Raw genomic sequence first — 105,280 nt, 5'->3', positions numbered from 1 at the left:
CCGTGGCGCTGAGCCTGGCGGCGGTCGGCTATGGGCGGCTGTTCTCGTTCGTGGTGGCGGTCCTGACCGGATTGATCGAGCCGGTCGGTGGGTTCCTCGGCATCTCGGCAATCTCGCTGTCCAGTGAGCTGTTGCCGTGGGGGCTGGGCTTTGCCGGCGGCGCCATGATCTGGGTGGTGTCGAGCGAGATCATTCCCGAAACCCACCGCGACCATCAGGAAGGCACCGCGACCTTTGCGCTGATGGTGGGACTTGCGGTGATGATGAGCCTCGACTGGATCTTCGGTTAACGGAGCAGTCGGACCTACTGAGCTATTCGGTCCCCGATGCAGCGTTCCACCCTTAGCCGCCGTGACCGCGCCGGTGCCATCGTGCTGGTGGTGCTGGTTCACGCCGGGGTTTTTGCCGGGCTGCTGACGCTGGGGCCGTCGACCGCGGTGCGCGAAGTGCTGCAGGACCCGCTTGAGATCTTCGACGTGACGCTGCCAAAGCCGCCGCCACCGCCTCCGCCGCCGCCGGTGATGGTCGAAAGCCGGGCCGCGCCGAAGGAGGAGGGCGCCGCTGCGCCGCCCGCCCGTAAGGCGGAGGCGACGCCGGTGAAGCGGGTCGAGCCTGTCGTAAAGCTTCGGCCGCAACCGCCCATGGTTTCTGCGCAGACGCCCGGCGCAGGGAGCGCGCCGAACACGGGAGCGGCGCCAGTCGATGGACCGGGGAGCGGGGCTGGAGGTCAAGGAAGCGGCACCGGATCGGGCGGCAGCGGCTCGGGTCCGGGCGGCGGCGGCGACGGCGGCGAGGGACAAGGGCCCTCGGTCATCCCGAGCACCACGCTTAACGGGCGTAGCTATCCACGCCAGGTTCTTCGTGTCTGGCCGCGCGGCGGGCGGGTGTATGTAGCAGTCCGGGTCCAGCTTGACGGACGAGCCACTGATTGCATGGTCAATCGTTCCAGCGGCAATCCGATCGTCGATCAATGGACCTGCCGGCTGGTCGAGGAACGCGTGCGGTTCCGGCCGGCGGTGGACGGTGAAGGACGACCTTATGTGCGCTGGTATGGCTACATGCAGGCGCCGGTGAACTTCTAGTCGCGCACTTCCACCGGATCGACCCAGCGGTCTTCACCGGGGCGATGGTTCCAGGTGAACTCACCATAAGTCCAGCCCTCCACCGGCCGCCCGGCCCGGTCGCGTGCCGGATCGTAGCGAAGGCGGCGGCGGGCTGAGGCGCAGGTCGCCTGGTCGAGGACGGCGATACCGCTCGACCGCTGGATGCGGCAATCCATGACGGTGCCGCTGCGGCCGATCAGCAGGCGGAAGCGGACAAACCGGGTGCGGCCAAGGTCAAGGCCGCGGGGAACGTCGGCCTGGAGGATGTCGCCATAGGCATATTCGGGCTCTCGAGCGACGCCGCCTGCACCGCCGCCGCCGGTGCCATTGCCGAAGCGCCCGGCGCCAAGCCCTTCACCCTCGCCGCCGCGCCCGGTGCCGGGGCCGTCAACGGGCGCTGCGCCGGGGTTGGGCGCGGTGCCGGTGCCCGCGATCGGCGCGGCGGGAAGCGGCGGCGGAACCGGAAGCTGCACCACCGGGGGCGGAGCGACCACCGGAGTTGGCGTGTTCTTGAGCGCCGGCGGAGCGGCTGCGCCCTCCGGGTCAGCGGCGCGCTCGGTGGGCTTGGGCGCCGGTTCGGGAAGCATCGGGGTAGCCGGCGGCTCGGCCGGGGGATCGTCGGGGATGTCGAGCAGGACCAACGGTTCCGCAAGCTCGGCCGGGGTCGGCGTGACGCCAAGGCCGGTAAGCAGCGCATAGCCAAGACCGACGTGGATCAAGGCGGCAAGGACGATCGAACGGGCCCGGTCGGCCGGTGTGGCGAGCTCGCGGCGCATGACGGCAAGCCTCCTAGGCCGGTAAGGCTGAACCCTGACTTGCTTGCCCGCGATGCCCGGGCGCCCCTTCGCCGAACAATTCGATGATCCGGTCGCCGGCGCGCAGCGTGCACGCGCCGGGGTCCTCGAAGCTGACCGCTTCATCCCCGCGCAGGATACGCAGGCCAAGGCCGGTGGTGATCGCGGCGAGCGGCTGGCCGATCTCTTCGGATGTGACCCGCCGCTCGCGCAATTGCACCCGCCCGTGGGCGGAAGCGAGATCGGCGAGATAGTCGGACACACCCGACCCCTGCGCCGAGCCTGCCATCAGCAGCCCGGCGAAGCTGACCGGATTGATCACGGTCGTCGCCCCTGCGGCACGGGCCGGAAGCTCGTTATCGCTGGCCCGAACCGACACGGTGATCGCGAGGTCGGGCGCCAGGTGCCGGGCGGTGAGGCAGACGAGGATGGAGGTATCGTCGCGGCCGGCGGTGACGAGGAGGGCGCGGGCGCGTTCGACATGCACGGCCTGAAGCGTCGCGTCGCGGGTGGCATCGCCTTGCAGGACCATGCAGCCGTAGGCATGCGCCTGGGCGAGCGCTTCTTCGTCGCAGTCGATCACCACCAGGCTGGACGGCTCGGACCCGCGGGCGACAAGCTCGGCCACCGCTTCCGACCCGCTGCTGCCGAAGCCGGCGACGATGATGTGATCGCTGAGGCCCTTCTGGAGTTGGCGCATCAGATATCTGTCCCACAAGCGTTTGATGAAGAAGGAATAAGCGGTTCCGGCGAGGATCAGCAGGAAGAAGATGCGGATCGGCGTCACGATCAGCGCATCGAACAGCCGCGCCCGCTCGGTGATCGGAACGATGTCGCCGTAGCCGGTCGTGGTCGCGCTGATCATGGTGAAATAAAGAATGTCGGCGAAGCTGATCGAGTTGTCGTAATTGTCCTTGAGACTGTCGCGTTCGATCCAGTGAAAGCCGATGATGAGCGCCAGCAACGCCGCCATGATGGCGATGCGAAAGCCGAGCTGCGCCAGAACCGAATAACGCGAGCGGCGGCGGAGCTGGAGATGGCTTGCCGCCCACGGCACCTGGCGATTGGTCAGCACCCGCGGCGAGGGCGTGAGCAGACGGCCGGGGACAGGCTTCGGACGAGTCATTCAAGAGCGCAACGAGGGAAGGTCGTTACGGCTCCCTAAGATCGCTCATAGCGCTCACGCGTCCAGCTCTTCGCCACTGACCGCCGCCGCCCGGCTCTGGATGAAGGCGAAGCGGTGTTCGGGGTTCTTGCCCATCAGGCGGTCGACAAGGTCTTTGACGGGCTGGCGATCCTCATACTGGCTGGGCAGCGTGACCTTGAGGAGCGAGCGGGTGGCGGGATCCATCGTCGTCTCCTTGAGCTGATTGGGGTTCATTTCCCCCAAGCCCTTGAAGCGGCTGACCTCGACCTTCTTGCCCTTGAACTCGGCACGCTCGAGCTCGGCGCGGTGGGCGTCATCGCGGGCGTAGAGGGTCTTGGTGCCGGCGGTCAGGCGGTAGAGCGGCGGCTGCGCCAGGAAGAGGTGCCCGCGGCGGACCAGCTCGGGCATTTCCTGGAAGAAGAAGGTCATCAACAGGGTCGCGATGTGGGCGCCGTCGACGTCCGCGTCGGTCATGATGATGACCTTTTCGTAACGCAGCGCGGCTTCGTCGAACCGGTCCCGCGTGCCGCAGCCGAGCGCCAGCTGGAGGTCGGCGACTTCCTGGTTGGCGCGAATCTTGTCCGCTGTGGCCGAGGCGACGTTGAGGATTTTGCCGCGAATGGGGAGGACCGCCTGCGTTTTGCGGTTGCGGGCTTGTTTGGCCGAACCGCCGGCGCTGTCGCCTTCGACGATGAAGAGTTCGGTGCCGGCGGGCTCATCGGACGAGCAGTCGGTGAGCTTGCCGGGCAGGCGCAGCTTGCGGGCGGAGGTGGCGGTCTTGCGCTTCACCTCGCGCTCGGCGCGGCGCTTGAGGCGCTCTTCCATCCGCTCGACGATCGAGCCCAGCAGCGCGCGGCCGCGGTCCATGTTGTCGGTCAGGAAATGGTCGACATGATCGCGCATGGCGGCTTCGACGAAGCGGGCGGCCTCGAGCGAGGTCAGGCGGTCCTTGGTTTGGCTCTGGAAGTGCGGGTTGCGGATGAAGACCGAGAGGTAGCATTCGCAGGCCATCATCACGTCGTCGGCGGTGATGTCCTTGGCCCGCTTGTTTCCGACCAGGTCGCCGAATGCGCGGATGCCCTTGGTCAGCGCGGCGCGCAGACCCGCTTCGTGGGTGCCGCCGTCGGGGGTGGGGATGGTGTTGCAATAATAAGAGGTGAAGCCGTCGCTCCACAGCGGCCAGGCGACCGCCCATTCGCACCGGCCTTGCCCATCGGGGAAGTCGGCGGCGCCTGCGAAAGGCTGAGCCGTGACACACTCGCGGCCCTCGAGCTGTGCGGCGAGCGCATCGCCGAGGCCGTTGGCGAATTGCAGCACAGCGCTTTCGGGCACCTTGTCGCTGGCGAGCGAAGGGTCGCATTTCCAGCGGATCTCGACCCCGGCGAAGAGATAGGCCTTGGAGCGAGCGAGGCGGAACAGCCGCTCGGGGTCGAACGCCAACTCGCCGAAGATCTCGGGATCGGGGTGGAAGGCGACGGTGGTGCCGCGGCGGTTGGGGGCGGCGCCGACTTCTTCGAGCGGGCCAAGGGCGTTCCCCTTGGCGAAAGTCTGGCGGTAAAGCTTCTTCTCGCGCGCGACCTCGATCACGGTTTCGGTCGACAGCGCATTGACGACGCTGATGCCGACGCCGTGGAGTCCGCCGCTCGTGCTGTAGGCCTTGCCTTCGAACTTGCCGCCCGAGTGGAGCGTGGTGAGGATCACTTCGAGCGCGGACTTGCCGGGATATTTGGGGTGCGGGTCGACCGGAATACCGCGGCCATTGTCGCTGACGGTCAGGCGATTGCCGGGTTCGAGCGTGATTTCGATGCGGCTGGCGTGGCCGGCGACCGCTTCGTCCATGCAATTGTCGATGACTTCGGCGGCGAGGTGGTGAAGCGCGCGCTCGTCGGTGCCGCCGATGTACATGCCGGGGCGGCGGCGAACGGGCTCAAGCCCCTCGAGCACCTCGATCGCAGAGGCGTCATAGTCGGATGACGGTGGTAACGGCGCCCCCCCGGGCCCAAACAGGTCGGTCATGGTGAGGCGAGTGTAGGGGAGTGGCGGCGCGAAGGGAACAGGGGGCGAACGGGCGGCCGGACGCCACGGACTGCAATCTTCCCGGGTTTGTCTTCAGCGATCAGTAAGCGTCTTCCCCTAGCCTGCGACGATGTCACGCCGCACCAATTGCACTGTTCGCTATCGAGGGCCTTGGCGCGAACCGCGCTGGTGGAACGGGTTCGAGCGTCGTTTTGCGATCGTGACCTTTGGCGGCATCGGCCTCACCGCGACCGCCGTCGCGGGTCGCGCGCTGCACACCGGCGCAATTCCGGCGTTGCGGCGGCCGCCGACGGACGAGATCGTCGCTGCCAGCGATTCACCGGTAAGCTTCGGCCTGTGGCTCTTCGCCTGGTGCCTGGTGGCAATCTTCTGCTTCGGGGCTGCCTGGCTCATGTGGTGGGCGCGCAAGGATGAGCCGCGGTACCATCGCCTGCCGCAGAAATATGTGCCCGAACCGCACCGGGTTGCGCCGCAACAAAAAGGGCCCGGCATTGCTGCCGAGCCCTCTTGTTCAGTGATCAATCCAGATGGCGATCAGGCTGCCTGCGGCAGGAAGCCCTGAGCCGACCGGCGGCGGCGGAGCGAGTAGCCGACGGCGCCAAAGCCGAGCAGCATCAGCGCCCAGGTGCCGGGCTCCGGAACCGGAGCGGCAAGCGCGCTGGCCGAGAAGCTGGTGATCTGGTTGCCCTGCGCGGTGAAGGTGAACACGCCCGGGGTCGCATCGTACCCGCTGAAGCGGATGGTGCCGAGACCCGCGAACGACAGCGAACCGCCGGTCAGCGCATTCGGCATCGCGTTGATGTCGAACAGCGAGTTGAGATCAAAGGCAACGGTCTGTCCCGGCACGACCAGGGTCAGGAAGTTGGCAGTCGGCGCGAAGGTGCCGAAGTTCAGGATGTCGGCGATGGTGCCGCAGCCGCCGGCATTGTTCGAGCAGGACAGGCCGGCGAAGCTGCCGGTGCCAGCACCGTAGGCCGTCAGGCTGCCCGCAACACCCGGATTGGCAGCCCCGCCCTGACCGATCACGGCGTCATAGCCGCTTGCCGTGCCGAACGAGCCCGATCCCGACGGAGCGGCATAGCCGCCGATGCTGATCTGGCCCGTCACTTGGGCGGCCTGCGCAGGCGCCGTGGCAGCGAGCGCGGTACAGGCAATCAGAAGCTTGGTTACGGCCTTCATCGGTTTTCCCCTCTTAGCGATTCGGGCTATTAATAACTTGTTAACGGTTGTGAGTCGAACCGGTTATGAAATGACTGTGCCATTCTGAGCCAGTCGAGGGTCCGGGCACATAGAAAAGGGCTCCGGAAGCGGGTGCCTCCGGAGCCCTGTTGTCCAGGCAAAACAGATGCTTAGCGGACCCGCGGCCCGCCATAGGGAAGCGGCGGCGGCGGACGGCGGTCACGGCGCGGAAGCTGCGCCTGATAGGCGACGCCGCAATGCTGGACGCAGTAGGGATACCCCGGATTGGCCTGCTGCCCGCAGAAGTGGAAGTCGGGCTCACCCGGATGGCCGAGCGGCCATTTGCAGATGCGGTCGTTGAGATCGAGCAGGCCGGTCTTGTCGGCCATTTCGGGGGATGGCTTGGCCGGGACCAGGCGCCGCGGCGGGGCGGGCGGGATCGGCGGCTGCTGGTCGCCGGGACCCTGCCGCACGAAACCACCGGGGCCGATCGAGCGATAAACCATGACCGGTTCGCCAGCCTTGCCGGGTGCCGGGGCCGGGGCCGGGGCGGCGGCAGCAGCGGGCGCGGCAGCCGGGGCCGGAGCGAGCTTGAGCTCGTCTTCCGGCATCGGCGCGGCGGCTTCGAGGATGGCGGCGATCGGCGGCTTTTCACGGACCCGCGACGGCGTGGCGCGCTCTGTCGCCGGGGCAGAGGCAGCAGCGGGTGTCGTGGCAGGGGCGGCGGCCGCGGTTTTTTCCTCGCCCGCCTTCACTGGCGAGGGGCGCGAATCGAGACCGAGGCGGTGCGCCTTGCCAATCACCGCATTGCGGCTCACGCCGCCAAGTTCGTCGGCAATGGCACTGGCGGTCTTGCCTTCGGCCCACATGGCCTTCAGCCGATCGATCCGTTCGTCAGTCCAGCTCATTCGTTGGTATCGCTTTGCTTGCTCGGGTTAACCGTTGCCGTTCCAGCCCGCAGCCGATAGGCGCTGAAGGCGTGAACGACCAGCCCTCATCCATTCGCATGAATCCGGGCGAGACACGCCTGACAGGAGTCAATTGGGGCGGGCTCAGGACCCTCTATGTCAAGGAGGTGCGCCGTTTTTTCAAGGTGCAGACCCAGACCATCTGGGCACCGGCGGTCACTACCTTGCTGTTCCTGGTCATCTTCTCCGTCGCGCTGGGCGGTGCGAAGCGGCAGGTGATGGGGGTCCCGTTCCCCACCTTCATCGCGCCCGGCCTCATCATCATGGCCATGATCCAGAACGCGTTTGCCAATTCGAGCTTCTCGCTGCTGGTGGGCAAGATCCAGGGGACGATCGTCGATTACCTGATGCCGCCCTTGTCGACGGGCGAGCTGATCGCGGGTCTTGTAGGAGCGTCGGTGACCCGGGCGGTGCTGGTCGGCTGCGCGGTGTGGCTGGCGATGGCGCTGTGGCCGGGCGTCGACGTCGGCGTGATCCATCCGCTGAGCGTTATCTGGTTCGGGCTAATGGGTTCGCTGCTGTTGAGCTTCCTTGGCCTGATCACCTCGATCTGGGCGGAGAAGTTCGATCATGCCGCGGCGGTGACCAACTTCGTCGTGGCCCCGCTCTCGCTGCTGTCCGGCACCTTCTATTCGGTTGATGCGCTGAGCCCGCTGTTTCGGGCGATCAGCCATGCCAATCCGTTCTTCTATGTCATCTCGGGCTTCCGTCACGGCTTCCTCAGCGAAGCCGATTCGCCGATCCTGTTCGGGGCGGTGCTGCTGGCGGTACTGAATCTCGCGCTATTCGGGCTTTGCTACGGGCTGCTGAAGAGCGGGTGGAAGATCAAGAACTAGTCTTTTCAGCCACTTGCTCGTTTCGGTGCGTGAACGAGAGATAACGGCGATGTTCAGCCTGCCGCTTCGAGGCCGCGCGTAGAACTTCTCTCATCAAGCCTCGATGAGGGAGTAAGCCATGAAGAAGTTCCTGTTTGCCGCTGCCGGTCTTTCGGTCCTCGGCATTGCCGCTCCGGCCGCCGCCCAGAATTATTACGGCCAGCAGCCCGGCTATTACGGTCAGTACGGCAATGGTCAGCAGTACCGCTACCAGAACCAGCGCCAACTGACCGCGGCCTACATCGCTCGTGCCGACCAGCTGCGTCAGCGGGTCGAGCGGTTCGACAACCGCGGCCGGATCAGCGAGCGTGAGGATCGTCAGCTCCGGGCTCAGGCGATCGACCTGCAGAACCGCACGCGGTCGTTTGCACGCAACGGTATCGACCCGCGTGAGCAGCGCGATCTCGACAACCGCTTCGCGCAGCTGCAGCAGCGGATCGCCTACCAGGCCCGTGACGGCAACAACCGCTACGGCAACGGCTGGGGTCAGGGCTACGGTGGCGGGCGTGACCGCGACCGGGACGGCGTTCGCGACAATCGCGACGGCTACCTCGACCTGAACCGCAACGGGGTAGACGATCGCCGCGAGAACTTCATCGACAACAACCGCAATGGTGTCGATGACCGGCGCGAGGGGTATCCCTACCGCCGCTAAGCGGAGGTGAGTGGAGGGTTCAAATCCCCTTCGCTCGGCGATAGAGAGGGCGCGGCTCCGCACATGGGGCCGCGCCCTTTTCTTTTGCAGTCACTCAGGAGCCTCTTCATGGCCATCACGCCGCTCATGCCCGTCTATCCGCGCTGCGAGGTGCGGCCGGTCCGAGGCGAAGGCGTGTGGCTGATCGGCGAAGGCGGCGAGCGGTATCTCGATTTCGCCAGCGGCATCGCGGTAAACCTGCTCGGCCACAGCCACCCGCACCTGATCGGCGCGATCCAGCGCCAGGCCGAGACGCTGATGCACGTCTCCAACCTGTACGGCAGCCCGCAGGGCGAGCAACTGGCGCAGCGGCTGGTCGACCTGACCTTTGCCGACACGGTGTTCTTCACCAATTCGGGCGCCGAGGCGGTGGAATGCGCGATCAAGACCGCGCGGCGTTATCATCATGCCGCGGGCAATCCGCACAAGAACAAGCTGATCACCTTCTCCAATGCCTTCCACGGGCGGACCATGGCGACCATCAGCGCGACCGATCAAGTCAAGCTGCGCGACGGCTTCGCGCCGCTGCTCGAAGGCTTCGAGGTGGTGGCGTTCGACGATCTCGACGCCGCGCTGGCAGCGATCGACGATACGACCGCGGGCTTCCTGGTCGAGCCCGTGCAGGGCGAAGGCGGTATCCGTCCGGCCAGCCAAGAGTTCATGAAGGGCCTGCGCCAAGCGTGCGACGAGCATGATCTGATGCTGGTACTGGACGAAGTACAGTGCGGCGTCGCGCGGACCGGCACTCTGTACGCCTACGAGCAATACGGCATCGTGCCGGACATCCTCGCCACCGCCAAGGGCATCGGCGGCGGCTTCCCGCTGGGCGCCTGCCTGGCCACCGGAAAGGCGGCGAGCGGGATGGTGATCGGGACGCATGGTTCGACCTACGGCGGCAATCCGCTGGCGATGGCAGCCGGCAATGCGGTGCTGGACGTGGTGGCGACGCCCGAATTTCTCGCCCAGGTGCGCGAGACCGGGCAGCGGCTGCGTGCGGCGCTGGAGCAGATGATCCCCAATCACGACGGGCTGTTTGAAAGCGTCCGCGGCATGGGGCTGATGCTCGGCATCAAGATGAAGACCGACAGCCGGGCGTTTGTCGGCTATCTGCGCACGCGCGGCATCCTGACGGTGGCGGCGGGCGACAATGTGGTGCGGGTGCTGCCGCCGTTGATCATCGACGATGCCGAAATTCGCGCCTTCGTCGATGGCCTGAGCGCCGCGGCCGCGGATTATGAGGTGCCGCAGGCGGCCTAAGCCAGCCGCGTTTCGTCGTCGACGACGGTCAGGCGGGCGCCTTTGCCGGTCCAGCGCCAGAGGACGATGTTGAGGTCGTCAGGGCGAGCGCCGCGAGCGAAGCTGCGGACGAGGAGGCCGGGGTGCCCGGCCGCGATCAGCGCCAGGGCGAAGTCCTGCGTCAGGGAGCGACCGCCCTTGCGCATCGTTTCGCGCCATGCGGGATCGGCTAGGGTCTTGCTCGTCATGTCGTAACGGGCGAGTGCGGCCTCCTCTCGCCCGTCGAACAGGTTGGTGATTTTTGCGCGATAGGCGACGAGCGTTGTCGGCTGGAGGTCGCCGACCTGATTGGCTTCGCGGATGGCGGTGGCGACCGTCAGCGCGGTGTAGAGCGTAGGCGTGCCCTTGGGATTGAAGCGGCCCCCGAATCGCGCGGCGCCTTCGCCGGAGAGGGGCTGGCGTGCGTAGAGCGGGTTCAGCGAGCGGTAGAGCAGCCCGTCATAGTCCACCTCAGGCGAACACCCCGGCGTCTACCGCGTCGATATAGGCGAGCACGTCGCCCGCGCGGCCCTGCTGGACGAGGGTCATCGCGGTCTGGTTGGCGAAACCGGCGAGCGGCTCGGAGCGATACCAGGCAAACGCCATGAGCGGCGATCCGAAGCGCGGTTCGACCTTGTTCAGGATCTCGATCATCTCGCGCAGGCGGCCTTGCGTCCGAGCGGACTTCAGCCGCTCGCGGCGCTGCACCGCATCGCGCGCAAGGCCGGCTGACGCTGCCACTTCCTGGCTGGTGGTGCGCAGCAGATCGGCAATCTTGGTGGGCGCGAACAAGCCGCCCTCGGCATATTGGGTAAGACCCATGTGCCACCTCCTTTGACGCAATATAGCGTCATTCCGCGTGGGAACAAGGAGGTGGCAGGGTGTCGCTTACTTCTCGAACGCCGCGGTGATCTCGAGGTTCACCTCGTCCGAGACGTTGGGCACGGCATAGCCGAGGTTGAAGTCGCTGCGCTTGAGCTTGGCGGTGGCGGAGAAGCCGACCGTCTGCTTCTTGTTCATGGGGTTGGCGCCGGTGCCATGGAGGCGGGCGGCAAGCGTCAGCGGCTTGGTGACGCCGCGCAGCGTCAGGTCACCGGCGATGGTCGCCTGATTGCCGCGTACTGCGACGCTGCGGGAGACGAAGCGGGCGGTGGGAAAGCTCGCGACGTCGAACAGGTCGGCAGTGGCGAGATGCTTGGCGAAGCCGGGCGAGGTGACGGTGAGGCCCGACAGCGGAATGTCGATCGCGACCTTGGCGGCATTCGGGCGCGCGGGATCGATGTCGAGCGTCCCGCTCATGCCGCCGACCATGCCGTAGAGGCGGCTGAAGCCGAAGTGGTCAACCGACCAGATCACCTGCGTGTGGTTGGGATCGACCTTGTAGCTGCCGGCCTGGACCTTCGCCGCGGCAGCCGCGGCGGGCGCTGCCTTGGGCTGAGCGGCAATGGCGGTGGTTCCGGCAAGAGCAATGGCGGCGACAAGTGCGAGAGATTTGCGCATGAATCGAGGCTTCCTGTTGAGGTGGTATCGTTTCGTAACCAGATAACTGCCCGTGCCCGGCCCGAACCGCAAGAAGGCACATGTCTGTGCCCCGAAACGCCGCCCACTCCGGGCGCCGTCAACGCGGTGCGTCCGGCCTCCCGGTTGTAATTGCGGGGGTGGAGGCGCATATGCAACTGGCTATCAGTCGCAAGTTTTGACGGTCTACGGCGCTTTGCGGCTCCTTACTCCTTCTTTCCTAGCTGCTCCTAGCGTGCTGCCCGGCATTCGGGTGGTGCTACGAGAAGGACTACCAACATGATCACCGGAACCGTCAAATTCTTCAACGCCGACAAGGGCTATGGTTTCATTTCGCCCGAAGACGGAAGCGGCGACGCTTTTGTTCACATCTCGGCGGTGGAAGCGGCCGGCATGCGCACGCTCGATCGTGACCAGAAGGTCCAGTACGAGCTGCAGAGCGGCCGTGACGGCCGCGCCAGCGCGGTGAACCTGCAGAGCGCCTAACGCCCTAGCTTTCGGGGAGCGGCCCGCCAGCGTGATGGCGCCGGGTTCGCTCCCCGATCGTTTCCCTCCCTCCAGCCGAAGGAAGACAGCTCCCCGATGTCCACCCTCCAATTCTACGCCGAACGCGCCGCCGAGTGCCGCCGCGATGCCGATGCCGCCAGCCTCGAGAACGTAAAAAAGCGTAACCTCGAAGCAGCCATTGCCTGGGAAGCCATGGCCGACCGTTTGGAGCGCACCAACGCGCACCGCGACGCCAACGAAGCCGCCCGCGAGGCGCGCGCCGTCTAAGCGGTTGAGGTCAGGGAGGGGCGTTCCTATCTCCCCTTCATGACCCCTGACATCACGAATCTCGATGCCGCGCTTGGCGTGACCGTTCCGGCGCGTCACGCCCGCGGCCGTGCGGCCCGCATCGGGCCTTCGCTCGATGCGATCCTGTCTGCCCACAACTACCCCGCGCCGATTGAGCGCATGTTGGCCGAAGCGCTGGTGCTCACCGCGCTTCTGGGTTCGCTGCTCAAGGATCCGGGCGGACAGCTGACGCTTCAGGCGCAGACGCAGGGCGGCGTCGTCGACCTCCTGGTGTGCGACTACAAGGGCGGCGAACTGCGCGGCTATGTCCGGCACGATCCGGTGAAGCTTGCCGACGCGGCCCATGCGCCGAGCCTCAAGACCTTGTTCGGCGAGGGTTATCTGGCGATCACCTTTGATCAGCCGGCAACCGACGAGCGCTATCAGGGCATTGTGCCGCTGGAAGGCGAAAGCCTTGCCACCGCGGCGCAGAACTATCTTGCCCAGTCCGAGCAGATCCCCTCCATCGTCCGCCTTGCGGCCGAGAAGAAGGAGAATGGCTGGGTCGCGGGCGGAATCCTGTTCCAGCATCTTCCCGAAGGCGAGGAAGGGCGGGAGCGACTCCATACCAGGCTCGACCATCCCGATTGGGATCATGTCGCCGTGCTGGCCGGGTCGGTGCGTGCCGACGAGCTGACCGACGAAAGCCTCGCGCTTGACGCGCTGGTGTGGCGCCTTTTCCACGAGGAAGCCGAAGTGCGGGTACTGGCCGGCGCGCCGCTCAGCCGCGGGTGCCGCTGCGATCCGGACTATGTCCGCTCGGTCATCGCCCGCTTCCCGGAAGAGGAACGCGAGGAGATGAAGGACGAGAGCGGGGTGATCCGGGTCAATTGCGAGTTCTGCTCGACCAGCTTCCCCCTGTCATTCGATTGAAGAGCAAGCGTGGTGGGATCGCCGCGATGAGGAGAATTGCGCCTTTTGCGCTGATGGTGTCGATTGCCGCCGTGGCGCAGCCTGCGCGGGCGCCGACTGTGTTGGCCGGCGTCGAACCGGGGCTGTGGGAAGTCAGCCGTGACGCCACGGGCAAGGGTGCGCGGCGCGGGTGCCTTCGGGACATGACGCTGCTCACCACTTATGCTCATGCCGGGGATCGTTGTCAGCGGACAGTGCTGGTGAATACGCCGCGGCGGCTGCTGGTTTCGCTGGAATGCGGACCGGGCGAATTTGGCCGGTCGGAGATCACCGTCACCACTCCGCGCGCGCTGAAACTCGACACCCAGGGCTTTCGCCGCGGAGAGCCGTACGATTTCACGGTCTACGCTCGCCGCGTCGGGGAATGTCCGCTTTCTGGAATACGTTAAGGCCTCGTTTAACCATAAGCTGCTATAGCTTCTCTTGTGCCTGACCGATGGGTTGGGCACGCTTTCCTCCCTACGGGCCGCATGTGCCCGAACCTGGGCCGCCCCACGGGGCGGCCCTTCTTTTTTGCGCGTCCGCCCCTCGGGGCGGCCCTTCTTTTTTGCCTTTCACGAAGCCTCGTCCTATGGGCGCGCCCGCCATGTCCGACCCCCGTCCCATCGCCGTTGTCCTGCTTTCCGGCGGGCTCGATTCCATGGTCTGCGCCGCGCTGGCGCGGGAGCGTGGGTTCGCAGTGACGGCGCTGACCGTTGATTATGGCCAGCGACACCGGGTGGAGCTCGACGCGGCCAAGCGCATCGCCGCCGACCTTGCCGACCGCCATGTCATCCTGCCGCTCGATCTCCGCGCCTTTGGCGGCTCGGCGCTGACGGCAGATGTGGCGGTGCCGAAGGACGGCATTGGAGACGGGATCCCGGTTACCTACGTGCCGGCGCGCAACACCATCTTCCTCAGCCTGGCGCTCGGGCTTGCCGAAGCGAGCGGGGCGCGGGACCTGTTTGTCGGCGTCAATGCGCTTGATTATTCGGGCTATCCTGATTGCCGGCCCGACTTTGTTGCGGCGTTCGAGCGGCTGGCCAATCTCGCGACCAAGGCGGGGGTTGAGGGCGATCCGTTCACCATCCACGCGCCGCTGCAGGACATGACCAAGGCCGACATCGCGCGCGAAGCGGCGCGGCTCGGGCTCGACGCGGGGCAGAGCCACAGCTGCTACGATCCGGGCGCGGACGGCGGCGCGTGTGGCACCTGCGACGCGTGCCGGCTGCGGGCCATGGGGTTCGAGCAGGCTGGGCTGCCCGACCCGACGCGATACGCCGCTGCGCCATGACCTATGCGGTCAAGGAATGCTTCCTGACGCTTCAGGGTGAGGGGGTGCAGGCGGGAAGCCGCGCGGTGTTCCTGCGCTTTGCCGGATGTAACCTGTGGAGCGGGCGGGAGCAGGACCGTGCCACCGCGCAATGCCGCTTTTGCGACACGGATTTCGTCGGCACCGACGGAGTGAACGGCGGCAAGTTCAGGACCGCCGAAGCGCTGGCCGAGCAGGTTGAGCGGCTGTGGGGCGGGGGCGCCGAGAAACGGTTGGTGGTGGTGACCGGCGGCGAGCCGATGCTGCAGCTGGATACCGCGCTGATCGACGCGCTGCACGAGCGCGCTTTCCGGGTGGCGGTGGAGAGTAATGGCACCTTGCCAGCCGTTGCAGGCATCGACTGGCTGTGCGTCAGCCCCAAGGCAGGCACCGAGGTCGTGCAGCGGTCAGGTGACGAGCTGAAGCTGGTCTGGCCGCAGGAGGGAGTCGACCCGGCGCTTCTGGAAAGCTGGAACTTCGGGCATTTTCTGGTGCAGCCGATGGACGGCCCTGAAGGATCGATCCAAGCGGCGATCGCGCTGGCGATGGCCCGACCTCGCTGGCGCCTCAGCCTTCAGGCCCACAAGGTGGTGGGCCTCGCCTGACGTTCGTCAGGCTTCGTTATCGCTCGCGTTGTCGCTGCTGCTGTTGTTGCCTTCGTCATCGAGGGCGGGCGGGGCCATGTCGTTCGCCATGGCTGCGTCGTCGGCGGTGGCAGCGTCGATCGCGGTGACGTCGCCGGCGACCACATTCTCGCGCTCGAGGCCGCTGTCGCTGACGCTCTCGTTGACGGTGGCGGGCTGCTGGTCACCGCAGGCTGCGAGGAGCAGCAGGGGGGCGAGCGCGAAAACAAGACGGGTCATGGCGCCGGGCTAGCGGCTTTGGCGCCAACAGAAAAGGGGCCGTCGGCGTGTTGCCGGCGGCCCCTTTCCGTGAAGAACATCCGGGTTCCCAAGGGATCCCGGAAGCGACTTACATCGCGTTGTTCATCATCATGTTGCTGTCGTTCGACATCATGTTGGTGTCGTTCATCATCATGTTGCTGTCGGCAGCCATGTTGCTGTCCATGGTCATGTTGGCGTCCATGGTCATGTTGGCGTCCATCGCGTTCATGTCGGCGACGGCGTTGGTGTCGACGGCCATGTTCTCTTCCATGGCGGTGTTGTTGGCGGCTTCGTTGCTGCTGCAAGCCGAAAGAGCAAGAGCCGCACCGGCGACGAGGATCAGAGCACGCATTCGAATCACTCCCTAGAAAATGTGATCTGGCGTGGCTGTCCCACGTCGCAAATCACCGGGCTGTGTAGTGAAAGGTCAGGCATCCGCCAAGGGGGGTGCCAAAGGACCTAATTTCGCGAGAAATCCGGGAAGCCGTTGCTCGAGCGCGCGGTCGACGTCGGCAAGGCTTGTTTCGACCCCAAGAGCGGCAAGGCTGGTGACGCCGTGCGATGCAATGCCGCAGGGCACGATACCGCCGAAGTGCGACAGGTCGGGCGCGACGTTGATCGAGAAGCCGTGCAGCGTGACCCAGCGCTTTACCCGGACACCGATCGCCCCGATCTTGGCTTCGGCGGCGCCTTCGCCGGCCCAGATGCCGATCCGCCCGGCCGAACGATGCGCGGCGACGCCAAGGTCGGCCAGCGTGTCGATCACCCAGCCTTCGAGCGCATGGACGAAACAGCGGATGTCGCGCCCGCGGCGGCCGAGGTCGAGGGTCAGATAGCCGACCCGCTGTCCGGGACCATGATAGGTATAGCGCCCGCCGCGTCCGGCATCGAAGACCGGAAAGCCCTGCGGGTTGAACAGCTCGGCCGGGTCGGCGCTGGTGCCGGCGGTGAACAAGGGTGCGTGCTGGAGCAGCCACACCCTCTCATTTGCCTCGCCCGCGTGGACCGCGGCAGCGCGCGCCTCCATGTCGGCGAGCGCCTCCTCATAGGGGACGAAGTTCTCGCTGACCCGCCACTCGATGCCTTCCACGGTGCGCATGAGCATCCCAAGCCATGAAAAGTGGCCAAGGGGCAAGAGGGCGGCTAAGCCAGCAGCACTGCAAGCAAACAGGGTGAGCACAAGCATGAAGCTGTCGATCGGTCAGGCGTGGGATGACACCAAGGCCGTGTTCCGGGCTGACGGAGGCGCGATCTTCGCCATTGCGCTGGCGCTAACCGTCCTGCCGGGTGCGATCCTCGAGACCGCGGCGCCGAGCGGAATGCGCAACACCGACACGCACTGGTCGATCGCGCTGCTCGGGTTCGTTGCGGCCTTGCTGAGCCTGACCAGCCAGATTGCGGTCAGCCGCATCGCCCTTGGTCACCCCACAACCGTGGGCGGCGCGCTGGCGCTCGCGTTCCGGCGTGTGCTTGCGCTGCTTGGCGCGCTGGTGCTGGCCATCGTGCCCTTGGCGCTGGTGCTCGCCGCCTTGAGCCTATCGCTCGGCGCCACCCCGACGACCACGCCGGCCAACCTTCCGCCGTCGGTGTTGGCCGGCCTGCTGCTTGCCCTGTTGGTGCTGTTGTTTGTGCTGATCCGGCTGATGTTCCTGACCCCGCTTGCGGCGGATACCGATCTCGGGCCTGTCGCCCTGCTGAAGCGGACCTGGCAGATGACGCGCGGCCACTTCCTGAAGCTGTTCGGCCTTGTCGTGATCCTGATGCTGGTCGGGCTGCTGTTGCTGGGGGCGCTCGGCGGAGCGCTGTCAGCGGTGATCATACTCGCGTTTGGCACTATCGAGCCGGGCAATCTCAGCGCGCTTCTGGTGGCGCTCGTTCAGCAACTGCTGGCTGTCCTCGTGTCAGTGCTGTTCATCGTGGTGACCTGCCGCCTCTACCTCCAGGCGTCCCGCGGTGGCGAAGCGAACGTGTCGGTGCCGCACGCGGGTCACAGCGACGACGATTGAACGCGGCCGCCTCAGCTCCACTTGGCGAGCGGGGGCAGGCTCATCAGGATGGCGTCGACATTGCCGCCCGTCTTGAGCCCGAAGATCGTGCCGCGGTCGTAGAGCAGGTTGAATTCGGCATAGCGTCCGCGGAATTCGAGCAGGCGGTTCATGTCGGCCTCGTCGAAGGGCGTGTTCATGCGCTTGCGGACGATCGGCGGATAAGCGGCAAGGAACGCTTCGCCGACATCGCGGGTGAAGGCGAAGTTTTCCTCGAAGCCGCCTTCCAACCGGTCGTAGAAAATGCCGCCGACCCCGCGCGCAACCTTGCGGTGGGGCAGCCAGAAATAATCCTCGCACCATTTGGAATAGCGTTCGTAATAGTCCGCGCCGTGCCGGTCGCAGGCCTGCCGAAGCGCCGCATGGAAGCTCTCGGTGTCCGAGGTGTAGGGAGTTGCCGGGTTGAGGTCGGCCCCGCCGCCGAACCAGCGCCGGGCGGTGCAAAGGAAGCGCGTGTTCATGTGCACGGCCGGCACATGCGGGTTCGCCATATGCGCAACGAGGCTGATTCCGGTGGCGAAGAAGCGGTTGCCATTCTCCGCACTGCCGGGAATCGACTTGGCGAACTCCTCGGTGAAGGTGCCGCCAACGGTGGAGACGTTGACCCCAACCTTTTCGAACACCTTGCCCTTCATCACGCCGCGAACGCCGCCACCGCCGGGCTCGCCTGAGGGGTCCTCACGGTCCCAGGCCAGATATTCAAACGTGGCGTCCGAGCCCGCTTCGCGCTCGATCGCCTCGAACTCGGCGCAGATTCGGGTGCGCAGGTCTTCGAACCAGACGCGGGCGGCAGATTGTTGCTCGTCGAGTGCTTGCATGAGCGGCTCGCTAGCGAAGCTGACCGTCTCAGCCAATGATCGAGATCAGGCGCGCGGTCGTTTCGCTGCCGAACGGCCATAATGCACCCTTGAGGACAGATGAACGCCCCGCTATCAGGCGCGGCGATATTCCGTTCCGCATCGCCGGGGCGGCTTCACGTCATGCTCCCGTCAGGGCGCCAACAAGCGAGCTCAAGGACCCGTTGATGGCCACCGTTGATTCCACCCAGCCGCGGATGCCCGGCGAGCCGACCCAGGCTGAAGCCGGTGATCCTGGTGTGCGCCGCCGCGACTTCATCAACATCGCCGCGGTGAGCTTCGCCGGGGTTGGCGCGGCAACGGCCGTGGCGCCGCTGCTGATGCAGGCGAGCCCGTCGGCCGACGTGCTCGCCCTGTCGTCGATCGAGGTCGATATCTCCAAGATCCAGCCGGGTCAGGGGATCAAGACCAGCTGGCGCAAGCAGCCGGTGTTCATCAAGCAATTAACCCCGGCCGAAGTGCAGGCCGCCAATGCGGTCCAGCTGAGCGAGCTGCGCGACCCGCAGAGCCTCGCCGACCGCACCAAACCCGGCAAGAGCCAGTGGCTGGTCACGCTCGGCGTCTGCACCCATCTTGGCTGCGTGCCGCTCGGCATCGGCGAGGGGGAGACCAAGGGCGACTTCGGCGGCTATTTCTGCCCGTGCCACGGCTCGCACTACGACACGGCCGCCCGCATCCGTAAGGGTCCGGCGCCGCTGAACCTGGTCGTGCCGGAATATGAATTTGCTAGCGACACCGTTGTCCGGATCGGTTGAGGACTGACACCATGAGCTTTGCCTGGGCCAAGCCCTACGAACCCACCTCGCCGTTCATGCGCTGGGTCGACCAGCGCCTGCCGGTGCCGCGCCTCGTCTATGGCGCCATCGGCGGCGGTTATCCGGTGCCGCGCAACCTCAACTACTTCTGGAACTTCGGGGTCCTCGCGGGTCTCGCGCTGATGATCCAGATCGTCACCGGCATTGTGCTGGCGATGCATTATTACAGCTATGCCGGCGGCGCTTTCGACAGCGTCGAACGTATCATGCGCGACGTGCCGGCGGGCTGGGTGCTGCGCTACGTTCACCAGAACGGGGCGAGCTTCTTCTTCGCGATCGTCTACATCCACATCTTCCGCGGCCTTTACTACGGTTCGTACAAGGCGCCGCGCGAGATGGTGTGGCTCCTGGGCCTCGTCATCTACCTCCTCATGATGGCTACCGCCTTCATGGGCTACGTCCTTCCATGGGGCCAGATGAGCTACTGGGGCGCCCAGGTCATCACCGGCTTCTTCTCGGCCATTCCGGTCGTCGGTGAGCCGCTGCGCGTGTTCATTCTGGGCGGCTATGCCCCCGACCAGGCCGCGCTTACCCGCTTCTTCTCGCTCCACTATCTGCTGCCGTTCGTGATCGCGGGCGTCACCATCCTCAAGATCTGGGCGCTGCACATCCCGGGTTCGTCGAACCCCACCGGCGTCGACGTCAAGGACGAGAAGGACACGCTGCCGTTCCACCCGTTCTACACGGCAAAGGACGGCTTCGGCATCGGCGTCGCGCTGCTGATCTTCGCGCTCGTCGTCTACTTCTTCCCGTACAGCCTCGGTCACCCGGACAATTACATCGAAGCGAACCCGCTGGTGACCCCGGCGCACATCGTTCCCGAATGGTATTTCTGGCCGTTCTACGCGATCCTGCGCGCCTTCACGGTGGACTTCATCCTGCCGGCCAAGCTGTGGGGCGTGCTGGCGATGTTCAGCTCGATCCTGCTGCTGTTCTTCCTGACCTGGCTGGACCGCTCACCGATCCGCTCGACCAGCTATCGCCCGGTCTACAAGATCTTCTTCTGGGTGCTGGTCGTCGACATCCTGATCCTCGGCTATTGCGGCGTGTCCCCGGCGGAACAGCCGTACATCGCCCTGAGCCAGATCTGCGCGGCCTACTATTTCGCGCACTTCCTGATCATCCTGCCGCTCGTTTCCAAGTTCGAGAAGCCGCGGCCGCTCCCCAACAGCATCTCCGAGAGCGTGCTTCACGGCGAAGCAGAGGAAAGCCGGCCCTATGGCCTTGCTCCCTCCGGTTCGACCACCGCGCCGCAGCCGGCCGAATAAGGAAAAGAGCAGACACATGGTCCGCATCATCGGTGCACTCGTCGGCCTCGGCTTCGTCGGCGTCCTGCTGATCAGCCTCGTCACGAACGGGCTCGACTATTTCCGGAACCCGCCGGAGCACGCCGCTTATTATTACTTCCACAAGGACCCGCGTGAAGCGGAACTTGCCTCGGACGGAATGATGGGCAAGTTCGACCGCCAGCAGCTGCAGCGCGGCTTCCAGGTCTACAAGGAGGTCTGCGCGGCCTGCCACAGCCTGAAGTATGTCAGCTTCTACCAGCTGGCCGATCTCGGCTATTCGGAGGCCGAGGTGAAGGCGATCGCCAACCAGTGGGCGATCGAAGTGCCGTCGGTGAATCCGGATACGGGTGAAGCGGCTACCCGCAAGGCGCTTGTCTCCGACCGCTTCCCGTCGCCTTACGCGAATGAGACGGCGGCGCGTGCGGCCAACAACAATGCCTATCCGCCCGACCTCAGCCTGATGACCGAAGCCCGTCATGACGGCGCGAACTATGTGTATTCGCTGCTGACCGGCTACGCCAACGCCAACACCTATCGTAACGAAGAGGGCCGTCCGGTCCCCAACGACGCGAAGCCGCCGGCCGGTCTGCACTTCAACCCGTATTTCGCCAACCTCAACATCGCCATGCCGGCGCCGCTCGTGTCGGACGGTCAGGTGACCTATGCCGATGGCACCAAGGCGACCGTCGATCAGATGGCGAAGGACGTCTCGGCGTTCCTGGTGTGGACAGCCGAGCCGACGCTGGAAGCGCGCCACCGCGCGGGCTGGGCAGTGGTGATCTTCCTGCTGATCGCCACGATCCTCGCCTACATGGCCTATCGCAACATCTGGGCGACGGCCAAGCGCCAGGTCTCGATCCGCGGCCCGCTGGAACCCGCCTTCCGCGAGCGGATGGACGAGCAGAAGGCAGATCGCGGTATCGCCGGCTAAGCCAGCCGCGGTCCGCATGGCATGAAAAAGAGGGCCCTCGTCCACGGACGGGGGCCCTTCTTGTTTGAGAAGAGAAGACGGCGATGACCCGAGACGACCTCAGGAGCCTGGTGCGAACCATCCCGGACCATCCCAAGCCCGGGATCCTGTTCCGCGACGTGACCACCTTGCTGCTTCATGCAGAAGGCTTTGCGGCGGCGATCGACACCCTTGCCGAGAGCGTGGACGAGCGGCCCGATCTGGTCGCGGGCATCGAAGCGCGCGGCTTTGTCGTTGCAACGGCACTGGCGCTGAAGCTCGGCGCGGGGCTGTTGCTGATCCGCAAGGACGGCAAGCTCCCGGGCGCGACCATCGCCGAAGATTATGCGCTGGAATACGGGACCGACCGGCTGACCATGCACGTCGATGCCTGCGCGCCGGGTGCCACCGTGCTGCTCGCCGACGACCTCATCGCGACCGGCGGCACCGCGCTGGCCGCGGCGCGGCTGGTGCGCCGGGCTGGCGGCCTGGTGACCGGCGCGCGTTTCCTGATCGACCTCCCCCACCTGGGCGGCGCGGCCAAGCTGGAAGCCGACGGGATCGAAACAGAGAGCTTGCTGACCTTCCCCGGCGACTGATCCGCTCGACCAAGTCCAGGCTCGTTGATTGACTGAACCATACAGGCATGGAGGCAGCGTCGACCCGACGTCCGCTTACGACCCATTGCGGACAATAGTGACTTCGCCCAACATACCTCCGTGATCGCGCATTCCTGCAAGTTGACCTTTATTGCTCTCGTCGCTTTGTCCCTCCATGCTTGCAGCCCGCCAGAGCAAGGTGACGCGGACACAGCGACCGTCGAGCCAAAGCGTAATCAAGTGGGCTTCTTTGAACGACCGTTAACCTTGGCCGCTGTTCGAGCATCTAACGAAATGATCCCGGCACTCGTTCTACTTGAGACGGACGCATGGGCGAACGTCATAGGTTCTGATACTCCCAGTTTCGCGCTTTACGACGATGGAACAGCTATATGGCGACGTGGTAATGGCTTTCGAACAAAACGCCTGAATGGGTCAGAGATGGCGCGACTCTTTGCCGATCTGAACCTCGATTACTTGGGTCAGCTTCACGGCCACTATGATGCAGCACCGATGACGGACCAGCCCGAAGCAACCATTCTCGACTACCGACGGGACAAGGCGACCATCGTCTCCGTGTATGGCTCGTTAAGCTCGCCTAAGGTCCGGCGGAAAACGCCGAACACAATCGTAAGCGTTTATGACAAGCTAAAAGGGTTTGATCGGCCCGGCATTGACTGGCTTCCAGACAAAGTGGAGGTCATGGTCTGGCCGTATGAGTATGCGCCGGAGGCCTCAATCGTGTGGCCCGAAGACCTGCCCGATCTGACCGATGCGAGCACCGTCCAGCGCGGAGACTCGTTCAGCATATATGTCCCGTCATCCAAATTACGCCAAGTCCGGGACTTCCTCGCTCGCCGAAAGGAAAAGGGTGCAATCGAGATAGGCGGCAGGAAGTGGGCAGCCGCAATCCGGTTCCCATTCCCTGCCGAGCACCTTTGGATGGCGCCTAATACTGAAGCCGAAGAATCGGGAAGTTAGGCCCGAACTGATGTCTGCTTTCCACCCACTGCGGCCATCAGCCACAACGCTTGCAGTGTAGGATCCTTCTTGCTTAACTAACCGATACGGTTAGCTGTCCCGCTCTTTCTCAACTCCAGCAACAACAAGCCTTGGGCAAGGTCCCACCTCTTGCGCGGACACCGCGCCACCAGTGACCTTTGTGACCTTGTTCAGGTTAGCGCGTGCGCGGGCGGCTCAGACGTTGAACTTGAAGTGCAGCACGTCGCCGTCGGCGACGACATATTCCTTGCCTTCCTGGCGCAGCTTGCCGGCGTCGCGGGCGCCCGCTTCGCCGCCAAGCGCGACATAATCGTCGAAGGCGATAGTTTCGGCGCGGATGAAGCCGCGTTCGAAGTCGGAATGGATGACGCCTGCGGCCTGCGGTCCCTTGGCGCCTTTCTCGACCGTCCAGGCGCGGGCTTCCTTGGGCCCCACGGTGAAGAAGGTGATGAGGTGGAGGAGCTCGTAACCAGCGCGGATGACCCGGGCGAGACCGGTTTCCGTGAGACCCATTTCGCCCAGGAACTCCAGCCGCTCGGCCTCGTCCATGCCGACCAGCTCGGCTTCGATCGCGGCGGAAACGACGACTGCGGTGGCGCCTTCGGCCTTGGCCTTGGCGAACACCTGTGCAGACAACTCATTGCCGTTCGCCGCATCTTCCTCGTTGACGTTGCAGACGTAGAGGATCGGCTTGGCGGTGATCAGCTGGGCCTGGGCGAAGACGCGGGCTTCTTCTTCGTCCTTGGGGACGGTCAGCCGCGCGGGCTTGCCGTCGCGCAGCAGTTCCAGCGCCTGCGTCAGGACCGAGGCCGCGATCTTGGATTCCTTGTCACCCTGCTGGCCCTTCTTGACGAGGTTGGGCACCCGCTTCTCGAGGCTTTCGAGGTCGGCGAGCAGAAGCTCGGTCTCGACCACCTCAGCGTCGGCCAGCGGATCGACCTTGTTTGCAACATGCTGAATGTCGTCATTCTCGAAACAGCGCAGGACGTGGACGATTGCATCCACCTCGCGGATGTTGCCGAGGAATTGATTGCCGAGGCCTTCGCCCTTGGATGCGCCTTTCACCAGGCCCGCGATATCGACGAAGCCTAATTGCGTGGCGATGATCTTGGCCGATTTGGCGATGCTTGCCAGCTGGTCGAGGCGCGGATCGGGCACCGCGACCTGGCCGACGTTGGGCTCGATCGTGCAGAACGGATAATTGGCCGCCTGCGCTGCCTGTGTTTCGGTCAATGCATTGAAAAGGGTCGATTTGCCGACGTTCGGCAGGCCGACGATGCCGCAGCGGAAGCCCATGGGTGATCTCAGTTGTGAAGGAAGTCGCGGCCGTCTAGCCCGGCAGGGGCGCGCGGGCAAATCCTGCGCGGTCCATCCGGAATGGCGCCAAAATAAACGTCATTTTCACTACGTCTTTGCCAGTGAAGAGCGATGGGTTCGATGATGTTGCTTTCTCGCCAGTGGATGCTGGCGGTCGCTTATGCGCTGCTGGCAGGAACGGCGGTCGCTCTGACCCGCTTCGATGGAGGCGTGGCGTTCTTGTGGGGCGCCAGTGCGCTGCTGATTGCGGCCCTGGTTCGCACCTCTACCCGCAATTGGTGGGCGCCGTTGGTCGCCTGCGGTACGGTGGGCGTTGCCGTGACCGGGTTCATCGGCCTTGGGTGGGCCGCAGCTCCGTTCCTGCTGGTTGCCAATCTTGGCGAAGCGGTGGTCGCGGCCATGTGGCTGAAGCGCGACGGCAGCGGGCGCGAGGTGATGGCGAGCCTGCGCTGGTTCTGGCGCTTCGTCTTGGCGATGATTGCCGGCCCGCTCCTGCTGGCACCGGTCGCAGCCACGACCCTGTGGGCCTCTGGCGGCGATCCCTGGGCCACCATGCTGCACTTCGTCATCGGCCATTCGCTCGGCAATCTGGCACTGACGCCGATTGCCTACATGTTGACCGGCCGTGCCGCACGGCGGGAAACGCGGCAGATCCTGACACGCCACAAGAAGAGCGCGCTGACACTGCTGCCGGTGGTCGGCGCCGTGACCTTTTTCACGTTCTGGCAGGTCGGTTGGCCGCTGCTGTTCCTGCCGGTGATGTGGGTGGTGTTCGTAACGTTTCGCCTCGGCCGTTTGGGCGCGGCGATCAGCCTTGCGCTGCTGACAGGCATCGGCGGCATCCTGACCGCCAAGGGTTTCGGCCCCATTTCGCTGAGCGGCGCGGCGCTGGCGGAGCGAATGCAATTCTTCCAATTCTATCTTGCCGCTACCGTGCTGACTGTGGTCCCGATCGCAGCCGACCTCCACAACCGCCGCAAGCTCCACGGCAGCCTGCGACGCACGGAGGCCGAATTCCGGATGCTGGCCGAGCAGTGCACCGACGTGATCATGCGCATCTCGGTGGACGGGCGCATCCTCTATGCCTCGCCCTCCGTGCGTCACATCACCGGCTATCAGCCCGAGGAGCTGACCGGCCAGCACAGCCGCATCCTGATCGATCCAGTCGACCTCGAACGAGTGCGAAGCGAGCACCGCCTGACCCTCGAGGCAGGCGGAGAGCCGCGGAGCTACAGTTATCAGGTGCGGATCAAGAGCGGCGAGACGCGCTGGTTCTCCACCCACGGCAGGGCAATGGTGGACGAAGACGGCGAAGCGGTCGAGCTGCTCGCCTACATCCGTGACGTGACCGCGGTGAAAGCAAGCGAGCGCAAGTGGGTGCAGGCGGCGCTGACCGACACGCTGACCGGCCTTCCCAATCGCCGCGCTTTCGAGCGGATCGCGGCTGGGCGCCTGGACGAGGCGGCAGCAAGCACCGATTGTGTCGCGCTGCTCGATCTCGATCGGTTCAAGAGCATCAACGACGGCTTCGGCCATGATGTCGGCGACCTCGTGCTGAAGCGCTTTGCCGAAGTGGCGCTGGCACTGACCCGGCCCGAAGATACGCTGGCGCGGATCGGCGGCGAAGAATTCGGCCTGCTGCTCGCAAACAGCTCGCCCGAGCAGGCTTATGCCGTGTGCGAACGGATCCGGCAGGAAGTCGGCCGAAGCCCGCTGGCAGAAGCACTTGGCGACCTTCGAATCACGGTGAGCGGGGGTGTGGCGAAGCTTGGCGCCGACGGGCTCGATGCCGCGCTCAAGGCCGCGGACGAGGCGCTGTACCGCGCCAAGAAGAGCGGGCGCGACCGGCTGCTGCTGGCCGCTTAGGCGAAGTTGAAGCTGACGCTCAGGCGTTCGCCGCGGGCGGTGCCGGGCAGCACCTCGTGCCGCAGCCAGCTTTCCCACATCAGGAGTTGGCCGGGGCGAGGGTGAACGGTTACGAAGGCCTGGAGCGGCTCGGGCGCGTCCGGCAGGCGCGTCGGCGCGGCCATCATCATCGGCAGGCGCGGGTCTTCGAAGCGGATCGCGCCGGCACCGTCCGGAATCTCGACATAGAGCGTGCCCGAGACGATCGAGTGCGGGTGGATGTGTGCGCTGTGATGCCCGCCGGGCTTCAGTTTATTGACCCACAGGCTGTCGAGCTTGGGCTTCACGTTCCACGCAAGCTCACGCGCGAAAGTGGCCGCGTGACGGGTCAGCGCCTTGGCTAGGTCGCCGAACACGGGATCGCGCCGGGGCAGATCGTTCAGCGAGGCGTAGCTGGTGTAGCCTTTGTAGCCATGCTCCTTGGCCCAGCGGCGGCCGGCGGAATCGTCTTCGGCAAGGCTGTGGATGGAGTGGGCGAGCTCGTTGAGATCGAGCTCTAGATCGGCTTCGTAGAGCGGCGTGGCGAAGAGTTGGCGCATCAACCGTCCTGCTGCAGCCGCATGGCGACGTCGCTCATGAAGCGCGCATCTTCGCCTTTCGCGAGCCAGTCGGCTTCGGCCGCGATGGCGGCGAGCAGGTCGGAGAGGGGCTCCATCTCGCTTTTGGCATAGTTGCCGAGCACGTGACCGGTCACGCGATCCTTGTGGCCGGGGTGGCCGATGCCGATGCGCACACGGCGGAAGTCGGGGCCGAGCGCGGCGTTGATCGAGCGCAGGCCGTTATGTCCGGCAAGCCCGCCACCGACACGCACCTTGACCTTCATCGGGGCGAGATCGAGCTCGTCATGCATGACGGTGAGCGCGTCGACCTCGAGCTTGAAGAAATGCAGCGCTTGCTGAACCGAGTCGCCGCTGTCGTTCATGAAGGTCTGGGGCTTGAGCAGCAGGACCTTCTGCCCGCCGATGCGGCCTTCGGCGATGAGGCCGCGAAACTTCTTCTGCCACGGGCTGAAGCCATGCACTTCGGCGAGGGTATCGACGGCCATGAAGCCGACGTTGTGCCGATGCAGCGCATATTGCGCGCCGGGATTGCCGAGGCCGGTCCAGATCTGCATCGATGGAGAAACTCCCCTCCCGCACGAAGGCGGGAGGGGAGAAGCCGATTACTCGGCGGTGGCTTCGCCTTCGCCACCATCGACGGTGGTGTCACCCTCGTCGCTCTTCAGCGCCGACGGGGCCACGATCGTCGCGATGGTGAAGTCGCGGTCGGTAATGGTCGGGGTCGCGCCCTTGGGCAGGGTGACCGCCGAGATGTGGATCGAATCGCCGACGTCGAGGCCCTTGAGGCTGATCTCGATGTCGTCGGGGATCTCGGCCGCATCGACGCTCAGTTCGACGTCGTGCTTGACGATGTTGAGCACCGCGCCGCGCTTGATGCCGGGGCTTTCTTCTTCGTCGACGAAGCGCACGGGCACCGCGACGGTGACCTTGCTGTGCTCACCGATGCGCAGGAAGTCGACATGGACAGGGCGGCTGGTGACCGGGTGGAACTGCACGTCCTTGGGGAGGGTGCGCGTCGTCTTGCCACCGGCGTCGATCATCACGACCGAGTTCATGAAGTGGCCGGTCGAAAGCATCTTGGCGAGGAGCTTTTCCTCGACGTGGATGCTCAGCGGCTCCTGATTGGCGCCATAGACAACGGCGGGGACCCGGCCCGAGTTACGCAGCTCACGGGAGGCTCCCTTGCCAGCCCGGTCGCGCGTTTCGGCGGTCAGCGTCAGCTGTTCGCTCATACGTGCATTCCTTTGAATTGAATTAGTGAACCGCTCCCCACGCCTCCAGGGATGACCATGCAGGAGCGAGCGGGCGCATAGCGGGGATGGGGCGGAAAGGCAATGTGGCTGCGCCCATCAGGGCTGGCGCGAATCCTTCGTCGCGGGAGACTTCAGCGTCTGGCGGAAGCGGAACAGCTCTTCACGCTGAACCTCGCCGACCTGGCCTGGGTCGAGGTCGAGCATGTCAAACGGGCCGTAGCTGACCCGGATCAGGCGGCTGACCTGCAGCCCGAGGTGTTCGAGCACGCGGCGGACTTCGCGGTTCTTGCCTTCGGTCAGGGCCAGCTCGATCCAGCAATTGGCACGGGTCCGGCGTTCGAGATTGGCGTCAATCGAGCCGTAGCGCATGCCCTCGATCTCGATCCCGTCGGCAAGCTCCTCGAGCTGGGCCTGGCTGACCTCGCCGAACGCGCGGGCGCGGTAGCGGCGGACGACGGCGGTGGCGGGGAGTTCAAGCTGGCGCTTCAACTCGCCGTCGTTGGTGAGGAGAAGGAGACCCTCGGTCATGAAGTCGAGCCGGCCAACCGGCATGACCCGCGGCAGGCCGCCGGGCATGCGATCGTAGATGGTTGGCCGGCCCTTGGGGTCGTTGGCGGCGGTGAGGCAGCCGGCGGGCTTGTAGAAGCGCCACAGCCGGGCGGCGGCCGGCGGGGCGACGGGCTTGCCGTCGACGGTCACGCCGCGCAGGTTCTCGAGCAGGGTGGCCGGGGTGGTCAGCACCTCGCCATCGAGGGCGATCCGGCGTTCTTCGATCATCCGCTCGATGTCGCGGCGCGAGGCGACTCCGGCGCGGGCAAGCAGCTTGGCGATGCGCTGCGGGCCGGTTTCGCGCGGCGGGCCGGGCGGTTTCCCGCGGGGGCCGCTGGGAAACGGCCGCGGGGGCCTTGCACCTGTAGCAGGCGAAGCACGGCGCGGAGATTTCGCGGCGCCTTGCGGCGGGCGGGGACCGCGGGGACCCGTCGGTCGTTGAGGGGGCACGATTACTTCCTCTTTGAAGGTCAGATGATGCTGTTCGGCACCCGGGAACGTCACGTCAAGCGCATCCTGATCGTCGAGGACGAGCCGTTGGTGGCGTTCGACAACGAGACCATGGTGGCGAGCGCGGGCTACACGGTCGTGGCGACGGTGGATAGCGTGCGCGAGGCGCTGGCCGTGCTGGAGCGCGAAGCCGCGCCGTCTGCCGAAGAGAGCGAGGAGGTCGCAGGCGGTATCGATCTCATCCTCACTGATATCCAGCTCACGGGAAAGCGCAGTGGCATCGACTTGGCAGCAGAAGCCCAGGCGCGCGGCATTCCGGTGCTGTTCGCCACCGCCAATCCGCCGGAGGCAAGCGACTGCAATGCCCTTGGTGTGCTGTGCAAGCCGTATAACGAGCGGCGGCTGAAGGCAGCCCTTAAGGCGGTGGAGCAGCTGCTTGGCGGCAAAGCCAAGGTCAAGGCACCGGACGGAGTGATCCTGTTCGAGCGGCGGCTCGCCGCCTGAGGTCAGTCCGCGAGCGCTTGCCCGATCATGGCGTGGAATTCGGCCACCCCATGTTCAAGCGTGCCGAGCATGATTTCCTCCACAAGGCCGCTGGCGAGACCTTGATGGCAGAGCGCGGCAGCGCGGAAGTCCTCGCCGGCGAAGGTGCCCGTGTCCAGCAGTGTCCAGCTCTTGTCCCAGTGACGTTCCTCTTCCGCGTCACGCGGTGCGGAAGGGATCAGCATGATGTCCTCGACCAGGGTGCGCCCGACGTCCTGCGGCCAGCAGGTCAGGACGTTGAGGTAATCAGGGCTCATCACCAGGATGGTGTTGGGGAAGAGGTGGTAGGTAAAAGTCATCGCCTTGCGCACTTGGCGCCAGTCGTCGCGGTCGATCCGAGCGAGATAGTCGGTGCGCCCGACCGCCGCGCGCTGATGCGGGCCGATTCGGTCGGCCACGGTAATGCCGTCGGCGAAGAACGGCGCAATGGTCTGCGCGTGCAGGCGCTGAACGTGATAACTTTCGAGGAAGGCGTCGATGATCAGCTTCCAGTTGGCGGCGACGTCGTGGGTGTGGCGGCGGTAAAGGTGGAGGTTGCCGAGGGCGAAGGCGTCTAGGTCGGGTGCGAGTGCCTGGGCCGGCGCGAAGTCGGCGGCCGGATCCTGCGCGAACCAGATCAGGCCGCCGCTTTCGATTGCCGGAAAGCGGCGCAGGCTCATCGCGCCCTTATCAAGCCGGGGAAGCAATCGGCGCGGGGCAGTCCGGCGAGCGCGCCGTCGGGCATGTAGGCCCATGCGTGATAGGGGCAGACGATCCGCTTGGCCGGGATGATGTCGGAGCCTTCGACTAGCCGCGTGCCGCGGTGACGACAGGCGTTGGCGAGAACGTGGACCTGGCCATCGCTGTCGCGGCTGACGATCAGCGGCACGCCATAGCCGTCGTGGGCAACCGCGGTGCGAGGTGAAGGCAGCATCGCCGAGGGCCCGAGCACGAGCGGCAGGCGGGCGAACAGGTGCTGCTGCTCGGCGGCGAAGCGGGCCTCGTCGGTGTAAACGGAGGCCGGCAGCCGGACGATCCCGTCGCCCAGCATTTCACCGCCGCTTGCCAGCCGTTCGGCAAGCGCGAGCTGGCCGGGTGTCGGGCGGGTGGGCGAGGGGATCGCATCCATCGCGGCAGAGTGCGCCGGGTGGCAGGCAAGCGCAAGCACTCACGGGCTGTTCAGGCGAAATGCGGCTGCTAGGGTCTGGCGCGAAGCGTTTGGTTTGAAGGATTGCGAATGAACGGTTTGCAGGTAGCGATCTTTGTCGGGTTGCTGGTGTCGCTCGGCCTGCTGGCGACCCGGGTCGAAAGCTTCCGGCCCTACCTGCGCAAGCGTCCGCTGGTCGCATTCCTGCTCGGCATCAGCAGCGGCTTTCCGCTGACCCTGCTGCTGTCGACCATGACCTTCTGGCTTTCCAAGGTCGGGATCGACAAGGCGACCATCGGTTTCGCGGTGGGCCTGACCACGCCCTATACGCTGAAGTTCCTGTGGGCCCCGCTGGTCGACAAACTGCCGCTGCCGGTTCTGACGCGTGTGTTCGGGCAGCGCCGCGGCTGGCTGTTCTTCATCCAGGCCCTGCTGTTCCTCGCCGTGTGGCAGCTCGGCGCCAGTAATCCGCAGGTCGGGTCGATGGGGCTGTTCGCCTTCTGGGCGATCGTGGTCGCGTTCCTGTCTGCGACGCAGGACATCGTCATCGACGCCTATCGTATCGAGATCCTGTCCGATGAGGAAATGGCGCACGGCACCGCGACCAACCAGTTCGGCTATCGCACCGGCAACCTCATCGCCGGCGCCGGCACCATCTTCATTGCCTCCACCGAAGGGCTCGGCATGGGCTGGGCGGCGGCTTATGCGCTGACTGGCTTGGCCATTCTGCCCGCGATCATCGGCGCCTTGTGGGCGGGACCGGGGCGCTACGTCGATCGCCATGTGGCGGCGAGCGGAATGACGGCGGGGCAGTGGCTGCGCGAAACGGTGGTGAACCCGTTCCGCGAGTTCCTTGGCCGCAATGGCGCGTTCCTGATCCTCGGCTTTGTCCTCCTCTACAAGGTCGGAGATGCGATGGGGCAGATCATGCTGAGCCCGATGATCGTGGAGCTTGGCTTTGCCGACCTCGATTACGTGTCCGCCAACAAGGCATGGGGTTTTGCCGCGCTGATCGTCGGCTCGGCGCTGGGCGCGCCCTTCATCCTGTGGCTCGGGATGGGCCGGGCGCTGCTGTTCTCGGGCCTGCTGATGATGTTCTCGAACGTCATGTTCATGCTGCTCGCGATGAGCGGCAACAACTACTGGATGCTGGTTGCGGCGGTGGTGACCGAGAACCTGACCAGCGGGATCGGGTTGACGGTGTTCACCACCTATCTCTCCGGCCTGTCGAGCCTGGCCTATACGGCGACGCAATTCGCTTTGCTATCGAGCTTTGCGGCGGTCGGACGGACATGGCTGTCGACCCCGGCGGGCATCGCGGCGGAGAACCTCGGCTGGGTCGGCTTCTGGGGTCTCACCATCGTCGCGGCGATCCCGGGCATGTTCCTGCTCTGGCTGCTGTGGAGCAAGGGTTATGTCGTGCAGTCGGTGCGCCAGCCGAGCACGGAGGATGACGGCGAGCCGCTGCGCACGATCCCCGAACAGGAAGCCCCGCCGCCGCGCCCGGCCTAGTCTGGCGCCTCGTCATTAAGCGCGAGGACCTCGCCGGCAAGGTAGAGTGAGCCGGCGATCAGCAGGACCGCTTCTGGCGGAACGATTGCGGTGGCGGCCTGGAGGCTAGGCACTGCACGGGCGGCAAGACCCTGCTCGGCGGCGATCCGCGCCAGATCCGCCGCCGACATGGCGAGCGGATGGTCGAAGCTGATGGCGTGAACCCCCGCGACCCGCCCCTGAAAAGGAGCAAGCAGTCCAGCGGCGTCCTTGGTTCTCAACGCGCCGACGATGAGGTGGATCGGGCGGCCCTCCGCAAGGTCCGAGATGCTGGCCGCAAGTACGGCGGCGGCCTGGGCGTTGTGGCCGCCGTCGAGCCAGGCGTCGCGGGTGCCGATCAGCGGGCCGGGGCGCAGCTTCTGGAGGCGGGCGGGCCAGCGAACCAAGGTCATGCCGCGGGCGAGCGAGCCGGACGGAACAACGAGTGCCTGTTGATGGCGCAGCATGGCAACCGCCAGCGCGGCGTTGTCGGCTTGGTGTGGGCCGGGGAGGGCGGGCAAAGGCAGGTCGAGGCTGCCTTCAGCGTCGCCGTAATGCAGCCGGGCGCGGTCGACATGGCTGTGCCAGTCCGCACCCTGCACGAACAGGCGCGCACCCTTGGCTTTAGCGACCTTGCGGACCTGAGCGGCGGCGTCTGATGGATGCGCAAGCGTGACCAGTGGCACGCCCCCCTTGGCAATGCCGGCCTTTTCGCCTGCGATGGCGGCCAGGCTCTCGCCAAGCCATTGCTGGTGATCGAGGCCGAGCGCAGCGATGCCGGTAACCGCTGGACGCTCGATCACGTTGGTGGCGTCGAGGCTGCCGCCCATGCCGACCTCCAGCACCAGGGCGTCGGCGGGGGTGCGGGCAAAGGCGAGGAAGGCGGCGGCCGCGGTGGCTTCGAAGAAGCTGGGCGCGATGTCGGCGGAAGCGTCCAGCACCTCGCCGAGCAGCGCACCCAGCGCCTCATCGTCGATCAGGCGGCCGGCGAGGCGGATGCGTTCGTTGAAGCGGACCAGGTGGGGTGAGGTGAAGACGTGGACGCGAGCGCCGGATGCTTCCAGCGCGGCGCGCAGGAAGGCGCAGGTCGAGCCCTTTCCGTTGGTCCCGGCGACGTGGAACACCGGCGGGAGCTGCCGTTCGGGGTGGCCGAGGCCAGCCAGAAGCTCACTGATCCTCTCGAGCCCGAGGCGGTCGCCGCCGGGGCTGAGCCGTGCCAGCCGGTCGAGCTCGGCCTGCACGCCCGGATGATCCGAGCGGGCGCCGTCGGCCATCAGGCGGCCGCTTGGCTCGACGGTGCCAGATAGCCGATCAGCTGACCGAGGCGCGAGCGCAGCTCGGCGCGGTGGACGACCATGTCGATCATTCCGTGCTCGAGCAGATATTCGGCGCGCTGGAAGCCGTCGGGCAGCTTCTCCCGGATGGTCTGCTCGATCACCCGCTGGCCGGCGAAGCCGATCAGGGCGCCCGGCTCGGCCAGCTGCACGTCGCCGAGCATCGCATAGCTGGCGGTGACGCCGCCGGTGGTGGGGTCGGTGAGCACCACGATGTAGGGAAGGCCAGCTTCGCGCAGCATCTCGATCGCGACGGTCGCGCGGGGCATCTGCATCAGGCTGAGAATGCCTTCCTGCATGCGCGCCCCGCCGGCGGCGGTGAAGATGATGAAGGGCAGCTTGGCAGCGATTGCGGCCTGCACCCCGGAGACGAACGCCGAGCCGACGGCGACACCCATCGAACCGCCCATGAACGCGAAGTCCTGCACGCCGACGATCGCCTCATGCCCTTCGATCCGGCCACGGGCATTGAGGAAGGCGTCCTTTTCCTCGGTGGCGACACGCGCGGCCTTGATCCGGTCGGTGTACTTCTTGGTGTCGCGGAACTTGAGCGGGTCTTCGCGCACGTCGGGCGTGGCGAGGAGGGTGTATTCGCCCTCGTCGAACACTTGCTCGAAGCGGGTACGGGCGCGGATTCGGTCATGATGGTCGCACCGCGGGCAGACCTGGAGATTGTCTTCCCATTCCTTGGTGAAGACCATCGCATCGCAATTCTTGCACTTGTGCCAGAGCGTGTCGGTGGTCTGGCGCTTGGGCAGGAAGGTGATGGAATTACGGACCCGGCTGAGCCAGCTCATGTGCTTGTCCTTGAGGAAATCTATGCGCCGGCGGTTAGCGCGGGGCGTGGGGTGAGGGAAGCGGCGATGGCGCGGGCCGCCTCGGCCGGATCCGCGGCAGCAGTGATGGGGCGGCCGATCACCAGGATCGAAGCGCCTCGGCCAAGGGCGTCGGCCGGGGTCAGCACGCGCTTTTGATCGCCGACCGCACTTCCGGTGGGACGAAGGCCCGGAACGACGAACGTGCCGCCAGGCCAGCGCGCGGCGGCGGCAGCGACCTCTTCGCCCGAGCAGACGATCCCGTCACAGCCCGCGGCGCGGGTAAGGTCGGAAAGGCGCTCAACCTGCTCGGCTGGAGAAGCGGTCACGCCGATGTCGGCGAGGTCGGCGCGGTCGAGGCTGGTCAGCACGGTGACCGCCACCACCTTGCAGGCGGGCGGTGCGGCGGCCTTCGCGGCTTCCAGCATCGCGCGTCCGCCCGCGGCGTGGACGGTCAGCACCGCTGGCGCGAGCGGCGCGAGCGAGGCTACCGCCTTGCCGACAGTGTTGGGGATGTCGTGAAGCTTGAGGTCGAGAAAGATCGGTAGCCCCGCTGCCCCAAGCGTCCGGACGCCGGCGGGGCCGTTCGCGGCGAAGAACTCGAGTCCCAGCTTTAGGCCCCCAACATGCGGCGCGACTGCCTGCGCCAATGCCTGTGCAGCCGCAAGGTCGGGTGTGTCGATGGCGACGAAGATGGGGTTGCTCACAGCGCGAGATCTCCGTCGGCTGCCGCGACCGAAGGCGCGATCTGCGGTGCGGGCGGATTGGCGACCGACAGCCGCCGCTCCAGCCGCCATTGCCGTGTGCGCATCCACAGAAAGGTCGGCAAGAAGCCGAGCAGCGCGGCGATCAGCACCAGGATCGGCAGCTTCACGTCGGCCTGGAGCGAGCCCCACAGGTTGATCGTGACGTCGAACCAGTTGTTGCGGGCAATGATCGCCAGGAACACGGCCAGGACGACCCAGAAAAGCGTTCGCAGGAACTGCATAGCCGTGACTTAGAGCCGAAGGCCCGGCTTGGCCAGCATTACGCCTGTTCGTCGCTAGGGAGCTTCGCTTCGCCGCAGCAGTGAGCGCCATGTAGTTGAGCCTCGTCGCCCTTCGCTCCAAGCCGGCAGGTGGGGAGGATAGGTCACTGAAGAAACGCGTCATTGCTGGCGCGGGCGCCGTCTTGTTGATGGGCGCCGCCATTGCCAGCATTCGGGTCGTCGAGCCCGTTGGTACAGCCAACAGCCAGGCGGATCAGATCCGAGCCGCGAGCATGCAGCTCGCCAAGGTGCAGCCGGCCGCGCGCCAGCGGGTTGATTATGCGCGCCTGGATGCGCGTCTGAAGCGGTTGGCGGAGAAGCCGACTGTGGTCGGGCTGGCAGTGGGCGTGGTCGAGAATGGCCGCATCACTTTCCTGTCGGGCTACGGCGAAACGGTGGAAGGCTCAGGCGAGAAGGTGAGCGCCGATACGGTGTTCCGCTGGGCGTCGGTCAGCAAGGGTGTCGCCGGCACCATGGTCGCCAAGCTCGCCGAGCAGGGCAAGATCAGGCTCGACGCGCCGGTGGTCAATTATGCGCCGGGGCTGAAGCTCCCGGCCGGTAACGAATATCGCGCCAGCGTGGCCGACGTGCTGAGCCACCGGCTCGGCCTGTATCGCAACGCGCTCGACAACAAGCTGGAGGAAGGGCAGTCGCCGCAGGTGCTGCGGGCCGAGCTCGCCAGCCTCAACGCCATCTGTCCGCCCGACACCTGCTGGTCCTACCAGAACATCGCCTTTGACGCGGCGAGCGACATGGTCGCGCGGGCGACCGGCACCACCTACCAGGACGCGGTGCGGCAGCAGTTGTTCGGACCGCTCGGTATGACAAGCGCGACGCTGACCCGCGAAGGGCTGGTCAGCGCCAAGAGCTGGGCCCGCCCACACAGCGTGGGCCGTCGTCCGCTTGAGGTGCTGGAGCCATATTACCGCGTGCCGGCAGCGGGCGGGGTCAACAGCAACATCAAGGACATGTCCTTGTGGATGATCGCCCAGATGGGCGGCATGCCGCAGGTGCTCGACCAGAAGGTGCTCGACACCATCCACGCCCCGCTGGTGAAGACACCGGGCGAGCGGCAGCGGCTGCGCAAGTTCCTCGAGCGGATCGGCGAGGCGCATTACGGGCTTGGCTGGCGCTCTTATGATTATGCCGGGCGGCGGATCATCGGCCATCGCGGCGGGGTCAACGGCTACCGTTCGCTGATCTTGTTCGATCCCGCCTTGAGGAGCGGGGTGGTGGCGCTGTGGAACAGCAATACCAGCCAGCCGGGCGGGCTCGAGTTCGAGGTCATGGATATGCTGCATGGCCTGCCGTTCCGCGATTGGATGGAGATCGACAAGGCAGGCGGGCCGACGCCCGAACCGGCTAGCGAGGAGATCGCCACGGTTGGCAGCGGAGATCGGCGCTAGCGGAACCTTCCTTCCGGCCGTCCTGTTAGGCCTCCTGAACAATCCTTTCGGAGACCGACATGGCCGACGCCGCCCCCGACGCGATTACCCTTCTCAAAAACGACCACCGCGAGGTGGAAGACCTGTTCAACAAGTATGAGAAGGAGAAAGGCGCGGCCGCCAAGCGCAAGATCGCAACTGAGATCGCTACGGCGCTGATCGTCCACACCCGGGTCGAGAACGACCATTTCTACCCCGCTTGCGAGGGCAAGGTCGACGAGGCGGATCTGAAGGAAGCCTATGTCGAGCATGACGCGGCGAACGTGCTGATCGCCGAGATCCTTGCCAGCACGAAGGGTGACGAGTTCGCCGAAGCCAAGGTCAAGGTGCTGAAGGAAGAGATCGAACATCACGTCGGCGAGGAAGAGCGGTGGCTGACCGGCATTTTCAGCCAAGCCAAGCGCCACGGCGTCGATATGGATGCGCTGGGTGTCGAATTGGCGGAAGCCAAGGCGCGCTACGAAGCGGAAATCGCCAAGGACGGGCCGAAGGTGCACCTCGACGCCCTGAAGAAGACCAAGCTCGCTACGGCTTGAGCCAGGGGAGCGCTCTGGCCTCGGCCGGAGCGCTCCCGATCAGTCAGGCGTGGGCGCTTAAAAACTTCTCGAGATCGCTGCATCCGCCGATGGTCTTGCCGTCGACCACGATCAGCGGGGTGGTCGACAGCCCATGCTCGGCCTTGAAGGCATCGGTTTCTTCGCGCGTGGTGAGCTGATGCTCTTCCACCTCGAAGCCATTGTCGTTCAGCAATTGCAGCGCGCGGCGGCCGAACGGGCATTCATGATCGGGAAGGACCATGCGGGTGATCTGGGCCTTGGGCATGGATTATGCTCTCCTGGAGTGAACAGCCGAAGCGCCCGGACGCACTTGGCGGTTCCGGCCCCGGTGGTCATTTGCAACGATCCGGACTATGGGCGGCGCCATGCTCCATCAACATCTCCCTTCGGCGCTCGCCCGGGCGCTCGAAACGCGCGGCTATGAAACGCTGACCGAAGTCCAGGACGCGGTGTCGACCCCCGAAGCCGTCGGCCGCGATCTCCTCGTTTCCGCCCGCACCGGCTCGGGCAAGACCGTCGCCTTCGGCCTTGCCATGGCACCCGATCTTCTGGGCGAGGCCGAGCGGCTGCCGTTTTCGCTGAAGCCGCTGGCGCTGGTGATCGCGCCGACCCGCGAACTCGCGCTGCAGGTGTCGACCGAATTGCAGTGGCTCTACGAAGCAGCTGGTGGCCGGGTGCTGACCTGCGTCGGCGGCATGGATCCGGTGCGCGAGCGCCGCGCACTGGAAAATGGCGCGCATATCGTGGTTGGCACGCCGGGCCGCCTGCGCGACCATCTCGAGCGTGGGGCTCTCGACCTGTCGAGCCTTAAGGTCGTGGTGCTCGATGAGGCCGACGAGATGCTCGACATGGGCTTCCGCGAAGAATTGGAAGAGATCCTCGATGGCGCTCCGGCCGAGCGGCGTACCCTGCTGTTCTCCGCCACCCTGCCCAAGCCGATCGTCGCGCTGGCCCGCCGCTATCAGCGCGATGCGCTGCGGATCAGCACGGTCGAGACCAGCGCCGGGCATGGCGATATTGCCTATCAGGCGGTCACGGTCCGCCCGACCGACGTCGAGCATGCGGTGGTGAACCTGCTTCGCTTTCACGAGGCGGAAACGGCGATCCTGTTCTGCGCGACGCGCGAAGCGGTGCGCCGCCTTCACGGCAGCCTGTCCGAGCGCGGCTTCACCGCCGTCGCCTTGTCGGGCGAGCATAGCCAGGCGGACCGTAACCGCGCGCTCCAGGCGCTGCGCGACAAGCGCGCGCGGGTACTGGTCGCAACCGACGTCGCCGCGCGCGGCATCGACTTGCCTTCGGTCAGCCTCGTGATCCACGTCGAATTGCCGCGGGATGCCGAGGCGCTGCAGCACCGCTCGGGCCGCACCGGCCGGGCGGGGCGCAAGGGAACGGCGGTGCTGATCGTGCCCAACATGCGCCGGCGCCGGGTCGAGGGAATGCTTCGCCTGGCCCGGATTCCGGTCGAGTGGACCGACGTGCCGAGCGCCGAGGCGATCCGCGACCAGGATCGTGCACGCCTGCTTGCGCAGTTCGACGAACCGCAGCCGCAGGACGAGGGCGACGCCAATCTTGCAGCGGCGCTGCTGGACCGGCTGGGACCGCAGGGCGTGGCGCAGGCGCTGGTGGCGCGGCTTCACGCCGATCTGCCCGCGCCGGAGGATTTGCTTGAAGGTCCAGGCGATGACGGGCCGCGCCACGGCGGCTTCGACGGGGCCGGGTGGTTCAAGATCAACGCCGGCCGGCGTCAGGGCGGCGATCCGAAGTGGCTGCTGCCGTTGATCTGCCGCATCGGTCACGTGCCCCGGACCGAGATCGGCGCGATCAAGGTCGCGGCGATTGAGAGCTTCTTCGAGGTGAGCCCGCGCGCGCTGCAGACGTTTATCAAGGCCCTTCGCAAGAATTCGCCGGCCATGGCGCAGGACGGGATCATCGTCGAGGCGAGCACCAGCCCCGACGAGCATCACGCCGCGGGCGGCGGTCCGCCGAAGCCGCGCCAAGGCCCGCGCGGACCCCGCCCGCCGCGGCGCTAAGCGAGCGATTTCTGCAGCTCGGCCTTGGTCATGGTCGAGCGGCCTTTGATGTCTCGCTTGCGCGCTTCGGCGAGCAGGTCGGCCTTGGTCGGCTCGCCTTGGCGCGCGGCTGAGGTCTTGCGCGCGACATCCTTGGGCTGGGCGGAGAATTGCTTGCCCTTGGCGCTGTCGGTCCGCTTCTTTGCGGTGGTGCGCTTGTATTCGCTGTCGGTGAGCGCCTCGCGCGCCTTTTTCGGAAGGTAGCGCTCGCCGGTGTCGCCGCTTTCCTTGCCCGACTTGGTGCCCCACTCCTCGCGGGTCCATTCGGCGAGATGATTGTGCGGGTCTTTCTTCCCGCGATAGCCGCCGCCGGCTTTCTTGTATTCGGCAACCGCGAGTTGCGCCTTGCGGGCCGACCATTCGCCCTTGTCGCCGCCTTTGTCGCCAGCGGTGACGCGTTTCTTGATCTTTTCCCAGAGCGCAGGATCGGTCTTTTCAGCGGTTTCTGACATGCCGGAAGAACCGGCTGGCGAGCGATGCGGTTCCGCTCAGCCGAGGCTGACGAAGCTGTCGAGCACGCGCTTGCGGCCGGCGTGTTCGAAGTCGATCTCGAGCTTGTTGCCCTCGATCGCGGCGATTTCGCCATAGCCGAACTTGCCGTGAAACACGCGCTGGCCGACCGACAGGTCGTCGCGGCCCTTGTTGCCGAGGCTGACCGCCGAGACGCGGGCCTCGACGATGCGCTGGGGCACGGGGGTAAAGGTCTGCGCCGCGCGGCCGAAGCCGGGGCCGCGGGTCGACAGGCGGTCGGGGCGCTGGGCGGCGACATGGGCGAAAGGATCGCCATGCTCGCTCCACTGCGCGCGCCACAGCGACTCGCCGCCGGTCATGGTGGTCTCTTCCTCGATATGCTCCTTGGGCAGCTCGCCGACGAAGCGGCTCGGGATGCTGCTGGTCCACTGGCCGTAGATGCGGCGGTTGGCGGCGTGGAAGATGGTCGCCTTCACGCGCGCCCGGGTGATCGCGACGTAAGCCAGGCGCCGTTCTTCCTCGAGGCTGGCGGTGCCGCCTTCGTCCAGCGCGCGCTGCGAGGGGAATACGCCTTCTTCCCAGCCGGCGAGGTAGACGATCGGGAATTCCAGCCCCTTGGCAGCGTGGATGGTCATGATGGTGACCTTGTCGCCGGTCTTGTCTGCGTCATTGTCCATGACCAGGCTGACATGCTCGAGGAAGGAGGGGAGGTTCTCATACTCCTCCATGGCCCGCGTAAGTTCGGCGAGGTTCTCGAGCCGGCCGGTGGCTTCGGCGGTGCGCTCGGCCTGGAGCGCGGCGGTGTAGCCGCTTTCGTCGAGGAGCTGGCGGGCGAGCTCGGCATGGGCCGGCGGGGCGCCGAGCGGGGCAGGGGTGTCGGCGGCGGCGAGGTGCATTTGCCGCCAGCGCGCGAAGTCGCCGACGAAGCGGCCGAGGCTGCGGCGGGCCTGCGGGGTGAGCTCATCGGAATCGAGCATCTGCGCGGCCGCCAGCAGCAAAGGCTGGCCCGAGGCGCGGGCGTAGCGGTGGATGGTCGCCACCGCCTTGTCGCCGAGCCCGCGCTTGGGGGTATTGACGATACGCTCGAACGCGAGGTCGTCGGACGGGCTTTGCACCAGCCGGAGATAGGCGAGCGCGTCGCGGATTTCTGCGCGTTCGTAGAAGCGGAAGCCGCCGACGATCTGGTAGGGCAGACCAATGGCGATGAAGCGTTCTTCGAATTCGCGGGTCTGGAACTGGGCGCGGACGAGGATGGCGATGTCGCTGAGGCTGCCGCGGCGCTGGTGTTGCTCGGCTTCCTCGCCGACCCGGCGGGCTTCTTCCGGGCCGTCCCATACGCCGACAACCTTGACCTTCTCGCCCGTGTCGACCTCGGTCCACAGATCCTTGCCGAGGCGGCCCGAGTTGTTGGCGATGAGGCCCGAGGCGGCGCCGAGAATGTGCGGGGTGGAGCGATAATTCTGCTCGAGCCGGATCACCGCCGCGCCCGGAAAGTCGCGCTCGAAGCGGAGGATGTTGGCGACCTCGGCCCCGCGCCAGGAGTAGATCGACTGGTCGTCGTCCCCGACGCAGCAGAGGTTGCGGCGCGGCTCGGCAAGCAGCTTCAGCCATTCGTACTGGACCGCGTTGGTGTCCTGATATTCGTCGACCAGCAGATATTTGAAGCGGGTGCGGTAGCGTTCCAGCACGTCGTCGTGCGTGCGGAAGATCACCAGCATGTGCAGCAGCAAATCGCCGAAGTCGCAGGCGTTCACGGCTTTAAGCCGATCCTGATACTGCTTGTAGAGGTCGGCGCCACGGCCGTTGGCAAAGGCTTCGGACTCGCCCGCATCGACCATGTCGGGGGTCAGGCCCTTGTTCTTCCAGCGATCGATGAGAACCGACAGCTGCCGAGCGGGCCAGCGCTTCTCGTCAATCTCGGCGGCGACGATCAGTTGCTTCATCAGGCGGAGCTGGTCGTCGGTGTCGAGGATGGTGAAATTCGATTGGAGCCCGGCAAGCTCGGCGTGGATGCGGAGCATCTTGGCGGCGATCGAGTGAAAGGTGCCGAGCCACGGCATCCCCTCGATCGCGCCGCCGCTGATGCGGGCGATCCGCTCGCGCATTTCGCGCGCCGCCTTGTTGGTGAAGGTGACCGCCAGGATTTCGCTCGGCCACGCTTTGCGGGTGGCGATGAGGTGGGCGAGGCGGGCGGTCAGCGCGGCGGTCTTGCCCGTGCCCGCGCCGGCCAGCACCAACACCGGGCCTTCGGTCGTCAGCACCGCTTCGCGCTGCGGCGCGTTCAGGCTCGCGAGATAGGCAGGCTCGGGCGACAGGGCAGCGGATTCGGACACCGCTAAGCAGGTAGGACGAGGAGAACGGAACGGCAACAGCGCGGCCCGTAACGATTGCTCCCGATATCCCCGTTATCCACAGCCTCCATGCTGCCGAATCCGCTTTGCGCGACTCAGGAACTCGGTCATCTTCTCCAGGTGATCGGGGGGCAACCGGCCCTCTCCTCCAAGAGACCCGCAAGGGTCAGGCGGCAGGAAAGGAAAGGAACTTCCGATCTCCGCCGGCACGGCGACGAAGTGGAATTCGGTTTTGCAACGATTGGGCTTCCCCAGGATGCCCGGACGGATCGAACCGGAGGATCTTCGAAGCGAAGCCGGCAAGAGGCGCCGGAAGAGATGATCGTCTCACCGCCGCAGGCCGGGTCCCCCGCAAGGGTGTGATCAGGGCAGCGCGAAAGACGATGGTCCCAAGAAGGGCCGCGAACGGACGGTTGGTGGCGACTTGAGCTGGAACTGGCTTGCCAGGAAAAGCGAGAGAAGCGGGTCCAGGACCGAGACCGAGGCTTGGAAGCCGAGGCGTTCTTCGGAGCGCAGCGAGTTCGAAGCGGAGGCGAGGACCAAGACCGTCGGAGCCGAACGGTGAGGGAAGCAACGGTCTTCGGACCAGCGCCGATCGATCCGGGAAGCGCCGGCAGAGCCGGGTGAAAGCGACGCAAAGGCCGAAAGGCTGGAATGGAGCGGAAGCCGCGGGGAAGAGCCCGGGAGACCGGGCAGCCGATCGAGACCGACGCGACGCCTGAGCGAGTGCGCAAGGATCGTGGAGTGCCGACGCTTTTCCTTCGGGATGGAGTGTCAGCAAGAAGCGAAGACCGGTAATCTCACGCTCGGCGCAGTGGGGCTCGGCAGCAATGCCGGGCCCCATTTCTGTTTGGGCGGGCACAACGCGTGCGCCGACCTGACCTCAAGGCCAGCAGCACCAGCCGAGGCTTGGCGCGTTCTCCTCCGCGAGGAGGAGTGAACCATGGCCGACACCATCGATGCCGACGAACGCAGCGAGATCCGCAAGGACTTCCGGGAAGCGGTCAACATGACTCCGACCGAGCTCGAGAAATGGCTCGACACCGAGGAAAGCAAGGAAGTCGGCTGGAAGGGCGAGGATGGCAAGGGTTCGGGCGAAAGCGTCGGGCACAAGTCGGGCAAGCGCATTGTCGAGTTGCTGCACAAGAAGGCAGCCGATCTTGATGACAGCGATCTGGCGCACATGAAGAAAGTGACGGGCTATGTGCATCGCCACCTGGCGCAGAAGCCCTCTCACCCCGATGGCTCGCGATGGGAAGCGAGCCTCAAGAACTGGGGGCATGATCCGGCCAAGAAGTAGCGCCGCTTTCGGGTGCTCGACAGCCAGCGGCAAACGGCTAGGCTGGAGATCACCTGTTCGGAGGCTGTGCGCGTGTCCCTGTTGGCCATCCTGGGCCTCAGCCTTTCGGCTCCGGCGGTTCCGGCCAAGTCGGTGGAGAATCTTGCCGCTTACCTGTCGCCGGACGATTACCCGCGCGAGGCCATCCGTAACGAAGAGCAGGGGTTCGTGGCCTATCGCCTCTCGATAGACGCAGATGGATCGGTAAGCGCCTGCGCGGTGGAGGCGAGTAGCGGATCGGCATCGCTCGACGTGGCGACCTGCCGTATCCTTAGCGAGCGGGCGCGCTTCACCCCGGCGAGGGATCGCCGCGGCCGGGCGGTGCCCGACAGCGTGTCCGGCCGCGTCCGCTGGGCACTGCCCGACAAAGCTGCCGGGAGCTCGGCCCTCCAGGATTCGCTGCGGGCCATCCATAATGTTTGGGAGGTGACGGCCGGCGGGCGTCAGCGCTCCTGCCGCCGCGAACTTGTCTTTGAAGCCGGCGAGCGAGTGAATGTGGGCGAGTGCAACCCGCTCGACCTTAAATTCGTGGCCGCGGCCGCCGGATATCTCCAGGCACGACCGGAGGAGGTTCTAACCATCCGTCTCGAGAACCGGTGGCTGATCGATGCTGCCCTGCCGTTTGCGCCAATCCCGGCACATCGCGGCGAGATATTGGTGCGGGGAGAGGGCGATTACCGCCTGAACGACGATCTGACCGTGCGGGACTGTGTCGAGGGACGGTTCTCGGCCCGCTTCAACTGGCGTCCGGCACCCTGCTTTCGCAAGAGCTTCGCCGAACAGGTGCCCGCCGCGACGCGCAACCTGCGGATGGAAGTGCAATGGGTGGTGAGCCGCGGTCCCGACACGGAGCGGCCGGCGCAGATGCCGACCTTCGTGAGCGCCGACGGCAAGATGGTGGTCCCGCTCGACGTTCGTCCGCGGGACGACAAGGGAGGTGGTGCGAACCCCCTCGAAGGGGGTCCGCACCAGCCCTGATCAATCGATAAAGCTCGCCGGCACGCGGCCGCCATTGGCAGCAAGCTGCTTCATGGTGGCCTTGTGCAGCCAGATGTTCATTTCGGCCGAGCCGTTCAGCTCACCCGTGTAACCTAGTTCCTGCGCGAGCTCTTTGCGGTTCTCGAGACTGGAATCGATTCCGAGCAGCTTCATCAGGTCGACGATCGACGACTTGTAGTTGAGGTCGGGATTGCCGCGCTGGCGGCTGATGTCGGCCAGCACCTGTTCGACGTCGACGTCCGTCTGCTGTGTGGTCCCGGCCTGGGTGATCGATTGACCCAGTGGCTGGCCACCTTGCGACTGCTGCTGCTGCTGTTGCTGCTGCTGGAGCGGCGGACCGCCGGCCATGCCAGCCGGGATGGTCGGGCGGTTACCCGGTCCCGGATCCTTGTGGCCGAAGATCGCGCCCTTGATCTTGTCGAAGATCCCCATGCGTCAGGCCTCCAGGCCGTGCTTCAGGCTGCTGATCTGGTCATGGCCCTGGCGCACCGACTGGTAAGCGCGTTCGATGATCGTGCGGGTTTCTGGCGCAGCATCGGTCGCGTTCAGCGCCGCTTCGAACTTCTCCTTGAGATAGTCCTCCCCGCGCTCGACCTCATTGATGATGGCCTTGTCGTCGCGCCCGGTGACCGCCGCCTTAAGGTCGAGGAAGCGCTGGTGGGTAGCGCCAAGGAAGCTGCCGTCGTCCGGCGCATTGCCGCCAAGGCGGGTGATCTCCGAACGAAGTTCCTCGACAATCCGGCTGCGCTCGTCGGCATTGCGGCGGAAGAGCTCCTGGAAGCGGGTGCCTTCGGCGTTCTGGGCAGCGTCGCGGTAGCCGTTGACGCTGTCGATGAGGGTGGTGGTGAGGGTTTCGAGCGTGCCCGTGCCCTTGTTGTCCGAACCGATCATATGCTGTCTCCTTACAAAGGATGAAGTTACCGCCCCTCAACGCGCCTGCTCCGCGGTTTGTTCGCAGGCAGCGCGAGTTTTCGGGCGAACGGAGACTCGTGCTTGTCAGGCCGAAGCCTGCTGATAAGCTCGGCCCATGCGAGCCTTTTTCATGCGTTTTGCGGTGCTCGGCCTCCTCGGCTTCCCTCATCCTGCAGCGGCAGCGCCGATGGCGCCGACGGGACGATGGATCGTCAATTTCGACGATGCTCAGTGCGTAGCGTCGCGTGCCTATGGCGAGGACCAATTGTTCCTGAAGGCGTCACCGCTCGGCGACGTGGTCCAATTCGGCATCGTGCAGCCGGGCCGCTCCGGTCCTGCGCAGCAGGTGGAGACCGAGATCAGGCCGGCAGCGGGTGAAATGTATCGGGGCAATGCGGTGATGTGGAGCACTGGCGGCGAAAAGTCGCAGCGGGTGCGCCTGATCAACATGCCAGCGGCCGAATTCGAGCGGCTGTCCGCATCGCCGACCCTGTCGCTCAAGATCGGCGAACTGCGCCGCGATTACGTCATTCCAGCCATGCCGGACCTCGCCAAGGTAATGAAAAGCTGCGTCGAGGACCTGCAGCGTGCGTGGAGCGCGGAGGGCGGCACGCCGGCAGTGGCGGTTGCAAGCCTGGCCAGTTTCTTCACCGACGACGATTATCCCGACGAAGCCGTGCGCCGCGAGTGGAGCGGCACCACGGCCTTCGCCCTGTTGGTCAACGAACAGGGCAAGGTCGCTGATTGCATGGTTGTCGAGACCAGCGGGCAGGCGAGCCTCGATACCCAGAGCTGCGCCGTCTTGAAGCGCCGGGCGCGCTTCACGCCAGCCCGCGACAGGGCGGGCAAGCCGACCAGGGACAAGGTGAAGGGCCGGATCGCCTGGCGCATTCCTTGACGCGTCGGGCTTGCACGCTCTTGGTGCGCCGCTAGGCAGGGTGCTGCGTGCTCGCGCCTGGAGTTGAACTTGGATGAATGACGCAAACGCCGCATCGCCGGCTCGCCCTGCCGGATCTGGCGGCAAGAGCGCGTTGCTGCTGATGGCCGCGCTGATCGTCGGGCTGGTGCTCGGCATCGTCGTGGCCGGCCTCGGCGACGGCATAAAGGAGCCGCTGGTGCAAACGGCGGCGCTGATCGGCGGGCTGTGGCTCGACGCGCTGCGGATGACGGTGATCCCTCTGATCGTCGCACTGCTGGTGGTGGGCGTGGTCGGCGGTGCCGATGCCGCGCGCGCGGGCGGCCTGGCGGCAAAGGCAGTCGCCTGGTTTGTCGGCTTCTACATCTTCTCGGCGGTGTTCGGTGCGGTAATGACCCCGGCGCTGCTGGCGGTGTTTCCCTTGCCGCAAGCCGCGGCGCAGGCGCTTCAGGCAGGCCTTGCCGGAGTTGACCAGAGCGCCACTGCGGCCGCGGTGCCGACCGTGGCCGACTTTTTCAAGACGATCATCCCGCCCAATCCGATCGCGGCGGCTGCCAACGATCAGATCCTTCCTCTGGTCTTCTTCACTGCGGTGTTTGCCTTTGCCCTTGCCAAGGTCGAGCGGGAGCGGCGGGCCGGCGTGCTCGGCTTTTTCGAAGGCGTGTCGGATGCCATGCTGCGGGTCATCGGCTGGGTCCTGTGGCTGGCGCCCATCGGTGTGCTGGCACTCGCCTTTGCAGTGGGTGCGGGCGCGGGCGGATCGGCCTTGGGCGCGGTGGTCCATTACGTGCTGATCCTGTCGGCGCTGGGCGTATTCCTGACGCTGGTCGGGTTCGGCATTGCCATTTTGGTTGCCGGCTATGCCCCCGGCGCCTTTTTCAAGGCGATCACCGGACCGATGGTGGTGGCGCTGTCGACGCGTTCCTCGCTCGCTTCGCTTCCGACCATGCTGCAAAGCGCAGCGGATCTGCGCATTCCGCAGCGTGACGCCGATGTCGTGCTGCCGCTCGCCGTGGCCTTGTTCCGGGCGACCGGCCCGGCGATGAACATCGGCGTTGCGCTGTATGTGGCCCACTGGCTTGGCGTGGAGATCAGCTGGACGGGTTATATCGCCGGTATCGCGGTGGCCGCGATGGCGAGCCTTGGTGCGGTCAGCCTGCCGGGGCAGATCAGCTTCGTCACCTCGATCGCGCCGATCAGCATCGCGCTTGGTGTGCCGATCGAGCCGTTGGCGCTGCTGCTGGCGCTGGAAACGATCCCCGACACCTTTCGCACGCTCGGCAACGTGGTGCTCGACGTTGCGGTGACGGGCGCGGTGTCCGAGGAGCAGACGGAGGATAGCGGGGCAGCGGTTTAGCGCCCCGCAATCTCCCGCACGCAATCGGCGTAAAGGCGGCCGACCGGCTGCTCGGTCCCGTCCGCCAGCCGCGCGATCCAGCGGCCGGAGGCATTGCGCTGGAACCCGCTGATGAAATCGCGGCGGACAATTGCCGAGCGATGCAGGCGGACGAACACCGCGGGATCGAGCCCTTCTTCGAGGGCGGCCATGCTGTGGTGGATAAGCCAGCTCCGTGGACCGACGTGGAGGCGCATGTAGTCGCGCTCGGCCGAAACACGGTCGATGTCGATCGCGCGGATGCGAACCAGCCCGCTAAGGTCCGAGGCCCAGAATTCGTCGAGGTACTCACCAGCCACAGGAGCGACGGTCGCCCCTTGCTCACGGCGCCGTTCCAGATGGTCGCGGGCCCGTTCCAACGCGCGTTCCAGCCGCTGGGGATCGACGGGTTTGACGAGGTAATCGACGGCTTCGACCTCGAAGGCGGAGACGGCGAATTGGTCAAAGGCGGTGACAAAGATCACTGCCGGCCGGGTTCCCGCTCGTCCAAGCTCCCGCGCGACGTCGATGCCGTCCATGCCCGGCATCGCGATGTCGAGGAGCAAGAGGTCGGGCCGCAGTGCGTCGGCCATACGGCAGGCGCTTTCGCCGTCGCTGGCGGTGCCGACCAGATCGATCCCGCCGATCCGGGCGAGCAACAGTTGCAGCCGCTCGGTCGCAAGCGGCTCGTCGTCTACGACCAGGGTCCTGAGAGCGGGCTCATCCATCGTCGCGGCTCGTCGGAAGGGTGAGCGCGACCTTGTAGCCGCCGCCGTTCAAAGGTCCATGTTCGACCGCCGCTGCCCTTCCAAAACGGGCGCTGAGGCGCTGGGCGACATTGACCAGCCCGACCTTGGTGCCGGCGGGCGGCGCCGGCCTTCGCGGAGACTTGAGCGCCACCCCACCGAAATTGCTGATCTCGATCCGGAGGCGGCCCGGCAGGGGCTCTTCCGCCGCGATCCGCAGCGTTACCTTGTCGCGTGTGTTGCCAAGCCCGTATTTGATCGCATTCTCGACGATCGGTTGGAGGATGAGCGCGGGCAGGCGGGCGGAGGTTAGCGCGTCGGGCACGTCGATCTCGACGTTCAGGCGGCGCGGGAAACGAACCTTTTCGATGTCGAGATATAGTCGCTGAAGCTCGATCTCTTCGGCCAGGCTGACGTCGGCGGTGGGATCGGTCGACAGGCTGGACCGGAAAAAGGTCGACAGCTTGAGGATCATCTCCTCCGCTTCAGCCGAACGACCGGTCATCACCAGGCTCGACAGGCTGTTCAGCGTATTGAACAGGAAGTGCGGATTGACCTGGTAGCGGAGCGCCCGGACCTGCGCTTGCTGGGCCGCGCTTTCGGCGGCAGCGGCGCGCTTCTGGAGGTCGAGCGCCTGCTGCTGGCTCATCGCCGCGAGATAGACTGCGGACCAAGCGGCGAAGAAGAACAGCCACACGACAGCGGTGTCGGCCGCCACCCGGAACTGTTCGCGCTGACCAAGGTCGGTGAGGCGGGGGGCGGAAAACACCACCGGGTCGGCGGCGCCGCGTTCGATCCGGACCTGATCGCCTTTCTGCACCAGCACCACGCCGTCGCGGGCCTGGATGCGGATCTCTTCGCGGCTGGTCTTGAGGTGGCCTTCGCTCATCACCAGGCTGCCGGCGAGCGCGGCCGAGGCGAGCAGCGAGCCGATGCCCGCCACCACTGCCTTGCGGCGCATGGACTGGCCGCGGCTGAGGCTCGCAATGGCGGCATAGAGGAGGATGGTGAGGATGATGCCGAAGGAAACCGTCATCACCTTGTTGGCGAGCACGGTCAGCGGGTCGCTGCCAAGGAAGGCTCTGGCGACGATGGTGATGCAGTAGATCGCCCAGAAGCCGAAGATCGTCTTCATCGCCAGCTTCCAGTCGGCGAAGCGGGGCGGCGCGAGCGCGCTGCTGCCAAGGACCAGGCGATCGCTGGGAAGGGGCATGTTCATAGGATCTGAGAGTGCCGACCGGGGGGCGCCAGCGCAACCGCCCGATTGCCGGTTGCCGAAGCGCGGGCGCCTTTGGTCGAAGCGGAACGGGCGCGCTGCCAAGAACGTTGTTGCAGCGAAAGGAAGATTGTGAATGACCGAGCAGAGGGGAGCCGAGGCGCCGCCCGCCGTACAGAGCGGCGATCCGGATCGTGAACTGGAGAAGAAGCTGCGCCGTGATCCGGGCAACGAAGATGCCAAAGTGGATGTCGGCAGCGATGAATCCATGGATGCTTCGGACCCACCGTCGGCCTCGCAGCCGGGCTGCGGTGACGAACCCGTGCCGTCCAGCGGCTTTCCCGGCTGAGGCCGCCCGCCGGTCAAGGTGAGTTGATCACGCAGTTGCAGGATTGTGACAGCTGCCCGACTTTGCGCAGCTGAACCAATAAGCACGTGCAATCGCCGTCCGAACCGGTTTCAATATGAACCGGGGTTGGGTCGATGGTTAAGCAAGTGGAAACGCTTGAATCGGCATATCTTCCAGCCCTGAGTGTAAGGAGCTGGGTGCCATGACGACGCGTTCGATGCAGCCTGCCGGTGGGGCGTTGCTGCTGAGCGAAATGAAGGAGTTTGCGGGGTTCCCGAAAGCGACCCAGCGCTACATTCGCCGCAGCCTCGACATCGCCTTTGGCCGCCGTGACGCGCTTGAGTGCTGGGCGCGCGATGAAGGCGAAGCCGCGTCGATCCGTGCACAGGGCCGGCTCTACAAGCAGCTCGACGCGCTTCGGATGCAGGTGCCGGACGACAGCGGGCTCGACACCATCGACCCGTTCATGGGCCTGCTGATCACCGTCACCGCCTTCGATCTTGGTCAGGATCGTATCCCGAACTTCGCGGCCTTCCGCTTCCTCTACGAGCGCCTGCTCGGAGCGGCGGCGCGGCCGTGGCTGCCGGCCGCCTTCTGCGCTGCTGCGGCGCTGCCGCACCTCCACCCCGATCGCCGCCGGCTGCTGCTGCAGTCGATCAGCGAAAGCGCCGCGACCGCGCCGGGCTGGTCGAACCGCGAAGCCGTGTTCTGGCCGGAATGGGTCGAGAAGGTCGATATGGCGGACGCCGCCTAACAGAGACGTCGCCCCGGCGAAGGCCGGGGCCTCGTTTGTCAAAGGCGCAACTGCTCCTGAGGTCCCGGCCTGCGCTGGGACTGACTAAGCCTTCACGCTCGGATAGATCTCCGCCAGGCGCGCGATGCTTTCGCGCGCACTGGTGTGCAGGATGTAGATCCCGCCCGCTTGCTCCCACGCTGCCATGTGACGCTCGCTGTCGTCCACCAGCACGTCCGCACCCGCCATGTGCCGGTGCTTGTCGCGGGCCATGCAGGTGATGATGGGGACGCCGGGAAAATGCTCGGCCGCCCACGCCACCTTCTGTGGCGCGGCCCATTTACCGATGGGAAGGCCGGTGAGGATGGTCGGCTTGAGGTGCCTGACCGCGTCGAACAGCTCGTCCGCGTCCGGCATCTTGGGAAGCGTGGCGTAGAAATCATCGGCGCGGGCAAGCCGCTTCCAGAACTCGCCCTTGCCGCGCCTGGCCTCGAAGGTCTTGGCGTCGGTGCCGAGCAGCTTGCGCACCCCGGCATCGAAATTCGCCAGTACGCCATCGCAATCGAGAAACAGCTTCGGCTCGGCCATCAGAAGCGAGCGGGGGTGAGGGTGATCGGCACGGGGTGGTCGAGCTCCTTCCACCCGCGCTCCTTCAGCACCTCGTTGCTTTCCTTGGCCGTGCGACCGGAGGCGAGCGACCAGGTGATGTGATAGGTCGAACCGTCCGGCCGATCGACGGTGCCATCAATGGTCACCACCATGGCTTCCACCCCACTGTCATCGTCGGTGCGGCCGACGATCGCGGCTTTCACCTCGTGCGGCGGGTCGTTCTTGCGCACATCCAGCGTGACGTGATCGGCCACCACCTCGGCATAGCGGGGCGGATGGTCGCGGAGCAGGGTTTCGCGTTCGGCGCGATCGAGTTTCCAGCCATTGGTCATGGCGCTGTCAATCAGCCGCGCTGGCCCAAGTTCCCGACCAGCTCGGCCGCAAATTCGCTCAGTGTGTCGTCGCGGGCGCCGAGGATGGCGATGGTGTCGCCGGAGCGGGCGAGGTCGAGCAAGCGCGCGGCGATGGCGGGGCGTTCGGGCAGATGCTCCGCCTGGCCGCCTTGGGCGCGGACGGCGTCGACCAGCCATTCCGAGCCGCGGGAGCGATCGACGGTGCCGCCCTGATAGACGGGATCAGAGAGGATCAGCACGTCGTCGCTGCGGAGGCCTCCCGCAAAGGTGGCGGCGAGCTCGTCGCCCATCTTCGCGAGCGGGCCGTAGCCGTGCGGCTGGAACATGACGAGCAAGCGGCCCGGCCGGGCGGTCAGGGTCGCGAGCGTCGCGGCGATCTTGTCCGGGTTGTGGGCGAAATCGTCGATGACCGTGACGCCGCCCGCCGTGCCGACGGTCTCGAGGCGGCGCTTCAGGCCTTGGAACGAGGCGAGCGCGGCTGCAGCGTCGGCCAGCGGCACGCCGAGCGCGAGGGTCGCGGCGATGGCTGCAAGTGCGTTGCCGGCATTATGACGGCCGGGGAGGGGCAAGCGGACTTCGGCTTGATCGCCGCCCGCTGTGATGGTGAAGGCGCTGCCCTTGGCCTCAAGGTTCAGCTCGGAGCCGAGCACGGTGCAGTCGCCCTCGAAGCCGAAGCCGATGGCGCCCGCTGGCGCGAGCGCGCGGCTTTCCGCATCGTCCATGTTGACCACCGCCTTGCCCGCCGCGGCGAGGAAGCCGCCGAACAGCGCGCGGAGTTCGTCCATTTCCTTGTGGTCGCGGCTGACGTTGTTCAGCACCGCGACTGATGGACGGTAGAGCGCGATCGAGCCGTCGCTTTCATCGACTTCGCTGACGAACAGGTCGGGGTCGCCGACCAGCGCGCTGGCGAACGGCGTTGCGGGCGAGACGAAGTTCTTCATCACCGCGCCGTTCATCACCGTCGGCTTACGGCCTGCATGGTGGAGGATCCAGCCGATCATGCCGGTGACGGTCGACTTGCCCGAGGTGCCGCCAACGGCGACGCTGGTGGCCGCGTCGTTGAGAAGTTCGGCGAGCAGCTGCGGCCGGGTGAGGTGGGGGAGGCCAAGCTCCTTCGCGCGGGCGACGTCGGGGATGGTCGATTCGACCGCGGCGGAGGTGACGAGGGTCATGCCGGGCGCAAGGCCACTGCCGTCCTGCGCGAACAGCTCGATGCCTTGCGCACGGAGAAACTCGAACTTGGCGCCGAGCCGGCCGGCATCGAGCGCGCGGTCGGAGCCGGCGACGCTGCCGCCGCGGGCGCGGACGATGCACGCGAGGGGAAGCATGCCGCTGCCGCCGATGCCGCAGAAGAAGGTGCTGGAAGAGGTCATGCCGCCCGCCCTATTGAGGACATGGGCCAAGGGCAACGGAGCGCGTGCGTCATGAGGATCGGAGTGGTGGCGCCAAGCTGCCCGTTGAACGTCGCGGCAGCCGAACGGGTGCAATCGCTGGCGGCGCAGGTCGGCGCAAACCTCGTCATCCACCCCCAATGCTTCCTCGAAGAGGGCCATTTTGCCGGACCCGACGATATACGGCTGGGCGCCCTGCGCGAGATGCTGGCCGATCCCGAGATCGAAGCGGTGTGGTTCGCGCGCGGCGGCTATGGCTCCAATCGCATCGCCCCAGCTCTCCTCCGCGACCTGCCGGAAGGCGCACGGTGGAAGCGAGTGGTCGGCTACAGCGATGGCGGGTTCCTGCTGGCGGCGTTGCACAAGGCGGGGCTGGCGGTGGCGCATGGCCCGATGGTCCAGGACGTGCTCCGCGAGGATGGCGACCAAGCCGTGCTGAGGACCCTGCGCTGGCTCGCTAAGAACGATTTCGATGGGCTGGAGCCGGACCTCGCCGGACCCGCATTCGCGTTCAACCTGGTGGTGCTCTCGAGCCTCATGGGGACCGAGCTCGAACCCGACTTCTCCGGCGCAGAGCTGTTGATCGAGGAAGTGGACGAGGAGCTGTACCGGATCGACCGTTTCCTGTTTCACGTCAGCAGCCAGCCGGGCTTTGCCAAGCTCCGCCAACTGCGTCTTGGTCGGTGCGCGCTCAAGGCAAATGATCGTCCTTTCGGGGCCGAGCTGGAAGCGGTTGTACGCCACTGGTGCGAGCGGTCCGGCGTCGCTTACGGCGGCCGCGCCGACATCGGGCATGATGCTCTCAATCGCGTGGTACCATTCCCTCTGCGGAACAGAGGGGCGTCTCTCTCGTAACCGCCTCTTGCAGAGGGGCGCGCTTTGCGCTCTATCTTCTTACCGAACCAACAGGAGGGCCACATGGCAAAGGAAGCGAGCGGGACTGGGCGTAAGGCAGGGGGCGGTCTCGCACGGCCCGTTCAACCGTCGCCCGATCTCGCCAAGATCGTCGGCAACGACCCGCTGCCGCGCAGCGAAGTCGTCTCGAAGGTGTGGGATCACATTCGCAAGAACAACCTGCAGAACCCTCAGAACAAGCGCGAAATCGTCGCTGACGACAAGCTGCAGAAGATCTTCGGCAAGGACCGTTGCACCATGTTCGAAATGAACAAGCACCTGTCCAAGCATCTGTCGTAAGCGCGTCTAGCGACGCTGCTCGAAGGGGGGGGGGCTCGCCGATGAGGCGAGCCCTCTTTCGTTGGGGCAAAGGGGCGACTCGGCCTCGTCTCAGCGGCAGGCGCGCCAGCCTCCGGGGCCGCGGTTCGCGGTGTCGAGGTGCAGGTGGTCGCGATGCGCCGCATTATAGTCGGGTGAGAGCACGGTGCTGAACACCCGGCACGCCGCGTCACGGGCAGCGCGCAGAAAGGCGGCATCCTCCGGCCGGCCTTGCCAGTCGCGCAGCACCGAAAGGCGCCGGCCATCCGCCAGCTCGAAACCGAGAATGTCGACGGCGTCCGCCGTGGCATGTTCGCTGAAGGGGCCGTCCGTACGATTGTAGAGGCGACGGCAGGAATAGCTGCCGGCATGGACAAAGCGGCGGACGCCGGTGCCGAGCAGGCGCTGCGACTCGGCTTCGACCTGCCGCTCCCACACGCTCAGCGCGGCCGCCACGGGGCAACTGGTGACCAGCCCACCAGGTGACGGCGCAATGTCGAGGGAGAGCAAGGTACCGTCCTCGTAGCCGCAGCTTTCGGAGGGCCGGCGCGCGGGGGCGGGGCGACTTTGGTTGCCGGCGGCGGCAAGCAGCGCCCGGCAGCGCGGCGCGTCCTCACCAAGGCCCGCGATCTTGGCGGCGGTGAAGCGGCCCGGCGGCGCAGTGAGGTCGAGCTCGGCCCATGGCATGTCCTGGCGGTGACGCTGCATCCAGGCTGCCCCCTCGATGATGACAACCGCTAGCAGGGTGAAGACAAGGAAGATCCGGATTGCGCCGCGCATTGCCTTGTTCAACGAAGGCAAGCGGCAATCAGGCCCGAAGGGCGCGATCCAGCCTTTCGGACGTAACCGGATAGCCGAGGTGGTCGGGGATCACGAGGTGGGGCTCACCGGCCCGATCCTCGATCCATGGACTGATGATCTCGACAGGGTGGGCAAGGGCATGGTCGCGCGCTTGCGTGAAGCTGCCGAACTGGGCCAGCCGCTCGAGATTGCGGATGGTCGGGAAGATGGCGGCGGCGTGTCCGGCGGCGATGTCGTCGAGCATGGCACCGGCCGATACCCACAACGCCCGCTCGCATTCGCCCGGCTGAGGGCGCAGGGGTCCGGCGTTGGCGGGGCAGGGGGCGAGGAAGAAGAAGGTGTCGAAACGGCGGTGATGCACGTTGTCCGGGCGCCAGCGTGCGAAAGGCACGAGGCTGTCGAGGCCGACCTCGAGCCCGGTCTCTTCCGCGGTTTCGCGCACAGCAGCGCGGGCGGCGGCTTGTTCGAGCGTGTCGGCCTCTTCCCAATCAATGGGATCGATCCGCCCGCCCGGAAATACCATCGCGCCCGCGGCGAACGCCATGGTTCGCGGGCGCTCCACCATCAGCAGGTCGGGCGGGCCCGTCTCGACATCGCGGAGCACGACAAGGGTCGCTGCGGGAATGGCCTCACTGTCGGTCATGACCACTGAGATGAGGCAGCATGAGCCAAAAGAAAAGGCCGGCCTCCCGCTGGGAGACCGGCCTTCACCATCAAACGCTTGCGCGCCTGATTACATCGCGTTGACGGCAGCAGCCGCGCCAGCGCCGTTGGCGGCGTTGACGTCGGCCTCGTCGATGGCCTCTTCCTTGCGATCACCTTCGGCTTCGAGGGCGTCAGCCTGGTTCTCGAGGGTCGCGGCTTCAGCCGGAGTTGCGGCGTTGTCGGCAGCGGCTTCCAGGTTGTCGGCAGCGGCTTCGTAGTTGTCGTTGACGTTGTCGCCGAGCGAATCATCGCCCTTGCCGCCGCAAGCGGCGAGAGCGAGAGCAGCAGCGCCAACCAGCGCGAATGAAAGCTTCTTCATGGTGTACACTCCCCTTATGGTTCTTGTGACCCGCGGTTCTTTACCCGCTTGACGGCGCCCAACGCCAGCAATTTCCTTTCGGTTCCATCACGACCGTCTTGGAATAGGGATGCCGAAGGCTTATAACGGTCGGGCCGGGCAACCGGCTATGCTGGTAGAGTGTAGGTAGAAATAAACATTTCGGACCCGGGGGGCAGTACCCCGGCGCCTCCACCACCGGGGCCGCAGCGCGGCTTCGCTGATGGGGGCGAAACAGGATCGACGGATGCAGTAAAGTGCTTGCTGCCAGCGGGCTTGGATCGGCCCTAAAACGGTCATTCTCACAAGTGCCAACGATAACGAGGCGCTCGCGATTGCTGCGTAACTGACGGCCTAACGGTCAGAAGTTACAAAGCTTAAGCGCGGTTGGACCGAACCGGGCAACAGAATCGGATTCCAGCGGTACGGGGAGCACCGGGCAACAGAAGCTCCCCACTTCCTCATCCCCTGCTTGCGGCGCCGCGGTGTCCCACCTACGTAAGGCACCAGCAATGCCTTCAGGGGGAGCCTTTACGCCATGACCACTCTTCGTCGCCTCGGCCTTCTCGCGCCGCTTGCCGCCTTGTCGCTGGCGGGCTGCGGTCTCAATTCGGTCCCGACCGCCGAAGAGAACGTCAACGCCAATTGGGGCGATCTGCAGAGCGAGTATCAGCGCCGCTCCGACCTCATCCCCAACCTCGTGAACACGGTGAAGGGCGCCGCTCAGCAGGAAAAGAGCGTGCTGGTCGAGGTGACCGAAGCTCGCGCCGGCGCCAATCGCATTCAGCTCAGCCCGGCCGATCTGTCGGACCCGGCAAAGGTCAGCGCGTTCAACGACGCGCAGAACCGGATCACGCTCAGCCTTCAGCGGCTCCAGGAAGCCTATCCTGAGCTCAAGACCAACCAGAACTTCCTGACCCTGCAGAGCCAGATCGAGGGAACGGAGAACAGCATCCTCGTCGCTCGTCGCGATTACAACGAGGCGGTGCAGGGCTATAACACCCGCATTCGGACCTTCCCGGACGCGGTCGGCGCGAAGATCTTCTATGGCGCCAAGCCCAAAGTCCCGTTCGAGGCCGCCGCTGCTGCGCAGAGCGCGCCGACGGTCGATTTCAACGCGCAGTAAGTGATCCGCCGGTTCCTCACTGCGCCCCTCCTCCTTAGCCTGGTCGCGTGCGGTCAGGCGCCGGCCGGAGGCGACACGATCCACGAGCGGGACCGGACGGATGCCGATCCCTCCTTCCGGATCGCCAGAACGGAGAACCGGGGCCGGGTCATCGACACCGCAGGCGTCCTCTCCGCGTTGGAGGAAAAGACGATTGCCGCCCGGCTTGCCGCCTTGCGTGAGACCCGCGGGCTGACGGTCGTGGTGGTGACGCTGGTGCCGAGTGATGGAGACAGCATGGAGCGTATTGGCTGGGCGGTGAGTGGGCAGCGGGATGCCAAGGCCGCCGCAAAGCGTGCCTCGCTACTGTTGATCGATCCCAAGCTCGCCACGGTTCGCATCGAGGGTGCGCTTCCGCCCGAGCAGCGGGCAGCCATCGTTGGCGCCATGCAGTCCGAGTTGCGCGAAGGCCGGGTTGGATCCGCGATCGGACGGGCGCTCGAGCAGATCCAGCAGTTGCCGTTATGATCGTTCGTCGATTTCTTGCAGCGCTGCTGCTGCTGTTCGTGGCCATTCCGGCGGCGGCGCAGACCTTTCCGCCGCTGACCGGGCGGGTTGTCGATGCCGCGAACCTGCTTGATCCCGCGCAGGAAGCTGCACTTACCGAGAAACTTGCCGCGCTCGAACAGCAGTCGGGGCGCCAGCTGGTCGTCGCGACCCTCCCGAGCCTCGAGGGGCGCACGATCGAGGATTATGGCTATCGGCTCGGCCGCGAATGGGGGATCGGATCGGAAGAAGAGGACGACGGTGTCCTGCTGATCGTCGCGCCGAACGAGCGGAAGGTCCGGATCGAGACCGGCTATGGCGCGCGGGTTTTCCTGACCGATGCTTTGTCGAGCATCATCATTCGCAACGCGATCACCCCGCGCTTCAAGGCGGGGGACATGCCCGGCGGGATCGACGCCGGGGTCGATGCCATCGCCGAACAGATGCGGCTGCCGCCTGCAGAAGCGGCGAAAAGACTGCAGGAAGCGGAAGCCGGCGCGGCGTCGAGCAGAAGCTCTAACAGCGGAGCGGGGCTCTTTCCGCTCGTCTTCTGGGGGCTGGTGATCGGCTTTGTCTTTCTGAGCTTCGCGCGCCGTGCGTCGGGCCGCAAATATCGTGGCAAGCGGCGGCGGGGCGGCGGCATCGATCCCATGGTGGTCCTGTGGGGCCTCGACGTGCTGAGCCATGCCGCCCGCAATAGCGGCGGCGGAGGCGGCGGCTTTGGTGGATTCGGCGGCGGTGGCGGCGGCGGCTTCTCTGGCGGCGGCGGCAGCTTTGGCGGCGGCGGAGCGTCGGGGTCATGGTGACCCTGCGTCTTCAGCCCGACGACCACCGCAAGGTCAGCGAAGCCATCGCCAAGGCCGAAGCGGCAAGCGATGGCGAGATCCTGACCATCGTGTCGGCCGACAGCGACAGCTATCACGACGTGGCGCTGCATTGGGCGGTGGCGGCGATGATCGGCGTGCTGGCGCTTGCCGCGTGGCAAGCGGCCCGTCTGGCGAGCGCGTGGGAAGCTTTGTTCGGCTGGGGCGAGCAGGCGAGCGCGGGCGAAGTGTTGTTCGCGGCGATGGTGCTGGCAGTCGTCGGCTTCCTCCTGACCCTGCTGCTGCTGAAATCGCGTGCAGTCCGGCTTGCCCTCACTCCCGGTGCAACCAAGGGCCGCCGGGTGCGCCGCCGCGCTATTGCCTTGTTCCGCGCCGCTGCCGAGCGTCGCACGGTGGGCCGCACCGCCGTTCTCATCTATCTCAGCCTCGGCGAGCACCGTGCCGAGATCGTCGCCGACGAGGCGGTCGCCAAAGTGACCACGCCCGAATGCTGGGGCGATGCGATGGCCGAGCTGATCGGCCAGATCAAAGCCGGGCAACCCGGCGATGGCCTCGCGATGGCGGTGGAAGAAGTGGGCGAGGTGCTTGCCCGTCACTTCCCCAAGACCAGTGAGGACGTCAACGAGATCCCCGACAAGCTGATCGAATTGTGAGCCGCGATCCCGATTTCGATCTGCCGCCCGAGACCATGTGGGCGGGCCGCTTCGTCACCGCCCAGCGCAAGGGCAAGTGGGAATATGCCGGCCGGGTGGGCGGCATTCGCGCAGTGGTCGTGCTGGCCGAGCATGACGGTTGCTGGATCCTCGTCGAGCAGCCGCGCGCAGCGGTCGGTGGGCTGTGCCTCGAACTTCCGGCAGGGCTTGTCGGCGATCACGGTGACGGCGCCACGGTCGAAGGCACGGCGGTAAAGGAGCTGGAGGAAGAAACCGGCTTCACCGCCGAGCGCGTCGAGCGGCTCGGCGACTTCCATGCGTCGCCCGGCATGCTCAGCGAGAGTTTCACCCTGGTCCGCGCGCACGGCGTTCGCCGGGTCGGCGCCGGGGGCGGAGTCGCGGGGGAGGAGGAGATCACCGTCCACCTCGTGCCCAAGGCGGACCTAGCCAGCTTCGTTGCTTCTCGCCGGGCCGCGGGGGTTGCGATGGACGTCAAGATGCTGCTGCCGCTGGCTAGCTTTCTCCTAGCCTGATCAAGCACTTGGCCATGTTGGGTTAAGCGCTGGTGGCGCACCGAGGAGGTCACGCGCCTCCGCTTTGTCGAACAAGTCTTGGCAAAAGGCGGGGGAGGTTGGCACACATGCCGCCGTGACAATCATGAGGTCTCTCCTTGATGCTGAAGTCTGCCCTTCTTGCCGGTTCTTCCCTGCTTCTCCTTGCCGGCTGCGCCACCGTGCCGGCCGCTGAGCCTGCCGCCACTGCTCCCGCTGTCGCGGACGCCGCGCCGGTTGCGGCTGCGCCCGCGGTGCCGGACAACGTGCTGCTGGCCGACTGGACCGGCCCCTATGGCGGCGTCGTGCCGTGGGACAAGGTCAAGGTCAGCGACTTCGCGCCAGCACTGACCTTCGCGATCGACGAGCAGCGCCGCGAGTATCGCGCGATCGCCGACAACGCCGAAGCGCCGACCTTCGCCAACACCATCGAAGCAATGCAAAAGGCCGGCAATCGGCTCGACCGCGTGACCAGCGTGTTCGGGGTCTACACCGACAATCTGTCGACGCCCGAGATCCAGGCGCTCGACAAGGAGTGGAGCCCCAAGCTGTCGGCGGCGGGTGACGAGATCACGCTCGATCCCAAGCTCTTTGCCCGCATCGAGACGCTCTACAACAATCGCGCGGGCCTTGGTCTCGACGCGGTGCAGGACCGCCTGCTGACCCGCACCTACGAGAGCTTCGTGCGCAATGGCGCCAAGCTCGACGCGGCGCAGAAGCAGCAGCTCAGTGGCTACAATCAGCAGCTCGCGTCGCTATTCAGCGACTTCAATGCCAAGCTGCTGGCCGACGAAGGTACCTTCACGCAGGCGAGCGAGGCCGAGATGGCTGGCGTCCCCGCAGACATCAAGGCGGCCGCCGCCTCGGTGGCGAAAGACAAGGGCCTGCCTGCCGGCACCTATGCCATCCGCAACACCCGCTCGGCGTTTGAGCCGGTGCAGACGTTCGGCACCAATCGCGCGCTTCGCCAGAAGGTGTGGACCGCGTTCGTCAATCGCGGTGACAACGGCAATGCCAACGACACCAATGGCTTGATCAGCCAGATCGTGAAGTTGCGCGCCGACCGCGCCAAGCTGCTCGGCTTTCCGACCCATGCCCATTGGCGGATGCAGGACACCATGGCCAAGACCCCCGAGCGGGGCATGGACCTGATGATGCGGGTGTGGCCGGCGGCGGTTGCGCGAGCCAAGGAAGAGATCGCCGACATGGCGCCCTTCGCCCGTGCGGCGAAGATCACTACGATCGAACCGTGGGACACGCGCTTCCTTAATGAAAAGGTGCGCAAGGCCAAGTACGACCTGTCGGAAGAGGAGATCAAACCCTACTTCCAGCTCGATAATCTCGTGCAGGGCATGTTCTACAGCGCGGGTCGCCTGTACGACCTGCAGTTCAAGGAAAACACGGGGACCGTTCCGGTCTTCCATCCGGACGTTCGTACCTTTGAGGTGACCCGTCTCGGCAAGCCGGTCGGGCTGTTCTACCTCGACACCTATGGCCGCGAGGGCAAGCGCTCGGGCGCTTGGATGACCAGCTATCGCCTGCCGAGTGATCTGACGGGCCGCGATCCCGCGCTGGTCAGTAACAACAACAACTTCAACAAGCCGGAAGCCGGGCAGCCGGTGCTGGTCAGCCTCGACGATGCCTCGACGCTGTTCCACGAGTTCGGGCATGCCATCAATTACCTCCTGTCGGACGTCCGCTATCCGAGCTTCAACGGCTCGCAGCGCGACTTCGTGGAATATCCAAGCCAGGTGAACGAGAATTGGCTGCTGACCCGGCCGATCCTCGACCGCTTCGCGCTGCATTATCAGACCAAGCAGCCGATGCCGAAGGCGCTGGTCGACAAGATCGAGCGGGCGGACACCTTCGGGCAGGGCTTCCAGACGGTGGAATATCTGTCGTCGGCGCTGGTCGACATGAAGCTGCATCTGCTTCCGGGCGGCGTGGTCGACCCCGACAAGTTCGAGCGCGACACGCTGACCGAGCTTGGGATGCCGAGGGAAATGCGGATGCGTCACCGCCTGCCGCAGTTCGGGCACCTGTTCAGCTCGGACGCGTATTCGGCGGGCTATTACAGCTATCTGTGGTCGGAAACGATGGACGCCGACACCTGGGCGGCGTTCGAGGAGACGGGCGATCCGTTCAACAAGCAGATCGCCGACCGCTTCCGCGCACTTCTGCTGTCGACCGGCAACCAGACCGATCGGGCCGAGGCGTACCGCCAGTTCCGCGGGCGTGATCCGGATGTGACGGCGCTGCTGAAGCGCCGCGGCTTTCCGCTGAAGTAAATAACGAGGGCCGTCCCAGCGAAAGCCGGGGCGGCCCTTTTCTTCTAGAGCCGTGCAGTCTCGGCCTGTTTCCAGGCAAGCGCGGCCAAGGGGTCGAGCGCCGCCACGGTGGCTTCGGCGTGCGCGCTGGACGCATTGCCGCGCGCCAGCCGGCCCTTGATGCCGTGAATGATGGCAGCGAGGCGGAACAGGTTGAAGACCATCAGATAATCGTAGGCAGGGATGCTTGTCCGTCCGGTGCGGCGGCAATAAGCCGCGACGTAATCCTCTTCGATTGGGATGCCGAGGGCGGGGAGGTCGAGCCCGGCGAGGCCGGTGAACAGCCCGGCCGGCATCCGGTACATCATGCAATGATAGACGAAGTCGCTTTCGGGATCGCCGAGGGTCGACAGCTCCCAGTCGAGCACCGCGCGGACTTCCGGCTTTTCGGCGTCGAAGATCATGTTGTCGCATCGATAGTCGCCGTGGATCACCCGGCTTTCGCCGCGGTCGGGGGGCAGGTGCTTGCCGAGCCAATCGACCAGTCGGTCCATGTCGGCGTTCCGGCCAGCTTCGACATCACCGACATATTGCTTGGACCAGCGCGCGACCTGGCGTTCGACGAACCCGCCCGCCTTGCCATAATCGCCGAGCCCGATCGCCGCCGGATCGCAGCTGTGAAGCTGGGCGATGGTGGCGTTCATTGCGTCGAAGTGCGCGGCGCGGCTGTCGGGGCTTAGACCGGGAAACTGCGCTTCCCACACGATCCGCCCCGGCACCATGTCCATTACGAAGAAGGCGGTGCCGATGACACCGTCATCCTCGCACAGGCCGTGCACGCGGGGGACGGGAAAGCCCTGGCTCCCGAGCGCCGCCATCACCTTATATTCACGGTCCACCGCGTGCGCGCCCGGAAGCGTCTTGCCGGGCGGTTTCCTCCGCAGGACATAGGAAGCAGCGGGCGTATCGAGCTTGTAGGTCGGGTTGGATTGCCCGCCCTTGAACTGACTGACCGTCAGCGGTCCGGCGAAGCCACGAACATTCGCCTTCAGCCAATCTCCAAGCGCGGCTTCATCGAAACGGAGGCGTTCGGACACCTCGCGGGTGCCGGTATTGGCGGTGGTGCGGTCCATTGCGGGCACCCTAAGCAGCGCGCGACACGAAACAAGCCGCGGCGTCAGGGCTTTATGTCGCCATGGCCCGTCTCGTACATCTTTCCGACCTTCACTTCGGCGCGCATGACGACACCATCGTCGCGGCGGTGCTGAACGAAGTCGATGCCGCCGCCCCCGATCTCGTGATCATCAGCGGCGATTTCACCCAGCGCGCAAAGACCGAGCAATATCAGGAAGCCTGCCGCTTCCTTGAGACACTGCGTGATGCAGGGCACGAGATGCTGGCGGTGCCGGGCAATCACGACGTGCCCCTATATGACGTCTTTCGCCGCTTCCTGTCGCCGCTGGGCCGGTACAAGAAGTATATCGATGAGACGCTCTGCCCCTGGCACCGGCTCGACGGGGTGTCGGTGCTCGGTCTCAACACCGCGCGGTCGCTGACCATCAAGGATGGACGGATCAATTCGGAACAGCGCGACTTCGTGTGCAAGCATTTCGAGGAAGCGCCGACAGGTGACCTCAAGGTGCTGGTGACACACCATCCCTTGTTCGCCCTTCCGGTCAGCGACGAAGGCATTCTCGGCCGCGCCGTCGGGCATCAGGAAAAGGCGCTGGATGTGGTCAACGAGCTCGGCATCGACCTGCTACTCGCCGGGCACAACCATCGTGCCTCGACCCACCAGGCGCGTGATCTCGTCACCCGCGCTGGCGGGGCCTTGGTGGTGCAGGCGGGCACGGCCACCTCCGTCCGCACGCGTGAGGAGGAGCAAAGCTTCAACATCCTTGAGGTCGAGCCGGGGTCGGTCACTCTCGGGCTGAAGCGCTGGACCGGTGCGGCGTTCGAAAGCGCGGAACCGACCCGCTTCGTCAAGGAAGACAACGCCTGGAAGCGGGCCGAGGTGCTTGCCGACCCCGCCGAGGCTTGAGCCTACGCTCCGCACGCTTCATGAGCGCTTTCATGATCACTGGCTTCGACCTCGACGGCTTCGTCACTCGCACTCTGGCCGAAGACTTGGGGGAGGGTGGGGACGTCACGTCTGCCGCGACCATTCCGGCAGACGCGCGCTTCACCGCGACGATGAACTGCCGCGAGGAGATCGTGGTCGCCGGCATCGAAATTGCTGCTACGTTCTTCCGCCGCCTCGACCCCGAGGTCACGCTGACTTGCGAGGTTGCTGACGGCGTCCGCGCGCCAGCGGGCGCGGTGCTGATGCGGATCGAAGGCGGCGCGGCGAAAATGCTGACCGCGGAACGCTCGGCGTTGAACACGCTGCAGCACCTATCGGGCATCGCGACGCTGACCCGTCGCTATGTCGATGCGATTCAAGGCACCGGCGCGATCCTGCTCGATACCCGCAAGACCATTCCGGGCCTCCGCGTGTTGGAGAAATATGCGGCGCGGATGGGGGGGGCGCAGAACCACCGGATGCGGCTCGACGATGGGCTGCTGATCAAGGACAATCACGTTGCGGTGAATGGCTCGGTCGAGGCTGCCGTCGCCCGTGCGCGGGCTTATGGGAGCAAGCTGCCGGTGCAGGTCGAAGTCGATCGCATCGAGCAGATCGAACCGGCGCTGGCTGCAGGTGCTGACCGCCTGCTGCTCGACAACATGCCGCCACCGGTGCTGCGTGAAGCGGTCGCCCTGGTCGCCGGCCGCGTGCCACTTGAAGCCTCGGGCGGCGTGCGGCTCGACACCATAAGGGCGATTGCCGAAACCGGGGTCACCTATGTGTCGGTCGGGCGGATTACCCAGTCCGCGCCGGCGGTCGATATCGGGCTCGATTTCTCGTTAAGCTAGCTGAACGAACGCCAACAGCGCGGTTCAGCAAGCCGACACCGCGACTCGCGCAAAACGGCTCCAACGACAAAGGAGCCTCGTCATGGCCAAGAAGTTCATCCTCGCCGCTGCTGCCGCCTCGCTGTTCGCCATTCCGGGCGCTGCCAGCGCGCAATATTATCCGGGTTATGGTGGCTACAACAACGGCTACCAGCGAGGCTACGACAACTATAATCGCAGCTACAGCGGCCAGGGCTATTACGGCCAGAACTACGGCAACCGCTGCTCGGGCACGACCGGTACGGTGATCGGCGGCGTCGCCGGCGCAGTGCTCGGCAGCAAAATCGCCGGTGGCCGCCAGCGCTACGATTATTACGGTAACCGCCGCGGCGGCAGCAATGCCACCGGTGCGATCATCGGCGGCGCGGTCGGCGCGCTCCTTGGCCGCAAGGTCGACAAGGACAGCTGCAACCGCCGCAACTACAATTACGGCTACCGCTACTAAGCGGCTAGCCGGGCAGGAGGGGTCGCCGGGCGGGAAGCCCGGCGGCCCCTTTTTCGTTTGGGTCAGGCAAGCGCCGGAGTATAGGCGCGGTTTCGTGTGAAATTCGGGAGTGCCGACGTGTTCAAGGGTTTGTCGCCGATCAACTACCGCGGGCGCGAAGTGTGGCCGCTGGTGGAGGGCGGCAAGGGCGTGTCGGCGACCAACCACATGAGCTCGGGCGCGTGGGCGGCGGCGGGCGGCATCGGCACGGTCAGCGCGGTCAACGCCGACAGCTATGATCCCGAAGGCCGGATCGTGCCCCAGGTCTACAGCGGCATGACCCGCCGCGAACGCCATGAAGAATTGATCAAATACGGCATCGAAGGCGCCGTCGCGCAGGTCGAGCGCGCTTATGAAATGTCAGACGGCAAGGGCGCGATCAACATCAATGTGCTGTGGGAAATGGGCGGCGCGCAGCCGATCCTCCACGGCGTTCTCGAGCGCACCCGCGGCAAGGTCGCGGGCGTCACCTGCGGCGCGGGCATGCCCTACAAGCTGTCCGAGATCGCGGCGTCCTACGGCGTCTCCTACCTGCCGATCGTCAGTTCGGGCCGCGCGTTCCGCGCGCTGTGGAAGCGGGCTTATTCGAAGTTCGCCGAATTCCTGTCCGGCGTCGTCTACGAGGATCCATGGCTTGCGGGTGGCCATAATGGCCTCAGCAATGCCGAGGATCCGCGCGTGCCGCAGGCTCCTTATCCCCGCGTGGCCGAACTGCGCACGATGATGCGCGAATGCGGTGTGCCCGACAGCGTGCCGATCGTCATGGCCGGCGGCGTGTGGCGGCTCGACGAATGGGAAGACTGGATCGACAATCCCGAGCTTGGCGCGATCATGTTCCAGTTCGGAACCCGCCCGCTGCTGACCCAGGAAAGCCCGATCCCGCCGGATTGGAAGGCGCGGCTGATGACACTGGAGGAGGGTGACGTCCTGCTCCACAAATTCTCGCCGACAGGTTTTTACAGCTCGGCCGTGCGCAACCCGTTCCTGCGCAATCTCGAAGCGCGCAGCGAGCGCCAGATCGCCTTCACCAAGGAGCAGGTCGGCGATCACGCGTTCGAATTGGATGTCGGCATCGGCACCAAGAAGAATTACTGGGTCACCAAGGGCGATCTCCAGCACGCCCGCGAATGGTATGGCGCTGGCTACACCCAGGCGATGAAGACGCCGGACGACACGCTCGTCTTCGTCACGCCCGAGGAAGAGAAGTGGATCCGCAAGGACCAGGCCGATTGCATGGGCTGCCTCAGCCAGTGCAGCTTCTCGAGCTGGTCGGACAATGAGAAGAATTCGACGGGCCGCCTTGCCGACCCGCGCAGCTTCTGCATCCAGAAGACGCTGCAGGACATCGCCCATGGTGGCCCGGTCGAGCAGAACCTGATGTTTGCCGGCCACGCGGCGTTCCGGTTCAGGACCGATCCCTTCTATTCGAATGGCTTCGTGCCGACCGTGAAGCAGTTGGTGGATCGGATCCGGACGGGGGCGTGATGAAGCGGCTGGGGGCTCTTGTAGTGCTTGCTGTTGCGTCGGTTGCGTCGGCGCAGGATCGTCCTACGCCTTACTGGGCGTCGATCAGCAGCGGGGAAGCGATGATGCGGTCGGGTCCCGCGCGGACCTATCCCGGCTTGTGGCTCTACAAGCGGCGCGACCTGCCGATCCGTGTGCTCAAGATCCACGAGAATTGGCGGCTGATCGAGGATAGCGAAGGTACCCGTGGCTGGATGCTGCGCACCATGCTGAGCGACACGCGCACCGCCATCGTCAAGGGCAGCGAGCCGCGGCCGGTCCATGCGAAGGCCGACGAAGGCAGCCGCGTCCGTTACCTCGCCGAGCCGGGCGTGGTCGGCCGCATCGATGAGTGCGGCGGCGGCTGGTGCCACATCAAGTTCGGCACCCGCGAAGGCCACATCAAGGTCGCCGACCTGTGGGGCGTCGCCGAGGGCGAGACGGTCGAGGATTAAGCGGCTCCCCGGCGAAGGGCCGGGGAGCGCTACGAATTCAGATCAGCTCGACCGCCACTGCAGTGGCTTCGCCGCCACCGATGCAGAGGCTGGCGATCCCGCGCTTCAGGCCCTTTTGCTTGAGCGCATTGAGCAGGGTCACAATGATGCGGGTGCCGCTGGCGCCGATCGGGTGACCGAGCGCGGTGGCGCCGCCGTGGACGTTGATCTTGTCGTGCCCGATGCCGAGATCCTTCATCGCGAACATGGCGACACAGGCGAACGCTTCGTTGACCTCGAACAGGTCGACCTCGCCGATCGACCAGCCGGCCTTGTCGAGCACCTTGTGGATCGCGCCAATCGGGGCGATCGTGAACTCGGCCGGGGCCTGGGCATGGCCGGCGGTGGCGACGATGCGGGCGACGGGCTGGAGGCCCTTGGCCGACGCATCGGACTCGCGCGCCAGCACCACCGCCGCGGCACCGTCGGAGATAGAGGAGCTGGTCGCGGCGGTGATGGTGCCTTCCTTGTCGAAGGCGGGCTTGAGCTGCGGGATCTTGTCGGGGCGGCCGCGGCCCGGCGCTTCGTCGGTGTCTACCACGGTTTCGCCGGCACGGCTCTTGACCGTCACCGGAGCGATCTCGTCCTTAAACCCGCCATTGTCGATCGCCGACTTGGCGCGACTGAGGCTCTCGATCGCGTAGGCGTCCATGCCTTCGCGGGTGAGCTGATAGTCGTTGGCGGTCGCCTGCGCGAAGCTGCCCATCGCGCGGCCTTCCTCATAGGCGTCTTCGAGCCCGTCGAGGAACATGTGGTCATAGATCTTGTCGTGGCCGATCCGCGCGCCGCTGCGATGCTTTTTCAGCAGATAGGGCGCATTGGTCATGCTCTCCATACCGCCCGCGACGATGACGTCGGCATTGCCCGTGGTGATCGCCTCGGCGCCCATGATCACGGTCTGCATGCCAGAGCCGCAGACCTTGTTGACCGTGGTCGCCTGGACGCTGGTCGGAAGGCCCGCCTTGATCGCCGCCTGGCGCGCCGGGGCCTGGCCGAGACCGGCGGGAAGCACGCAGCCCATGTAGATGCGGTCGATGTCGCCGCCGTCGATTCCGGCTCGCTCGACCGCTGCCTTGACCGCCGTGGCGCCGAGATCGGTCGCGCTGACGTCGGCCAGCGCGCCCTGCATCGCGCCCATCGGGGTGCGCGCGTAGGAGAGGATGACGACGTTATCTGATGCGGTGGCCATGACAGCAGCTCCGTGAGAAGAATGTTGCACTGCAATAAGCATTCGGGGCGCCTTGTCCAAGCCTTCGGCGCTCTGCTAGCGCGGCAGGCATGTCCGCACCCACCCTCGACTTCGATCTCGGCGAGATGGCCGACACCATCCGCGAGTCCACCCAGCGCTTCGCCACCGACCGGATTGCCCCGATCGCGGCGGAGATCGATCACAACGACCGCTTCCCGATCGAATTGTGGCCGGCGATGGGCGAACTCGGCCTTCACGGCATCACGGTCGAGGAGGAGTGGGGCGGGCTTGGCCTCGGCTACCTCGAGCATGTCGTGGCGCAGGAGGAAGTCGCCCGCACTTCGGCCTCGGTGGGCCTCAGCTACGGCGCGCATTCGAACCTGTGTGTCAACCAGATCCGGCGTTGGGCGAACGATGAGCAGAAGAAGAAGTACCTGCCCGGCCTGATCGACGGCACCAAGGTCGGCGCCTTGGCGATGAGCGAGGCGGGCGCGGGCTCCGACGTCGTGTCGATGAAGCTCAGGGCCGAGAAGAGCGGCAACGGTTATCGCCTCAACGGCACCAAGTTCTGGATCACCAACGGCGCTTATGCCGACGTGCTGGTGGTTTACGCCAAGACCACGCCGGACGCGGGCAGCCGCGGGATCACCACCTTCCTGATTGAAAAGGGGATGGAGGGTTTCTCCATCGGCCAGAAGATCGACAAGGTGGGCATGCGCGGGTCACCGACCAGCGAATTGGTGTTCGACGATTGCTTCGTTCCGGCCGAGAACATCATGGGGCCAGAGAATGGTGGCGTTGGGGTGCTGATGAGCGGCCTCGATTATGAGCGCACGGTGTTGGCTGGAATCCAGCTCGGCATCATGCAGGCCTGCCTCGACGTGGTGCTGCCGTTCGTTCGCGAGCGGGTGCAGTTCGGCAAGCCGATCGGCGCTCAGCAGCTGATGCAGGCCAAGATCGCCGACATGTATGTCGCGCTGAATTCCGCCCGCGCCTACGTCTACCAGGTCGCCAAGGCGTGCGACGCGGGCAAGACCACGCGTTTCGACGCGGCGGGCGCGATCCTGCTTGCGAGCGAAAGCGCGTTCAAGGTGGCGGGCGAAGCGGTCCAGGCGCTGGGCGGCGCCGGTTATACCAAGGACTGGCCGGTCGAACGCTTCATGCGCGATGCGAAGCTGCTCGACATCGGCGCCGGCACCAACGAGATCCGCCGCATGCTGATCGGGCGAGAGCTGATCGGGGCCTGAGCCGCGAAGCTTGATCGCGAGGAAGGGCGGACTGACGCGTCCGCCTGCCGGAGCCGCTAGCGCGCGCCCTGCTTGCCGACCACCTTGTCATAGGCATGCAGCACCTTGTCGCAGGCCGAGCGGACCACCGCTTCCACGCCGACACCTTCCGCCGAGGCGGCGATAGGTCCGAGATTCTCCGGCCGGATCTCGATCAAGCAGCGGTGCTCGGGATTGTTGGTGCGGCTTTCCTTGACGTGGGCGATGTGCACTTCGGCGCTGGTTACCTTGCCTTCGAGGCGGCCAAGGCGGCGGTTGACGATGTCCTCGACCTGATCCTGGCTGGCCTCAGCCTCGGTGACCTGATTGTCGCGGTTGAAGTCGATGAACACGCCCGTCTCCTTTGTGATGAGTCAGGGTGTGAACGCGCGCCCGAGTCCGCAGTTTCGATTCACTTGCCGGCGAACAGGAAGCCCACCGCAGCCATGATGCACGCGAACGCAGCCAGGTGCCGCCAGTGGAGCGGCTCGCCGAGCACGGTCACCATGAAGCCGCCGAACACGATCAGCGTGATCGCTTCCTGCGCGATCTTGAGCTGGGCGCCCGTCCAGCCATTGGCATAGCCGATCCGGTTGGCCGGCACGGCGAAGCAATATTCCACAAGCGCGATGCTCCAGCTGATGAAGATCACCAGCAGGATCGGTTTGCTCATCCCGCCTTTCAGGTGCCAGTACCAGGCGGCGGTCATGAAGATGTTGGAGCAGATGAGCAGCAGGATCGTCGGCATGGGCCGCCTGCTAGCTCATCCAGCCGAGCGCGGGGAGGGGCTTACCAGACCTTCACGCGGCTCTCGGGCTTGAGATACAGCTTCTGCCCGGCCTTGACGCCGAACGCGCCATACCAGGGATCGAGATTGCGGACTGTCTGGGCGCGGTACTGGCCCGGTGCGTGGCCGTCGGTGGCGATGCGGCCGCGCAGCGTTTCCTCGCGCATCTTGGTCGCCCAGGCCTGGCCATAAGCGATGAAGAAGCGCTGATCGGCGGAGAAGCCGTCGATCGTAGGCGCGGACCTTCCGCCGAGGCTGTCGTGATAAGCCTGGTAGGCGGCGGCGAGGCCGGCCACGTCGGCAATGTTCTCGCCAAGCGTCAGCTTGCCGTTGACGTGTAGGCCGGGGAGGGGCTCGTAGGCGTCGTATTGCTTGGCGAGCGCATCGCCGGCCTGGCTGAAGCGGGCGAAGTCCTGCGGCGTCCACCAGTTGCGCAGGCGGCCGGTCGAGTCGAACAGGGCGCCATTGTTGTCGAAGCTGTGGCTGATCTCGTGCCCGATCACGCTGCCGATCGCGCCATAATTGTAGGCGGGGTCGGCCTTGGGGTCGAAGAAGGGCGCGACCAGGATGGCGGCCGGGAAGTTCAGCGCGTTCTGAACCGGCAGGTTGACCGCGTTGACGAGCTGCGGCGGCATCCACCATTCGCTGCGATCCATCGGCTTGCCGATCTTGGCGATCTGGTGCCGATATTCGGCGAGGCCCGCCGCCTTCTGATTGGCATAGGCATTGTCAGCGGTGATCGTCAGCCCGTTGTAATCGCGCCAGCTGTCGGGATAGCCGACGCCGACCACGATCGATTTCACCTTGGCGAGCGCTTCGGCCTTGGTCGACGGCGCCATCCAGTCGAGCGCTTCGACCCGCTTGGCGAAGGCGGCCTTGATGTTGTCGACCATGGCTTGGACTTCGGCCTTGGCCGACGCCGGAAAGTATTTGTCGACGTAGGCCTTGCCGACCGCGTCCTGAAGCGCGTTGCTGGTGGCGTTCAGCGCCTGGATGTCGCGCGGGCGCTGCTGGGGTGTTCCCTGGAGGACGGTGCTGTTGAAGGCGAAGCTCGCGTCACGGACGGGCTTGGGGAGGACGTTGGCCTGCTTGCTGGTTCAGCGTGTGGAACGCCAGCCAGTCCTTCCATGCGTCGAGCGGCTCGGAGCCGACCAGCGCAGCGAGTCTGGGAATGGCGGTCGAGTGGTAGGCCTGGAACTTGGGCGCGCCTCCAAGCTGCGCAGCGCCGAGGAGGGCGCCCCAGTCGAGTCCGGGGGCGTTCTTTTCGAGCTCGGCGCGGGTCCACACCTTGGCGGCCTTGCTGAAGTCCTCGCTCTCCTCGCGGCTGGCATGGGCCTGCGCGATCTTGGTCTCGAGCGCGAGGACTCGGCCGGCGGCAGCGGCGGGGTCCGGATTGCCGGCGGCCTGCATGACCTGTTGGACATAAGCGCGATACTTGGTGCGGAGGTCGGCCATCTTGCCGTCGCCGGAGAGATAATAATCGCGCTCGGGCATGCCGAGGCCGCCCTGGAGGATGTAGGGCAGGGTCTCGCCCGGCGTGTTCAGCCCTTGCGTGACGAAGATGCCGAACAGATTGTCGGTCTGGAAATTGGTGGCGTTCAAGGGATCGACGTCGGCGCGAAGGGTCGAGCCGATCGCGGCGGACAGCGCGCGCTTGTCGGCGATGGCGGCGATGGCGTCGAGATCGGCCTTGGCGGGGGCCATGCCCGCTTTGTCGATCGCGTCTGTGTTCAGATACGCCTTGTAGTAGTTGGCGATCCGGCCTTCGTTGGTGCCGGCGTCGGCGTTGCTCTTGAGCAGCTCGTCGAACAGGGAGCGCGTGTTCTTTTCGCGGATCTGGTCGGCGATGTAGAAGGCCCCGATGCTGGAGCGGTCGGCTGGGATCTCGGCGGTCTTCATCCAGCCGCCGTTGGCATATTGGTAGAAGTCGTCGCCCGGCGCGACCGACTTGTCGATCGCCTGCGGGTTGATGCCGAGCGCCGTGCCGGCCGCCGCTGCCGTCTCAGCCTGGTTGCCATCCTTGGTGGTGACGTTGCACGCACCTACCGAGAGGCTGAGGGCGAGCACGGAAGCGGCGAGCAGAAGCGGCGAGCGGACCATCGATAAACCTCGTTTGTGAGCAGAAGTCGAGAACGCGCTGCGACGCTCGCTCCCGCTTTGCAAGTGTGCCGAGCGCGGCTAGGCCGGGGCCTGAGGATTGTTTTCGACAAACGGGATCACCACACGCATGAGCGCGCCGCGCCTCGATACCAAGGTCCAGCCAGACAGCGCCGAGTTCCAGGCGCGGGCCGCGCATAATCGTGCACTGGCCGAGCGGCTTCGCGCCGACGTCGCGAAGGCCGCGCTCGGCGGCAATGAGAAGAGCCGCGAGCGTCATGTGTCCCGCGGCAAATTGCTTCCGCGCGAGCGGGTCGAGCGGCTGCTCGATCCCGGCTCGCCGTTTCTCGAGATCGGGCAGCTCGCCGCCTGCGACATGTACGAGGGCGAGGTGCCGGGCGCGGGCATCATCTGCGGGATCGGGCGGGTGTCGGGCCGGCAGGTGATGATCGTCTGCAACGACGCCACGGTGAAGGGCGGCACCTATTATCCGCTGACGGTGAAGAAGCATCTGCGCGCGCAGGAGATCGCCGAGGCCAATCGCCTGCCCTGCATCTATCTGGTGGACTCTGGCGGCGCGAACTTGCCGCACCAAGCCGAGGTGTTTCCCGACCGCGATCATTTCGGACGGATCTTCTTCAACCAGGCGAACATGAGTGCGCTCGGCATTCCGCAGATCGCCTGCGTCATGGGTAGCTGCACCGCGGGCGGCGCTTATGTGCCGGCGATGAGCGATGAAAGCGTGATCGTCGCCAACCAAGGCACCATCTTCCTTGGCGGCCCGCCGCTGGTGAAGGCCGCGACCGGCGAGGAGATCAGCGCCGAGGATCTGGGTGGCGGTGACCTTCACGCGCGGCGCTCGGGCGTGGTCGATCACCTAGCGGACAATGACGAGCATGCGCTGACCATCGTCCGCGACATCGTCAGCACCTTGCCGCCGCAATATGCCGAACTGGAGGGCGTCGAGCCGCGCGAGCCCGCATACGATCCCGAAGAGCTGTACGGCATCGTCCCTGAGGATGTCCGCGCGCCTTACGACGTGCACGAAGTCATCGCCCGCATCGTCGATGGCTCCGAGTTTCACGAGTTCAAGCCGCTCTACGGGTCGACCCTGGTCACCGGCTTCGCGCATATTCATGGCGCACCGGTCGCAATCCTCGCCAACAATGGCGTCCTGTTCAGCGAAAGCGCGGTCAAGGGCGCGCATTTCATCGAGCTCGCCTGCCAGCGCCGCGTGCCGCTGCTGTTCCTCCAGAACATCTCGGGCTTCATGGTCGGCGGGAAGTTCGAAGCCGAGGGCATCGCCAAGCACGGCGCCAAGCTAGTTACCGCCGTCGCCACGGCGCAGGTGCCCAAGATCACCGTGCTGATCGGCGGCAGCTTTGGCGCGGGCAATTACGGCATGTGCGGTCGCGCCTATTCCCCACGCTTCCTGTTCAGCTGGCCCAACAGCCGGATCAGCGTGATGGGTGGCGAACAGGCGGCGAGCGTGCTGGCGACCGTCCACCGCGATGCCGACAAGTGGAGCCCTGAGGAAGCCGAGGCCTTCAAGCAGCCGATCCGCGAGGATTATGAAGCGCAGGGCAACCCGTGGCACGCCACCGCCCGGCTGTGGGACGACGGCATCATCGATCCCGCCCAGACCCGCGACGTCCTTGGCCTAGCCCTTGCCGCCTGCTTGAACGCGCCGTTTGCGGAGCGCCCGCAATTCGGCGTGTTCCGGATGTAAGAATGACTACCGATCTCGGCCTCACACATATCGCGCTCATTTGCACAGACGCAGAGAGAACAATCGCCTTTTATCGCCGGTATGCCGACATGCATGTTGTGCATGATCGTTCTGATTTCGGAAGGCGGGCATTTTGGCTTTCCGATCTGACTCGTCCCTTCGCTATCGTCTTCCTGGAGCGACAGCAGGCCGAAAGTCCCCTTGGTCCCTTCGGTCATATCGGTGTTTGCTTAGCATCTCGGGAGCTTGTTGATCAGCGGCTGGCGATGGCCAGGATGGAAGGCTTGCGTACCTCCGACCCAACTGGATCCGGACCCCCCGTCGGCTATTGGGCCTTCATCCAAGACCCGGACGGGCATACGCTCGAATTGAGCTTCGGGCAGCAGGTCCAGTTGCACATCGAAGCAGCCACGAAGTGATCACCCCGCTTGCCGTTGCAACGTGAGGCGAAACTGCCTGTCATGCCCTCCATACTCAGGAGCAGGAACATAGTGCGTACCGACTGGACCCGCGATGAGATTGCGGCGGTGTTCGACCTGCCGTTCACCGAACTCCTCTTCCGCGCCGCCGAAACCCACCGGTCGCATCACGCGGCGGGCGAAGTGCAGCTGTGCACCCTGCTGTCGATCAAGACCGGCGGTTGCCCGGAGGATTGCGGCTATTGCTCACAGTCCGCCTTCGCCGATAGCGGGCTCAAGGCGGAGAAATTGATGGATGTCGACGCCGTCCTCGCCTCGGCCGCGGAAGCCAAGGCGGCGGGCTCCCAGCGTTTCTGCATGGGCGCGGCGTGGCGCAGTCCCAAGGAACGCGACATGGCCGCAGTGTGCCGCATGGTCGAGGGCGTCAAGGCCATGGGCCTCGAAACCTGCATGACGCTCGGCATGCTGACCGGCGAGCAGGCGCGGCAGCTCAAGGCCGCGGGTCTCGACTATTACAATCACAACATCGACACTTCGCCCGAGCATTATGGCGAGATCATCTCCACGCGCACCTTTTCCGAGCGCCTCGACACACTGGAGGAGGTGCGCCAGGCGGGCATCAGCGTCTGCTGCGGCGGGATCGTCGGCATGGGCGAAAGCCGCGAGGATCGGGTCGGCTTCCTGCACGCGCTCGCGACCCTGCCGCGCCATCCTGAAAGCGTGCCGGTGAACGCGCTCGTGCCGGTCAAGGGCACGGTGCTGGGCGACATGTACCAAGGCGAGCGACTGATCGATGATATCGAGTTCGTCCGTACGGTCGCGGTGGCGCGGATCACCATGCCGCGCTCGATGGTGCGGCTGTCTGCCGGGCGGGAGAGCATGAGCGAGGCGACCCAGGCGCTGTGCTTTCTCGCCGGGGCCAACAGCATCTTCACCGGCGACAAGCTGCTGACCACGGCGAACGCCGGCGACAGCAAGGATGCAGCGTTGTTCGCCAAGCTCGGGCTGACGCCCATGCGTGCGGAGGAGCCGATGCGCGCGTTGGAGGCTGCCGAATGATCACATCGCTCCTGATCGCCAACCGCGGCGAAATTGCTTGCCGCGTCATCCGCACCGCGCAGAAGCTCGGCATCCGGACCGTCGCCGTTTACTCGGACGCGGACGCCAACGCGTTGCACGTCCGTATGGCCGACGAGGGGGTGCACATCGGCCCGTCACCCGCGCGCGAGAGCTATCTGGTGGGCGAGAAGATCATCGCTGCGGCCAAGGACACCGGCGCCGAGGCGATCCATCCGGGCTATGGCTTCCTGTCCGAGAACGCCGACTTCGCGCAGGCGGTGATCGACGCCGGGCTGATCTGGGTCGGCCCCAAGCCTGCCAGCATCCGCGCCATGGGCCTGAAGGACGCGGCCAAGAAGCTGATGGCCGAGGCCGGGGTGCCGGTGACGCCCGGCTACATGGGTGGCGACCAGACGCCGGAGCGCCTCAAGGCCGAGGCGGACGCGATTGGCTATCCCGTGCTCATCAAGGCGGTTGCCGGCGGCGGCGGCAAGGGGATGCGCAAGGTCGACCGCGCGGAGGACTTCGCCGATGCGCTCGACAGTTGCCGGCGCGAGGCGGCGTCCAGTTTCGGCAACGATGTCGTACTGCTGGAAAAATGGATCGAAAGCCCGCGCCATATCGAGGTGCAGGTTTTCGGCGATGCCCATGGCAACGTAGTCCATCTGTTCGAACGCGATTGCTCGCTCCAGCGCCGCCATCAGAAGGTGATCGAGGAAGCACCTGCGCCCGGCATGGACGAGGAGACCCGCGCCGCCGTCTGCGGCGCTGCTGTCCGCGCGGCGCAGGCGGTCGATTACGAAGGCGCGGGGACCATCGAGTTCATCGCCGACGGCAGCGAGGGCCTGCGCGCCGACCGCATCTGGTTCATGGAAATGAATACCCGGCTGCAGGTCGAGCATCCCGTCACCGAGGAGATCACCGGACAGGATCTCGTCGAATGGCAGTTGCGGGTCGCTAGCGGCGAACCGCTGCCGAAGCGTCAGGATGAGCTCACCATCTCGGGCCACGCCATCGAAGCACGGCTCTATGCCGAGGATCCCTCGCTTGGCTTCTTGCCCAGCACCGGGCGGCTCGACCATTTCGATCTTGGCGAAGAAGGCCGGATCGAGACCGGCGTCGAGGAGGGCGATGCGATTTCGTCCTTTTACGACCCGATGATCGCCAAGCTTGTCGCCCATGGCGACGACCGGGACGAGGCGATCGACAACCTTGCTGCCATGCTCGACGGGGTGGAGGTGTGGCCGGTCCGGACCAACGCCGGTTTCCTCGTCAACTGCCTGCTCGATGATGATTTCGAAGACGCCGAGCTCGACACCGGCTTTATCGGCCGCAAGCTCGACAGCCTCGTCCCGGACAATGCGCCCGACGAAGCGCTGTGGCGCGCCGCGGCGGTGGTGGCGCTGGCTGCGGAAGAACAGCCAGCGATCGCCGGTTTCCGGCTCAACGCGCCGTCGGCTCCGGCTGCGACATTGAGTTTCGGGGCGGACCGCCGCCGTATCGTCCTCGATGATGCCGATGACTACGCACCCGCCTCGGGTTTCGCGGATGAGGCACGCGTGGTCCTGTTTGAGGGCGGGCAGGCCTATGCCTTCGACCGCCGTGTGCGCGGAGGCGGCGCGGGCACCGTCGGCAATGGTAGCCTGCTGGCGCCGATGCCGGGCAAGGTCACCAGCGTCGATGTCGCCGCCGGTGAGCGAGTAGAAAAAGGTCAGCGCCTGCTGACGCTTGAAGCGATGAAGATGGAGCACGCCATGCTTGCTCCGTTCGACGGCGTGGTGGCCGAACTGGCCGTCGAGCCCGGCGCGCAGGTCCAGGTCGAAGCGCTGCTGGCGCGGGTCGAGGCAGCCGAATAACCCTGTCCTACAGGCGGGCGTTTCGATAGACCGGCCGCATCATCGTCGCGTCCGATCCGGCGAAACTGGACGAAGTGGACGCACCTAGGTTTTTCTCTCGGGAGAGCATTGCGACATGAACATCAACGGCATTGCGGCAGTGGTCACCGGCGGCGCGTCGGGTCTCGGCGAAGCGACCGCCCGGGCACTGGCCGCCAAGGGCGCCAAGGTCGCCATCTTCGACCGCAATGGGGAACAGGGCGAAAAGGTCGCTGCCGAGATCGGCGGCATCTTCTGCGAAGTGGACGTCACCAATGACGACACCGTCGCCGCCGGCTTCGAAAAGGCCCGCGCTGCCCATGGGCAGGAGCGGGTGCTGGTCAATTGCGCCGGGGTCGCCAATGCCGTGAAGACCGTCGGCCGCGACCGGGAAACCAAGGCGGTCAAGAAATACCCTCTGCACCAGTTCGAACTGGTGATCGGGATCAATCTGGTCGGCACGTTCCGCTGCATCGCCCATTCGGCCGCCGGCATGGTCGATGCCGAGCCGGGCGAGGATGGCGAAAAGGGCGTGATCATCAACACCGCCTCGGTGGCTGCCGAAGACGGCCAGATCGGTCAGGCGGCCTATTCGGCCTCCAAGGGCGGCGTGCTGGCCATGACGCTGCCGATTGCCCGCGACCTGATGAACGAGGGCGTGCGCGTCAACACCATCCTCCCGGGCGTGTTCAAGACGCCGATGGTCGCGATGATGCCGCCGCAGGTGCAGGATGCGCTCGGTGCGCAGGTTCCGTTCCCCAAGCGCCTTGGCCGCCCTGAGGAATATGCCAACCTTGCCGTCTTCATGGTCGAAAGCGGCTACATGAATGCCGAGCACGTCCGCCTCGACGGCGGCATCCGGATGGCTCCCAAGTAAGGTGAACCTGGTCGGATTGCTGGAGCCGCTCGGGCTTGCCTGCCGCGAGGCGGGGGAAGCGATCCGGGCGGTCCGCCGGCGCGAGTTTGCGGTCGAGCACAAGGGCGATGCGTCGCCCGTCACCGAAGCCGATCGTGCCGCCGAAGCGATCATCCTCGCCGCCCTGGCGCGTCACGCCTCCGGCGTGCCGGTGGTGGCCGAGGAAGAAGTGGCGGCTGGCCGCATACCCGAGCTTAGGGACGCCTTCTTCCTGGTCGACCCGCTCGACGGCACGCGCGAGTTCGTGCGCGGCGGAGACGATTATACGGTCAACATCGGCCTGGTGAGGGCCGGCTCACCCGTGCTGGGCCTGGTGCTTGCGCCCGAACAGGGACGGCTGTGGGCCGGCGTGGTGGGCGGCGAGGCGTGGGTCGAGGATGCCGAGCGCGAGCGCACGCCGCTGCGGGTGCGCCCACCTGGCGAGCTTCTGAAGGTGGTCGCCTCGAAATCGCACATGAACGAAGCGACCCGCCGCTTTCTGACGGCCGAGTTGCCGGGCGCAGAGCTCGTTTCGGTGGGCTCGAGCCTCAAGTTCTGCCTGCTGGCGGAAGGGACGGCGGATTATTATCCGCGGCTCTCGCCAACCTCGGAGTGGGACACGGCGGCCGGCCATGCGGTGCTGATGGCTGCCGGTGGGCGGGTCGATGGGCTGGACGGTAAGCCGCTTGGTTACGGCAAGCCGGCCTTCCTCAACCCCGGCTTCGCCGCCACCGCTGGCTGGCAAGGGCCCCGTCTCGACCGCTTCCTGACGAGCTAGCTGCTGCGGAAGTGCTGAAACGGAAAAGGCGGCTCGGTCCAGAAGGAATCGTTCTCCGCCCGGCGCGGATCGGTGCTGTGAAAGGCGAGCGAATCGAGTTCGGCGCGAATGGCATGCAGCCGTCCGAGCAGACCCTGCGCCTCACCCCCGACGATGGCATCTCCGATCAGCTGTTCAGCAAGGCGAGTTGATTGCCGAATGCCGTGACGCAGATTGATTAGCACCTCGCCTCGGTAAATCGTCTCGTCAGCCTGCTCGCCGTACATTTCGCCCTCGTGTCCACTTTGCCCACTTGCTTGATGCCTATGCGCTACTTGCTGGTGGGTGGCAGCATTCGCCAAATCGGAGGAAGTTTTCGCTGACATGGCGCCGATTTGCAGTGTAGTCTGCTCGGGCTCGGTTATTTTGGCTCCAACAGGATGGTGTCATGACCGTTGCTACGTCTTCATTTGTTTACGATAGTTCCGAGCCGGTTCGCGCTCCGATCATGGTGGTGGGCGACACGCCTGCTGCACGCCAGCGGGCACGTCATACGTCCGATCTGAGCGGCCTGCGCACCTTGTCCGAACTCAGTCCCGCCGAGGCCATCGAGGCGCTGGAGGAGCGGGCAACACTGTCTGCATTATGGATCGAATTGGACGAAGAGCCGACGCTGCCGGTGCGCCGCTTGCTGGAGCGAGCGGGGCGGGAGGCCGCGCGCAAGCAGTTCGGGGTAGTGGTCGCGGCGCGGATGGAGCAGCTCGATGCCGTTCTCGCCGATCTTGCTGATGCCGACGTCGAACTGTTGGTCAATGCGGACGAGATGGAGCGGCTGGCTGGGCTGTCACTCGCGATCCAGCCGCAGCATGTTGGCGGTGCACGCGATGTTGCATCCGATGCGAGCGCGGCCAGGCTGCGGCAGCTGAGCGAAGAGGTCAGCCGGATTGCTTCCACCTTGGCGCGCTTGAGCACCGCATCGGCCGGTCCTCCCTTGTCGCCTGCCACCATGGCACCGCCGCGAGAGGACGTGCCCAACGTCTCGGCCGAAGCGCTGCGCGCGATGATCAGGGCGCGCCGGCTACGGTCCACGTACCTCCCGGCCGATCTGTTCGCCGATCCGGCGTGGGACATGCTCCTCGATCTGCTTCAGGCCGAGATCGTTCAGCATCGCGTGCCCGTTTCCAGCCTGTGCATTGCGGCTGCCGTGCCCGCGACCACGGCGCTGCGCTGGATCAAGTCGATGACGGAGCGCGGTTTGCTGGTGCGGCGCGACGATCCCCATGATGGGCGGCGTGTGTTCATCGAGATGGCCCCCACCACCAGTGCGGGGCTGCGCCGCTACTTCCAGGAAGTGGGCATGGCCGCGGTTTGAGGCGGACCGGGCCTCTCCCAGCGTCGATGCGCGGCAGAAGCGGATCGGCGATGGTGGGCGCTGACGGGTTCGAACCGCCGACCTACTCGGTGTAAACGAGCCGCTCTACCAGCTGAGCTAAGCGCCCCTTTGCAAGGTTGCGGCGCTTTCCCAATGTTTTGGGCATCGGTCAACCATCGTTCTGCAGCGCTAGACCTGATGAGCGTCCTGCCATGGCGGGGAAGGTGTTGGCGGTGCTTGCTCGTGCCGGGGTGGTACGCGTAACCGTCGTTCTCACCATCAAGGAGGCAGGCTAACACCGTCGCGAAGCCGCTCCTTATCCTTTTGCACGTGCTCGGGCGCTGGTCAGCCGAGCTTGCGGACGAGACGGATGGGCAGAGCGAGAAAGGTGGGGTCGCTGACCACCACCTGCCGGGCGCCGCTGCCGAGCGGCAGCAGGTGGAGCTTGCCTTCTTCGCGCGCGAGCAGCCGGCCGAACTGAAAACGGCCGCCCGGGCGCGGTACGAGGACGTCGCGGTTGAGGGCTCGGCCGAATTGCTCGGGCTCGAGCCGGTCGCACCAGAGCTCATCACCGGTGCGATAATCGGCGATGCTGGCAGTTACGGTGATCGCCACCTGCAGCGGTTCGGGACGCGGGGGGAGCACCATCTGCGCCCTGCGTGGAGCGGCAGCGGTCTCACCATTGAGGTGCGCGATCACCTCCAGCTTTTCGGAGGCCGGGTGATCGACGAGATCCGTCGGTGCGACACCCAACGCATCGGCGATGCGGTTCAACCAGCCGATCGAAACGGTCCGCATCCCGGTTTCAAGGCGACCGATGGTCTGCGGGGTGGTTGCCGGCTTGCAGGCCCGGGCGACGTCGTCGAGCGTCATGCGCTTGGCCTTGCGGACTTCCCGGATGCGCGTGATCATGTTTGCCCCCTGCTAACCAGTACGGTGTTTTTCTGCTGTCCTACATTCGCCGTTGGCTGCCATGTGTCAAGCGAATCGAAGAATGAAGGGACACCAGACCATGAGCGGACGCTGCTTAATCGAGCGAAAGGTAGAGGACACCTCTGGGGTTAGTCGCAAGGTTCGACGGTCAGTGACGGTGAACCAGGTAGAGTCGCCGCTTGGCTGGTTGCACAAGCATGGGCACCTCGATCGCAGGCAGTTCGAGGCGGGCGAACAGCTGCGGCTCGACTGGGAGCGCGCCAACCTGTCGCCTTGCGTGACCATGCGCTGGGATCCGGCGCCAGGTTTGGCACGGGGACAGGCAAGGGCGAGCACCATGGAGCGGACCGAGCAGCAGGCGAGCGCGAAGGAGCGCTTCGACCGCGCCCTCGACACCGCGGGGCCGGGGATGTCGGACATCCTCTGGCGGGTGGTCTGCGCAGGCGAGGGGATGCGTGATGCGGAAACGGCGCTCGGCTGGCCCGCGCGCGCCGGTAAGCTGGTGCTGAAGATGGCGCTCGACCGAGTGGCGGGCTTTTACCGCATTGGGTGAGCGAGCCGGCGGCACGACAAGGGGATGGGGAGCGCACACAAGGGCGCGCTCCCCATCTGATTAGAGGCTGCTGCCCTCGATGTCGCTTTCACGACCCTGCGAGCGTTCGGCTTCGATGTCGGTGGTCCCGCGATCCTGACCGGAGCCCATCGTGTCTTCGTTCAAAGCACCCTGGCCCTGATCGGCGAAGTTCTGGTCGCCCGAGCCCTGCTCGCCGGTCTCGCCCATGCTGCCGTCGATGCCCGAGCGGCCGGTGCTGCCGCCCATGTCATTACCGGACTGGTTCGAACCACCAAGGCTGCCTTCGATGCCCGAGCGGCCAGTGCCGGCTGAGCTTGTGCCCATGTCGTTGCCCGAGCCGCTGAACAGGCCGTTGTTGGAACCCTGACCCGACTGCTGCGACTGACCGGTCTGGTTCGACTGGCCGAGATCACTGTCCTGGCCGAGGCTGCTGCTGTTCTGGCTGAGCGTGTCGGAGCCAGCTTCGCCGCTGTTCCCGTAGCTCGCCTGACCGGTCGAGGCGCTGCCGCCCTGACCTTGCTCGGTCATGTTGCCTTGCTGGCCCTGGCTGGTCTGCTGCTGCTGTTGACCCGTCGGCTGCTGTTGCTGCTGCTGCCCGGTGAACTGGTTCTGGTTCTGGCCCTGCTGCGGGCTCTGCTCGCCATAGCCCTGCTGGCCGGGTGTGCGTTCGTCGGCGTTCATGTCTTCTCTCCTCCATTGCCCCATGCTCATGGAAGGCCAAATGGCCGGCGAGGGGAGAGCGTTCCGCGGCTTTGCGCCAGACGGAAGTCCTTGCGACAAAAGGAAAGGACCGCCCGGAGTGTCCGGACGGCCCTTATCCCGTAGTCGAAGATGGCTTGGATCAGGCCGCGGGGGTCTGCTCCGCCTCTGCTTCGCCTTCCTCGGCAATCGTGCCGGGCTCGGCGTTCGGATCATAGTCCTCGGTAAAGCCGGCGTTATCACGCTCGAACATCTGGGCCATGACATCAACGCCCTGCGCCTGCAGCTCGGCCTCTTCCGGCGAGCGGGCGACGTTCACCTTGACGGTGACCGCAACCTCGGCATGGAGGACGACGCGCACTTCGTGCATGCCGATCGACTTGATCGGGCGATCAAGCACGACCTGGCTCTTGGCAACCTTGGCACCGTCAGCCTCAAGGGCTTCGACGATGTCGCGGGCGCTGACCGAACCATAAAGCTGGCCGGTGTTCGACGCCTGGCGGATCAGTTGAACGGTCTTGCCGTCCACGCCCTGAGCCGACGCCTGAGCCGCGGTGCGGCGCTCGGCATTGTCGGATTCGATCTTAGCGCGATTGGCTTCGAACAGCTTGCGGTTGGCTTCGTTGGCACGAAGCGCCTTCTTGCGGGGAAGAAGGTAGTTGCGAGCGAAACCGTTCTTGACAGTAACGACATCGCCAATGGCGCCGAGCTTCTCGACGCGCTCAAGCAGGATGACATCCATGGGTAGCGCTCCTTACTTGACCACGTAGGGGAGCAGGCCGATGTGGCGGGCGCGCTTGATCGCCTTGGCCAGCTCGCGCTGCTTCTTGGTGCTCACCGCGGTGATGCGGCTCGGGACGATCTTGCCACGCTCGGACACGAAGCCCTGGAGCAGACGAACGTCCTTGTAGTCGATCCGGGGGGCATCCTTGCCCGAGAACGGGCACGACTTGCGGCGGCGGAAAAATGCACGGGCCATCTGTTAGGCTCCCATCTCTTCGCGCGGGGCGCGGTCGGGGCGGTCACCGCGCGGACCGCGGTCGCCGCGATCACCACGATCACCGCGGTCGCTGCGGTCACGCTCCTGACGGCGCATCATGGCCGAGGGGCCATTCTCATGCTCGTCGACGCGAATGGTCATGAAGCGGATGACGTCTTCGTTGATGCCGGTCTGGCGCTCGAGCTCGGCAACGGCCGCAGCCGGAGCGTCGATGTCGAGCATCACGTAGTGCGCCTTGCGGTTCTTGGCGATCCGATAGGCGAGGCCACGCAGGCCCCAGGTCTCGGCCTTGACGACGTTTCCGCCGTTTTCGGTGATGATGTTGGTTGCCGTCTCGGCAAGGGCGTCGACCTGGGCTTGGGCCAGGTCCTGCCTTGCGAGAAAGACATGCTCGTACAGAGGCATGCTGAAACTCTCATTGTTGGCCGATCGCTGGCGCCCGCCCCATGCGAACGCCCCTCCGGCTGTCTTCTTAGTCTGATGACCACAGCGCAGACGGATCTGCGAGCGGACGCGGGCCTTTGGCACAGGAGGGGCCTGGTTGCAAGCTTACGCCAGTGCCCACAACACGCACGAACCCAATAGGCACAAAACTGTTGACATCGTCACGCTGTTATGGCACAAGTATGAACACTGGGGCGAATCGGCAGAAGGTCGGCCTCGATCACAAAAGGATCTGAGATGCGGTGGTTCGGTCGCAAGTCGGCGGACGTCCCGCCGATGTTCCTATCCTATGCCATGCCAAGTGAGCGCAGCCTGTTCCCGACCGGGTACCAGGCGCAGCTCAAGGAAGTGTTCCTCGGCAATCCGGTCGGACAGCGTGCAGTGCGCATGGTGGCGGGCGCGGTTGGGGCGCTCAAGGTCTATGCGGTGGAAGGCGATGCCGATGCGGCGGCGCTGATCGGGCGGGCCAGCCTGCTCGAGCAAACCGCGGCGTCGCTGCTGCTGCACGGCAATGCTTATTTGCAACTGGTCGAGGCACTGGGCGCGCCGGCCGAGCTGTTCCTGCTTCAACCCGACCGCGTCACCATCGACACCGATGAGCGCGGCTGGCCGCGGGCCTATCAGTACAAGGCCGGGCGCAAGTCGGTGCGGATCAGCCGGCACGACGCGTTGGAGCGGGTGCAGCTGATCCATATCAAGTCGCTCAATCCGGTGCACGATCAGCAGGGCTTGGGCTGCCTGGATGCGGCGAGTGCGGCGGCGTCGATCCATAATCGGGCGAGCCGGTGGAACAAGGCGCTGCTCGACAATGCGGCGCGGCCTTCGGGCGCGCTGACTTATGATCCGCCCGATGGTGCGCCGCTGAGCGCGTCGCAATTCGAGCGGCTGCGGGAAGAGATCGAGCGGCAGTTCACGGGTAGCCTCAATGCGGGGCGGCCGATGCTGCTCGAGGGTGGGCTGCGCTGGCAGTCGCTGGGGCTGAGCCCGACGGACATGGATTTCGTGGCGGTCAAGGAAGCGGCTGCCCGCGACATCGCGCTGGCGTTCGGGGTGCCGCCTGTGTTGCTGGGTCTGCCCGGCGACACGTCGTACAGCAATATGCGGGAGGCGGGCCGGGCATTGTATCGGCAGACGGTGTTGCCGTTGGCCGAGCGCATCCTTGGCGAGGTAGCGGAAGCCTTGCGCGACTGGATCGGACCGGTTCGGCTTGCCGTCGACACGGACGCCATCAGCGAGCTTGCGGAAGATCGCGAGCGGCTCTGGCAGATGGTGGCCAACGCAGACTTCATCTCTGCTGACGAGAAGCGGGAGATGCTTGGCTTCGAGCTCAAGGCGCGGCCGGCATGATCCGGCCCGGCGCCGATGACCTGCTCACCCAATTGATCGCGAGTTCCGAGGGGCAACCCGTCAATTACGTCATCCTCCAGGCGATGGTCGAGGAGGCCAGTAACGCAGGTGCCTGCCGCGCGCTCGGTCTGCTCGGGCTCGAGGACAAGACGGCGCGGCGGGACATGGACGAGCTGCGCGAGCTGCTCGGCACCTGGCGCGACGTCAAGAAGTCGGCCTGGCAAACGGCTGCGCGATGGATCGTCAGGATCATGCTGGCGGGGCTGGTGGTGTCGATTGCCTATCAGTCGAACCTTCGCGCTCTCCTGAGGAGCTGAGCGATGCGCATCGAGCGAGCCCTGAGCGGGCTGCGCTTCGCCGGCTATGCGTCGGTGTTCGACCGCGTCGATCGCGGCGGCGATATCGTGCGCGCTGGCGCTTTTCGGCAATCGCTGGAACGCAATGGCACGGTGCCGTTGCTGTGGCAGCATCAACAGGGACGATCCGTCGGCCGGATCGAGCATCTCGCTGAAGATGGGCGAGGGCTGCAGGTCATTGGCCGGCTGAACGATGACGAGTTCGGGCGGCTGCTGGCGCGTGAGCTGGAACAGGGCCGGCTGTCTGGCCTGAGCTTTGGATATCGCGTTCGGGCCGCTGAGCAAGGCGCATCGGCACGCGAGATCCGCGACCTCGAGCTTCTGGAAGTCAGTTTGGTGCGGCGGCCAATGCAGCCGCTCGCCTGCGTCCACAAGATTGCTTCGTAACCAGTCCGGTTACGGAGCCACGAATCCACACTGGAGAACATGCATGGAATTCAAGGCTGATCCGCTTGCAGAGTCGTTCGGGGCTCTGCAGCAGGGTGAAGGCGTGAGCGGTCTGCGCGCCGAGATCGACGATCTTAAGGCGAAGCTCCGCAGCAATCTGGTCGAAGCGGGTCGTCCGCACCTCGGCACCGAGCAGAAGAGTGCGGCGCAGGAAGGTTTTGGTGAGTTTCTTCGCAGCGGCGAAAGTGCGCTCGAAGGCAAGTCGCTCGACAATGCCAGCACTGCGGCGGGCGGCCACGCCGTCCCGCGCGAGATCGATGAGGTCATTGACCGTACACTGGTCGCGATATCGCCGATTCGCCGCATCGCCAATGTGGTGAAGATCGGCAGCTCGAATTATCGCAAGCTGATCTCGAGCGGCGGCACGCCGTCGGGCTGGGTGGGTTTCGAGGCAGCGCGACCGGAAACCGCGACTCCGACCTTTACCGAGATCGTCCCGGCATCTGGTGAGCTTTACGCCAACCCGGCCGCTTCGCAGCACATGCTCGATGACGCGATGTTCGATGTCGAAGCTTGGCTGGCGAACGAAATCGCGACCGAGTTCGCTCGCGCCGAAGGCTCGGCTTTCATCAAGGGCACAGGCACCAACCAGCCGCTCGGCTTTCTCTCGTCGCCGACTGCCACTACCGCCGATGGCGTGCGTCCGATCGGCACGCTGCAGACCATCGGCACTGGTGTTTCGGCAGCGTTCCCGGCGACCAACCCGCAGGACAAGCTGGTCGATCTCGTCCAGTCGCTCCGGCAGCCGTATCGTCAGGGCGCGGTGTTCGTAATGAATTCGGCGACCGCTGCGGCCGTTCGCAAGATGAAGACCAGCGATGGTGCCTTTATCTGGCAGAACGGCATGGTCGCTGGCCAGCCGTCGACCCTGCTCGGCTATCCGGTGATCGAGGCCGAGGACATGCCCGACATCGGCGCCGGCAGCCTGTCGATCGCGTTCGGCAACTTCAAAGCCGGCTACATCATCACCGAGCGGGCCGAGACGAGCATCCTTCGCGATCCGTATTCGAAGAAGCCGTACGTCTACTTCTACGCAAGCAAGCGTGTTGGCGGGCAGGTGGTCAATTCGGAAGCGATCAAGCTGCTCCGCTTCGCCTGAGCCCTAATTGAGCGGCTCCGGCCGAGACCTGTCAGCAGCAAAAGAGTGTCTCAAGACATGGCGCTAAGCTTTACCCCCAAGTTCGCAAACATGGTCCGGGTGACCACGTCCACACAGGGCACCGGTCCTTTTCTTTGCGGTCCCGCGGTGACGGGCTTCGCGAGCTTTGCTGAATCGGTCTCGGCCGGAGACAGCTTCTATTATTCGGTTCAAGGCGTCGACAAACCGCAGGAGCGGGAGGTCGGACGCGGCACCTATCAGGCGGATGGCACGATCACCCGGCAGCCGCTTGATGGAGAACTGACCAAATTCACGCCAGGCGCCAAGACCATCGCGCTGGTCGCAGCGGCCGAATGGTATGCCAACGTGCAGGAGTCGCTTGGTCAAGGTGGCGGCGGCGGAAAGAGCGACATGGTCAAGGATCGCGCCGCGCTTGCTGCCTTGGATACCAGCGCCGGCTCCTGCCTCCTCCAGGAAGCGGGGCGCGAAGGCTTGTTCTCGTGGGATCCTGCCGTGGCTGTAGCCGTCCACCAATCGGACCCGGGGCAGGGCTTGTTTGTCGCCCCTTCGCCGACGGCCGCCGGCGCTTGGGTGCGACGCTTTTCTGGTGGCGCAAACGTTCGATGGTTCGGTGCCAAGGGTGATGGCGCCACTAATGATGGGGTGGCGTTTACCCGGGCCGTGAGCTGCCTGCGGAGCACGGCTCAACAGGGCTTCGGCTACGGCTCGGGGGGCCATCGGCTGTATGTCCCGAAAGGCCATTACTTTCTTGGCACCACCACCCTCGAGGTAACGGCGTCGCTTGTCATCGAAGGGGACAGCAATGGCCTTCCGAGCGGCGGAGCAAGCGTTCTGCGCTGGTCGGCCAACACGACGGGAATCCGCATCCAGGGCGGTGGCACGGTCGGGGCGGAAGGGACCAAGACGCAGGACTATGTCACCGGAACTTCGCTGATCCGCGGGCTTCACCTGACCGGCGGCTATACGCATGGCACGACCGCCGAGGGCGAGTTCCACGGCATCCACATGCGCGCCATGGCGGCCGTCGAGGACTGCTTCATCAGGGGCTTCCAAGGCGACGGCATCCACATCCGCGGCGATGTCAACGTCAACAACAACACCAACCTGTCCTTCGTGTCCCGGACGTCGATCGAGACCTGCCGCAACGGTGTGTTCCTGCAAGGTGGAGACGCGAACGCTTGTTCGTTCATCCATCTCAACGTCAATTCGAACCGCCGCTGGGGCGTGCTTGACGCAAGTTTTCTTGGCAACAGCTTCTTTGGTTGCCATTCGGCGACAAATGGTGCCGAGGTCACATCGGGGCCGAGCCTTTGCCCACCCAATCGCTGCGTCCACAACGGCAACGTCTACGCCCTGAAGCATGGCGAGGACGCGTGGGCCGCGAGCAATCCGCCTTCGGGTAACTCGGCCAATAACCAAGGATGGTATTTCCTTGGCGCTGGCACTGCGCAGGCATGGAACAACATCGAGGCCTGGACGAGCGGTCGAGCATACCGGTCGGGCGGATCCTATGCGGCGACCGACGCCAACAATCGCACAGTGTTCCTAGGCTGCTATTCCGAAGGAGACATGGCTCCTAACCAGCTTTACGGCCGGTCGGCCATGTTTGGCGGGTTGCACGAGTGCGGGGTACGCGGCCAAGCGACCTGGATGAAGCCGGAATATGACGGCCTGCGCTTCGTAGGCAATCCGCCGACATTCGAGAACGGCTTCAAGTGCTTCGATTCGATGGAGACGAGCGGGAGCTATCCTCTGCTTCTTCTGAACGGCACGACGAAATCCGGCGACGTCATGTTCCGCAAGAACGGGGCTTATCGAGGCGAGATCGGGTCGGACGACACGTTCCTGACCCTTGGCCATTACAATGCGATGTTGCTCAAGACGCAGGGCGTCAATGTTGCCGAGGTTGGACCCACAGGCATCTCGCTTTCCGCCGGCAAGTCGCTGATGGTCAATTACCAGCAGGTCGTGGGCGCGCGGCTGACCGGTTGGACCGCGGCGACGGGCAGCCCCAATCGCGGAAGCTTCGCCGCCGCCGCCGCTGGTAGTGCGTCGACCGCTTATGTGCAGGCTGAAGCACAGGAGAGCCGGACCAGGATTGCGGCGTTGGAAGCCCGTCTGATCGCTCTTGAAGCGGATTGCCGGACGCACGGCCTGATTAACTGAGATCGTGGCGGAGCCGGTGAGCGGCCTCTGCTCCTCACAATCAACCTGAAAGGGCTCTTCATGAGCATCGGAGCCTTTGCGCCCGCGCAGCAACCCGTTGCGGCGATTGCAGCAACGTCGCCGTCGAAGGCGCCGCCCAAGCGGACGGTAACGCCCTTGTACGACCAGACAATCATTCCCGAACCACGCTGAGGAGGCCAGATGGCTCTTGTTCTGAAAGACCCGGGCAGTGCCCTCGATTACAGCGTCGACTGGGGACTTCGCTACCTGACCGACGACGTCCTGATCGAGTCATTGTGGAGCGTGGTTCCGGTCGAAAGTGGCGGCGTAACCATCGACGGCAGTCGCTTCGACAATGCGAGCGCCACGGTGAATGTGAGCGGAGGACGGCCGGGCAAGGTCTACCGCCTGCTCAATCAAGTCGTGACCAGCCAGGGACGGCAGGACAGCCGCTCCATCCTTGTTCGCGTGGAGGTGCGCTGATGATCCGCCAAGAGGTAGGCGCGCTCTGCGTCAGCCTGTCCGAAGTGCAGGCCTATGCCCGTGTCGAGACCGGGGAAGAGGAGGCCCTGCTTGCCGGCTTGCTGCGGACGGCAAGCGACATGTGCGAGACGTTTCTCAATCAGGCCCTTGTGGCGCGAGACTTCGAGGTTGTCGTGCGCGCGGGGCAGGGGTGGACGCTGCTCCCCTTGCAGCCGGTGCGCTCAATCGCCGCAGTTCGGCGCGCGTCGGATGGCGAGATGATCGCGGCTTCGAGCTATCGTTGCGACATCGATTATGATGGGCGCGGTCTCGTTGCCGGCCTGCCAAGTGGACAGACGTTCGTTGTTGCCGGCACCGCGGGGATGGCTTCTGACGGCAACGGGATCCCTGAGCCCATCAGGCAGGGAGTGCTGCGCCTGGCGGCCTACCTGTTTGCCAATCGCGATGGCCAGGTCGGTGAGCTTCCGAAAGCGGTCACCGCCTTGTGGAGACCGTATCGCAAAGCGGGATTGTTCCGGTGAGTGAATTTGCAGGAAGCCTGACCCAGCGCATCGAACTGTGGGAGCGATCGCAGGCGCGGCTGATGACCGGGGCCTCTAGCGAGGAGATGAACCTGGTGCTCAGTTGCCGGGCGTCGATTGTCGCGGAAGGATCGGGAGCGCCCGACGAGGCAATGAGCGTCAGCGCCATGCCACGCTATCGGATCACCGTTCGCAAGCTGGCGGACTTCACCATCGACCAGCAGGTAAGGTGGCGAGGGCGGCGCCTGATGGTTCGGCAAATCGTCGATGATCCGATGCTGCCGGACCGCCTCGTTCTACGCTGTGAGGAGCAACGATGATGAGCGCCATCATCGCGCTTCAGGAGGCGCTTGTCGCGAGGCTGGATCAGAGCTCGCTCTTCTCCGGCGTTTATCATGATGCCCCGGCGCGCGCCGGCTTTCCCTTCGCAGTACTCAATTGCAGCGATGAACGCGATTGGAGTTGCAAAGGGCGAAGAGGGCGCGAGGTCGTCTTGCAAATGGTTCTCTGGGATGAGCAGCCGTCGCGCCTGCTGAGCCTGGAGAACGAGGTTGAACAAAGCTTGACCTCGCTGAGCACTGGCAGCGAATGGTACCTCAGCACGCTGCTGCTGACAGGCAAGAGACGGTTGCGCGATCCCGGCGGGCCGTGGAGTTGCACTTTCGAATTCCGTGCCCGCCTGATCGAGCATGAAAGTGGAGGCGTGGCATGAGCCTTCCTCTGGGCGGAAACGACTGCCTGCTCCGCATTTCGGACGGGGAAGAGTCTCCGACTTTCCTGCTTGTTGAAGGCGTGAGACTAAGCGGTTGGACGATCTCGCATGACGAGGTCGAGGTCACCGATGCTGGCGACGAGGGCTGGCGCCGCTTGCTGCCGGGCGCGGGTCTTAGATCGCTCGAGCTCAAGCTGTCGGGACTGTATCTTGGGTCCGCAGGCGAACGCTTGTTGCGCGATTGCGCGTTCAGCGGAGCTGCATTCGGCTGCGTACTAACCCTTGATCACGCGGAGGCAGTGCGCGGCCGCTTCATCGCAGTTAAACTGCAAATGGACAGCGCGATCAACGAGGAAGCGACCTACGCCGCCACACTTCGGAGCGCAGGACCGGTCGTCATCAACTGAGTTCTTGTTTCTAGTAAGGAGCCGCTCATGCGCCACTGGTTGACGCGCGACGATCCGCGGCTGCAGCGGGACGTCATTAAGCGTTTCGAGCCGTCGCATTGGACCGTCGATTTTCCTCGCGGAACGATGGCCTGCGTGGTTAGTCATCCCGAAGACAATCGGTTGACGGCAACCGCTACGTTCGGGCGACGGGGTGATCTGGTCGGGCTGATCTACACGACGATCGATAGTGCCGTTCACGTGGCGCACCGGCGCGAGCCGAAGAGCGATTACTCTCGCTGTACCCTGCGGTTTCGCTGGCGGTCCTCCGGCCTGGCCGCGCTGGACTCGATCAATGGAGCCACGCTCACGATCGAAGGTCGAGACCAGCAGGGTGTCGAGCGCACCTGGTACGTGCGGCTGTGGAACTATGCGGTCGGCAGCGGCACTGATGCCCGGATCGAATTGCCCTTCGATGATCTGAAGGCAGGTTACCAGATCGACGAGAACAGCGAGCTTGTCGTCGTGCGCGACATCCGGCGCATGTTCATCAGTCTGGTCCCACCCGATTTCGAGGAGAAGAGTTCGGCACGCTTTGCCGCGACCACCGAGGCAGAGGTCGAGGTCAGCGAAATCGAGTGTGTCGGATCGGGCAGTGTGATCGCCATCAACGATGCAATTGTGCCTGAGCACAAGATGAGGATCTGCACCGCTTACGACGACGCTTATCACATGACACCCGAGCGGGTCGTCGATAGCCTGGAGCGGCTCGGCTACCGCGATCTCATCAATCATTATGTGGGGATGAGCCACTTTCCGGCGCTCGGTGCCGATGGGCTCGTCGACGAAACGAGAACGTTGTGCCTCCCGGCCAGGCGCTGGCACGAGAGCTTCGCCGCTTTAGCGAAGGCGCGTGGTTACGAGATTATCTGGTCACTTTCCATGGAGCTTCTGGAGGAGCTCTGCCCCGAGCCGTGGAAGCAACGGGCGTGGAATGGAGAACCGGCACGAACGGGCTGGGTGCCGCCTTCATCCTTGCTGTCACCCGCTGTTGCCGAGCCAGTCGCCTACCTTGGCCGTGTTGCGTCCGCGTTCATGGTCATTGCTCAGGAGGCCGGTCTCACCCCAAAACTGCAGATCGGAGAGCCGTGGTGGTGGGTGAAGGGCGATAATGCCATTTGCCTGTACGATCCCGCCGCGGCGGCGCTCTGGCCGGCCGGGCATGTTCCGATCAAGGATGTTCGGAACATCTCCGCCGAGCAGGCGCAAGTGCTGGATCATGCAGGAGCGGTGTTGAGCGCCGCCACATCGGCGATCGTAGCCGCTGCAAGGGCAATCGCGCCTGACGTTCAATCACACATTCTGACGTTCCTCCCGTCAATCATGCGGGAGGATGCTTCGGAGCTTCTTCGCGCCAACTTACCTCTCGGGTGGAAAGCGCCAGCGTTTGATGTGCTTCAGCTCGAGGATTATGATCAGGTCACTGCGGGATCGACAGTGAGCAGGGTGAGGGCGCTCGAGGCAGCTAGAGCCCGTCTCGGCTACGATCTTGACGATTGCCACTTTCTCGCAGGCTTCGTCAGTGCACCGGAACTGACACATCACTGGCACGCGATCATGGCTGCCGCAAACCAGGCGGTCGATGCAGGGTTCTGTGAAGTCTTCTTGTGGGCGTTACCGCAGGTTCTTCGCGACGGTCTTACCATTTTCGAAGGAGAGAAGGACGTGGAAGCCTTCCGCGACGTGACCTTCCCGCTCGAGGTCGGGAACAATGCAACCGTCGAGCCATGCTTCTCGACAACGATCGCGACTTCTCCGGGAGGCTTCGAATATCGCAACGTGGACTGGCAACAGGCCAGGCTGCGTTTCGACATCGGGCCGGGCCTTCGCAGCATCGAGGACCTGCAGGACCTGCTTGCCTTCTTCCGATCGATGCGCGGCAACGCCACCGCATTCCGCTTCCGTGACAGCACGGATTATAGTTCTGCCGGCATGACCGGAAGACCGGGAGTCAGCGACGTCCTTCTTGGCATCGGCAACGGCAAACAGCTGCGCTTCGAGCTGGTCAAGGCTTACGGTGACGGAGAAGTTCGGCGGATCACTCGGCCCGTGCTCGGAACCATCGTGGTTTCGCTAAACGGGTCAGCTACAAACGCTTGGGAACTTGCAGACGGCGGGGTGATCGAACTCGTTGAGCCACCTGCCGCAGGAGTGGAGGTGCGGGCAGGATTCCTGTTCGATGTGCCTGTACGTTTCGAAGAGGCAAGCCTGCGGATCAGTCGCAAGACGTACCTAGCAGGTGAGCTTGCCAGCGTTCCGCTGGTGGAAGTCCGAGAAGCATGAGCCAGACCCCTCTGGAAGTGACGACCGAGGCCTATGGCTGGGTGTTCCAACGAGCAGACGGGATCGGGTTCGCTACAACAAGTCACGACAAGCAGCAGCAGATTGGATCCATGACGCTCGAAGCGAATATGGACCTGCGGCCGAGTGAGCTCATGCTGACCGACCAGATGTATGGCAGCACTTTCGAACTCAGCGGTGGGCTAAGCAGCCCGGCGCTGACTGTCGGTGATCTGCTCGCCGGACGCTGGAACGGTGCCGCTGTGCAACTTTTGGCCAGTGACTGGGCGGAAGGCGGCGAAACGATCCCTATTTGCGCAGGCGAACTCGGGAGGGTCGCTGTCGAAGCCGGTAAGTTTTCCATGGCCGTTGAGGTTCTTCCGCCTGCGACGCGCCTGCCGCCGTGCATTCAGACCAGCCCAGAATGCCGAGCTGTTCTTGGCGACCGGCAGTGCCGCATCGATATGCGCAAACGTCGCAAGAGGATAAACGTAGTGGCCTCAGACGACGTCGAGATCACGATCGACGCGCCTGACAACGAGGAGTTTGCCTTGGGGCGCCTGCGGTGGATTAGCGGAGCCAATTGCGGAACCGAGCAGATCATCATCTCTGCCGATGGAGCAAAGCTAAGGCTTCAGGACGCCCCTCAATTCTTGGTGAAGGCGGGCGACCAGGCTGTCGTTCGTCAAGGTTGCGATGGACGCCGCGCCACTTGTTCAGAGCGCTTTAGTAACATTCTGAACTTCCGCGGGGAGCCTGATCTTCCTGGATCCGAGATCCTCCTGCGATTTCCGGGTGCTTGAGCCGCACAAGCGAGCCTTAGCCCTGCTTGGAGTGCCATTTCGTTTTCAAGGTCGTGATCCACTAGTCGGTCTGGACTGCCTCGGCTTGGTGGTCCTTGCGTTCGATCTCAGGGAATTGGATGCGCCAACTTATCGCGTCACCGATGGTGACTGGCACCAGGTTGAGCGTGGTCTTGCTCCATGGTTCGGTTCGACGCACCGAACAACGCCAACAAGCAACGATTTGGCTGTTTTCCGCAATCCTCGCTGCTTCCACTTCGGTGTAATTAGCGGTTCCCACCTTGTCCATGCCGACATTGTCGCCAGCAAGGTTGTTGTGCGGAAGATGCCAGCGCGGCTGCCGAGCAATTGCAGCCTTTACACTTACCGCGAGGACTAAGGACAATGGCGACTCTGATCTTGAGCGCTGCAGGTGCTGCCATTGGTGGGCCGCTCGGGGGAATGGCTGGCTCGCTCATCGGGCGGGAGGTTGATCGTAGCTTTCGTGGTGCAAGGTCCAGATTGTCGGACTTGCGGGCACCATCATCGCAATATGGCGATCCCATCCCCGCTGTGCTGCGGCAGATGCGCGTTGCTGGGGTGGTTCTCTGGGCTTCCGCTCCCGTGGCCACGGCGACGGTCAGCAAGTCAGGCACAGGGCAGGGCAGCAGCGTCAGCTTCGCTTATGGTCTTAGCTCCGGCCATGTCGAGAATGTGGATCGGGTTTGGGCCGATGGTAGGCTCATCCGGGACAGCGAGGGCCGGCAGGATGTGTCGTTCACCATGCGGCTTCACTCAGGAGACGAGGATCAGTCGAGCGATCCTCTGATTGCCTCCCTGATCGGCGAAGAGCGCGCACCGGCCTTCCGCGGCATAGCATATCTTGTTTTTGAAAACTTCGATCTGTCATTTTTTGGCAATCGGCTGCCGCTGATTACCGTGGAGATTTCGGGGAGTGGACAGCCGATCGTTGCGGAGGAGGTCATCCGCAACGCGCTTGACCTCCGCGAGACGGCGTCGAGCAAGACTCACGTGCTTGAGGGATGCGTTCTCTCGGGTGATGATGCGGCGGAGGCGCTCGCACCGCTATGTGAGGCATACAAGCCGGTGTTCGGCTATGATGGCAGCCGGTGGGTGCTTGGCGCCGATCCTACCCAGCACGTCATCGACGACCATCTTTGGATGTTAGGAACAGACTTCCAGACTGCTTTTGACGTCGAGAGACGCTCACAGGCGCCTACCAAGGTGTCGGTACGGTTCTTCGATCCTGCCATCGACTTCCAGGCTGGCGAAAAGAGCGCCCGAATTCCGGGCGTCGAGCGCCTTCGCCGCATCGAAATACCCGCAGCGATGCGCGGCGAGCATGCCAAGGCGGTTGCCCATGAGCAGCTCTTGCAAGCATCGAACGAGGCTAGGGCGCTCTGGCTAACGCTGCCGCTGAGTTACGCGGGCATACAGGTCGGAGACGAGGTCTGCTCTGCAACATCGCCTGAAACGCGCTTCGCGGTCGCTGAGAAAGCCCTCAAAGAGGGCGAACTCAGATTGCGTCTCCGACCTGAGCCAAGGACGATTCCCTCCTTGCCAGGCGATTCCGGCGGTTCGCTAAGCGCAAGAATGCTGAAGAGAAGCTCGCTTACGGTCGCACTGGTTGAGTTGCCAGGTTCGATGTTCGAGGCCGAACCAGAATTAGCGGTGCTCGTAAGTGGTGGGCACGAACCCTTCAGGTCCTTACCAATCTCGCTTGCGATCGGCGGATCGGAGACCGAGATGATGTCTTCTCAGGTTCCATCGCCGCTAGGCAGGCTGATCGAAGCATTGCCATGCTCATCAGTCGCGACGTTCGACTGTAAGAATGTGTTGAACGTTGCCTTCGATCGGGACCCTGGTCTGACCAGCTGCACTGATGAACTGCTGTTCGGGGGCGCAAACTTGCTCTGCGTGAATGGCGAGTTCATCCAGTTCGGAACTGCAAAGCCACTCGGCGATGCCAGGTATGAACTATCACGCCTCATTCGAGGGCGCTTCGACACCGCTTGCGACACGCCTCACGAGCCTGGAGAGCAAATTCTGCTGCTCGACGGCAAAGCGATGACAACGCTCAAGGTCCCACGCGATCGCATCGGTTCACTTGCCACGGCTCGGGCCTTTGGTCCGGAAGAATGTGTCGCAAACGCCAGTCTCGCAATTGCCGGACGGGCAGGACGCCCGTGGAGTCCGATGCTCCTCAACCTGCATGACACATCCGATGGCTTAGCGCTGTCGTGGGTCAGGCGCTGCAAGGAGGGCGAACCGTGGCTCGATGGTGTCGACTCACCCCTCGGAAGCAGTCGCGAGCTGTACTCGGTCACGCTCAGCGACGCGCTGGACGGGAGGGTCGAGGTGCAGAGCGAGAGCACATCAAGTCTGATCAGCCCCTCCTTGCTGGCGCAGCTAGGACCTCGTCCTTGGCGGCTGGAAATCCGGCAAGTTGGCGATTTCGCGGTCAGCAGGCCGCTCGTCCGCACCCTTGATTGAGGACCCTATATGACCAAGTCACAACGCCTCGGATTGCCATTTCTCTCGGCTGGGCAGGCTCAGAAGGAGCTGACCCACAACGAAGCCCTGCTCTTGCTTGATGCCCTGGTTCACGGCTGTTGTCCCGCAGCACCATCGAACGTTCCGCCACCAGCGCCGGAGGCTGGCCTCACCTACATCTGTGGCGATAATCCCGTCGACGCATGGGCCGGACATCCACACCATGTTGCATCCTATTCCGATAACGGATGGCGCTTCACCAATCCTGTCGAGGGCCTGGAGCTACTTGATCGAGCAAGTGGACGCCGCTGGCACTTCGCGTCGGGAACTTGGTCGCTCGGCATCGTGCGGGCGAGCGAGGTACGGGTCGAAGGCGTCAAGGTACTAGGCACTCAGCGACCTCCGATCGCAAATGCCACTGGCGGAACGACCATCGACAGCGAAGCACGCAGCACGCTTGCGCAAATACTTACCGCTCTGCGGGCGCATGGCATCATCGCCACTATGGGGTGAGGCTGGAAAGACACAGGCGTAGCCATTTCGGAGCGTTCGTGAAACAAAAGCGGGAACTCCCGCCATCGCTCTCTTATTAAGTGGCCAGCCATTCTGAGGGGGGACGTATGTCGTCTAAGTCAATCTTGCTCGCCGCTGCTGCCTTGGCAGTTCTACCGTCGGCTGCCGTTGCTCGTGACGGACTTCCGTACGTCGGCATCGAAGGCGGCGCGATCAAGCCTGACAAGCTGAAGCTTGATTATCAGCTTCGTGCACTGTCGGCGCCGAACGGCATCATCATCGACCACAAGACCGGCTTCGATGTCGACTTCATTGCAGGCTACGATTTCGGCCTGATCCGCGCCGAGGCAGAGCTTGGCTACAAGCGGGCAGTTCCCACCGGTATCTCCGTGGCACCAGCCATTCAGTTCAACAACACTGGCCCGCTGGCAATCGAAGGCAGAACGCGCGTGGTTTCGGCCATGGGCAACCTGCTGCTGGACTTCGGCAGCAACGATGGTCTTCAGGTCTATGCGGGCGGCGGCATCGGTGCGGCTCGTGTTACGCTCGACAACGCCATCACCGGGCCGAATGTCGCCGCTGGACGTTCCATTAATGGCAGCGACCGCTCATTTGCCCTGCAGGGCATCGCGGGCATGCGCATGCCGCTCAGCTACAATATCGATCTTGGCCTGAAGTATCGCTATTTCCGGACCAAGGTGAACCTGCAGGACGCGACCAATCCTGCGGCGATTGACAATCTCGATGGTCGCTTCCGGTCGCACTCGCTCCTCGCAAGCCTGATCTTCAATCTTGGCGCCCGTCCCGTCGACCAGGTGCCGGTCGTTGAGGCCGCTCCGCCTGCGCCTCCTCCGCCTCCGCCGCCGCCGACGCAGACTTGCCCGGACGGCAGCGTCATCCTTGCGACGGATCCGTGTCCGGTCCCGCCGCCTCCGCCTCCCCCGCCGCCCGTGGCGCCGGTCCGCGGCTAATCTCGTAGAGACCCGGCATCGACACAGATCGGCGCCGGGTCTCTCGACCTTGAGCGACGCCGCCGCTAGAGCGCGCCGATGCGTCCTCCCCTGGCTCTGCGGCACCGTTCGAGTGCGCTGGTCGCCAACTATATCAACCTACGCAATCGTGCCGGCACAACTGCCGGCGCCGCCGTCAAGGCCGACGCTTACGGGCTAGGCGCGGGAGAAGCGGTACGGCTTCTCCTTGAGGCAGGCTGCCGCGACTTCTTCGTATCAACCTGGTGGGAAGCAGCCGAGCTTGCATTCCTTCCGCCGAACAGCCTGTCTGTGCTGCACGGGATTGGACCAGAGGACGAGCCAAGACCTGGTGTGAGGCCAGTGCTGGTTACCCCTCAGCAAGTGACGAGATGGAAGACGAGCGCCTGGGCCGGCGAACCCTGCGACGTCATGGTCGACACCGGCATGAACCGCCTTGGGCTCCGCACTCAAGACCTCGGGTGTCTAGATGGCCTAGCCATCCACACTCTTCACAGCCATCTGGCGTGCGCAGATGAGGCGCATCTCCTCAACGGCAAGCAGCTCGAACGATTTCTCGGCGTTCGCCAAACAGTGCAAGCCGAGCGATATAGCCTGGCCAACAGCGCGGGCGTCTATCTTGGCCGCGACTATGCCTTTGACCTCGTCCGGCCGGGCCTCGCGCTTTACGGCGGGATCCCGCGCACTGAAGCTCGCGGCGAGATCCAGCAGGTCACCACACCGCTAGCTCGCGTCATCCAGCTTCGCCATGTCTCGGCAGGCCAGACGGTTGGCTACAACGCGACTTTCACCGCGGCGCACGATATGCCCGTGGCGGTAATCAACCTCGGCTACGCTGACGGCTACCGGCGCGCCTTTTCCTCCCTCGGCCATGCACGTTTCGAGGATCTCCCGCTCCCTGTCATTGGCCGTGTTTCGATGGACCTTGTCACCCTTGACGCGACACAGGCACCCGGCCTGCAAGAAGGCGATTGGGTCGAACTCGACTTCGATCTCGAGCAAGCGGCGCGGCTGACCGGCATTTCCCAATATGAGCTGCTCACCGGGCTGGGGCGACGCTTTCAGCGGTCCTGGATCTAGGCGGAACCAGCCGCTTGTCGCGATAGCGGCAAAGATCGACGATCGGGCAGCGCCAGCACTCCGGCGCACGAGCCTTGCAGATGTAGCGTCCGTGCAGGATCAGCCAGTGATGCGCATGGAGCAGGAACTCTCCCGGCGTCACCTTGGCGAGCTTGGTCTCAACCTCCAGCGGGGTCTTGCCCGGCGCGAGCCCGGTGCGATTAGCGACCCGGAAGACATGGGTATCGACCGCAATCGTTGGCATGCCGAAGGCGATGTTGAGCACTACGTTTGCCGTCTTGCGTCCGACACCCGCAAGCTGCTCCAGCGCATCGCGGTCGACGGGCACCTCCCCACCGTGCCGCTCCACTAACTGCTGCGCCATCAGGATCACGTTTTTGGCCTTGGTGTTGAACAGGCCGATGGTCTTGATGTGCTCGCGCACGGCGTCCTCGCCAAGTGCGAGCATCTTGGCGGGCGTGTCGGCGACCTTGAAGAGCTTGCGCGTCGCGATGTTCACGCTGACATCAGTCGCCTGTGCCGACAGGGCCACCGCTACCAATAAGGTGTACGGGCTGGTCCATTCGAGTTCGCCCTGCGGTTCCGGATTGAGCTCCGCCAAGCGCAGGAAGAGCTCGGCCGCTTGTGCCTTCTTCACAGTGCCCCAACCACATCGCGCATCGTGTAAAGGCCGGGCTGCTGTGCAGCCAGGAACCGCGCTGCTGTCAGCGCGCCCCGCGCAAAGATCATCCGGCTGTCCGCCCGGTGCGACAGGATGAACCGCTCCCCGGCGCCCGCGAAGACGACGTCGTGATCGCCGACAACGGTGCCACCACGCAGGCTGGCAAAGCCGATCGCCCCCTCGCTCCGCTCCAGATCTCGGCCGCTTCGCACATCCTCCTTGCGCATCGGCTCACCGCGTCCGCGAGCAGCGGCCGCCCCGAGGCTCAGCGCGGTGCCAGAGGGTGCATCGCGCTTCATGCGATGGTGCATCTCGAGTATTTCGACGTCCCAGCCATGCCCCAACACCTGCGCGGCTCGCTCAACCAGTTCCTCCAGCAGCGCCACTCCGAGTGACGTGTTGGAGGCACGAAGAACAGGCACCGTCTGGCTCGCCTCGGCGATGCGGCGGCTGGCGAAATCATCGAGGCCGGTCGTTCCTACGAGGATCGGGGCCGCCGCTCGCACCGCGCGATCAAGCGATGTCGCTAGCGCTTCGGGCGCCGAGAAATCCACGATCACATCGCCATGGTCGGGATCGAGCGCAAAGTTCCCATCTTCCTCGACCGCAGCGGCGATCGCCTTGCCCATCCTTCCACCAGGAGCGATCAGGGTCAGGCGTAAAGGCTGTTCGGTGGAGCGCATGGCGCCACCTTGGCGAGGAGCCTCGCCTGAGGCAACCGGATCAGGCCGGCAGGAAGCGGCTCACGACATCCTTGGCAAGGCGCGCCGGCCGCAGCGACGTGGCGTCGAGGCAGCACCAGGTGCTCTTCACCTCCGCAAGCACATCCTCGCCGCGGCGGATCACGGTCGTGAACAGAGCCTTGGCGCCTTGCACCCGCTCGGCGATCACATCGGCGACCACCACATCTTCAAGGAACGTCGGCCGCCGGAACTCGATCTCATGCTTCAGCGCCACCCAAAGGTGCCGTCCAACCGCCTCGGCCGGTGCAACGCCTTCCCAGTAGCGAACCACCGCTTCCTGAACCCACTTCAGGTAAATGCTGTTGTTCACATGACCCATGTGGTCGATGTCGGATGGATCGATGCCGATGGCGTGGCGGTACATGAGGTCGTTATCCATTGTGCAGCTGCTGCTGACAATAGTGTAAACAAAAAGGTTGCCGGATGGTTGCGGACGCACGACGAAACGGAGAAAGCCTCGTCATCCTCACCGGCGCGGGCATCTCGGCCGATAGCGGCGTGCCGACCTTCCGTGCCGCCGATGGCTTGTGGGAAGGGCATCGCGTCGAGGACGTCGCAACACCCGAAGCCTTCGCCCGCGACCCGGCGCTGGTCCACGCCTTCTACAACGCCCGACGTGCGCATCTTGCCGCGGTAGAGCCGAACGCCGCTCATCTCGCCTTAGCCGAACTCGAGCGCCGCTGGCCCGGCGACTTCCTCCTGGTTACCCAGAATGTCGACGACCTTCACGAGCGAGCGGGTTCCAAGCGCCTGATCCACATGCACGGCGAACTGAAGAAAGGCTGGTGCCTCGCCTGCGACGCCCGCTCGCCATGGACCGCACCGATGGGGCAGGGGGCTCGCTGCCAGTTCTGTGCGGCCACCGGCACCGTCCGCCCTGACATCGTCTGGTTCGGCGAGATGCCGTACGACATGGAGCGCATCGACGAGGCGGTTCGCAATTGCGACCTGTTCGTGTCCATCGGCACCTCTGGCGCCGTCTACCCCGCCGCCGGCTTCGTCCAGACCGCCCGCTACGTTGGCGCGCACTGCGTCGAGCTCAACCTCGAGCCGAGCCAAGGCAGCATCTTCTTCCACGAAACCCGCATGGGCCGTGCGTCCGACATCGTGCCCGCGTGGGTAGACGAACTGCTCGCCTAGTTCGACCAGTCCAGCCCGATATCCTCGTACAGGCCCTTGTCCTCGCTCCAGCGCGGATTGACCTTGACGTGCAGGAACAGATGCACCTTGCGCCCGAGATGCTCGCCGATCGCCTCACGCGCCGCAGCGCCGATCGCCTTGAGCTTCGACCCGCCCTTACCGAGCACGATCGCCTTTTGGCTGTCACGCTCGATCAGGATCTGCTGGTGGATCACCGCCGATCCGTCCTTGCGCTCTTCCCACTTCTCGGTCTCGACCGCGCTGGCATAAGGCAGTTCAGCGTGTAGCTGGAGGTAGAGCTGCTCGCGCGTCAGCTCGGCCGCCACCATCCGGTCGGTCGCGTCGCTCAGCTGATCCTCGGGATAATGCCACGGTCCCTCGGGCATGGCGGCCGCCAGATGCTTCTTCACATCCGCCACTCCATCGCCGCTCGTTGCCGAGATCATGAAGACCTCTTCCGGCTGCAACCGCGCGCTAAGCTCGGTGGCAAGCTTCAGGAGGTCGCCCTTCTTTGCGATGTCGACCTTGTTCAGGATCAGGATCTTGGGCTCAGGCCGCCCCTCGATCCCCTCGAGAACCGTCTCGACCCGCTGACCGATGCTCGCGGCGGCATCCACCACCAGCACCAGCCGGTCGGCACTCTCCGCGCCTTCCCACGCAGCCTTGACCATCGCCCGGTCGAGCCGCCGCTTAGGCGAGAAGATGCCCGGCGTATCGACCAGCAGGATCTGGCTCTGACCCTCGATCGCGATCCCCATCAGCCGCGCCCGCGTGGTCTGCGCCTTGGGACTGACGATCGCCACCTTCTGCCCGACCAGCGCATTCACCAGCGTCGACTTCCCCGCGTTGGGAGCGCCGATCACTGCCACCAGGCCGCACTTCTCCGTCAACAGATCTTCTCCAGCAAGGCGGCCGCTGCCGCCGTTTCCGCTTCCTGCTTGCTCGCGCCCTCGGCTTCGGTTTCGCCCGCGCCCTTCACCGTCACCTTGACCCGGAAGGTCGGCGCATGATGCCGCCCGAACTGACCCAACAGCTCATAGACAGGGGCCTTCAATCCGCGCGCCGCTGCCACTTCCTGCAACAGCGACTTGGGATGTTGCGGCGCCTTTTTCTGCTCGTCGAGATAACCCGCCCAGCTCGCCCGAACCAGCCGCTCGGCAGCCTCCAGCCCGCCGTCCAGGAACACCGCGCCAAGCAGCGCCTCGACCACGTCGCCAACCACATTGTCCGACAGCTGCGCGCCATCCTCGCGCGCCTGCTTGCCGAGCCGCACAAGCTTTGGCACCCCCCAGTCGCGCCCGACCTCGGCACAGGTTTCCCGCGCCACCAACGCATTGTAGCGCCGGCTCATCTTGCCTTCGGGTTCATCGGGAAAGCGCTCGAACAGCCAGCGCGCGATGACCAGCCCCAGCACCCGGTCGCCAAGGAATTCCAGCCGTTCATAGCTGTCGCGTCCGGCGCTGCCGTGGGTCAGCGCCCGCTCGAACAGCTTGCCGTCGCGCGGGGCATGACCAAGCCGTTCGGCGATAAAGGCGCTTACATCGGCCATCAATGCCGCATCCCGATCCGCTCCCAACGCGCCGCGCTGAACCACGTCCACGGCAGCACCCAGGACGCGCTGCCATCGGTCGACCAGAAGGTCGTCTGCGCCTTACCGACCAGCGACTCGATCGGGATGAAACCCATGCCGCCCAGCTCGGGCGCGATCCGGCTGTCGGCGCTGTCGTCGCGGTTGTCGCCCATCAGGAAGACGTGGCCCTCCGGCACCCGAACGGCAGCAAACTCGTCCACCGCCGGATTGTCGATCTGGTCGAGCACAACGTAGCTTTTGCCCTCCGGCAACGTCTCGCGATAAGCGGTGAAGAAGCACTGGCCCGAAGCAATTCGTGGCTCCACCGCCCGGCAGGGGCTGTTCTCGCTCACCGGCACGCCGACCGGCTTCACCGGCTGCCGCGCCACTGGCCGCCCATTCAGCATTACCTGCCCGCCGGTTGTTCCTACCGTGTCGCCCGGTAGCCCGATCACCCGCTTGATGACGTCATTGCCCGCAGGCCCGCGAAACACCACCACATCGCCGCGCTCCGGCAGCGTGGCGAACAAGCGGCCGCTGATGGGCGGAAAGCCGAACAGGAAGCTCGCCCTGCTG

125 protein-coding genes, 1 tRNA gene, 1 other RNA gene and 1 pseudogene (2 of these 128 only partly in view) are annotated in these 105,280 nt (G+C 65.2%); 72 read left to right on the top strand and 56 right to left on the bottom strand.

What is annotated here, in order from left to right:
* Both ACP69Z_RS13455 and ACP69Z_RS13450 read left to right on the top strand, forming a co-directional pair.
* Positions 1-290, top strand: the 3' end of a protein-coding gene (locus ACP69Z_RS13455; protein ID WP_426267972.1) for a ZIP family metal transporter. 496 nt of this gene lie to the left of the window's left edge; the window shows 290 of its 786 coding nt (coding positions 497-786); its start codon lies off the left edge, out of view; it ends in the stop codon at positions 288-290.
* A 36-nt stretch (positions 291-326) separates the two neighbouring features.
* Positions 327-1,082, top strand: a complete 756-nt coding sequence (locus tag ACP69Z_RS13450) for an energy transducer TonB (protein WP_426267971.1) — start codon at positions 327-329, stop codon at positions 1,080-1,082.
* On the opposite strand, the gene ACP69Z_RS13445 is transcribed toward ACP69Z_RS13450, so the two are convergent.
* From ACP69Z_RS13445 to parE, 3 genes are read right to left on the bottom strand one after another with little or no spacing between them, the layout of a single operon-like run.
* Positions 1,079-1,879, bottom strand: coding sequence for an energy transducer TonB (locus ACP69Z_RS13445; RefSeq protein ID WP_426267970.1), 801 nt, complete (start codon positions 1,877-1,879; stop codon positions 1,079-1,081). The genes ACP69Z_RS13450 and ACP69Z_RS13445 overlap by 4 nt on opposite strands.
* Positions 1,880-1,892: 13 nt before the next feature.
* On the bottom strand, positions 1,893-3,023 hold the full coding sequence (locus tag ACP69Z_RS13440) for a potassium channel family protein (RefSeq protein ID WP_426267969.1): 1,131 nt from the start codon (positions 3,021-3,023) through the stop codon (positions 1,893-1,895).
* 54 nt (positions 3,024-3,077) lie between these two features.
* On the bottom strand, positions 3,078-5,060 hold the full coding sequence (gene parE, locus ACP69Z_RS13435) for a DNA topoisomerase IV subunit B (protein WP_426267968.1): 1,983 nt from the start codon (positions 5,058-5,060) through the stop codon (positions 3,078-3,080).
* 130 nt (positions 5,061-5,190) lie between these two features.
* Between parE and ACP69Z_RS13430 the strand changes: the two genes are divergently transcribed.
* Positions 5,191-5,643, top strand: a complete 453-nt coding sequence (locus ACP69Z_RS13430) for a hypothetical protein (protein WP_426267967.1) — start codon at positions 5,191-5,193, stop codon at positions 5,641-5,643.
* Here ACP69Z_RS13430 and ACP69Z_RS13425 read toward each other — a convergent pair.
* On the bottom strand, positions 5,616-6,260 hold the full coding sequence (locus ACP69Z_RS13425) for a PEPxxWA-CTERM sorting domain-containing protein (RefSeq protein WP_426267966.1): 645 nt from the start codon (positions 6,258-6,260) through the stop codon (positions 5,616-5,618). The genes ACP69Z_RS13430 and ACP69Z_RS13425 overlap by 28 nt on opposite strands.
* Positions 6,261-6,430: 170 nt before the next feature.
* A complete protein-coding gene (locus ACP69Z_RS13420) occupies positions 6,431-7,168 on the bottom strand; it encodes a GcrA family cell cycle regulator (RefSeq protein ID WP_426267965.1) in 738 nt (245 codons plus the stop codon).
* A 71-nt stretch (positions 7,169-7,239) separates the two neighbouring features.
* Here ACP69Z_RS13420 and ACP69Z_RS13415 point away from each other — a divergent pair, with 71 nt between their 5' ends.
* The 3 genes from ACP69Z_RS13415 (at position 7,240) to ACP69Z_RS13405 (ending at position 10,054) form a co-directional block, all read left to right on the top strand.
* Entirely contained in the window at positions 7,240-8,064 is an 825-nt protein-coding gene (locus ACP69Z_RS13415; RefSeq protein ID WP_426267964.1) for an ABC transporter permease, read from the top strand.
* A 118-nt stretch (positions 8,065-8,182) separates the two neighbouring features.
* Positions 8,183-8,758, top strand: coding sequence for a hypothetical protein (locus tag ACP69Z_RS13410; protein WP_426267963.1), 576 nt, complete (start codon positions 8,183-8,185; stop codon positions 8,756-8,758).
* 108 nt (positions 8,759-8,866) lie between these two features.
* The gene (locus tag ACP69Z_RS13405) at positions 8,867-10,054 is read left to right on the top strand and encodes an aspartate aminotransferase family protein (RefSeq protein WP_426267962.1); all 1,188 of its coding nucleotides are present in this window, start codon (positions 8,867-8,869) and stop codon (positions 10,052-10,054) included.
* On the opposite strand, the gene ACP69Z_RS13400 is transcribed toward ACP69Z_RS13405, so the two are convergent.
* From ACP69Z_RS13400 to ACP69Z_RS13390, 3 genes are all read right to left on the bottom strand, one after another.
* On the bottom strand, positions 10,051-10,542 hold the full coding sequence (locus ACP69Z_RS13400) for an RES family NAD+ phosphorylase (protein WP_426267961.1): 492 nt from the start codon (positions 10,540-10,542) through the stop codon (positions 10,051-10,053). The two genes, ACP69Z_RS13405 and ACP69Z_RS13400, sit on opposite strands and share 4 nt — an antisense overlap.
* A 1-nt stretch (position 10,543) precedes the next feature.
* Positions 10,544-10,894, bottom strand: coding sequence for a hypothetical protein (locus tag ACP69Z_RS13395; RefSeq protein ID WP_426267960.1), 351 nt, complete (start codon positions 10,892-10,894; stop codon positions 10,544-10,546).
* 66 nt (positions 10,895-10,960) lie between these two features.
* Entirely contained in the window at positions 10,961-11,572 is a 612-nt protein-coding gene (locus tag ACP69Z_RS13390) for a YceI family protein (protein WP_426267959.1), read from the bottom strand.
* A gap of 297 nt (positions 11,573-11,869) precedes the next feature.
* Here ACP69Z_RS13390 and ACP69Z_RS13385 point away from each other — a divergent pair, with 297 nt between their 5' ends.
* The 6 genes from ACP69Z_RS13385 to queE all read left to right on the top strand — a co-directional run bounded on the left by ACP69Z_RS13385 (position 11,870) and on the right by queE (position 15,232).
* The gene (locus tag ACP69Z_RS13385; RefSeq protein WP_168067087.1) at positions 11,870-12,076 is read left to right on the top strand and encodes a cold-shock protein; all 207 of its coding nucleotides are present in this window, start codon (positions 11,870-11,872) and stop codon (positions 12,074-12,076) included.
* Positions 12,077-12,172: 96 nt separating this feature from the next.
* On the top strand, positions 12,173-12,364 hold the full coding sequence (locus tag ACP69Z_RS13380) for a hypothetical protein (protein WP_426267958.1): 192 nt from the start codon (positions 12,173-12,175) through the stop codon (positions 12,362-12,364).
* 39 nt (positions 12,365-12,403) lie between these two features.
* Complete coding sequence (locus tag ACP69Z_RS13375) at positions 12,404-13,297, top strand: Hsp33 family molecular chaperone HslO (RefSeq protein ID WP_426267957.1); 894 nt, start codon at positions 12,404-12,406, stop codon at positions 13,295-13,297.
* Positions 13,294-13,725, top strand: coding sequence for a DUF3617 family protein (locus tag ACP69Z_RS13370; protein WP_426267956.1), 432 nt, complete (start codon positions 13,294-13,296; stop codon positions 13,723-13,725). Before ACP69Z_RS13375 ends, ACP69Z_RS13370 begins: the two co-directional genes overlap by 4 nt.
* 197 nt (positions 13,726-13,922) lie before the next feature.
* Positions 13,923-14,609 (top strand): 7-cyano-7-deazaguanine synthase QueC, encoded by a 687-nt coding sequence (gene queC / locus ACP69Z_RS13365; protein WP_426267955.1) that lies wholly within the window; start codon positions 13,923-13,925, stop codon positions 14,607-14,609.
* On the top strand, positions 14,606-15,232 hold the full coding sequence (gene queE / locus ACP69Z_RS13360) for a 7-carboxy-7-deazaguanine synthase (protein WP_426267954.1): 627 nt from the start codon (positions 14,606-14,608) through the stop codon (positions 15,230-15,232). The genes queC and queE overlap by 4 nt, the downstream gene beginning before the upstream one ends.
* A 6-nt stretch (positions 15,233-15,238) precedes the next feature.
* Here queE and ACP69Z_RS13355 read toward each other — a convergent pair whose 3' ends face one another.
* From ACP69Z_RS13355 to lipB, 3 genes are all read right to left on the bottom strand, one after another.
* Positions 15,239-15,490 (bottom strand): hypothetical protein, encoded by a 252-nt coding sequence (locus ACP69Z_RS13355; RefSeq protein ID WP_426267953.1) that lies wholly within the window; start codon positions 15,488-15,490, stop codon positions 15,239-15,241.
* 109 nt (positions 15,491-15,599) lie between these two features.
* Positions 15,600-15,863 carry a hypothetical protein gene (locus ACP69Z_RS13350; protein WP_426267952.1) on the bottom strand — a complete coding sequence of 88 codons (264 nt, stop codon included), beginning with the start codon at positions 15,861-15,863 and terminating at the stop codon, positions 15,600-15,602.
* Positions 15,864-15,938: 75 nt separating this feature from the next.
* A complete protein-coding gene (lipB, locus tag ACP69Z_RS13345) occupies positions 15,939-16,610 on the bottom strand; it encodes a lipoyl(octanoyl) transferase LipB (protein WP_426267951.1) in 672 nt (223 codons plus the stop codon).
* 85 nt (positions 16,611-16,695) lie between these two features.
* On the opposite strand from lipB, the gene ACP69Z_RS13340 reads away from it, so the two are divergent.
* The gene (locus ACP69Z_RS13340; RefSeq protein ID WP_426267950.1) at positions 16,696-17,517 is read left to right on the top strand and encodes a hypothetical protein; all 822 of its coding nucleotides are present in this window, start codon (positions 16,696-16,698) and stop codon (positions 17,515-17,517) included.
* Positions 17,518-17,528: 11 nt separating this feature from the next.
* On the opposite strand, the gene hemF is transcribed toward ACP69Z_RS13340, so the two are convergent.
* Entirely contained in the window at positions 17,529-18,374 is an 846-nt protein-coding gene (gene hemF, locus ACP69Z_RS13335) for an oxygen-dependent coproporphyrinogen oxidase (RefSeq protein ID WP_426267949.1), read from the bottom strand.
* 206 nt (positions 18,375-18,580) lie between these two features.
* Between hemF and petA the strand changes: the two genes are divergently transcribed.
* The 5 genes from petA to ACP69Z_RS13310 all read left to right on the top strand — a co-directional run bounded on the left by petA (position 18,581) and on the right by ACP69Z_RS13310 (position 23,046).
* Positions 18,581-19,168, top strand: coding sequence for a ubiquinol-cytochrome c reductase iron-sulfur subunit (gene petA, locus ACP69Z_RS13330; protein ID WP_426267948.1), 588 nt, complete (start codon positions 18,581-18,583; stop codon positions 19,166-19,168).
* An 11-nt stretch (positions 19,169-19,179) separates the two neighbouring features.
* Positions 19,180-20,496: a cytochrome b gene (locus ACP69Z_RS13325; RefSeq protein ID WP_426267947.1), complete on the top strand. Its 1,317-nt coding sequence runs from the start codon at positions 19,180-19,182 to the stop codon at positions 20,494-20,496.
* A 16-nt stretch (positions 20,497-20,512) separates the two neighbouring features.
* Positions 20,513-21,448 (top strand): cytochrome c1, encoded by a 936-nt coding sequence (locus tag ACP69Z_RS13320; protein WP_426267946.1) that lies wholly within the window; start codon positions 20,513-20,515, stop codon positions 21,446-21,448.
* An 83-nt stretch (positions 21,449-21,531) separates the two neighbouring features.
* Positions 21,532-22,065, top strand: a complete 534-nt coding sequence (locus ACP69Z_RS13315; RefSeq protein WP_426267945.1) for an adenine phosphoribosyltransferase — start codon at positions 21,532-21,534, stop codon at positions 22,063-22,065.
* A 120-nt stretch (positions 22,066-22,185) separates the two neighbouring features.
* A complete protein-coding gene (locus ACP69Z_RS13310) occupies positions 22,186-23,046 on the top strand; it encodes a hypothetical protein (RefSeq protein ID WP_426267944.1) in 861 nt (286 codons plus the stop codon).
* Between the two features lie 216 nt (positions 23,047-23,262).
* On the opposite strand, the gene ychF is transcribed toward ACP69Z_RS13310, so the two are convergent.
* Positions 23,263-24,363: a redox-regulated ATPase YchF gene (gene ychF / locus ACP69Z_RS13305; RefSeq protein ID WP_426267943.1), complete on the bottom strand. Its 1,101-nt coding sequence runs from the start codon at positions 24,361-24,363 to the stop codon at positions 23,263-23,265.
* A 141-nt stretch (positions 24,364-24,504) separates the two neighbouring features.
* On the opposite strand from ychF, the gene ACP69Z_RS13300 reads away from it, so the two are divergent.
* Complete coding sequence (locus ACP69Z_RS13300; RefSeq protein WP_426267942.1) at positions 24,505-26,250, top strand: diguanylate cyclase; 1,746 nt, start codon at positions 24,505-24,507, stop codon at positions 26,248-26,250.
* On the opposite strand, the gene ACP69Z_RS13295 is transcribed toward ACP69Z_RS13300, so the two are convergent.
* The 4 genes from ACP69Z_RS13295 to ACP69Z_RS13280 form a co-directional block, all read right to left on the bottom strand.
* Entirely contained in the window at positions 26,247-26,828 is a 582-nt protein-coding gene (locus tag ACP69Z_RS13295; protein WP_426267941.1) for a TIGR02466 family protein, read from the bottom strand. The genes ACP69Z_RS13300 and ACP69Z_RS13295 overlap by 4 nt on opposite strands.
* Positions 26,828-27,403 carry an aminoacyl-tRNA hydrolase gene (gene pth, locus ACP69Z_RS13290; RefSeq protein WP_426267940.1) on the bottom strand — a complete coding sequence of 192 codons (576 nt, stop codon included), beginning with the start codon at positions 27,401-27,403 and terminating at the stop codon, positions 26,828-26,830. The genes ACP69Z_RS13295 and pth overlap by 1 nt, the downstream gene beginning before the upstream one ends.
* A gap of 48 nt (positions 27,404-27,451) precedes the next feature.
* The gene (locus ACP69Z_RS13285) at positions 27,452-28,081 is read right to left on the bottom strand and encodes a 50S ribosomal protein L25/general stress protein Ctc (RefSeq protein WP_426267939.1); all 630 of its coding nucleotides are present in this window, start codon (positions 28,079-28,081) and stop codon (positions 27,452-27,454) included.
* A gap of 117 nt (positions 28,082-28,198) precedes the next feature.
* Entirely contained in the window at positions 28,199-29,101 is a 903-nt protein-coding gene (locus ACP69Z_RS13280) for a pseudouridine synthase (protein ID WP_426267938.1), read from the bottom strand.
* Between ACP69Z_RS13280 and ACP69Z_RS13275 the strand changes: the two genes are divergently transcribed.
* Entirely contained in the window at positions 29,090-29,605 is a 516-nt protein-coding gene (locus tag ACP69Z_RS13275) for a response regulator (protein ID WP_426267937.1), read from the top strand. The two genes, ACP69Z_RS13280 and ACP69Z_RS13275, sit on opposite strands and share 12 nt — an antisense overlap.
* Positions 29,606-29,607: 2 nt before the next feature.
* Here ACP69Z_RS13275 and ACP69Z_RS13270 read toward each other — a convergent pair whose 3' ends face one another.
* Positions 29,608-30,303, bottom strand: a complete 696-nt coding sequence (locus tag ACP69Z_RS13270) for an SRPBCC family protein (RefSeq protein ID WP_426267936.1) — start codon at positions 30,301-30,303, stop codon at positions 29,608-29,610.
* Entirely contained in the window at positions 30,300-30,752 is a 453-nt protein-coding gene (locus tag ACP69Z_RS13265; RefSeq protein WP_426267935.1) for an aromatic ring-hydroxylating oxygenase subunit alpha, read from the bottom strand. Before ACP69Z_RS13265 ends, ACP69Z_RS13270 begins: the two co-directional genes overlap by 4 nt.
* A 108-nt stretch (positions 30,753-30,860) precedes the next feature.
* Here ACP69Z_RS13265 and ACP69Z_RS13260 point away from each other — a divergent pair, with 108 nt between their 5' ends.
* Positions 30,861-32,282 (top strand): AmpG family muropeptide MFS transporter, encoded by a 1,422-nt coding sequence (locus tag ACP69Z_RS13260; RefSeq protein ID WP_426267934.1) that lies wholly within the window; start codon positions 30,861-30,863, stop codon positions 32,280-32,282.
* On the opposite strand, the gene ACP69Z_RS13255 is transcribed toward ACP69Z_RS13260, so the two are convergent.
* The 4 genes from ACP69Z_RS13255 to ACP69Z_RS13240 are packed head-to-tail and all read right to left on the bottom strand — an operon-like array spanning position 32,279 to position 35,437.
* Positions 32,279-33,574 carry a bifunctional folylpolyglutamate synthase/dihydrofolate synthase gene (locus ACP69Z_RS13255; protein ID WP_426267933.1) on the bottom strand — a complete coding sequence of 432 codons (1,296 nt, stop codon included), beginning with the start codon at positions 33,572-33,574 and terminating at the stop codon, positions 32,279-32,281. The genes ACP69Z_RS13260 and ACP69Z_RS13255 overlap by 4 nt on opposite strands.
* A complete protein-coding gene (gene accD / locus ACP69Z_RS13250; RefSeq protein ID WP_426267932.1) occupies positions 33,574-34,431 on the bottom strand; it encodes an acetyl-CoA carboxylase, carboxyltransferase subunit beta in 858 nt (285 codons plus the stop codon). The genes ACP69Z_RS13255 and accD overlap by 1 nt, the downstream gene beginning before the upstream one ends.
* Before the next feature lie 20 nt (positions 34,432-34,451).
* Entirely contained in the window at positions 34,452-35,156 is a 705-nt protein-coding gene (gene pyrF / locus ACP69Z_RS13245) for an orotidine-5'-phosphate decarboxylase (protein ID WP_426267931.1), read from the bottom strand.
* Positions 35,153-35,437, bottom strand: a complete 285-nt coding sequence (locus ACP69Z_RS13240) for a hypothetical protein (RefSeq protein WP_426267930.1) — start codon at positions 35,435-35,437, stop codon at positions 35,153-35,155. The genes pyrF and ACP69Z_RS13240 overlap by 4 nt, the downstream gene beginning before the upstream one ends.
* Before the next feature lie 95 nt (positions 35,438-35,532).
* Between ACP69Z_RS13240 and ACP69Z_RS13235 the strand changes: the two genes are divergently transcribed.
* A complete protein-coding gene (locus tag ACP69Z_RS13235; RefSeq protein ID WP_426267929.1) occupies positions 35,533-36,882 on the top strand; it encodes a serine hydrolase domain-containing protein in 1,350 nt (449 codons plus the stop codon).
* Between the two features lie 59 nt (positions 36,883-36,941).
* Positions 36,942-37,457, top strand: coding sequence for a hemerythrin domain-containing protein (locus ACP69Z_RS13230; protein WP_426267928.1), 516 nt, complete (start codon positions 36,942-36,944; stop codon positions 37,455-37,457).
* 43 nt (positions 37,458-37,500) lie between these two features.
* On the opposite strand, the gene ACP69Z_RS13225 is transcribed toward ACP69Z_RS13230, so the two are convergent.
* Positions 37,501-37,743, bottom strand: a complete 243-nt coding sequence (locus ACP69Z_RS13225; RefSeq protein WP_426267927.1) for a glutaredoxin domain-containing protein — start codon at positions 37,741-37,743, stop codon at positions 37,501-37,503.
* A gap of 100 nt (positions 37,744-37,843) precedes the next feature.
* On the opposite strand from ACP69Z_RS13225, the gene ACP69Z_RS13220 reads away from it, so the two are divergent.
* Positions 37,844-39,508: a DEAD/DEAH box helicase gene (locus tag ACP69Z_RS13220; RefSeq protein WP_426267926.1), complete on the top strand. Its 1,665-nt coding sequence runs from the start codon at positions 37,844-37,846 to the stop codon at positions 39,506-39,508.
* Here the strand turns inward: ACP69Z_RS13220 and ACP69Z_RS13215 are convergent.
* Together ACP69Z_RS13215 and ACP69Z_RS13210 are read right to left on the bottom strand one after the other, a co-directional pair.
* Positions 39,505-39,999 carry a hypothetical protein gene (locus ACP69Z_RS13215; RefSeq protein WP_426267925.1) on the bottom strand — a complete coding sequence of 165 codons (495 nt, stop codon included), beginning with the start codon at positions 39,997-39,999 and terminating at the stop codon, positions 39,505-39,507. The genes ACP69Z_RS13220 and ACP69Z_RS13215 overlap by 4 nt on opposite strands.
* A 36-nt stretch (positions 40,000-40,035) precedes the next feature.
* On the bottom strand, positions 40,036-42,351 hold the full coding sequence (locus ACP69Z_RS13210) for an ATP-dependent helicase (RefSeq protein WP_426267924.1): 2,316 nt from the start codon (positions 42,349-42,351) through the stop codon (positions 40,036-40,038).
* Between the two features lie 961 nt (positions 42,352-43,312).
* Here ACP69Z_RS13210 and ACP69Z_RS13205 point away from each other — a divergent pair.
* Positions 43,313-43,669 carry a DUF3140 domain-containing protein gene (locus ACP69Z_RS13205; RefSeq protein WP_426267923.1) on the top strand — a complete coding sequence of 119 codons (357 nt, stop codon included), beginning with the start codon at positions 43,313-43,315 and terminating at the stop codon, positions 43,667-43,669.
* A 72-nt stretch (positions 43,670-43,741) separates the two neighbouring features.
* Positions 43,742-44,686: an energy transducer TonB gene (locus ACP69Z_RS13200; protein WP_426267922.1), complete on the top strand. Its 945-nt coding sequence runs from the start codon at positions 43,742-43,744 to the stop codon at positions 44,684-44,686.
* Here ACP69Z_RS13200 and ACP69Z_RS13195 read toward each other — a convergent pair whose 3' ends face one another.
* A complete protein-coding gene (locus ACP69Z_RS13195) occupies positions 44,687-45,139 on the bottom strand; it encodes a DUF3597 domain-containing protein (RefSeq protein ID WP_426267921.1) in 453 nt (150 codons plus the stop codon).
* Positions 45,140-45,142: 3 nt separating this feature from the next.
* Positions 45,143-45,598: a PA2169 family four-helix-bundle protein gene (locus ACP69Z_RS13190; RefSeq protein ID WP_426267920.1), complete on the bottom strand. Its 456-nt coding sequence runs from the start codon at positions 45,596-45,598 to the stop codon at positions 45,143-45,145.
* 136 nt (positions 45,599-45,734) lie between these two features.
* On the opposite strand from ACP69Z_RS13190, the gene ACP69Z_RS13185 reads away from it, so the two are divergent.
* Together ACP69Z_RS13185 and ACP69Z_RS13180 are read left to right on the top strand one after the other, a co-directional pair.
* Complete coding sequence (locus tag ACP69Z_RS13185; protein WP_426267919.1) at positions 45,735-46,517, top strand: energy transducer TonB; 783 nt, start codon at positions 45,735-45,737, stop codon at positions 46,515-46,517.
* Between the two features lie 73 nt (positions 46,518-46,590).
* Positions 46,591-47,892: a dicarboxylate/amino acid:cation symporter gene (locus ACP69Z_RS13180; protein ID WP_426267918.1), complete on the top strand. Its 1,302-nt coding sequence runs from the start codon at positions 46,591-46,593 to the stop codon at positions 47,890-47,892.
* Here ACP69Z_RS13180 and ACP69Z_RS13175 read toward each other — a convergent pair.
* Both ACP69Z_RS13175 and ACP69Z_RS13170 read right to left on the bottom strand, forming a co-directional pair.
* Positions 47,889-48,638: a LytR/AlgR family response regulator transcription factor gene (locus ACP69Z_RS13175; RefSeq protein ID WP_426267917.1), complete on the bottom strand. Its 750-nt coding sequence runs from the start codon at positions 48,636-48,638 to the stop codon at positions 47,889-47,891. The genes ACP69Z_RS13180 and ACP69Z_RS13175 overlap by 4 nt on opposite strands.
* Positions 48,631-49,875: a sensor histidine kinase gene (locus ACP69Z_RS13170; RefSeq protein WP_426267916.1), complete on the bottom strand. Its 1,245-nt coding sequence runs from the start codon at positions 49,873-49,875 to the stop codon at positions 48,631-48,633. Before ACP69Z_RS13170 ends, ACP69Z_RS13175 begins: the two co-directional genes overlap by 8 nt.
* A 133-nt stretch (positions 49,876-50,008) precedes the next feature.
* Between ACP69Z_RS13170 and ACP69Z_RS13165 the strand changes: the two genes are divergently transcribed.
* Positions 50,009-50,221 carry a hypothetical protein gene (locus ACP69Z_RS13165; RefSeq protein WP_426267915.1) on the top strand — a complete coding sequence of 71 codons (213 nt, stop codon included), beginning with the start codon at positions 50,009-50,011 and terminating at the stop codon, positions 50,219-50,221.
* Positions 50,222-50,423: 202 nt separating this feature from the next.
* Positions 50,424-50,975, top strand: coding sequence for a hypothetical protein (locus ACP69Z_RS13160; RefSeq protein ID WP_426267914.1), 552 nt, complete (start codon positions 50,424-50,426; stop codon positions 50,973-50,975).
* Between the two features lie 84 nt (positions 50,976-51,059).
* Here ACP69Z_RS13160 and ACP69Z_RS13155 read toward each other — a convergent pair whose 3' ends face one another.
* Genes ACP69Z_RS13155 through ACP69Z_RS13145 form a run of 3 tightly spaced genes read right to left on the bottom strand, consistent with a single transcriptional unit; the run spans position 51,060 to position 53,289 of the window.
* Positions 51,060-51,542: a 5' nucleotidase, NT5C type gene (locus ACP69Z_RS13155; protein ID WP_426267913.1), complete on the bottom strand. Its 483-nt coding sequence runs from the start codon at positions 51,540-51,542 to the stop codon at positions 51,060-51,062.
* Complete coding sequence (locus tag ACP69Z_RS13150; protein ID WP_426267912.1) at positions 51,542-51,895, bottom strand: hypothetical protein; 354 nt, start codon at positions 51,893-51,895, stop codon at positions 51,542-51,544. The genes ACP69Z_RS13155 and ACP69Z_RS13150 overlap by 1 nt, the downstream gene beginning before the upstream one ends.
* Positions 51,896-51,906: 11 nt before the next feature.
* A complete protein-coding gene (locus ACP69Z_RS13145) occupies positions 51,907-53,289 on the bottom strand; it encodes a Mur ligase family protein (RefSeq protein WP_426267911.1) in 1,383 nt (460 codons plus the stop codon).
* A 51-nt stretch (positions 53,290-53,340) separates the two neighbouring features.
* Between ACP69Z_RS13145 and ACP69Z_RS13140 the strand changes: the two genes are divergently transcribed.
* A complete protein-coding gene (locus tag ACP69Z_RS13140) occupies positions 53,341-54,162 on the top strand; it encodes an LD-carboxypeptidase (RefSeq protein WP_426267910.1) in 822 nt (273 codons plus the stop codon).
* A 63-nt stretch (positions 54,163-54,225) separates the two neighbouring features.
* Positions 54,226-54,501, top strand: coding sequence for an SWIB/MDM2 domain-containing protein (locus tag ACP69Z_RS13135; protein WP_314446528.1), 276 nt, complete (start codon positions 54,226-54,228; stop codon positions 54,499-54,501).
* Positions 54,502-54,591: 90 nt separating this feature from the next.
* Here ACP69Z_RS13135 and ACP69Z_RS13130 read toward each other — a convergent pair whose 3' ends face one another.
* The 3 genes from ACP69Z_RS13130 to ACP69Z_RS13120 all read right to left on the bottom strand — a co-directional run bounded on the left by ACP69Z_RS13130 (position 54,592) and on the right by ACP69Z_RS13120 (position 56,344).
* A complete protein-coding gene (locus ACP69Z_RS13130; RefSeq protein WP_426267909.1) occupies positions 54,592-55,299 on the bottom strand; it encodes an extensin family protein in 708 nt (235 codons plus the stop codon).
* 28 nt (positions 55,300-55,327) lie between these two features.
* The gene (locus ACP69Z_RS13125) at positions 55,328-55,963 is read right to left on the bottom strand and encodes an NUDIX hydrolase (protein WP_426267908.1); all 636 of its coding nucleotides are present in this window, start codon (positions 55,961-55,963) and stop codon (positions 55,328-55,330) included.
* Between the two features lie 90 nt (positions 55,964-56,053).
* Positions 56,054-56,344, bottom strand: a complete 291-nt coding sequence (locus tag ACP69Z_RS13120; protein WP_426267907.1) for a hypothetical protein — start codon at positions 56,342-56,344, stop codon at positions 56,054-56,056.
* 94 nt (positions 56,345-56,438) lie between these two features.
* Between ACP69Z_RS13120 and ssrA the strand changes: the two genes are divergently transcribed.
* The 7 genes from ssrA to ACP69Z_RS13085 all read left to right on the top strand — a co-directional run bounded on the left by ssrA (position 56,439) and on the right by ACP69Z_RS13085 (position 62,329).
* Positions 56,439-56,781, top strand: a transfer-messenger RNA (tmRNA) gene (gene ssrA, locus ACP69Z_RS13115).
* Between the two features lie 119 nt (positions 56,782-56,900).
* Positions 56,901-57,488: a LemA family protein gene (locus ACP69Z_RS13110; RefSeq protein ID WP_426267906.1), complete on the top strand. Its 588-nt coding sequence runs from the start codon at positions 56,901-56,903 to the stop codon at positions 57,486-57,488.
* Positions 57,489-57,995 (top strand): TPM domain-containing protein, encoded by a 507-nt coding sequence (locus ACP69Z_RS13105; protein WP_426267905.1) that lies wholly within the window; start codon positions 57,489-57,491, stop codon positions 57,993-57,995.
* The gene (locus ACP69Z_RS13100; protein WP_426267904.1) at positions 57,992-58,819 is read left to right on the top strand and encodes a TPM domain-containing protein; all 828 of its coding nucleotides are present in this window, start codon (positions 57,992-57,994) and stop codon (positions 58,817-58,819) included. The genes ACP69Z_RS13105 and ACP69Z_RS13100 overlap by 4 nt, the downstream gene beginning before the upstream one ends.
* Entirely contained in the window at positions 58,813-59,490 is a 678-nt protein-coding gene (locus ACP69Z_RS13095; RefSeq protein WP_426267903.1) for a TPM domain-containing protein, read from the top strand. Before ACP69Z_RS13100 ends, ACP69Z_RS13095 begins: the two co-directional genes overlap by 7 nt.
* Positions 59,487-60,023 carry an NUDIX hydrolase gene (locus tag ACP69Z_RS13090; RefSeq protein WP_426267902.1) on the top strand — a complete coding sequence of 179 codons (537 nt, stop codon included), beginning with the start codon at positions 59,487-59,489 and terminating at the stop codon, positions 60,021-60,023. The genes ACP69Z_RS13095 and ACP69Z_RS13090 overlap by 4 nt, the downstream gene beginning before the upstream one ends.
* A 140-nt stretch (positions 60,024-60,163) precedes the next feature.
* On the top strand, positions 60,164-62,329 hold the full coding sequence (locus ACP69Z_RS13085) for a M3 family metallopeptidase (RefSeq protein ID WP_426267901.1): 2,166 nt from the start codon (positions 60,164-60,166) through the stop codon (positions 62,327-62,329).
* 44 nt (positions 62,330-62,373) lie between these two features.
* Here the strand turns inward: ACP69Z_RS13085 and ACP69Z_RS13080 are convergent, their stop codons facing one another.
* On the bottom strand, positions 62,374-63,441 hold the full coding sequence (locus ACP69Z_RS13080) for a phosphotransferase family protein (RefSeq protein WP_426267900.1): 1,068 nt from the start codon (positions 63,439-63,441) through the stop codon (positions 62,374-62,376).
* Positions 63,442-63,503: 62 nt separating this feature from the next.
* Here ACP69Z_RS13080 and ACP69Z_RS13075 point away from each other — a divergent pair, with 62 nt between their 5' ends.
* From ACP69Z_RS13075 to ACP69Z_RS13055, 5 genes are all read left to right on the top strand, one after another.
* On the top strand, positions 63,504-64,349 hold the full coding sequence (locus ACP69Z_RS13075) for a metallophosphoesterase family protein (protein ID WP_426267899.1): 846 nt from the start codon (positions 63,504-63,506) through the stop codon (positions 64,347-64,349).
* 32 nt (positions 64,350-64,381) lie between these two features.
* Positions 64,382-65,221: a carboxylating nicotinate-nucleotide diphosphorylase gene (gene nadC, locus ACP69Z_RS13070; RefSeq protein WP_426267898.1), complete on the top strand. Its 840-nt coding sequence runs from the start codon at positions 64,382-64,384 to the stop codon at positions 65,219-65,221.
* An 82-nt stretch (positions 65,222-65,303) separates the two neighbouring features.
* Entirely contained in the window at positions 65,304-65,705 is a 402-nt protein-coding gene (locus ACP69Z_RS13065) for a glycine zipper 2TM domain-containing protein (protein WP_426267897.1), read from the top strand.
* Positions 65,706-65,822: 117 nt separating this feature from the next.
* Positions 65,823-67,229: an NAD(P)H-dependent flavin oxidoreductase gene (locus ACP69Z_RS13060; RefSeq protein ID WP_426268113.1), complete on the top strand. Its 1,407-nt coding sequence runs from the start codon at positions 65,823-65,825 to the stop codon at positions 67,227-67,229.
* A 23-nt stretch (positions 67,230-67,252) separates the two neighbouring features.
* A complete protein-coding gene (locus tag ACP69Z_RS13055) occupies positions 67,253-67,702 on the top strand; it encodes an SH3 domain-containing protein (RefSeq protein WP_426267896.1) in 450 nt (149 codons plus the stop codon).
* 37 nt (positions 67,703-67,739) lie between these two features.
* On the opposite strand, the gene ACP69Z_RS13050 is transcribed toward ACP69Z_RS13055, so the two are convergent.
* On the bottom strand, positions 67,740-68,930 hold the full coding sequence (locus ACP69Z_RS13050) for a thiolase family protein (protein WP_426267895.1): 1,191 nt from the start codon (positions 68,928-68,930) through the stop codon (positions 67,740-67,742).
* A gap of 89 nt (positions 68,931-69,019) precedes the next feature.
* Here ACP69Z_RS13050 and ACP69Z_RS13045 point away from each other — a divergent pair, with 89 nt between their 5' ends.
* Positions 69,020-70,177 carry an acyl-CoA dehydrogenase family protein gene (locus tag ACP69Z_RS13045; protein ID WP_426267894.1) on the top strand — a complete coding sequence of 386 codons (1,158 nt, stop codon included), beginning with the start codon at positions 69,020-69,022 and terminating at the stop codon, positions 70,175-70,177.
* 56 nt (positions 70,178-70,233) lie between these two features.
* Here the strand turns inward: ACP69Z_RS13045 and ACP69Z_RS13040 are convergent, their stop codons facing one another.
* From ACP69Z_RS13040 to ACP69Z_RS13020, 5 genes and pseudogenes are all read right to left on the bottom strand, one after another.
* On the bottom strand, positions 70,234-70,548 hold the full coding sequence (locus ACP69Z_RS13040; RefSeq protein ID WP_426267893.1) for an HPF/RaiA family ribosome-associated protein: 315 nt from the start codon (positions 70,546-70,548) through the stop codon (positions 70,234-70,236).
* A gap of 59 nt (positions 70,549-70,607) precedes the next feature.
* Entirely contained in the window at positions 70,608-70,943 is a 336-nt protein-coding gene (locus tag ACP69Z_RS13035; protein WP_426267892.1) for a DMT family protein, read from the bottom strand.
* 41 nt (positions 70,944-70,984) lie between these two features.
* The gene (locus ACP69Z_RS13030) at positions 70,985-71,821 is read right to left on the bottom strand and encodes a M13-type metalloendopeptidase (RefSeq protein ID WP_426268112.1); all 837 of its coding nucleotides are present in this window, start codon (positions 71,819-71,821) and stop codon (positions 70,985-70,987) included.
* Positions 71,813-72,010, bottom strand: a pseudogene (locus ACP69Z_RS13025) (hypothetical protein); the annotation flags it as partial. The gene ACP69Z_RS13030 and the pseudogene ACP69Z_RS13025, both read right to left, overlap by 9 nt.
* A 28-nt stretch (positions 72,011-72,038) precedes the next feature.
* Positions 72,039-73,082 carry a hypothetical protein gene (locus ACP69Z_RS13020; protein WP_426267891.1) on the bottom strand — a complete coding sequence of 348 codons (1,044 nt, stop codon included), beginning with the start codon at positions 73,080-73,082 and terminating at the stop codon, positions 72,039-72,041.
* A 127-nt stretch (positions 73,083-73,209) separates the two neighbouring features.
* On the opposite strand from ACP69Z_RS13020, the gene ACP69Z_RS13015 reads away from it, so the two are divergent.
* The 6 genes from ACP69Z_RS13015 (at position 73,210) to cysQ (ending at position 79,833) form a co-directional block, all read left to right on the top strand.
* Positions 73,210-74,808, top strand: a complete 1,599-nt coding sequence (locus ACP69Z_RS13015) for a carboxyl transferase domain-containing protein (RefSeq protein WP_426267890.1) — start codon at positions 73,210-73,212, stop codon at positions 74,806-74,808.
* Between the two features lie 2 nt (positions 74,809-74,810).
* Complete coding sequence (locus tag ACP69Z_RS13010; RefSeq protein ID WP_426267889.1) at positions 74,811-75,227, top strand: VOC family protein; 417 nt, start codon at positions 74,811-74,813, stop codon at positions 75,225-75,227.
* Between the two features lie 42 nt (positions 75,228-75,269).
* Positions 75,270-76,286 carry a biotin synthase BioB gene (gene bioB, locus ACP69Z_RS13005; RefSeq protein WP_426267888.1) on the top strand — a complete coding sequence of 339 codons (1,017 nt, stop codon included), beginning with the start codon at positions 75,270-75,272 and terminating at the stop codon, positions 76,284-76,286.
* Positions 76,283-78,142, top strand: coding sequence for an acetyl/propionyl/methylcrotonyl-CoA carboxylase subunit alpha (locus ACP69Z_RS13000; RefSeq protein ID WP_426267887.1), 1,860 nt, complete (start codon positions 76,283-76,285; stop codon positions 78,140-78,142). The genes bioB and ACP69Z_RS13000 overlap by 4 nt, the downstream gene beginning before the upstream one ends.
* 115 nt (positions 78,143-78,257) lie before the next feature.
* Positions 78,258-79,037 (top strand): SDR family oxidoreductase, encoded by a 780-nt coding sequence (locus ACP69Z_RS12995; RefSeq protein ID WP_426267886.1) that lies wholly within the window; start codon positions 78,258-78,260, stop codon positions 79,035-79,037.
* 1 nt (position 79,038) lies between these two features.
* A complete protein-coding gene (gene cysQ, locus ACP69Z_RS12990; protein WP_426267885.1) occupies positions 79,039-79,833 on the top strand; it encodes a 3'(2'),5'-bisphosphate nucleotidase CysQ in 795 nt (264 codons plus the stop codon).
* Here cysQ and ACP69Z_RS12985 read toward each other — a convergent pair.
* Positions 79,830-80,099 carry a hypothetical protein gene (locus ACP69Z_RS12985; RefSeq protein ID WP_426267884.1) on the bottom strand — a complete coding sequence of 90 codons (270 nt, stop codon included), beginning with the start codon at positions 80,097-80,099 and terminating at the stop codon, positions 79,830-79,832. The genes cysQ and ACP69Z_RS12985 overlap by 4 nt on opposite strands.
* A 161-nt stretch (positions 80,100-80,260) precedes the next feature.
* On the opposite strand from ACP69Z_RS12985, the gene ACP69Z_RS12980 reads away from it, so the two are divergent.
* A complete protein-coding gene (locus tag ACP69Z_RS12980; protein ID WP_426267883.1) occupies positions 80,261-81,184 on the top strand; it encodes a winged helix DNA-binding protein in 924 nt (307 codons plus the stop codon).
* A 51-nt stretch (positions 81,185-81,235) separates the two neighbouring features.
* Here the strand turns inward: ACP69Z_RS12980 and ACP69Z_RS12975 are convergent.
* A tRNA-Val gene (locus ACP69Z_RS12975) sits at positions 81,236-81,311 on the bottom strand.
* Positions 81,312-81,529: 218 nt separating this feature from the next.
* Complete coding sequence (locus ACP69Z_RS12970; RefSeq protein WP_426267882.1) at positions 81,530-82,096, bottom strand: helix-turn-helix domain-containing protein; 567 nt, start codon at positions 82,094-82,096, stop codon at positions 81,530-81,532.
* 178 nt (positions 82,097-82,274) lie between these two features.
* Between ACP69Z_RS12970 and ACP69Z_RS12965 the strand changes: the two genes are divergently transcribed.
* Entirely contained in the window at positions 82,275-82,670 is a 396-nt protein-coding gene (locus ACP69Z_RS12965) for a DUF6456 domain-containing protein (protein ID WP_426267881.1), read from the top strand.
* Between the two features lie 60 nt (positions 82,671-82,730).
* On the opposite strand, the gene ACP69Z_RS12960 is transcribed toward ACP69Z_RS12965, so the two are convergent.
* The 4 genes from ACP69Z_RS12960 to rpsF form a co-directional block, all read right to left on the bottom strand.
* Positions 82,731-83,372: a hypothetical protein gene (locus ACP69Z_RS12960; RefSeq protein ID WP_426267880.1), complete on the bottom strand. Its 642-nt coding sequence runs from the start codon at positions 83,370-83,372 to the stop codon at positions 82,731-82,733.
* 160 nt (positions 83,373-83,532) lie between these two features.
* On the bottom strand, positions 83,533-84,132 hold the full coding sequence (gene rplI / locus ACP69Z_RS12955) for a 50S ribosomal protein L9 (protein ID WP_426267879.1): 600 nt from the start codon (positions 84,130-84,132) through the stop codon (positions 83,533-83,535).
* A gap of 12 nt (positions 84,133-84,144) precedes the next feature.
* Positions 84,145-84,369: a 30S ribosomal protein S18 gene (gene rpsR, locus ACP69Z_RS12950; protein WP_264883537.1), complete on the bottom strand. Its 225-nt coding sequence runs from the start codon at positions 84,367-84,369 to the stop codon at positions 84,145-84,147.
* A 3-nt stretch (positions 84,370-84,372) separates the two neighbouring features.
* Positions 84,373-84,795: a 30S ribosomal protein S6 gene (rpsF, locus tag ACP69Z_RS12945; protein WP_426267878.1), complete on the bottom strand. Its 423-nt coding sequence runs from the start codon at positions 84,793-84,795 to the stop codon at positions 84,373-84,375.
* A gap of 276 nt (positions 84,796-85,071) precedes the next feature.
* On the opposite strand from rpsF, the gene ACP69Z_RS12940 reads away from it, so the two are divergent.
* The 18 genes from ACP69Z_RS12940 to ACP69Z_RS12855 all read left to right on the top strand — a co-directional run bounded on the left by ACP69Z_RS12940 (position 85,072) and on the right by ACP69Z_RS12855 (position 100,590).
* Positions 85,072-86,181, top strand: a complete 1,110-nt coding sequence (locus ACP69Z_RS12940) for a phage portal protein (protein ID WP_426267877.1) — start codon at positions 85,072-85,074, stop codon at positions 86,179-86,181.
* Positions 86,178-86,498 carry a DUF6127 family protein gene (locus ACP69Z_RS12935; protein WP_426267876.1) on the top strand — a complete coding sequence of 107 codons (321 nt, stop codon included), beginning with the start codon at positions 86,178-86,180 and terminating at the stop codon, positions 86,496-86,498. Before ACP69Z_RS12940 ends, ACP69Z_RS12935 begins: the two co-directional genes overlap by 4 nt.
* Positions 86,499-86,501: 3 nt before the next feature.
* Positions 86,502-86,924, top strand: a complete 423-nt coding sequence (locus ACP69Z_RS12930) for an HK97 family phage prohead protease (protein ID WP_426267875.1) — start codon at positions 86,502-86,504, stop codon at positions 86,922-86,924.
* A gap of 43 nt (positions 86,925-86,967) precedes the next feature.
* Positions 86,968-88,083 carry a phage major capsid protein gene (locus ACP69Z_RS12925; protein WP_426267874.1) on the top strand — a complete coding sequence of 372 codons (1,116 nt, stop codon included), beginning with the start codon at positions 86,968-86,970 and terminating at the stop codon, positions 88,081-88,083.
* A gap of 57 nt (positions 88,084-88,140) precedes the next feature.
* The gene (locus tag ACP69Z_RS12920) at positions 88,141-90,270 is read left to right on the top strand and encodes a glycosyl hydrolase family 28-related protein (protein ID WP_426267873.1); all 2,130 of its coding nucleotides are present in this window, start codon (positions 88,141-88,143) and stop codon (positions 90,268-90,270) included.
* Positions 90,271-90,330: 60 nt separating this feature from the next.
* On the top strand, positions 90,331-90,462 hold the full coding sequence (locus tag ACP69Z_RS12915) for a hypothetical protein (protein ID WP_426267872.1): 132 nt from the start codon (positions 90,331-90,333) through the stop codon (positions 90,460-90,462).
* 9 nt (positions 90,463-90,471) lie between these two features.
* Positions 90,472-90,753 carry a hypothetical protein gene (locus ACP69Z_RS12910; RefSeq protein ID WP_426267871.1) on the top strand — a complete coding sequence of 94 codons (282 nt, stop codon included), beginning with the start codon at positions 90,472-90,474 and terminating at the stop codon, positions 90,751-90,753.
* Entirely contained in the window at positions 90,753-91,274 is a 522-nt protein-coding gene (locus ACP69Z_RS12905; protein ID WP_426267870.1) for a head-tail connector protein, read from the top strand. Before ACP69Z_RS12910 ends, ACP69Z_RS12905 begins: the two co-directional genes overlap by 1 nt.
* Complete coding sequence (locus tag ACP69Z_RS12900; protein ID WP_426267869.1) at positions 91,271-91,594, top strand: phage head completion protein; 324 nt, start codon at positions 91,271-91,273, stop codon at positions 91,592-91,594. Before ACP69Z_RS12905 ends, ACP69Z_RS12900 begins: the two co-directional genes overlap by 4 nt.
* A complete protein-coding gene (gene gp17, locus ACP69Z_RS12895) occupies positions 91,591-91,986 on the top strand; it encodes a tail completion protein gp17 (protein WP_426267868.1) in 396 nt (131 codons plus the stop codon). The genes ACP69Z_RS12900 and gp17 overlap by 4 nt, the downstream gene beginning before the upstream one ends.
* Positions 91,983-92,393 carry a phage tail tube protein gene (locus ACP69Z_RS12890; RefSeq protein WP_426267867.1) on the top strand — a complete coding sequence of 137 codons (411 nt, stop codon included), beginning with the start codon at positions 91,983-91,985 and terminating at the stop codon, positions 92,391-92,393. Before gp17 ends, ACP69Z_RS12890 begins: the two co-directional genes overlap by 4 nt.
* Positions 92,394-92,420: 27 nt before the next feature.
* Entirely contained in the window at positions 92,421-94,715 is a 2,295-nt protein-coding gene (locus tag ACP69Z_RS12885; RefSeq protein ID WP_426267866.1) for a DUF2460 domain-containing protein, read from the top strand.
* On the top strand, positions 94,712-95,515 hold the full coding sequence (locus tag ACP69Z_RS12880; protein WP_426267865.1) for a DUF2163 domain-containing protein: 804 nt from the start codon (positions 94,712-94,714) through the stop codon (positions 95,513-95,515). Before ACP69Z_RS12885 ends, ACP69Z_RS12880 begins: the two co-directional genes overlap by 4 nt.
* Before the next feature lie 31 nt (positions 95,516-95,546).
* Positions 95,547-95,894, top strand: coding sequence for a hypothetical protein (locus ACP69Z_RS12875; protein WP_426267864.1), 348 nt, complete (start codon positions 95,547-95,549; stop codon positions 95,892-95,894).
* 5 nt (positions 95,895-95,899) lie between these two features.
* Positions 95,900-98,008: a phage tail baseplate protein gene (locus tag ACP69Z_RS12870; RefSeq protein ID WP_426267863.1), complete on the top strand. Its 2,109-nt coding sequence runs from the start codon at positions 95,900-95,902 to the stop codon at positions 98,006-98,008.
* A gap of 9 nt (positions 98,009-98,017) precedes the next feature.
* Positions 98,018-98,521, top strand: a complete 504-nt coding sequence (locus tag ACP69Z_RS12865; RefSeq protein WP_426267862.1) for a DUF2793 domain-containing protein — start codon at positions 98,018-98,020, stop codon at positions 98,519-98,521.
* A 107-nt stretch (positions 98,522-98,628) separates the two neighbouring features.
* Entirely contained in the window at positions 98,629-99,492 is an 864-nt protein-coding gene (locus ACP69Z_RS12860; protein WP_426267861.1) for an outer membrane protein, read from the top strand.
* 78 nt (positions 99,493-99,570) lie between these two features.
* A complete protein-coding gene (locus tag ACP69Z_RS12855) occupies positions 99,571-100,590 on the top strand; it encodes an alanine racemase (protein ID WP_426267860.1) in 1,020 nt (339 codons plus the stop codon).
* On the opposite strand, the gene nth is transcribed toward ACP69Z_RS12855, so the two are convergent.
* The 3 genes from nth to ACP69Z_RS12840 are packed head-to-tail and all read right to left on the bottom strand — an operon-like array spanning position 100,550 to position 102,373.
* The gene (gene nth / locus ACP69Z_RS12850) at positions 100,550-101,227 is read right to left on the bottom strand and encodes an endonuclease III (protein WP_426267859.1); all 678 of its coding nucleotides are present in this window, start codon (positions 101,225-101,227) and stop codon (positions 100,550-100,552) included. The genes ACP69Z_RS12855 and nth overlap by 41 nt on opposite strands.
* Positions 101,224-101,934, bottom strand: a complete 711-nt coding sequence (gene dapB / locus ACP69Z_RS12845) for a 4-hydroxy-tetrahydrodipicolinate reductase (RefSeq protein ID WP_426267858.1) — start codon at positions 101,932-101,934, stop codon at positions 101,224-101,226. The genes nth and dapB overlap by 4 nt, the downstream gene beginning before the upstream one ends.
* Before the next feature lie 40 nt (positions 101,935-101,974).
* Complete coding sequence (locus ACP69Z_RS12840; protein WP_426267857.1) at positions 101,975-102,373, bottom strand: acyl-CoA thioesterase; 399 nt, start codon at positions 102,371-102,373, stop codon at positions 101,975-101,977.
* Positions 102,374-102,417: 44 nt separating this feature from the next.
* Here ACP69Z_RS12840 and ACP69Z_RS12835 point away from each other — a divergent pair, with 44 nt between their 5' ends.
* On the top strand, positions 102,418-103,134 hold the full coding sequence (locus tag ACP69Z_RS12835) for an NAD-dependent deacylase (RefSeq protein WP_426267856.1): 717 nt from the start codon (positions 102,418-102,420) through the stop codon (positions 103,132-103,134).
* Here the strand turns inward: ACP69Z_RS12835 and era are convergent.
* The 3 genes in view from era to lepB are tightly spaced (each overlapping or abutting the next) and all read right to left on the bottom strand, a layout consistent with a single transcriptional unit that may run on beyond the window.
* Positions 103,131-104,024 (bottom strand): GTPase Era, encoded by an 894-nt coding sequence (gene era, locus ACP69Z_RS12830; RefSeq protein WP_426267855.1) that lies wholly within the window; start codon positions 104,022-104,024, stop codon positions 103,131-103,133. The two genes, ACP69Z_RS12835 and era, sit on opposite strands and share 4 nt — an antisense overlap.
* Positions 104,021-104,683: a ribonuclease III gene (rnc, locus tag ACP69Z_RS12825; protein ID WP_426267854.1), complete on the bottom strand. Its 663-nt coding sequence runs from the start codon at positions 104,681-104,683 to the stop codon at positions 104,021-104,023. The genes era and rnc overlap by 4 nt, the downstream gene beginning before the upstream one ends.
* On the bottom strand, positions 104,683-105,280 hold the 3' portion of the coding sequence (lepB, locus tag ACP69Z_RS12820) for a signal peptidase I (protein WP_426267853.1). 194 nt of this gene lie beyond the right edge of the window; 598 of the gene's 792 nt are visible here — the last part of the coding sequence; the start codon falls outside the window, past its right edge; its stop codon occupies positions 104,683-104,685. Before lepB ends, rnc begins: the two co-directional genes overlap by 1 nt.

Source organism: Sphingomonas sp. LHG3443-2, assembly GCF_049896405.1.
Taxonomy (GTDB): Bacteria; Pseudomonadota; Alphaproteobacteria; order Sphingomonadales; family Sphingomonadaceae; genus Sphingomicrobium.
Note: the sequence above shows the minus strand (reverse complement) of the source record. Positions and strands in the feature narration are given on the sequence as shown.

What these genes read in the sequence shown, in the direction of transcription:
- ACP69Z_RS13015 (WP_426267890.1), top strand. Translation starts at nt 73,210, where the DNA reads ATGAGCGCGCCGCGCCTCGATACCAAGGTCCAGCCAGACAGCGCCGAG.
- ACP69Z_RS13270 (WP_426267936.1), bottom strand. Translation starts at nt 30,303, where the DNA reads ATGAGCCTGCGCCGCTTTCCGGCAATCGAAAGCGGCGGCCTGATCTGG.
- ACP69Z_RS13395 (WP_426267960.1), bottom strand. Translation starts at nt 10,894, where the DNA reads ATGGGTCTTACCCAATATGCCGAGGGCGGCTTGTTCGCGCCCACCAAG.
- ACP69Z_RS13240 (WP_426267930.1), bottom strand. Translation starts at nt 35,437, where the DNA reads ATGCAGTTCCTGCGAACGCTTTTCTGGGTCGTCCTGGCCGTGTTCCTG.
- ACP69Z_RS13410 (WP_426267963.1), top strand. Translation starts at nt 8,183, where the DNA reads ATGAAGAAGTTCCTGTTTGCCGCTGCCGGTCTTTCGGTCCTCGGCATT.
- ACP69Z_RS13445 (WP_426267970.1), bottom strand. Translation starts at nt 1,879, where the DNA reads ATGCGCCGCGAGCTCGCCACACCGGCCGACCGGGCCCGTTCGATCGTC.
- ACP69Z_RS13260 (WP_426267934.1), top strand. Translation starts at nt 30,861, where the DNA reads ATGAACGGTTTGCAGGTAGCGATCTTTGTCGGGTTGCTGGTGTCGCTC.
- ACP69Z_RS12915 (WP_426267872.1), top strand. Translation starts at nt 90,331, where the DNA reads ATGAGCATCGGAGCCTTTGCGCCCGCGCAGCAACCCGTTGCGGCGATT.
- ACP69Z_RS13050 (WP_426267895.1), bottom strand. Translation starts at nt 68,930, where the DNA reads ATGGCCACCGCATCAGATAACGTCGTCATCCTCTCCTACGCGCGCACC.
- ACP69Z_RS13225 (WP_426267927.1), bottom strand. Translation starts at nt 37,743, where the DNA reads ATGCCCAAGGCCCAGATCACCCGCATGGTCCTTCCCGATCATGAATGC.
- rnc (WP_426267854.1), bottom strand. Translation starts at nt 104,683, where the DNA reads ATGGCCGATGTAAGCGCCTTTATCGCCGAACGGCTTGGTCATGCCCCG.
- gp17 (WP_426267868.1), top strand. Translation starts at nt 91,591, where the DNA reads ATGATGAGCGCCATCATCGCGCTTCAGGAGGCGCTTGTCGCGAGGCTG.
- ACP69Z_RS13300 (WP_426267942.1), top strand. Translation starts at nt 24,505, where the DNA reads ATGATGTTGCTTTCTCGCCAGTGGATGCTGGCGGTCGCTTATGCGCTG.
- ACP69Z_RS12930 (WP_426267875.1), top strand. Translation starts at nt 86,502, where the DNA reads ATGCGCATCGAGCGAGCCCTGAGCGGGCTGCGCTTCGCCGGCTATGCG.
- queC (WP_426267955.1), top strand. Translation starts at nt 13,923, where the DNA reads ATGTCCGACCCCCGTCCCATCGCCGTTGTCCTGCTTTCCGGCGGGCTC.
- ACP69Z_RS12905 (WP_426267870.1), top strand. Translation starts at nt 90,753, where the DNA reads ATGATCCGCCAAGAGGTAGGCGCGCTCTGCGTCAGCCTGTCCGAAGTG.
- ACP69Z_RS13205 (WP_426267923.1), top strand. Translation starts at nt 43,313, where the DNA reads ATGGCCGACACCATCGATGCCGACGAACGCAGCGAGATCCGCAAGGAC.
- ACP69Z_RS13125 (WP_426267908.1), bottom strand. Translation starts at nt 55,963, where the DNA reads ATGACCGACAGTGAGGCCATTCCCGCAGCGACCCTTGTCGTGCTCCGC.
- ACP69Z_RS13320 (WP_426267946.1), top strand. Translation starts at nt 20,513, where the DNA reads ATGGTCCGCATCATCGGTGCACTCGTCGGCCTCGGCTTCGTCGGCGTC.
- ACP69Z_RS12935 (WP_426267876.1), top strand. Translation starts at nt 86,178, where the DNA reads ATGATCCGGCCCGGCGCCGATGACCTGCTCACCCAATTGATCGCGAGT.
- ACP69Z_RS13255 (WP_426267933.1), bottom strand. Translation starts at nt 33,574, where the DNA reads ATGGCCGACGGCGCCCGCTCGGATCATCCGGGCGTGCAGGCCGAGCTC.
- ACP69Z_RS12980 (WP_426267883.1), top strand. Translation starts at nt 80,261, where the DNA reads ATGACCGTTGCTACGTCTTCATTTGTTTACGATAGTTCCGAGCCGGTT.
- ACP69Z_RS13295 (WP_426267941.1), bottom strand. Translation starts at nt 26,828, where the DNA reads ATGCGCCAACTCTTCGCCACGCCGCTCTACGAAGCCGATCTAGAGCTC.
- ACP69Z_RS13440 (WP_426267969.1), bottom strand. Translation starts at nt 3,023, where the DNA reads ATGACTCGTCCGAAGCCTGTCCCCGGCCGTCTGCTCACGCCCTCGCCG.
- ACP69Z_RS13375 (WP_426267957.1), top strand. Translation starts at nt 12,404, where the DNA reads ATGACCCCTGACATCACGAATCTCGATGCCGCGCTTGGCGTGACCGTT.
- ACP69Z_RS13420 (WP_426267965.1), bottom strand. Translation starts at nt 7,168, where the DNA reads ATGAGCTGGACTGACGAACGGATCGATCGGCTGAAGGCCATGTGGGCC.
- ACP69Z_RS12925 (WP_426267874.1), top strand. Translation starts at nt 86,968, where the DNA reads ATGGAATTCAAGGCTGATCCGCTTGCAGAGTCGTTCGGGGCTCTGCAG.
- ACP69Z_RS13215 (WP_426267925.1), bottom strand. Translation starts at nt 39,999, where the DNA reads ATGTCAGAAACCGCTGAAAAGACCGATCCTGCGCTCTGGGAAAAGATC.
- ACP69Z_RS13190 (WP_426267920.1), bottom strand. Translation starts at nt 45,598, where the DNA reads ATGATCGGTTCGGACAACAAGGGCACGGGCACGCTCGAAACCCTCACC.
- ACP69Z_RS12970 (WP_426267882.1), bottom strand. Translation starts at nt 82,096, where the DNA reads ATGATCACGCGCATCCGGGAAGTCCGCAAGGCCAAGCGCATGACGCTC.
- ACP69Z_RS13000 (WP_426267887.1), top strand. Translation starts at nt 76,283, where the DNA reads ATGATCACATCGCTCCTGATCGCCAACCGCGGCGAAATTGCTTGCCGC.
- ACP69Z_RS12985 (WP_426267884.1), bottom strand. Translation starts at nt 80,099, where the DNA reads ATGTACGGCGAGCAGGCTGACGAGACGATTTACCGAGGCGAGGTGCTA.
- ACP69Z_RS13285 (WP_426267939.1), bottom strand. Translation starts at nt 28,081, where the DNA reads ATGAGCGAACAGCTGACGCTGACCGCCGAAACGCGCGACCGGGCTGGC.
- ACP69Z_RS13155 (WP_426267913.1), bottom strand. Translation starts at nt 51,542, where the DNA reads ATGGCCGAGCCGAAGCTGTTTCTCGATTGCGATGGCGTACTGGCGAAT.
- ACP69Z_RS13095 (WP_426267903.1), top strand. Translation starts at nt 58,813, where the DNA reads ATGGTGACCCTGCGTCTTCAGCCCGACGACCACCGCAAGGTCAGCGAA.
- ACP69Z_RS13355 (WP_426267953.1), bottom strand. Translation starts at nt 15,490, where the DNA reads ATGACCCGTCTTGTTTTCGCGCTCGCCCCCCTGCTGCTCCTCGCAGCC.
- ACP69Z_RS13020 (WP_426267891.1), bottom strand. Translation starts at nt 73,082, where the DNA reads ATGGTCCGCTCGCCGCTTCTGCTCGCCGCTTCCGTGCTCGCCCTCAGC.
- accD (WP_426267932.1), bottom strand. Translation starts at nt 34,431, where the DNA reads ATGAGCTGGCTCAGCCGGGTCCGTAATTCCATCACCTTCCTGCCCAAG.
- ACP69Z_RS13075 (WP_426267899.1), top strand. Translation starts at nt 63,504, where the DNA reads ATGGCCCGTCTCGTACATCTTTCCGACCTTCACTTCGGCGCGCATGAC.
- ACP69Z_RS13045 (WP_426267894.1), top strand. Translation starts at nt 69,020, where the DNA reads ATGTCCGCACCCACCCTCGACTTCGATCTCGGCGAGATGGCCGACACC.
- ACP69Z_RS13065 (WP_426267897.1), top strand. Translation starts at nt 65,304, where the DNA reads ATGGCCAAGAAGTTCATCCTCGCCGCTGCTGCCGCCTCGCTGTTCGCC.
- ACP69Z_RS12995 (WP_426267886.1), top strand. Translation starts at nt 78,258, where the DNA reads ATGAACATCAACGGCATTGCGGCAGTGGTCACCGGCGGCGCGTCGGGT.
- ACP69Z_RS13135 (WP_314446528.1), top strand. Translation starts at nt 54,226, where the DNA reads ATGGCAAAGGAAGCGAGCGGGACTGGGCGTAAGGCAGGGGGCGGTCTC.
- ACP69Z_RS12865 (WP_426267862.1), top strand. Translation starts at nt 98,018, where the DNA reads ATGACCAAGTCACAACGCCTCGGATTGCCATTTCTCTCGGCTGGGCAG.
- ACP69Z_RS13085 (WP_426267901.1), top strand. Translation starts at nt 60,164, where the DNA reads ATGCTGAAGTCTGCCCTTCTTGCCGGTTCTTCCCTGCTTCTCCTTGCC.
- parE (WP_426267968.1), bottom strand. Translation starts at nt 5,060, where the DNA reads ATGACCGACCTGTTTGGGCCCGGGGGGGCGCCGTTACCACCGTCATCC.
- queE (WP_426267954.1), top strand. Translation starts at nt 14,606, where the DNA reads ATGACCTATGCGGTCAAGGAATGCTTCCTGACGCTTCAGGGTGAGGGG.
- ACP69Z_RS13110 (WP_426267906.1), top strand. Translation starts at nt 56,901, where the DNA reads ATGACCACTCTTCGTCGCCTCGGCCTTCTCGCGCCGCTTGCCGCCTTG.
- ACP69Z_RS13450 (WP_426267971.1), top strand. Translation starts at nt 327, where the DNA reads ATGCAGCGTTCCACCCTTAGCCGCCGTGACCGCGCCGGTGCCATCGTG.
- hemF (WP_426267949.1), bottom strand. Translation starts at nt 18,374, where the DNA reads ATGCAAGCACTCGACGAGCAACAATCTGCCGCCCGCGTCTGGTTCGAA.
- rplI (WP_426267879.1), bottom strand. Translation starts at nt 84,132, where the DNA reads ATGGATGTCATCCTGCTTGAGCGCGTCGAGAAGCTCGGCGCCATTGGC.
- ACP69Z_RS13165 (WP_426267915.1), top strand. Translation starts at nt 50,009, where the DNA reads ATGACCGAGCAGAGGGGAGCCGAGGCGCCGCCCGCCGTACAGAGCGGC.
- petA (WP_426267948.1), top strand. Translation starts at nt 18,581, where the DNA reads ATGGCCACCGTTGATTCCACCCAGCCGCGGATGCCCGGCGAGCCGACC.
- ACP69Z_RS13430 (WP_426267967.1), top strand. Translation starts at nt 5,191, where the DNA reads ATGTCACGCCGCACCAATTGCACTGTTCGCTATCGAGGGCCTTGGCGC.
- ACP69Z_RS13120 (WP_426267907.1), bottom strand. Translation starts at nt 56,344, where the DNA reads ATGAAGAAGCTTTCATTCGCGCTGGTTGGCGCTGCTGCTCTCGCTCTC.
- rpsF (WP_426267878.1), bottom strand. Translation starts at nt 84,795, where the DNA reads ATGCCTCTGTACGAGCATGTCTTTCTCGCAAGGCAGGACCTGGCCCAA.
- ACP69Z_RS12960 (WP_426267880.1), bottom strand. Translation starts at nt 83,372, where the DNA reads ATGAACGCCGACGAACGCACACCCGGCCAGCAGGGCTATGGCGAGCAG.
- bioB (WP_426267888.1), top strand. Translation starts at nt 75,270, where the DNA reads ATGCCCTCCATACTCAGGAGCAGGAACATAGTGCGTACCGACTGGACC.
- ACP69Z_RS12870 (WP_426267863.1), top strand. Translation starts at nt 95,900, where the DNA reads ATGGCGACTCTGATCTTGAGCGCTGCAGGTGCTGCCATTGGTGGGCCG.
- pth (WP_426267940.1), bottom strand. Translation starts at nt 27,403, where the DNA reads ATGCAGATCTGGACCGGCCTCGGCAATCCCGGCGCGCAATATGCGCTG.
- ACP69Z_RS13195 (WP_426267921.1), bottom strand. Translation starts at nt 45,139, where the DNA reads ATGGGGATCTTCGACAAGATCAAGGGCGCGATCTTCGGCCACAAGGAT.
- ACP69Z_RS12885 (WP_426267866.1), top strand. Translation starts at nt 92,421, where the DNA reads ATGCGCCACTGGTTGACGCGCGACGATCCGCGGCTGCAGCGGGACGTC.
- ACP69Z_RS12890 (WP_426267867.1), top strand. Translation starts at nt 91,983, where the DNA reads ATGAGCCTTCCTCTGGGCGGAAACGACTGCCTGCTCCGCATTTCGGAC.
- ACP69Z_RS13010 (WP_426267889.1), top strand. Translation starts at nt 74,811, where the DNA reads ATGACTACCGATCTCGGCCTCACACATATCGCGCTCATTTGCACAGAC.
- ACP69Z_RS13230 (WP_426267928.1), top strand. Translation starts at nt 36,942, where the DNA reads ATGGCCGACGCCGCCCCCGACGCGATTACCCTTCTCAAAAACGACCAC.
- ACP69Z_RS13130 (WP_426267909.1), bottom strand. Translation starts at nt 55,299, where the DNA reads ATGCGCGGCGCAATCCGGATCTTCCTTGTCTTCACCCTGCTAGCGGTT.
- ACP69Z_RS12940 (WP_426267877.1), top strand. Translation starts at nt 85,072, where the DNA reads ATGCGGTGGTTCGGTCGCAAGTCGGCGGACGTCCCGCCGATGTTCCTA.
- ACP69Z_RS12880 (WP_426267865.1), top strand. Translation starts at nt 94,712, where the DNA reads ATGAGCCAGACCCCTCTGGAAGTGACGACCGAGGCCTATGGCTGGGTG.
- ACP69Z_RS13385 (WP_168067087.1), top strand. Translation starts at nt 11,870, where the DNA reads ATGATCACCGGAACCGTCAAATTCTTCAACGCCGACAAGGGCTATGGT.
- ACP69Z_RS13035 (WP_426267892.1), bottom strand. Translation starts at nt 70,943, where the DNA reads ATGCCGACGATCCTGCTGCTCATCTGCTCCAACATCTTCATGACCGCC.
- ACP69Z_RS12910 (WP_426267871.1), top strand. Translation starts at nt 90,472, where the DNA reads ATGGCTCTTGTTCTGAAAGACCCGGGCAGTGCCCTCGATTACAGCGTC.
- ACP69Z_RS13150 (WP_426267912.1), bottom strand. Translation starts at nt 51,895, where the DNA reads ATGACCAATGGCTGGAAACTCGATCGCGCCGAACGCGAAACCCTGCTC.
- ACP69Z_RS13175 (WP_426267917.1), bottom strand. Translation starts at nt 48,638, where the DNA reads ATGGATGAGCCCGCTCTCAGGACCCTGGTCGTAGACGACGAGCCGCTT.
- ACP69Z_RS13185 (WP_426267919.1), top strand. Translation starts at nt 45,735, where the DNA reads ATGCGAGCCTTTTTCATGCGTTTTGCGGTGCTCGGCCTCCTCGGCTTC.
- ychF (WP_426267943.1), bottom strand. Translation starts at nt 24,363, where the DNA reads ATGGGCTTCCGCTGCGGCATCGTCGGCCTGCCGAACGTCGGCAAATCG.
- ACP69Z_RS12840 (WP_426267857.1), bottom strand. Translation starts at nt 102,373, where the DNA reads ATGGATAACGACCTCATGTACCGCCACGCCATCGGCATCGATCCATCC.
- ACP69Z_RS13380 (WP_426267958.1), top strand. Translation starts at nt 12,173, where the DNA reads ATGTCCACCCTCCAATTCTACGCCGAACGCGCCGCCGAGTGCCGCCGC.
- ACP69Z_RS12835 (WP_426267856.1), top strand. Translation starts at nt 102,418, where the DNA reads ATGGTTGCGGACGCACGACGAAACGGAGAAAGCCTCGTCATCCTCACC.
- ACP69Z_RS12920 (WP_426267873.1), top strand. Translation starts at nt 88,141, where the DNA reads ATGGCGCTAAGCTTTACCCCCAAGTTCGCAAACATGGTCCGGGTGACC.
- ACP69Z_RS12855 (WP_426267860.1), top strand. Translation starts at nt 99,571, where the DNA reads ATGCGTCCTCCCCTGGCTCTGCGGCACCGTTCGAGTGCGCTGGTCGCC.
- rpsR (WP_264883537.1), bottom strand. Translation starts at nt 84,369, where the DNA reads ATGGCCCGTGCATTTTTCCGCCGCCGCAAGTCGTGCCCGTTCTCGGGC.
- ACP69Z_RS13080 (WP_426267900.1), bottom strand. Translation starts at nt 63,441, where the DNA reads ATGGACCGCACCACCGCCAATACCGGCACCCGCGAGGTGTCCGAACGC.
- ACP69Z_RS13140 (WP_426267910.1), top strand. Translation starts at nt 53,341, where the DNA reads ATGAGGATCGGAGTGGTGGCGCCAAGCTGCCCGTTGAACGTCGCGGCA.
- lipB (WP_426267951.1), bottom strand. Translation starts at nt 16,610, where the DNA reads ATGCGCACCGTGGAAGGCATCGAGTGGCGGGTCAGCGAGAACTTCGTC.
- ACP69Z_RS13340 (WP_426267950.1), top strand. Translation starts at nt 16,696, where the DNA reads ATGAAGCTGTCGATCGGTCAGGCGTGGGATGACACCAAGGCCGTGTTC.
- ACP69Z_RS13265 (WP_426267935.1), bottom strand. Translation starts at nt 30,752, where the DNA reads ATGGATGCGATCCCCTCGCCCACCCGCCCGACACCCGGCCAGCTCGCG.
- ACP69Z_RS13145 (WP_426267911.1), bottom strand. Translation starts at nt 53,289, where the DNA reads ATGACCTCTTCCAGCACCTTCTTCTGCGGCATCGGCGGCAGCGGCATG.
- ACP69Z_RS13325 (WP_426267947.1), top strand. Translation starts at nt 19,180, where the DNA reads ATGAGCTTTGCCTGGGCCAAGCCCTACGAACCCACCTCGCCGTTCATG.
- ACP69Z_RS13180 (WP_426267918.1), top strand. Translation starts at nt 46,591, where the DNA reads ATGAATGACGCAAACGCCGCATCGCCGGCTCGCCCTGCCGGATCTGGC.
- ACP69Z_RS13405 (WP_426267962.1), top strand. Translation starts at nt 8,867, where the DNA reads ATGGCCATCACGCCGCTCATGCCCGTCTATCCGCGCTGCGAGGTGCGG.
- nadC (WP_426267898.1), top strand. Translation starts at nt 64,382, where the DNA reads ATGATCACTGGCTTCGACCTCGACGGCTTCGTCACTCGCACTCTGGCC.
- ACP69Z_RS13170 (WP_426267916.1), bottom strand. Translation starts at nt 49,875, where the DNA reads ATGAACATGCCCCTTCCCAGCGATCGCCTGGTCCTTGGCAGCAGCGCG.
- ACP69Z_RS12860 (WP_426267861.1), top strand. Translation starts at nt 98,629, where the DNA reads ATGTCGTCTAAGTCAATCTTGCTCGCCGCTGCTGCCTTGGCAGTTCTA.
- ACP69Z_RS13100 (WP_426267904.1), top strand. Translation starts at nt 57,992, where the DNA reads ATGATCGTTCGTCGATTTCTTGCAGCGCTGCTGCTGCTGTTCGTGGCC.
- dapB (WP_426267858.1), bottom strand. Translation starts at nt 101,934, where the DNA reads ATGCGCTCCACCGAACAGCCTTTACGCCTGACCCTGATCGCTCCTGGT.
- ACP69Z_RS13390 (WP_426267959.1), bottom strand. Translation starts at nt 11,572, where the DNA reads ATGCGCAAATCTCTCGCACTTGTCGCCGCCATTGCTCTTGCCGGAACC.
- ACP69Z_RS13160 (WP_426267914.1), top strand. Translation starts at nt 50,424, where the DNA reads ATGACGACGCGTTCGATGCAGCCTGCCGGTGGGGCGTTGCTGCTGAGC.
- ACP69Z_RS13030 (WP_426268112.1), bottom strand. Translation starts at nt 71,821, where the DNA reads ATGGCGCCGTCGACCAAGGCCGAAGCGCTCGCCAAGGTGAAATCGATC.
- ACP69Z_RS13315 (WP_426267945.1), top strand. Translation starts at nt 21,532, where the DNA reads ATGACCCGAGACGACCTCAGGAGCCTGGTGCGAACCATCCCGGACCAT.
- ACP69Z_RS13425 (WP_426267966.1), bottom strand. Translation starts at nt 6,260, where the DNA reads ATGAAGGCCGTAACCAAGCTTCTGATTGCCTGTACCGCGCTCGCTGCC.
- ACP69Z_RS13350 (WP_426267952.1), bottom strand. Translation starts at nt 15,863, where the DNA reads ATGCGTGCTCTGATCCTCGTCGCCGGTGCGGCTCTTGCTCTTTCGGCT.
- ACP69Z_RS13220 (WP_426267926.1), top strand. Translation starts at nt 37,844, where the DNA reads ATGCTCCATCAACATCTCCCTTCGGCGCTCGCCCGGGCGCTCGAAACG.